General features: G+C 31.9%; 69 protein-coding genes (1 of these 69 cut by a window edge). 37 read left to right on the top strand and 32 right to left on the bottom strand.

Features of this window, described 5'->3' with window-relative positions; all coding sequences use genetic code 11:
- Positions 1-835, top strand: partial view of an amidohydrolase family protein gene (locus ACYEKI_RS09350; RefSeq protein WP_459210923.1) — the 3' portion only. It extends 2,447 nt beyond the left edge of the window; the window shows 835 of its 3,282 coding nt (coding positions 2,448-3,282); the start codon falls outside the window, past its left edge; it ends in the stop codon at positions 833-835.
- A 61-nt stretch (positions 836-896) separates the two neighbouring features.
- On the opposite strand, the gene ACYEKI_RS09355 is transcribed toward ACYEKI_RS09350, so the two are convergent.
- Positions 897-1,781: a LysR family transcriptional regulator gene (locus ACYEKI_RS09355; protein WP_459210924.1), complete on the bottom strand. Its 885-nt coding sequence runs from the start codon at positions 1,779-1,781 to the stop codon at positions 897-899.
- 91 nt (positions 1,782-1,872) lie between these two features.
- Between ACYEKI_RS09355 and hutH the strand changes: the two genes are divergently transcribed.
- The 4 genes from hutH (at position 1,873) to hutG (ending at position 7,941) form a co-directional block, all read left to right on the top strand.
- Positions 1,873-3,453 (top strand): histidine ammonia-lyase, encoded by a 1,581-nt coding sequence (gene hutH, locus ACYEKI_RS09360; RefSeq protein WP_459210925.1) that lies wholly within the window; start codon positions 1,873-1,875, stop codon positions 3,451-3,453.
- Positions 3,454-3,463: 10 nt separating this feature from the next.
- Positions 3,464-4,705, top strand: a complete 1,242-nt coding sequence (hutI, locus tag ACYEKI_RS09365; protein ID WP_459210926.1) for an imidazolonepropionase — start codon at positions 3,464-3,466, stop codon at positions 4,703-4,705.
- A 21-nt stretch (positions 4,706-4,726) separates the two neighbouring features.
- The gene (locus tag ACYEKI_RS09370) at positions 4,727-6,727 is read left to right on the top strand and encodes a urocanate hydratase (protein WP_459210927.1); all 2,001 of its coding nucleotides are present in this window, start codon (positions 4,727-4,729) and stop codon (positions 6,725-6,727) included.
- A 233-nt stretch (positions 6,728-6,960) separates the two neighbouring features.
- Entirely contained in the window at positions 6,961-7,941 is a 981-nt protein-coding gene (gene hutG / locus ACYEKI_RS09375; RefSeq protein WP_459210928.1) for a formimidoylglutamase, read from the top strand.
- Between the two features lie 39 nt (positions 7,942-7,980).
- Here the strand turns inward: hutG and ACYEKI_RS09380 are convergent, their stop codons facing one another.
- Positions 7,981-9,876: a T9SS type A sorting domain-containing protein gene (locus tag ACYEKI_RS09380; RefSeq protein ID WP_459210929.1), complete on the bottom strand. Its 1,896-nt coding sequence runs from the start codon at positions 9,874-9,876 to the stop codon at positions 7,981-7,983.
- Positions 9,877-10,033: 157 nt separating this feature from the next.
- Here ACYEKI_RS09380 and ACYEKI_RS09385 point away from each other — a divergent pair, with 157 nt between their 5' ends.
- Positions 10,034-11,275, top strand: a complete 1,242-nt coding sequence (locus tag ACYEKI_RS09385) for an alpha/beta hydrolase-fold protein (RefSeq protein ID WP_459210930.1) — start codon at positions 10,034-10,036, stop codon at positions 11,273-11,275.
- Positions 11,276-11,286: 11 nt separating this feature from the next.
- Here the strand turns inward: ACYEKI_RS09385 and ACYEKI_RS09390 are convergent, their stop codons facing one another.
- Positions 11,287-12,027, bottom strand: coding sequence for a glycosyltransferase family 2 protein (locus ACYEKI_RS09390; protein ID WP_459210931.1), 741 nt, complete (start codon positions 12,025-12,027; stop codon positions 11,287-11,289).
- Between the two features lie 119 nt (positions 12,028-12,146).
- Here ACYEKI_RS09390 and ACYEKI_RS09395 point away from each other — a divergent pair, with 119 nt between their 5' ends.
- Positions 12,147-14,246, top strand: coding sequence for a tetratricopeptide repeat protein (locus ACYEKI_RS09395; RefSeq protein WP_459210932.1), 2,100 nt, complete (start codon positions 12,147-12,149; stop codon positions 14,244-14,246).
- Here ACYEKI_RS09395 and ACYEKI_RS09400 read toward each other — a convergent pair.
- The 3 genes from ACYEKI_RS09400 to ACYEKI_RS09410 all read right to left on the bottom strand — a co-directional run bounded on the left by ACYEKI_RS09400 (position 14,243) and on the right by ACYEKI_RS09410 (position 19,474).
- Positions 14,243-15,295 carry an SGNH/GDSL hydrolase family protein gene (locus ACYEKI_RS09400; protein WP_459210933.1) on the bottom strand — a complete coding sequence of 351 codons (1,053 nt, stop codon included), beginning with the start codon at positions 15,293-15,295 and terminating at the stop codon, positions 14,243-14,245. The genes ACYEKI_RS09395 and ACYEKI_RS09400 overlap by 4 nt on opposite strands.
- Before the next feature lie 125 nt (positions 15,296-15,420).
- Complete coding sequence (locus ACYEKI_RS09405; protein WP_459210934.1) at positions 15,421-17,337, bottom strand: vanadium-dependent haloperoxidase; 1,917 nt, start codon at positions 17,335-17,337, stop codon at positions 15,421-15,423.
- A 4-nt stretch (positions 17,338-17,341) separates the two neighbouring features.
- Positions 17,342-19,474, bottom strand: coding sequence for a tetratricopeptide repeat protein (locus ACYEKI_RS09410; protein WP_459210935.1), 2,133 nt, complete (start codon positions 19,472-19,474; stop codon positions 17,342-17,344).
- A 157-nt stretch (positions 19,475-19,631) separates the two neighbouring features.
- Between ACYEKI_RS09410 and ACYEKI_RS09415 the strand changes: the two genes are divergently transcribed.
- Genes ACYEKI_RS09415 through ACYEKI_RS09435 form a run of 5 tightly spaced genes read left to right on the top strand, consistent with a single transcriptional unit; the run spans position 19,632 to position 25,238 of the window.
- Complete coding sequence (locus ACYEKI_RS09415; RefSeq protein WP_459210936.1) at positions 19,632-21,740, top strand: tetratricopeptide repeat protein; 2,109 nt, start codon at positions 19,632-19,634, stop codon at positions 21,738-21,740.
- Positions 21,733-22,596, top strand: coding sequence for a UbiA prenyltransferase family protein (locus tag ACYEKI_RS09420; RefSeq protein ID WP_459210937.1), 864 nt, complete (start codon positions 21,733-21,735; stop codon positions 22,594-22,596). Before ACYEKI_RS09415 ends, ACYEKI_RS09420 begins: the two co-directional genes overlap by 8 nt.
- Entirely contained in the window at positions 22,593-23,900 is a 1,308-nt protein-coding gene (locus ACYEKI_RS09425) for an FAD-binding protein (protein WP_459210938.1), read from the top strand. The genes ACYEKI_RS09420 and ACYEKI_RS09425 overlap by 4 nt, the downstream gene beginning before the upstream one ends.
- Before the next feature lie 25 nt (positions 23,901-23,925).
- Entirely contained in the window at positions 23,926-24,657 is a 732-nt protein-coding gene (locus tag ACYEKI_RS09430) for an SDR family oxidoreductase (protein WP_459210939.1), read from the top strand.
- The gene (locus tag ACYEKI_RS09435; protein WP_459210940.1) at positions 24,654-25,238 is read left to right on the top strand and encodes an HAD-IB family hydrolase; all 585 of its coding nucleotides are present in this window, start codon (positions 24,654-24,656) and stop codon (positions 25,236-25,238) included. Before ACYEKI_RS09430 ends, ACYEKI_RS09435 begins: the two co-directional genes overlap by 4 nt.
- Positions 25,239-25,244: 6 nt before the next feature.
- Here ACYEKI_RS09435 and ACYEKI_RS09440 read toward each other — a convergent pair whose 3' ends face one another.
- Positions 25,245-27,185 carry a tetratricopeptide repeat protein gene (locus ACYEKI_RS09440; RefSeq protein WP_459210941.1) on the bottom strand — a complete coding sequence of 647 codons (1,941 nt, stop codon included), beginning with the start codon at positions 27,183-27,185 and terminating at the stop codon, positions 25,245-25,247.
- Positions 27,186-27,339: 154 nt separating this feature from the next.
- Here ACYEKI_RS09440 and ACYEKI_RS09445 point away from each other — a divergent pair, with 154 nt between their 5' ends.
- From ACYEKI_RS09445 to ACYEKI_RS09460, 4 genes are all read left to right on the top strand, one after another.
- A complete protein-coding gene (locus tag ACYEKI_RS09445; RefSeq protein WP_459210942.1) occupies positions 27,340-30,801 on the top strand; it encodes a T9SS type A sorting domain-containing protein in 3,462 nt (1,153 codons plus the stop codon).
- Between the two features lie 78 nt (positions 30,802-30,879).
- A complete protein-coding gene (locus ACYEKI_RS09450) occupies positions 30,880-31,884 on the top strand; it encodes a hypothetical protein (protein ID WP_459210943.1) in 1,005 nt (334 codons plus the stop codon).
- Between the two features lie 255 nt (positions 31,885-32,139).
- Positions 32,140-32,391 carry a hypothetical protein gene (locus tag ACYEKI_RS09455; protein WP_459210944.1) on the top strand — a complete coding sequence of 84 codons (252 nt, stop codon included), beginning with the start codon at positions 32,140-32,142 and terminating at the stop codon, positions 32,389-32,391.
- 125 nt (positions 32,392-32,516) lie between these two features.
- Positions 32,517-33,332 (top strand): MOSC domain-containing protein, encoded by an 816-nt coding sequence (locus ACYEKI_RS09460; protein ID WP_459210945.1) that lies wholly within the window; start codon positions 32,517-32,519, stop codon positions 33,330-33,332.
- A gap of 72 nt (positions 33,333-33,404) precedes the next feature.
- Here ACYEKI_RS09460 and ACYEKI_RS09465 read toward each other — a convergent pair whose 3' ends face one another.
- Genes ACYEKI_RS09465 through ACYEKI_RS09475 form a run of 3 tightly spaced genes read right to left on the bottom strand, consistent with a single transcriptional unit; the run spans position 33,405 to position 37,425 of the window.
- The gene (locus ACYEKI_RS09465; protein ID WP_459210946.1) at positions 33,405-34,040 is read right to left on the bottom strand and encodes a hypothetical protein; all 636 of its coding nucleotides are present in this window, start codon (positions 34,038-34,040) and stop codon (positions 33,405-33,407) included.
- A complete protein-coding gene (locus tag ACYEKI_RS09470; RefSeq protein WP_459210947.1) occupies positions 34,037-36,955 on the bottom strand; it encodes an FAD-binding and (Fe-S)-binding domain-containing protein in 2,919 nt (972 codons plus the stop codon). Before ACYEKI_RS09470 ends, ACYEKI_RS09465 begins: the two co-directional genes overlap by 4 nt.
- Positions 36,952-37,425 carry an Lrp/AsnC family transcriptional regulator gene (locus ACYEKI_RS09475; protein ID WP_459210948.1) on the bottom strand — a complete coding sequence of 158 codons (474 nt, stop codon included), beginning with the start codon at positions 37,423-37,425 and terminating at the stop codon, positions 36,952-36,954. Before ACYEKI_RS09475 ends, ACYEKI_RS09470 begins: the two co-directional genes overlap by 4 nt.
- Before the next feature lie 157 nt (positions 37,426-37,582).
- Between ACYEKI_RS09475 and ACYEKI_RS09480 the strand changes: the two genes are divergently transcribed.
- Together ACYEKI_RS09480 and ACYEKI_RS09485 are read left to right on the top strand one after the other, a co-directional pair.
- Positions 37,583-38,392 (top strand): 2-oxoadipate dioxygenase/decarboxylase family protein, encoded by an 810-nt coding sequence (locus ACYEKI_RS09480; RefSeq protein WP_459210949.1) that lies wholly within the window; start codon positions 37,583-37,585, stop codon positions 38,390-38,392.
- A gap of 132 nt (positions 38,393-38,524) precedes the next feature.
- Positions 38,525-39,088: a YdeI/OmpD-associated family protein gene (locus ACYEKI_RS09485; protein ID WP_459210950.1), complete on the top strand. Its 564-nt coding sequence runs from the start codon at positions 38,525-38,527 to the stop codon at positions 39,086-39,088.
- A 121-nt stretch (positions 39,089-39,209) separates the two neighbouring features.
- On the opposite strand, the gene ACYEKI_RS09490 is transcribed toward ACYEKI_RS09485, so the two are convergent.
- Together ACYEKI_RS09490 and hemN are read right to left on the bottom strand one after the other, a co-directional pair.
- Complete coding sequence (locus tag ACYEKI_RS09490) at positions 39,210-40,043, bottom strand: universal stress protein (RefSeq protein ID WP_459210951.1); 834 nt, start codon at positions 40,041-40,043, stop codon at positions 39,210-39,212.
- A 25-nt stretch (positions 40,044-40,068) separates the two neighbouring features.
- Positions 40,069-41,433 carry an oxygen-independent coproporphyrinogen III oxidase gene (hemN, locus tag ACYEKI_RS09495; RefSeq protein ID WP_459210952.1) on the bottom strand — a complete coding sequence of 455 codons (1,365 nt, stop codon included), beginning with the start codon at positions 41,431-41,433 and terminating at the stop codon, positions 40,069-40,071.
- A 303-nt stretch (positions 41,434-41,736) separates the two neighbouring features.
- On the opposite strand from hemN, the gene ACYEKI_RS09500 reads away from it, so the two are divergent.
- Together ACYEKI_RS09500 and ACYEKI_RS09505 are read left to right on the top strand one after the other, a co-directional pair.
- Positions 41,737-43,536, top strand: a complete 1,800-nt coding sequence (locus ACYEKI_RS09500) for a hypothetical protein (protein ID WP_459210953.1) — start codon at positions 41,737-41,739, stop codon at positions 43,534-43,536.
- A 57-nt stretch (positions 43,537-43,593) separates the two neighbouring features.
- Positions 43,594-43,971 (top strand): nuclear transport factor 2 family protein, encoded by a 378-nt coding sequence (locus tag ACYEKI_RS09505; protein ID WP_459210954.1) that lies wholly within the window; start codon positions 43,594-43,596, stop codon positions 43,969-43,971.
- Positions 43,972-44,030: 59 nt separating this feature from the next.
- Here ACYEKI_RS09505 and ACYEKI_RS09510 read toward each other — a convergent pair whose 3' ends face one another.
- Positions 44,031-45,392 carry a TlpA family protein disulfide reductase gene (locus ACYEKI_RS09510; RefSeq protein WP_459210955.1) on the bottom strand — a complete coding sequence of 454 codons (1,362 nt, stop codon included), beginning with the start codon at positions 45,390-45,392 and terminating at the stop codon, positions 44,031-44,033.
- A gap of 454 nt (positions 45,393-45,846) precedes the next feature.
- Between ACYEKI_RS09510 and ACYEKI_RS09515 the strand changes: the two genes are divergently transcribed.
- The 3 genes from ACYEKI_RS09515 to ACYEKI_RS09525 all read left to right on the top strand — a co-directional run bounded on the left by ACYEKI_RS09515 (position 45,847) and on the right by ACYEKI_RS09525 (position 51,553).
- Positions 45,847-48,546 carry a T9SS type B sorting domain-containing protein gene (locus ACYEKI_RS09515; protein WP_459210956.1) on the top strand — a complete coding sequence of 900 codons (2,700 nt, stop codon included), beginning with the start codon at positions 45,847-45,849 and terminating at the stop codon, positions 48,544-48,546.
- Between the two features lie 4 nt (positions 48,547-48,550).
- Positions 48,551-49,465, top strand: a complete 915-nt coding sequence (locus ACYEKI_RS09520; RefSeq protein WP_459210957.1) for a PorP/SprF family type IX secretion system membrane protein — start codon at positions 48,551-48,553, stop codon at positions 49,463-49,465.
- A 75-nt stretch (positions 49,466-49,540) separates the two neighbouring features.
- Positions 49,541-51,553: an OmpA family protein gene (locus ACYEKI_RS09525; protein WP_459210958.1), complete on the top strand. Its 2,013-nt coding sequence runs from the start codon at positions 49,541-49,543 to the stop codon at positions 51,551-51,553.
- Between the two features lie 693 nt (positions 51,554-52,246).
- Here the strand turns inward: ACYEKI_RS09525 and ACYEKI_RS09530 are convergent.
- From ACYEKI_RS09530 to ACYEKI_RS09550, 5 genes are all read right to left on the bottom strand, one after another.
- Complete coding sequence (locus ACYEKI_RS09530) at positions 52,247-53,635, bottom strand: alpha-amylase family glycosyl hydrolase (RefSeq protein WP_459210959.1); 1,389 nt, start codon at positions 53,633-53,635, stop codon at positions 52,247-52,249.
- 95 nt (positions 53,636-53,730) lie between these two features.
- The gene (locus ACYEKI_RS09535; RefSeq protein WP_459210960.1) at positions 53,731-56,037 is read right to left on the bottom strand and encodes a glycoside hydrolase family 65 protein; all 2,307 of its coding nucleotides are present in this window, start codon (positions 56,035-56,037) and stop codon (positions 53,731-53,733) included.
- Between the two features lie 19 nt (positions 56,038-56,056).
- Complete coding sequence (gene pgmB / locus ACYEKI_RS09540) at positions 56,057-56,716, bottom strand: beta-phosphoglucomutase (RefSeq protein ID WP_459210961.1); 660 nt, start codon at positions 56,714-56,716, stop codon at positions 56,057-56,059.
- Between the two features lie 2 nt (positions 56,717-56,718).
- Positions 56,719-58,062 (bottom strand): MFS transporter, encoded by a 1,344-nt coding sequence (locus tag ACYEKI_RS09545; RefSeq protein WP_459210962.1) that lies wholly within the window; start codon positions 58,060-58,062, stop codon positions 56,719-56,721.
- 124 nt (positions 58,063-58,186) lie between these two features.
- A complete protein-coding gene (locus ACYEKI_RS09550) occupies positions 58,187-59,218 on the bottom strand; it encodes a LacI family DNA-binding transcriptional regulator (RefSeq protein ID WP_459210963.1) in 1,032 nt (343 codons plus the stop codon).
- A gap of 224 nt (positions 59,219-59,442) precedes the next feature.
- On the opposite strand from ACYEKI_RS09550, the gene ACYEKI_RS09555 reads away from it, so the two are divergent.
- The 5 genes from ACYEKI_RS09555 to ACYEKI_RS09575 all read left to right on the top strand — a co-directional run bounded on the left by ACYEKI_RS09555 (position 59,443) and on the right by ACYEKI_RS09575 (position 69,758).
- The gene (locus ACYEKI_RS09555) at positions 59,443-62,433 is read left to right on the top strand and encodes a SusC/RagA family TonB-linked outer membrane protein (protein WP_459210964.1); all 2,991 of its coding nucleotides are present in this window, start codon (positions 59,443-59,445) and stop codon (positions 62,431-62,433) included.
- Between the two features lie 13 nt (positions 62,434-62,446).
- Positions 62,447-63,964 carry a RagB/SusD family nutrient uptake outer membrane protein gene (locus ACYEKI_RS09560; protein ID WP_459210965.1) on the top strand — a complete coding sequence of 506 codons (1,518 nt, stop codon included), beginning with the start codon at positions 62,447-62,449 and terminating at the stop codon, positions 63,962-63,964.
- Positions 63,965-63,975: 11 nt separating this feature from the next.
- Positions 63,976-65,142, top strand: coding sequence for a SusF/SusE family outer membrane protein (locus tag ACYEKI_RS09565; protein ID WP_459210966.1), 1,167 nt, complete (start codon positions 63,976-63,978; stop codon positions 65,140-65,142).
- Between the two features lie 17 nt (positions 65,143-65,159).
- A complete protein-coding gene (locus tag ACYEKI_RS09570; RefSeq protein WP_459210967.1) occupies positions 65,160-66,860 on the top strand; it encodes a SusF/SusE family outer membrane protein in 1,701 nt (566 codons plus the stop codon).
- A gap of 75 nt (positions 66,861-66,935) precedes the next feature.
- Entirely contained in the window at positions 66,936-69,758 is a 2,823-nt protein-coding gene (locus tag ACYEKI_RS09575; RefSeq protein ID WP_459210968.1) for an alpha-amylase family glycosyl hydrolase, read from the top strand.
- An 80-nt stretch (positions 69,759-69,838) separates the two neighbouring features.
- Here ACYEKI_RS09575 and ACYEKI_RS09580 read toward each other — a convergent pair whose 3' ends face one another.
- Positions 69,839-70,249 (bottom strand): helix-turn-helix domain-containing protein, encoded by a 411-nt coding sequence (locus ACYEKI_RS09580; RefSeq protein ID WP_459210969.1) that lies wholly within the window; start codon positions 70,247-70,249, stop codon positions 69,839-69,841.
- A 276-nt stretch (positions 70,250-70,525) separates the two neighbouring features.
- Here ACYEKI_RS09580 and ACYEKI_RS09585 point away from each other — a divergent pair, with 276 nt between their 5' ends.
- The 7 genes from ACYEKI_RS09585 to ACYEKI_RS09615 all read left to right on the top strand — a co-directional run bounded on the left by ACYEKI_RS09585 (position 70,526) and on the right by ACYEKI_RS09615 (position 79,655).
- On the top strand, positions 70,526-70,744 hold the full coding sequence (locus ACYEKI_RS09585; RefSeq protein WP_459210970.1) for a hypothetical protein: 219 nt from the start codon (positions 70,526-70,528) through the stop codon (positions 70,742-70,744).
- A 257-nt stretch (positions 70,745-71,001) separates the two neighbouring features.
- The gene (locus ACYEKI_RS09590; RefSeq protein ID WP_459210971.1) at positions 71,002-71,202 is read left to right on the top strand and encodes a hypothetical protein; all 201 of its coding nucleotides are present in this window, start codon (positions 71,002-71,004) and stop codon (positions 71,200-71,202) included.
- A gap of 62 nt (positions 71,203-71,264) precedes the next feature.
- On the top strand, positions 71,265-72,539 hold the full coding sequence (locus ACYEKI_RS09595) for a DUF6734 family protein (RefSeq protein WP_459210972.1): 1,275 nt from the start codon (positions 71,265-71,267) through the stop codon (positions 72,537-72,539).
- 22 nt (positions 72,540-72,561) lie between these two features.
- Positions 72,562-74,160, top strand: a complete 1,599-nt coding sequence (locus ACYEKI_RS09600; RefSeq protein WP_459210973.1) for a vitamin K epoxide reductase family protein — start codon at positions 72,562-72,564, stop codon at positions 74,158-74,160.
- A 7-nt stretch (positions 74,161-74,167) separates the two neighbouring features.
- Positions 74,168-76,372: a peptidase domain-containing ABC transporter gene (locus tag ACYEKI_RS09605; RefSeq protein ID WP_459210974.1), complete on the top strand. Its 2,205-nt coding sequence runs from the start codon at positions 74,168-74,170 to the stop codon at positions 76,370-76,372.
- A gap of 1 nt (position 76,373) precedes the next feature.
- Positions 76,374-77,672, top strand: a complete 1,299-nt coding sequence (locus ACYEKI_RS09610) for an HlyD family secretion protein (protein ID WP_459210975.1) — start codon at positions 76,374-76,376, stop codon at positions 77,670-77,672.
- Between the two features lie 177 nt (positions 77,673-77,849).
- Positions 77,850-79,655, top strand: a complete 1,806-nt coding sequence (locus ACYEKI_RS09615; protein WP_459210976.1) for a DUF885 domain-containing protein — start codon at positions 77,850-77,852, stop codon at positions 79,653-79,655.
- Between the two features lie 58 nt (positions 79,656-79,713).
- Here the strand turns inward: ACYEKI_RS09615 and ACYEKI_RS09620 are convergent, their stop codons facing one another.
- Together ACYEKI_RS09620 and ACYEKI_RS09625 are read right to left on the bottom strand one after the other, a co-directional pair.
- Complete coding sequence (locus tag ACYEKI_RS09620) at positions 79,714-80,700, bottom strand: WG repeat-containing protein (RefSeq protein ID WP_459210977.1); 987 nt, start codon at positions 80,698-80,700, stop codon at positions 79,714-79,716.
- 120 nt (positions 80,701-80,820) lie between these two features.
- Positions 80,821-81,435 (bottom strand): hypothetical protein, encoded by a 615-nt coding sequence (locus tag ACYEKI_RS09625; protein WP_459210978.1) that lies wholly within the window; start codon positions 81,433-81,435, stop codon positions 80,821-80,823.
- A gap of 524 nt (positions 81,436-81,959) precedes the next feature.
- On the opposite strand from ACYEKI_RS09625, the gene ACYEKI_RS09630 reads away from it, so the two are divergent.
- On the top strand, positions 81,960-83,111 hold the full coding sequence (locus tag ACYEKI_RS09630) for a phosphatidylinositol-specific phospholipase C domain-containing protein (RefSeq protein ID WP_459210979.1): 1,152 nt from the start codon (positions 81,960-81,962) through the stop codon (positions 83,109-83,111).
- Between the two features lie 73 nt (positions 83,112-83,184).
- Here the strand turns inward: ACYEKI_RS09630 and ACYEKI_RS09635 are convergent, their stop codons facing one another.
- The 7 genes from ACYEKI_RS09635 to menA all read right to left on the bottom strand — a co-directional run bounded on the left by ACYEKI_RS09635 (position 83,185) and on the right by menA (position 91,020).
- Positions 83,185-84,045, bottom strand: a complete 861-nt coding sequence (locus ACYEKI_RS09635) for a hypothetical protein (protein ID WP_459210980.1) — start codon at positions 84,043-84,045, stop codon at positions 83,185-83,187.
- A 252-nt stretch (positions 84,046-84,297) separates the two neighbouring features.
- Positions 84,298-86,094: a 30S ribosomal protein S1 gene (gene rpsA, locus ACYEKI_RS09640; protein WP_459210981.1), complete on the bottom strand. Its 1,797-nt coding sequence runs from the start codon at positions 86,092-86,094 to the stop codon at positions 84,298-84,300.
- A gap of 175 nt (positions 86,095-86,269) precedes the next feature.
- Positions 86,270-87,379 carry an AMP-binding protein gene (locus tag ACYEKI_RS09645; protein ID WP_459210982.1) on the bottom strand — a complete coding sequence of 370 codons (1,110 nt, stop codon included), beginning with the start codon at positions 87,377-87,379 and terminating at the stop codon, positions 86,270-86,272.
- Between the two features lie 62 nt (positions 87,380-87,441).
- Positions 87,442-88,356 carry a CPBP family intramembrane glutamic endopeptidase gene (locus tag ACYEKI_RS09650; protein ID WP_459210983.1) on the bottom strand — a complete coding sequence of 305 codons (915 nt, stop codon included), beginning with the start codon at positions 88,354-88,356 and terminating at the stop codon, positions 87,442-87,444.
- 13 nt (positions 88,357-88,369) lie between these two features.
- Entirely contained in the window at positions 88,370-89,410 is a 1,041-nt protein-coding gene (locus ACYEKI_RS09655) for an o-succinylbenzoate synthase (RefSeq protein WP_459210993.1), read from the bottom strand.
- A gap of 4 nt (positions 89,411-89,414) precedes the next feature.
- A complete protein-coding gene (locus ACYEKI_RS09660) occupies positions 89,415-90,095 on the bottom strand; it encodes a metal-dependent hydrolase (protein WP_459210984.1) in 681 nt (226 codons plus the stop codon).
- A 19-nt stretch (positions 90,096-90,114) separates the two neighbouring features.
- The gene (menA, locus tag ACYEKI_RS09665; protein ID WP_459210985.1) at positions 90,115-91,020 is read right to left on the bottom strand and encodes a 1,4-dihydroxy-2-naphthoate octaprenyltransferase; all 906 of its coding nucleotides are present in this window, start codon (positions 91,018-91,020) and stop codon (positions 90,115-90,117) included.
- Between the two features lie 264 nt (positions 91,021-91,284).
- Here menA and ACYEKI_RS09670 point away from each other — a divergent pair, with 264 nt between their 5' ends.
- Positions 91,285-92,982, top strand: a complete 1,698-nt coding sequence (locus ACYEKI_RS09670; RefSeq protein ID WP_459210986.1) for an alpha-amylase family glycosyl hydrolase — start codon at positions 91,285-91,287, stop codon at positions 92,980-92,982.
- Positions 92,983-93,305: 323 nt separating this feature from the next.
- Here the strand turns inward: ACYEKI_RS09670 and ACYEKI_RS09675 are convergent, their stop codons facing one another.
- From ACYEKI_RS09675 to ACYEKI_RS09690, 4 genes are all read right to left on the bottom strand, one after another.
- Positions 93,306-93,914, bottom strand: coding sequence for a HEAT repeat domain-containing protein (locus ACYEKI_RS09675; RefSeq protein ID WP_459210987.1), 609 nt, complete (start codon positions 93,912-93,914; stop codon positions 93,306-93,308).
- A gap of 296 nt (positions 93,915-94,210) precedes the next feature.
- Positions 94,211-94,888, bottom strand: coding sequence for an SMI1/KNR4 family protein (locus ACYEKI_RS09680; RefSeq protein WP_459210988.1), 678 nt, complete (start codon positions 94,886-94,888; stop codon positions 94,211-94,213).
- Between the two features lie 89 nt (positions 94,889-94,977).
- Positions 94,978-95,796 carry a hypothetical protein gene (locus ACYEKI_RS09685; protein ID WP_459210989.1) on the bottom strand — a complete coding sequence of 273 codons (819 nt, stop codon included), beginning with the start codon at positions 95,794-95,796 and terminating at the stop codon, positions 94,978-94,980.
- 148 nt (positions 95,797-95,944) lie between these two features.
- On the bottom strand, positions 95,945-96,257 hold a 313-nt coding region (locus ACYEKI_RS09690), incomplete at its 5' end, for a group II intron maturase-specific domain-containing protein (protein WP_459210990.1).

Below are 96,257 nucleotides of genomic sequence, written 5' to 3' on the forward strand. Positions count from 1 at the left end.
CAATCAGCCTCGCCGTGAACAGCGTCAACAAGTAATGCAAGCTGCGCGTGAATTAGGTATTAATGTAGTACCAGAAGGAGGTTCAACTTTTTATCACAATATGTCTATGATCATGGATGGTCATACGGGTGTAGAACACAACATTCCTGTTGCTCCAGTATATAAAGATGTTTTAGAATTATGGGGAAATAGTAAAACTGGCTATACTCCTACGCTAGTTGTAAATTACGCTGGAATGACAGGTGAATATTATTGGTATCAAAAAACCAATGTATGGGAAAACGAAAAATTATTAACATTCACTCCTAGAGCTGTAATCGATGCACGTGCAAGACACCGTACTATGATTCCTGACGAAGAATATGAAAATGGTCATATCCTTACTTCTAAAGCAACTACCGCATTGGCTAATAACGGTGTTAAGGTTAATTTAGGTGCTCATGGACAATTACAAGGACTTGGCGCGCATTGGGAATTATGGATGCTTCATCAAGGTGGTATGACTAACCTACAAGCTTTACAAGCTGCGACTATCAATGGTGCTAATTATATTGGTGCAGGAAAAGAAATAGGTTCTTTGAAAAAAGGAAAATTAGCCGATTTAATTGTTCTAGAGAAAAATCCACTAGAAGATATTCAAAATACGAATACCGTACGTTATACTATGGTTAATGGTCGTTTATACGATACAGAAACTATGAACGAAATCGGTAATACTGATAAAAAACGTACTAAGTTTTATTGGGAAAACAACAAATATAATGGTGCTTTTGAATGGCATGAGCAAGCACAGAGTTTTACACTACCTGGTTGTGGATGTCACGTAGGTCACTAAAAAATAAATACTATAATATATTCGAAAAAAAGAGGTCTGATTTAGACCTCTTTTTCTCTTTCTATTCTTTAAAAAATTGTTGTATCCTTTGTAAAGCAGGATTTCTATTATCCTTTTTCCAAATAACCGAAAGCACTGCTTCTTGTGGTATATTCTTTAATTCAATAAACCTTATAGCAAGATCATATCCATGTTGTAATGATGTAGGTATTATGGCTACTCCTAAACCACTTTCTACTAATTTAAAGATCGTTTGTGCATGAACTGATTTATGTGATACCCTAGGTACAAATCCAGCATCATCACATATACTCATAATTTTATTGTAATAATCAGAACTATAATCTGCTGAAAATAGAATAAAGTTTTCTTGGGCTACTTGTTCAATTCCTTTAAAATTTGATTCATCTAAATTCAAACTTTTGGGCACAACTAACGAAAACGTATCTGTAAATACCGGTTGTCTATACAAACCACCTGGAACTCGAGCTAATCTCACAAAACCAATATCCAATTCGTCTTCTTGAATGGCTTTTACTTGATCGTGATTGGACATTTCTTCTAGACTTGATTTCAATTTTGGAAACTCCTCATTCATACGCAATAATAATTCTGGTATTACATTTTGCATAGCAGATCCTAAAAAACCAATTCGCAATTCCCCTTCACTTCCCTTATCAATCATACTTACATGTCTCTTAGTAAATTCTAAATGATTTAAAATAAAAGCAATTTCGTCTTTAAGGTATGCTCCAGCTGGAGTTAATACCACATTTCGCTTATCTCTTACAAATAATTCTGCATCCAAAATCTCTTCCATTTGTCGTATTTGCCTACTCAATCCTGGCTGTGAAATATGCAAACGTTCTGCTGCTTTTCTAAAATGTAACTCTTCGGCAACAGCCATAAAATATTTAAAATGTCGTAATTCTAATTGATAACCCACAGTTATTAGTTATTGATAAAATTAGTATTTCCAAGTATCAAAACTACATATTATTTTAGTCGTATAAAAAAGAACAAGACACTTAACTATAATGGCACAGTCAAAAGAACAATTTTTACTAGGAGAAGGGTATTTAACTTCTGGAATAGCATTAGCTATTGCTCGCAATGAAATTCAAGGGATTATCTCAGATTCAGCTAGAGCAAAAATCAATGCAAACCGTCAGGTAGTAGAAAATATCGTACAAAAAGGAGAAGCTGTATACGGAATCAATACTGGTTTTGGTCCGCTTTGTACAACTATGATTTCTAAAGAAGAAACACGTATACTACAAACTAATATCCTACAAAGTCACAGTGTTGGCGTAGGTGAACCTATAGCTACAGAAATTGCAAAATTAATGTTGATTCTTAAGTTACAATCACTAGCTAAAGGGTTTTCTGGTATAGCAGAAACGACTTCGGATCGTATCTTATGGCATATTGATAACGATGCAATTCCTGTAGTTCCTAGTCAAGGTTCTGTAGGAGCATCTGGTGATTTAGCACCATTATCTCATTTATTCTTACCTCTTATTGGTTTAGGTAAAGTACAATACCAAGGAGAAGAAATCACAACCGCTACCCTATTTGAAAAAACAGGTTTATCTGCTATTGAATTAGGTCCAAAAGAAGGATTAGCACTTATTAATGGTACGCAATTTATCCTTGCTCACGCTGTTAAGGTTGTTGAGAAATTACATTCTTGTTTAACACAAGCTGATATCATAGGTGCAATGATGATCGAAGGACTTCAAGGATCAATCAAGCCTTTCTTTTCAGAGTTGCATAATCTAAGACCCTATAAAGGAAATAAACACGTAGCTGCACGTGTTAAATCACTATTAGAAGGATCAGAAATCATGGATGATCATGCTAATTGTGACCGTGTACAAGATCCGTATTCTTTACGTTGTATTCCTCAAGTACATGGTTCATCACGTAATGCTTGGCTACACCTTAAAGAATTAGTCGAAATCGAACTTAACTCGGTTACAGATAACCCTATTGTAATTAGCGAAGAACTTACTATTAGTGGGGGTAGTTTCCACGGGCAACCATTGGCTATGGCTATTGATTATGCTTGTTTGGCTGCTTCAGAAATCGGAAATATATCTGACCGTCGTATCTATCTTGCTCTTGAAGGTAATTCTCCAGGGGTTCCTAAATTATTAATGGAAGATACTGGTATCAATTCGGGATATATGATTTTACAATATACTACAGCTGCTTTGGCTAGTGAAAACAAAGGACTGTGTTTCCCTTCTAGTGCAGATAGTATTCCGACTTCTCTAGGTCAAGAAGATCATGTAAGTATGGGATCTATAGGTGGTCGTAAAGCTTTAAGAGTATTAGACAATGTAGAAAAAATATTAGCTATTGAATTATTAACTGCTGCACAAGCATTTGACTATAGAAAACCACTTAAATCTGGAGCAATTCTTAATGAGATTCATCAGACCTTACGTCAAGAAGTGGATTTTGCTGCTGTAGATCGCGTATTTGCAGATGATATCGAAAAAGGTATTGCTATTATCAAATCACAACAGCTTATTCAACTAGCACAAAGCATGGCTACACAAGAAAATATCAACTTAGCTACCGAATTTGATAGCGAATTCGAAAACTACTAATTCAAAACTCATGGCTGTATATAAATTAATAGGTCCTATTACACAACTTATCACACTTGATAAATTACCGCTTAAAGGAGCTTTAAAAGACGAGAGTCTTAGTTCTATTGCACAAGCAGGTATCTTAATCAAAGATGAGCATATTGAACGTGTAGACACTTATGAAACTTTAAAAGCAACAACTACAACGTTACAACCTGAGTTAATCGAACTCGATGGAGATTATGTAGCTGTTCCTGGATTTGTAGATTCACATACGCATATATGTTTTGGAGGTTCTAGAGCAAACGATTATGCCATGCGAAATGCAGGTAAAACGTATTTAGAAATTGCCAAAGCTGGTGGTGGTATTTGGGATACCGTTACGCAAACTCGTAAAGCTTCTCAAGAGACTTTAACACAAAATACTATTGCTAGAGCTAATCGACACTTAGCTTCTGGAGTTACTACTATCGAAGTAAAAAGTGGTTATGGTTTATCGGTAGACGAAGAATTAAAAATGCTTCGTGCGATAAAAGATGCTACTCCACAAGTAGAAGCCGATTTAATTCCTACCTGTCTTGCAGCACATATTTTGCCTAAAGATTTTGATGGAGACCACGCTGCTTATTTAGCCGAGATTAGTGAAAAAGTTTTTCCTATTCTAAAGGAGGAAAACTTAGCCAATCGTATTGATGCTTTTATCGAAGAAGAAGCTTTTTCTAATGAGGTCGTAACTCCTTATTTTGAAAAAGCTCAAGAAATGGGATTCGATATCACAGTACATGCAGATCAATTTAGCACAAGTGGTAGTGAAGTTGCTGTAAAATTTAATGCGGTAAGTGCAGATCACTTAGAAGCGAGTACCGAAAAAGAAATCGCATTACTAGCACATAGCGATATAGTAAGTACAGCCTTACCTGGAGCTTCTATCGGATTGGGATGTGCTTTTACTCCTGCGCGTCAGATTCTTGATGCTGGTGGTGCTGTAGCCATAGCTAGTGATTGGAATCCTGGCTCTGCTCCTATGGGTGATTTATTGATGCAAGCTGCTATTTTAGGGACTTTCCAGAAATTATCCAATGCAGAACTATTAGCAGGAATCACTTATAGAGCGGCATATACTTTAAAGCTTGATGATCGCGGACGATTAGCTCAAGGATATTTAGCCGATTTTAACCTTTTCCCTACACATCATGTGAATGAGATTTTTTACCACCAAGGTAAATTAACACCACAGCAAGTATGGAAAAATGGTAAACGAGTACAATAAAGACAACACCAACATAAAACTATGACTTTTAAAGAACAACTATTACAAGGTATTCCTAATGAGCTTCCGCCAAAGAAAGAATACGACCCAACTATAAATCACGCGCCTAAGCGAAAAGATATATTATCGACAGACGAAAAGAAATTAGCAATTCGCAATGCGTTGCGTTATTTTCCTGAAGCTTGGCATGCAGAATTAGCACCAGAATTTGCTCAAGAATTGAACGAATATGGTCGTATCTATATGTATCGCTTTATGCCAGAATATACCATGTATGCACGACCAATCAATGAATATCCTGCTCAAAGCACACAAGCAGCAGGGATCATGTTGATGATACAGAACAACCTGGATCCAGCAGTAGCACAACACCCTCAAGAATTGATTACGTATGGTGGTAATGGTGCTGTGTTCCAAAACTGGGCACAATACTTACTTACTATGCAATATCTGGCGACCATGACAGATGAGCAAACTTTGCATATCTATTCTGGTCATCCTATGGGATTATTCCCTTCTTCAAAAGATGCACCAAGAGTAATTGTTACTAATGGAATGATGATTCCTAACTATTCTCAACCTGATGATTGGGAAAAATTTAATGCTTTAGGTGTTACTCAGTACGGTCAAATGACTGCTGGTTCTTATATGTATATTGGACCACAAGGTATTGTACACGGAACTACTATTACCGTAATGAATGCCTTTAGAAAGAAATTAGAAAAAGGAGAAACCCCATCTGGAAAAATATTCTTAACTGCCGGTCTTGGTGGAATGAGTGGAGCACAACCTAAAGCAGGTAATATTGCTGGTTGTATCACCATTTGTGCAGAAGTAAATCATAATGCTGCTCAAAAACGTCACGAACAAGGATGGGTAGACGAAATTATCGATAATATCGATACACTTGTTACTCGCGCAAAAGAAGCTGTTGCTCAAAAAGAAGTTGTTTCTATTGCGTATCAAGGAAATATCGTAGATGTTTGGGAACGTTTTTATGACGAAAATATCTTTATTCATTTAGGATCTGATCAAACGTCATTACACAATCCGTGGTCAGGTGGCTATTATCCTGTAGGATTGACTTATGAAGAATCAAATGAGTTAATTCGTACTGCTCCAGAAACATTTAAAGAAAAGGTGCAAGACTCTCTACGCAGACAAGCCGAAGCTATAAACAAACACACTGCTCGTGGTACCTATTTCTTTGATTATGGAAATGCGTTCTTATTAGAAGCTTCTCGTGCTGGTGCTGATATCATGGCTCCTAATGGAATTGATTTTAAATATCCTTCTTATGTACAGGATATTTTAGGCCCTATGTGTTTTGATTATGGATTTGGACCATTCCGTTGGGTATGTACCTCTGGAAATCCAGAAGATTTATCAAAAACAGATGCTATTGCTGCCAAAGTAATGAGCGAAATCAAAGCTGTAGCGCCAGAAGAAATTCAGCAACAAATGCAAGATAACATCACTTGGATAAACGAAGCTGAACAAAATAAATTGGTGGTAGGATCGCAAGCTAGAATCTTATATGCAGATGCCGAAGGTAGAGCAAAAATCGCCGAAGCTTTTAATCAAGCAATTAAATCTGGTGATATCTCTGCTCCTGTTGTTTTAGGAAGAGATCATCATGATGTAAGTGGTACAGATTCACCTTATCGCGAAACTAGTAATATTTATGATGGTAGCCGCTTTACTGCAGATATGGCTATGCATAATGTTATTGGTGATAGTTTTAGAGGTGCTACCTGGGTTTCTATCCACAATGGTGGTGGTGTAGGCTGGGGAGAAGTAATCAATGGTGGTTTTGGTATGCTTCTAGACGGCTCTGAAGCAGCTTCTGCCAAACTAAAGAACATGCTTTTCTATGATGTAAATAACGGAATCTCTCGTAGGTCTTGGGCTCGTAATAAAGAGGCCATGTTTGCTATCAAACGAGAAATGGAACGTACACCAGAGTTAAAAGTGACGCTTCCTAATATTGTAGAAGACGATTTGTTAGATCAATTATTCTAACCGCTTCAAAACTAACTCATAAAAGACTACGTGAATAACATTTTAAATTTTACGTAGTCTTTTTCATTTATACCTATTATTTTTGCCCTCCCCAACACTATAAAGTTCCTATTAGGCATGTCCTTTTACGAGCTTAAATATCAAGTTGTCATCGCTTTTTTGTGCGTATACAACACAACATTATAATACACCTAAAAGCTAAGGGAAGCTTATTGGTCTTTAATTTATTTGGAATGAAAACCTACAAAAAAACAAATCCACTAATCTGGACAGGTCGCGCATCAAACGACCAATTGTATGTACATGAAAAAGTACGTTGTATCGATCTAGAACAAACAGCGTTATCTAGCATCTCAAATCAAGAAAAGACTTTTGCCTTATTAGGATACGCTTGTGACGAAGGCGTAAAAAGAAATCACGGTCGCCCTGGTGCTATACAAGCCCCTAATGCGATCCGTAATATGATTGCCAAACTTTCTAATCACTTTGATAACGATACACATTTAATCGATGTAGGTGATATTGTATGTCTTGATAATGATTTAGAAAACACACAGCGTGCCATGGCTGCAATGGTACATGAGTTATTAACTTATAATGCTTTTCCTATTATTCTGGGGGGAGGTCATGATCTAGCTTATGCACATTTTAACGGAATCAAAGATTATTTAGAACCACAAGGTAAATCTATAGGTATCATCAATCTAGATGCTCATTTTGATCTTAGAGCTGTTACTAATAAAGGTACTTCTGGTACTCCTTTTTATCAAATAGCACACGAGGCACCTCAAGATCAATTTCATTATTTATGCCTAGGAATTCAAAAAGAGGCTAACAACCGTCATCTGTTTGAAACTGCAGATCGTTTAGGTGTTACCTATCTTGAAAATCACGAATACCATATTAATTATTGGGATAATGTAAAACAGACTTTAGAGGATTTTATGTCCAAAGTTGATCATGTGTATTTAACTATTGATTTAGACGGATTTTCATCTGCTTTTGCACCTGGAGTGAGTGCACCTTCTCCTTTTGGTTTTGCACCAGGAGTAGCAGTACAAACTTTAAAAACCATCTGTAACTCAGGTAAATTGATCAGTATGGATTTAGTGGAATTAAATCCTACTTACGATATCGATAATTCTACCGCTCGACTCGCTTCTCGATTAGTAAGTATAGCGATTGAGTTTATGAATGCTCAATATAATAAATGATAAAAAAACACCTCAATTGAGGTGTTTTTTTTACTTTGTTTACTTCTTTATAATCGTTAATTCCACATCTGTTTGCTTTCCTTTCATTTTAAGAAAATACATTCCTGTTGATAATTTCGAAAGATTTAACTTTCTATTTTTCTGATCCACTTCTTTATCAAAAACAACTTCTCCTCTAATATTAAATATTTTTACAGCTAATTTTTGATCGTTAAAATTAGGTAATACAATATCGTTTGAAAAAGGATTAGGATATATTTTACTTTTCTTAATGTTATTTTTAGACAAATTCAACTTATTTTCAGAATCGTCACTAACACTATTTTTTGTACTTGGATTCATCAAATACATTATACACTGCTCCCCATAATCCGTACTATTCTCTCTAACCTCAAAAATATATTCCATTTCTCTAAAAAAAGGATCATTAGGGATAGTTATACTTGTCGATGTTGTATTAATCCATTTTTTCACCCCTAAAGTATCTGTAATTCTTACGATATAATTTGATGCGCTAGGGAGTCCATAAAAATGTAATTCATCATCAATATTAAAAATATATTTATTACAATCACCATCAATTATCCTTGTTGTTGCGGGTGTTCTAACATAACAGGTATTACCATAATCTAAATCAAAATCAATTCCTGTTGCTTTTACTTTTACACCATAGCTATCATTAGCTTTAAATCTATTGTCATTTCTAATATCAATTGTAGTAGCAGGACTATCAATCGTAAATTCTCCACCTTCTTCGTTTGTAAAATGAAACCTATAGTTTGTAGCTCCCTCTATTGGTTTACATGTTAATTTCATGTCTTCTATATTCAATATTTTCTCACAATATTTGGCAGTTAATTGAGTTTCATTTTCTGGAATTAAAGCAGGGAAATATTCGGTAACACTAAAACTATCAATATACATAGACATTGTGTTTGTAAGATATTGTCTATAATGTCCTAACTTTACTCCATAGTCAACTTGAATAGGGTTAATATCATTAGTTAAAACTACATTTTCTCCTAAAAGTTTTGATGCATCTTTTGTTGTATCCGTGTCAAGAATTGCTTCATATTGCAATTTAATATAATCATAACCTGTAAACACAACTGGATATCCATTGATCCATAATTGTACATAACCATTAGATCGGTAAGAAGGTCTTATTTTTATAATAATACTATTCCACTCTCCTTTTTTTATACCATCTTTAATGTATAATCTTTTACGATTAGCATCCACATGAGTTCTACTCAAATGTCCTTCTATTTCGTCTTTTATAATAGAAGGTGGATCTACATAAAAAGAAAGATCTCTATAAAGATCGTCTGCTGGCGCATTAGGTTCATAAATATAATCTAACGCTGCTATAGTATTAGCCGATAAGTCATATTTTTGCCCTGTTTGAGCATCTCTACCTTGAGGTTTTAATTGAAATAGTTTATGATACGAGTTTGCTATGTTTTGTTCTATAAACTCGTTATCATTAGGTATAAAAACATTCCATTTATAATATAACTTTTTATTACTAGGTGTTCTAAACACAATTTCTGATCTTGTTCTAGAATCTACATTATCCCCCATTCTAGGTATATCATTGTCACGTACTGTTAATTTTAATGCCTTTCTGTTTTGGTTTGTTACATGTCTATTAGATACATCCCAACTATAACCTTTTCCTTCGTATACAATTTTTAAATTACATTCTTGTGAAGGCGATAAATTGGGATCTTCATCCAATTTAGGAACGCAATAGTCATCTTGTCTATCTGTTCCTGTGGGTAAAGTTGCTGTAGCAACTTCTCCTCCAATATTATTTATATCTCTCCAAAAATTCTCATGTTCAAAATTTTGATAATATGGAATTGATACTTGTGCCTGCATAGGCAGGCTAAATAGCAAACATGCTATAACTAAACTATAAATGTTTTTCATGATAAATTATTTTATGTACAAATTAAAGTCAAAACTACATAAAAACACTATTCATTAATTGTAAATAACTTATTTAATTATTCTACAATTATGGCATAAAATTTTCATGCAGTTTGGTTTAACAACAGTATTATATAATGATCTAAACAACCTAAGTATGAAAAACAAAACACTACTCTTTTTTAGCCTTTTAATTATTGGACTATATTCCTCTATCAATGCACAAACTCAATTTTTACAACAAATAGGTGTAAAAGACAGTCTTTATTCTAATTCTTTAAAAGAATCTCGGGCTTTTTATATTCAGTTACCTACAAGCTATACTGCTAATCCTGATCGTAACTATCCTGTCGTATATATTATAGACGGAGAAGTCTTATTGCCTACAGTAACTAATGTTCATGAATTTTATTATGGTGGTTTTATGCCCGAGATGATTCTGGTAGGTATTTCTAATGCACATCATCGCACTAGAGATTTAACTCCCTCTACCATCACGACCAAATATGGTATGCCCTTTAATCAAGAAAACGGAAAAGCTGATCAGTTCCTTCAATTCCTTAAAGAGGAGTTGATGCCTCATATAGCAAAACAGTATCGTACTACATCATATCGTACCTTGATTGGTCATTCTTATGGTGGTTTGTTTGCTATGCATACCTTAATTCATCATCCAGAACTTTTTACTAATTATATCGCTATCGATCCTAGTCTTAATTGGGATAGTCAAAAATTATTACATCAAGCTAAGACTGCTTTGGCTACAAAAAATTATAAAAACAAAGGGTTATATCTATCCTTAGGTGGACAATTGCATATGCAAAATCCTAATATTACTATTGATAATGTGATGCAAGATACCTCTGATTTTACCGAATTTGCTCGATCAAATATTGCTTTTGCTGAGCTTATAAAATCTAATGCTAAAAATGGATTAACTCTTGAATGGGAATTCTTCCCTAAAGAATTACATGGTTCTATTCCTTTTCCTTCTATTAGAAATGGGTTATTGTCTCTTTTTGAATGGTTTCAAATGGAAAAAACCGATCGCTTTAACTCTCCTGATACACCCAAAGAAGAATTATTGAAGATCATACAATATAGAGCACAAAAGCTTGAACAACATTTTGGATATGCTGTAGCTCCTTATCCCGAAGATTTATTTAATATGTCTGGTTATATGAGTTTGCAAGCTGCTCAACCTGAAAAAGCAAAAATGTTTTTTCAATTGGCTATTGATCATTACCCTAAAAGCGCCAATGTATACGATTCTATGGCCGAATTTTACGAAGGTCAAAAGGATTACAAAAAAGCTTCAGAATTTATATCAAAAGCATATAAATTAAGTGGTAGTGATTATCATCAAAAAAGGATGCATGAGATACAAGCTAAATTATAATCACTTTACGATTATTTAAACAATATATTTTTAGCAATTCCTCTTTTGTGTAATAGGTATTGTATTGATACGAGTAGCACTCCTATACCATAAATGATACTTCGTTTAAGGTTTATAGAAGAGCTACTCTCATCATATCGTGTAGGACAAGTGATCTCTCCTATTTCAAAACCTTTATTAAATATTTGACATAGCATTTGATTATCAAAAATAAAATCATCAGAATTGTGTGCTAGGTCAATAGCTTTTAGCACTTTTTGATCAAACGCTCTATATCCACTATGATATTCGGATAGTTTTTCTCCTATAATCAAATTTTGGACAAACGTAAGAAAACGATTGGCTATATATTTATAACGAGGCATTCCTCCTTTTAAGGCTCCGTTGCCCAATATACGTGATCCCATCACAACTGGATATACCTCATTTGCTATCAAATAACATATGGCATGTATAAGTTTGGGCGTGTATTGATAATCGGGATGTAGCATGACTATGATATCTGCTCCTATAGCTAAGGCTTTTTCATAGCAGCTTTTTTGATTTCCACCATAACCTTTATTACTATCATGAGCAATGATATGATGTATACCTAATTTTTTAGCAATAGCAACTGTATTATCTTCGCTTTTATCGTCAACCAAGATGACCTCATCAACAATATCAAATGGTATTTCTTGAAAAGTTGTTTCTAATGTATTTGAAGCATTATACGCAGGTAAAACAACTACTATTTTCTTATTGTTAATCATAGTTAAAATTCCTTCATTGTTATACTTTTCAGTGAAATATACTATTCAAAAATAATGAATTAGCATTATTTCTTTTCAAAAAAGAACTGTATTTTTGATAAGAGTGTTAAATCAAATTCATGCAGCAATCATTTTACGTATGCTTATTATGTAGCTTAGGAATTTCTATTCTTTTTTTGAGTCCTAATCTCTATAATGATTTTATCAATTGGGATGATCCTGCATATATTCTTCACAATCCTTTAATTAAAGATTTATCGTTTGATGGCATACAACGGTTATTTACCACCAAAGAAGTGGTGAGCACTTATGCGCCTTTGGTTTTATTTTCTTGGGCAATTGATTATGCTATAGGTGGTCTGCATCCTTTTATGTATCACTTTACTAACTTATGTATACATCTAATTGTAGTAAGCTTAGTTTATTATTTGGTTTGGCTCATAAGTAAGCGCATCGAGATCGCTTTTTTAACTGCTGTTTTATTTGGTGTCCATCCTATGCATATTGAGGCTGTCGCTTGGATTTCTGCTCGTAAAGACCTTCTATATACCCTATTCTTTATGGCAGGTTTGATCTCTTATTATTACTATCTCCATAAAACAAACTTAAATCAAAAAAGGTTTTATTATATCCTTTGTTTCTGTTGTTTTATACTTTCATTGTTATCCAAAGGTACAGCGGTTATTTTTCCTCTTATTCTATTTACGTTTGATTATCTATATAAAAGAAATGATTATCTAAAATTAATTTTAGACAAGATTCCGTTCTTTATGTTAAGTGCTATTTTCTTTTATATCGCTATTGTAGGTCAAGCTACTGGTGGTGCCATGAATGACCGTCAATTTATTTCTCTTATAGATAGTTTCGCTGTTGGTTTTTATGGCTATGCAACTTATTTAGTAAAAGTCATTATTCCTTTTAATTTAAGTATATATCACCCCTATCCTAATGCTTTAGGTAGTACATTACCTTGGTATTATTATGCTGCTACTATTCCGGTTTTGATGGTATTTTTTGGTACACTTTTTTATACCAAGAAAAAGCGACTAATCGGTTTTGGGATCGCATTTTTCTTTATTAGCCTTATTCCTGTAATTCAAGTACTTCCTTTTGGTTCTGCGGTAACAGCAGAGCGTTATACTTATTTGCCTTATTTTGGACTACTATTACTATTAACTTATGGATTATCTTTTCTGCTACAGCGCTTTGTTACTTTAAAAAGAAGCATTTGTATTCTTATTGGTATTTACATTCTTACATTAGGACTTAGGTCGTTTTTTTATAGTAAAACGTTTAAAAATGCTGCTACTTTATGGTCTAATGTTATTTCGCTATATCCTAATGATTTTTTAGCCTATATGAATCGTAGCAATCACTACATTAATAATCAACAGTATACATTAGCACTAAAGGATTTAAATAAAGGCATCTCTATAAATTCCACCTATTTCTGGTTGTATTACAATAGAGGATTAACCTATCATAAACTGCAACAAAGAGAATTAGCATTAAATGATTATACCACTGCTATACACTATGAAAAATCATATACCTCTAGCTATCTCAACAGAGGTATTATTTATAATGAACTTAATGCTTACGCTAAAGCTATTGCTGATTTTAATACGGTTATACGTCTAGAACCTAAAAACTATAAAGCCTATTATAACAGAGCACTTAACCTTATTGCTCTTAAACAATATCAAGCTGCTATCTCTGATTTAACCTTATTAATCAATGCTGATTTTATGCCTGTACAAACTAGATTAAAACGTGGTGAAGTTTTTGCTACTATAGGAAAAACTACTCAGGCTTTACATGATTTTGATAGCGTAATACATCTAAATCCTAAAATAGCATCGGTATATACGCAAAAAGGAATTCTTCTTTTTGATGCAGGCTTATATATAGAAGCTGAAAAGAGTTTTGATAAAGCAGTTCAGTTAGATACTACTCAAGTTGAAGCTTATATTAATTTAGGAATCATATATATGAATACGCAACGAATGAATGAAGCACTAAGAGCGTTTGATACTGCACAACAATTAATGCCCAAAAATCACCTCATCTATTACAATCGTGCATTATTATTTAGATTAATGAACTTACCTCAAAAAGCACTTAAAGAATTGGATAGTTGCTTATCTATTGTACCTGATTTTATTCCAGCTCAGCAGGATAAAACTCAATTATTAATTGCTATGCAAAGCGATGATTAATGCTGCTTTAGCTGTTTCCATTCCTCCCATAGTGTTTCTCCTATCAACTGATAACCTTCTGCTCTCATATGTTGGTCATAATTCCAATATAAGTGTTCTCCTTGTTGTTCTTTTATTTCTATTATAGGCGTAAAATCAATAAATGGAATTTTCAGAAAATCACATTGTTTTTTTATGGTATTTTGATGTACTCGATAAGATGCTCCTTTTAAGCTTTGGATATCATCACATTCTTGTACACAATATTCTTTTTCAAAAGGCAAATAATAATCGGTAACTTGATTTCGGCTAGGGATATACACTATTACTGGAATTACTTTATTCTCTTCGCATATATATTTAAAAAAGCTTAAGCTTTCTCCTAATAGCGGATTTCTTTTTAAAAATTGTTCTTCTTTATGCAGTGCATTTGTCAAAAATGGATTGAACCTAGACATTTTCATTTCATTGCTAATCCATGGTTTTACATGTGGTGTTAAACTATCTTCTATATGGCTCCATGGATTTCCTTTATGTGGTACTGCTGGCAAGTATAATTGCTTGTCTTTATCAGCTCTAAAACGCAATGCCCCATATGTATTTGCTTGATCAATAATTTCGAGTAATCTAGGTTTAAATGTATTGTAATACTCTGGTTCAAGGTAAAACTCTGGAATTACAGGCATTTTCTTTCCTAGATCGTTAGCATAGATACATAAGAATGCTACATCTGGCTTATAAATAGGAATCATATCTGCTGCTAGTTGCAAATAAGATTCCATACCACAGCCTAGCATTCCTCCATTAAGAGCTTCTACTGTGTTATCACTGGCTTTTTCAAAAACATCAGGAATCGTTTCTCCTTGAGCCGCCATTACTCCTTCTATAAAACTATCTCCAATAAAAAGTGCTCTCGCTTCTTTATCTTTTTTGATATACCATTCCTCATCTCTAAATCCATATAGATTCATTTGATGTTCAAATACTTTAGTCGTATCTGGTAATGATCTCCATAGCCAAGTTTGATCTCTAGAATGTTTTGATCCACTACCATCATAATATAGTTTCATAAAATTTACTCGATCAAAATTTTCAATCTCTCGTATAGGAAAACAATATCTAAAAAAGACTTCTTGGAAAAGAAAAAGTCCGATAATGTATATGATTATTTTAATTACTTTCAATTGAATCTAAGCTATTGATTAAAAAATTGCTTTGCGAAATTTATACTATTCTCTGCCACTTTTTTTCCCATTCTTCTTCCTTCTATATCATCTGCTGGAGGATGAATTCCGCCCCAAACTCTAGATAAACAGGTTTCTATAGCTGCGTCATAAAACGTAGCCCATTGCAATGTTATATCCTCTGAAGGTCCTTCTTCAAAAAGTAAAAACTCATTCTTTTTTGCTGTAAAAGTTTCTAATCCATCTGGAAAATATGGTGATCCTGTCATATAATCAAGTAGTACTGCTCCTGTAGTCGAAAATGTCGAATGTCCAGATGTATAGCCTGCAAAAGGTGGTGTTGCAAAGGTATATCGCTGGTATGGCCACCAGTTTTCTGCTAGTATCCATCCTGTACCAGCTTCATCTGTAAATGGATCATTTATATAATCCGGACCTTTCCAACTATATATCTTTATTTTATTGACATGTTCGTTATCTTTTCCTGCCAATGGATCTCCTTTTTTTACCAAAGCTACGCTTCCCTTTTTTAACGCTAATCCTCGTGGGTTATAATTTGGTAATTTAGGATCAGTTGCTTGTCCTAGTTCTCCCAAGTATCTTATTGCACTTATAGGTCTTACATAATCATAATGAGATTTCACACTCCAACAAGAAATTGCTGCATCGTGAAGCGCTCCTGTCATTAAAAAATAACTTTTGATATCCCATTCAAGCTGAGATAAGGCTTTTCCTTTTCCATTCCATTTTCTTTCAAATGATGACGCATATGATACCTTATTTAAAAATTGTATCCAATGTCCAGGTGGAGATGTTGTATTAGGTCCATCTACCCAAAACTCTGCTATGACTCTACAGTAATCTCCTTGTTTGACTACGTTTTTTTCATACTTCTTCTTCGTGATTGGGTTTTTTATGTTTTTCTTTCTTTTATTTTTTTGAACATTCTCATAATAGCTTTTATATGCTTCTAGTGTTTCTGGCAAATGTTCTTCTATAGAGGTAATTCCTTTGGGAGATATATCCCATAGTGTAGTATTATTTTTATCTAAAGCTCCAGAAAAATCCTGAACCAATTGAAATCCCCAACGATAAGCTGCTTCGCTCACACTATCCTTTGTCTGTATTAACGGTGGTGATCCTGGATCAAAATGAAGATTATCATCAGATGGTGGTAATGCAAATGAAAACACTTCTCCCCAAAATGAGGTTAAAAATTGTGTATTTCCGGGTATCAATATATAATTCCATTCTTTTAATGTCTTATCATAGCCTTTTTTATCTATATAAGACATAATATCTATTGGTTGCCAGTGATTAGGGTCTTTTAATCCTTTGACTCCTGCTATATCAGGTTTTAAATTACCATTAACTTGATTATAATCTTCAGATTCATGATTATCTTCTTCTCTAGAATGATCTTGTGTTCCTAACTCTATAATATAATTAGCTATATAATTGCCTAAAGCTTCTGGACTTCCGTCAAGATAATCATCCTCATTTTTGGTAATATCAAATCCCAACGCATCCATTTGCATATTTAAATAATCAATAGTTCTTCCTTTACTACCATACAAATTATACCTTCCATTTAAAACCCCATAACCAGCATACATAATCGCGATAGTTCTAAGGCTATCGATATTCTGCGAAGGTTTCTTAAAGTTGGGATCAAAAGGTAATTCAAAACCATTGTACATTTTTCCTAAAAAATAGGTCTCTTGTTCAGGATCATATGCTGCCCAAGCATCGTACATCGCTGAACTAACATGAAAAAAATTACGTGCTTGTATTGTTGGTCCTTGTCCATCTTCTTGCACCATTCTAAGCATAATATCTATCATCTTTCTGGCTATACTTTTTTCTTTTTGAGCATAACTAGTATGCATCATAGTTAACATTGTGATAAGTATTATTCTTTGAATCATATCTTTATTGTTTTGCAAATAGTTCTTTTAATTGGTGTACATTATCGTTATTGAGTAATCGTATGTGTATGGTATTTAAAAAAGTATCTGTTTTCCATTTTCTTGAAAATGTTGTTGTAAATGCCAATGCTTGTTGATAATCTGCTGCTTCTAATGCACAGTGAATTCCAAATCGATATGCCTGTTGTTCATCTGGATATTTTAATGCTATTAGTTCTTTGGCTTTTTGTAATGCTTTACCAAATTCTTTCTTTAAAAAATACGCTTCCATTTCTAATAATGTAATCTTATCCTCATAAGGATTATAATAAGAAGCTCTTTTAAAGTCTCTTAATGCTTTATTAAACATTTTATTTTGGCGAGAAGCTATGATTCCTTTGGTTATTAAAGAGTCTGAGGTTAATCTATCGTTCTTAGAAATCGGAATTTCTTTAAGCATCCATTCTCTATTCACTTTTTCTAGAAATTCATGTGTCAATTTAAGATGCGGTGCATGAGCTTCTGCTTTAAGTAATAATGTTCTGGACGTTTTAAAATCTTCTTTTGCAAAAGCGTTAATTCCTTCGTCTAATAGTAGTGCTGCGTAACTTTGATCGCCTCCTCTCCTTACATATGGAGCTAGTTTGTGTAACAATTGAGATTTTCTAGAAGCATATAATTCATCTCCGTCAAGCATTTGTAAAGCATATAATAAAAAACTATCAGAATGTTGATAATATGTTTTGTAAACTCTTACACCTACACTTTCTATACGATAAGAGTGCATTTGCTTGTTCATTAACACTATAAATGTGGGAATAGCCAGAAGTTGTAATACTATTGCAATCTTAATTTTTTGAATATTCCATATCTTCTCATGTGATCTTACTATTACAAGGATTAAGCTTAATATCAGTGGATACGATGTCATATACAAATCCCAATCCATGGGTAATGACATTAACGGATTAATCATAAATAAAAATCCAAAAAAGAGCACTATTGTCAATAGTAATCCTACTAAAATAGGTGTATTCCATCTTATTTTTTTATACTCCAATACGATCATACCTATCAAGAACAGTATCCCTGGAGATATAAAAAAGAATACCATTAGGTAATCTGAAATATGATTCCAACTCAATAAATTATAGGTATCCAAAGGAGCTGGTGGTGAGATTAACGGTAAAAACAATCTATCCATGCCTTGAGCTGTAGCATCAAGTATACGTGAATCATTATAATCTTTGATTACAAAAAAATATATTCCTAATCCTATTAATATCATCGGAATTAAGATATATAGGCTTATATTTTTTATCGTAATGAATCTTCTTGTTTTGGGAAAGTATTGCATTAACACTTCTATAAAAAATAATGGAATAAGAAACACTGCAGGCGTATAAAATCGTATACAAATAAGAAGCAGCGGAATCAAACTCCATAATAAGATCTTATTTTGAGTTGTTGCTACTGTAATAAAAAGTGCTAGCCAACTCATTATTAAAAAAAGTACCAATCCATATGTTTCTATATGACCACAAAAAATCAATACTACGGGAGATGTACATCCTAATGCAACAAGTCCTATTCTATTAAAATTGTCATTTATATGATTTTTAATCATGAACAACCATGTCGCAACAAAACCTGCTCCAAAAAGGGCGTCCATCAACTTAAAGGTATCGTCCATGGTTATATTTAACACATAAGATATTACACTATACAAATGAAATACGCCCCATCTTGCATGTCCTGTTTCTATTTTTATAGAAAATAATTCATTCCAAAATCCTTCTCTAAACTCTAGCATTTTTTCATTTAAGTAAGGACTAAAGTTTTTGGCATCACCATAGTAATCAAACTCAATATTCAAATTATAGAAAACGATAAAAGCTAAACATCCCATAAGTAGTATACCTATAGGTTTTAAATCAAGTCTTATTTGGAAAAATGTTAACTTCTTAAATTGTACTAATATAATCAATAGTCCCACTGCTATCAATATACCATACTTAAAAAATGCAGGCAGAAAAGCTATAAAATGAGTACTCCAGAACGTATCAGGCATCAATACGCCTAATACATACATACAGAAAATACCTAGAGCAACTATAAGCGAAAGTTGTCTTGTTAGCTTTATCAATAAATAATTCATATTGGTTAGTGTCTATCAATGCAATAGCACTTAAATTAACTCAAAAATTAGCTTTAAAACAAATGTTTTTTTCATAATTACTTGTTTTAAATACGTTATATTTAACCTATTACTAACCATTTATACGATCTTAAGTTAGGTCATCAAACTAACCTTTATGAATAAACAAAGAATGCTATTATCGGGGGTACTTGTGATAACTTTCTTGGTGCTTATTCCTACGCTATATAATGGTTGGACAAACCTTGACGACCCTATGTATGTTCTAAACAATCCGTTAATTCGAGATTTATCGTTTAATGGTATCAAACAAATGTTTAGTACGCTACATGTTAATGGTTCCTATAATCCTTTAGTTTTATTATCCTGGGCTATTGATTATAGTTTAGTAGGGACTTCTCCAGCCCTATATCACGTTGTAAATCTAGGTTTGCACCTTATTTGTGTAATATTCGTTTTTTATTTGGCCTATGTTTTGTCCAAAAACAATAGTGTTGCTTTTGGTACTGCTTTACTGTTTGGAATTCATCCTATGCATGTCGAAGCTATTGCGTGGATTACTTCAAGAAAAGAATTATTATATACGCTATTTTATTTATTAGGACTCATCACGTATTATTGGTATCTAGAAAAGAAAACTTTACGCCTTTCTTATCACTATTTAGTATTGGCTTTTATTTTTTATACTTGCGCTTTATTTTCAAAAGGATCTGCGTTAACCTTTCCTTTGGTACTTTGGCTATTTGATTATTTAAAAAATCGAAAAGATACTATTCGTCTTATTATAGAGAAACTGCCTTTTTTAATCCTCAGTATCCTATTTACTTATTTATCTATTATTGCACAAAAGGAAGGAAATGCTTTACAGTTTAGAGCTTTTTATTCTGTATTTGATTCTTTGAGTGTAGGTTTTTATGGGTATTTGACTTATCTCATTAAAATAATTTATCCGCATACTTTGAGTGCTTTACATCCTTATCCTACACCATCTGGATCACCTAGTCCCTGGTATTTTTCTCTTGCTGCTATTCCTATTCTTACTATTACAGCTATTTGCATCTATAAATTAAAAAAAGCTAGGTCATTCGTTTTTGGGTTTGCTTTTTACTTTATTACTTTAATTCCAGTTATTCAAGTTTTATCCTTTGCGGTTTCGGTAACTGCAGATCGTTTTACATATCTACCCTATTTTGGCGTATTCTATATTATGAGTTTGGGTATCTTCAAATTATGGAATCAAAAATCTCAATACAAAAAGCTATTATTTACTTTATGTAGTATTTATGCCCTGTTTTTGTCTTATACAAGCTTTAATTATTCCGCTACATGGAAAAATTCGGAAACAGTTTGGTCTAGAGTTATTGAATATTATCCAAACTATTTTGTTTCTTATATAAATCGTTCTGAATATCGAATTAAAAACGGATTCCTTGACGCAGCTCTTAAAGATTGTAATACAGCTATACAAATCAAAAAAGATTACTTTCTAGCTTATTATAATAGGGGTTATATCTACGAAATTCAAAAAGATAACACCAAGGCAATTAACGATTATAGTACTTCTATTTTATACAATCCCAAAGCTTTTCAGGCTTATCAAAACAGAGGTATTTTATATGTACAACAGCAGAAATATGATCTTGCTTTAAATGACTTTAATCATTCTATCAAATTAAAACCAAAAGATGCGCTTGCATATCTTAATAGAGCTTCTTTATATGAAAAAACTGGCTTATATAACAAGGCTATTCAAGACGCAACATCTTCAATAGCATTATTCGAGCTCAATGCAAAAGCTTATTATGTAAGGGCTAAATCTTTTCTTGCTAATAATACTATAGATAAAGCTCTTAATGATTTTTCAAAGGCTATTACTATAGATCCTAAATTAGCTGGAGCTTATACGCATAGAGGTACTATTTATTTTGAACAAAACTTAATTACAAAAGCGATTAGCGATTTTAATATAGCTATTCAATTAGAACCTCAACAAGTTGATGCTCATATTAATTTGGGTATAATTTTAATGAACAATACTCAATTAAAACAAGCTTTATTTCATTTTACTAAAGCGCAACAATACGCTCCTAATAATTACTTAGTATATATCAATCGTGCATTACTCTACAAGCGTATGCACAACTATCAAAATGCCCTAAAGGATATCGAAAAAAGCATATCGTTAGCCCCTACTAACAATGCAATTCATCAAGAAAAACTAAAGCTTATTGCATTAATTTCTAACGAAAGTTTAAGAAATGATTAAACTGTATTTTAATTTATTTAGGGTTCATAATTATATCAAAAACATTTTTGTTTTTACTCCGTTGTTTTTTGATTTTCAATTCTATAACCATACCATCACATATGCTTTTATTGCTTTTTTATGTTTTTGTTTATTAGCTAGTAGCATATATATATTTAATGATATTATTGATCTTTCTTCAGATCGCTTACATCCAATAAAAAAATTACGACCTATTGCCTCTCGTAAAATCTCAGTAAAAAAAGCAATAATACTCGCTATAATTTGCTTGTCCACTAGCCTAATTACTTTATTAATAGTTAAACCTATTTTATTAATAGTTGCATTAATTTATGTGATACTCAATATTCTGTACTCTAAATTATTAAAGCAGGTTCCGGTTATTGATCTTATTATAATTGCTATAGGATTTTTATTAAGAATCTTAATGGGAAGTTATGCTACAGATATTCCTGCTTCGAATTGGATATTAATCATGACATTTTTGCTATCCCTCTTTTTGGGCTTTTCAAAAAGACGAGCTGATTTCATTCTAGCTTCTCAACGGCATTTAAGCATTAAAAACATAGCTATTTATTCTCTTCCCATTCTTGATACTATATTATATGGTTTGGCAATTATTATTTGCGGAACCTATCTTATATATACTTTTGACACTTCGGTTATTGAAAGAATTGGGAATTCTTATGTATTCATTAGCACATTTTGGGTTATATTGGGTATTGTAATTTATTTAAATTTTATCAAATCTAATATCACCTATAAAGATCCTACGGCAATCATTCTTGAACATAAAAAAATACAGCTTATACTTATTTGCTGGGTATTAACCTTTATTTTATTAAAATATCTATGAATACTATTAATAAAATTACAGGAATCTTAAGTTCGTGGGGAAATTACTTTAGGATAAAAGCTGTTTCTTATTGGTTAACATCGTTAAAGATTCCTGATGCTTTAATTAAAACTGCATATATACCATATGGCAATGGTAGAAGTTATGGTGACTGTGCTTTAAATTCTACTATCCTTCATACTACAAAATTTAATCAAATAATATCATTTGATAACAAATTAGGTATTATACAATGTCAAGCAGGAATACTATTAGCCGATATTCTTGAAGAAATAATTCCTCATAAATGGTTTCTTCCTGTAACTCCTGGTACAAAATTTATTACTCTAGGAGGTGCTGTTGCAGCAGATGTTCACGGTAAGAATCATCATAAAGAAGGTTGTTTTAGTACTTATCTTCTTAATCTTGAACTCTTATTGCCTTCTGGCGAAATCCTACAATGTTCTCCTCAAAAAAACGCTGCATTATTTAGAGCCACTTGCGGAGGTATGGGACTCACCGGAGTTATCATTTCTGTTACATTTAAACTCAAAGCAATACAAAGCACTTTAATATCTCAAAAAACTGTATTGTCTAATAATCTAGAAGCTACTTTTGCTGCTTTCGAAAAACATAACACAGCAACATATACTGTAGCCTGGATTGATGGTTTAACTTCAAAAAAACAATTAGGAAAAAGTGTGCTCTTTATAGGAGAACATGACAGTCAAGGAAGCTTTGATTATTCATCAAAACAATCACTTAGCATTCCTCGTTATTTTCCTTCTTTTGTACTAAATCCGTTGAGTATAAAACTGTACAACTTTTTTTACTTTAGAAAGCAAAATAAAGGGATACAAAAAGTACCGTTAAATACTTTTTTCTATCCTCTAGATGCTATTAAAAATTGGAATCGAATTTATGGCAAAAAAGGTTTTATACAATATCAAGTTATTATACCTAAAGTAAATGCCTATAACGGAATTTATGAACTCTTATATAAGATACAACAAAGTAATCATACACCTTATCTTATTGTATTAAAGTTAATGGGTAAGGAAAACGACAATTATTTATCTTTTCCCCTAGAAGGCTATACTATTGCTATTGATTTTAAAATGGGTAAACACTTACTTTCTTTTTTAAATCAATTAGATCAAATAACTTTATCTCATAACGGACGAGCTTATTTGGCAAAAGATGCTCGAATGAGTCAACCTTTTTTTGAAAAAGGATATCCCAGATTGAAGTTATTTAAGGACATAAGAACTTTTCATCATTTAGAAAATTTGCAATCTTTACAATCAAAAAGATTAGGCATCTAAATACAGCTAAAAATTATACGCTATTATGAAATACATATTGATTTTAGGTGCGACAAGTGATATTGGTAAAGCTATAGCTAAAGTTTATGCACAACATGGTTATCATTTAATACTTACTGCAAGAGATACAAACCATTTGTTGAGTTTAAAAAAGGAACTAGAAGATCAATATATGATTGCTATACAATTAGAATCTTTTGATGTTTTACAAACTATTACACATCAATCTTTTTTTGATAATCTAAAAACCAAACCTTATGGTGTTGTTTATTGTATAGGTTATTTAGGTAACCAAGAATTGGCTCAAAAAGAATCAACTGAAGCTAATCTAATTCTACAAACTAATTATACTGCTAGCATACCTATATTATCTATACTAGCTCAATATCTAGAATCTTTAAAACAAGGGTTCATTATAGGTATAAGTTCTGTAGCAGGAGATCGAGGTCGTGGTAGTAATTATTTTTACGGAAGTGCAAAAGCTGGATTCACCGCTTTTTTAAGTGGTTTAAGGGCACGCTTAGCAAAAAACAACGTACATGTACTCACTGTAAAACCTGGCTTTGTTTATACAAAAATGACAGCCCATTTATCTTTACCCCAATTATTAACCATAGCTCCTACTGCACTTGCTCACTCCATTTTTAAGGCACAACAAAAAAAGAAAAATGTAATTTATGTCAAATGGTTTTGGCGATATATTATGTGGATAATCAAACTGATTCCTGAATTTATTTTTAAAAAACTCAACCTATGACTGTTGCTTTTTTTGATTTTGATGGTACTATAAGCCATAAAGATAGTTTCTTAGATTTTATACAGTATACTCATAGCAAATCAAAACTATATACTGTTCTTTTTAGGTATGGATTTTCGGGTATTGGATATAAATTAGGTCTTGTCTCTGGTCATAAAATGAAAGAACTTCTTTTAACTCATTTCTTTAAAAATTATGAATCGGAAAAATTCCACCATTTGGGTCATGATTATTGTAAACACCAGATATCGAATATCATAAAACCAAATGCTTTAGAAAGAATATTATGGCATCAAAAACAAGGTCATAAGGTCGTTGTTGTTACAGCATCATTAGCTACTTATATCAAACCTTGGTGTGATCGTTTAGGCATACAGTGTATCGCTACACAAATTCAGATACATGATTTAAAAATTACCGGAAAACTCAAAGGAAAAAATTGTAATGGTATCGAAAAAGTTAATCGAATTAAACAGTTATACGATCTAGATACTATTCAATACAGCTATGCTTATGGCAATACTAGTGGCGATAATGCATTATTAAGTATTGCTAACGAACGGTTTTATCGGTATTTTTAAAAAGTATCATCTATATGGATTTTCAAACAATAACTTTAATTCTTTTATACGGTCATTAGTTCTTAATCTTAAATTAATCTCTTGAGATAGCTTATCATCATTTTCAAGCTTCAATATTTCTAGAGTGATCATATATGCTTCTTGATATAGTTCTGCTTCTAAAGCACAATGTAAGCTCATTTTTAGTGCTTTTATAGTATTAGGATAATTAATTCCAACTAATTCTTTAGCTATTTGATATGCTAGAGTATATTCATGTAAACTAAAATAAGATTCGAGCGTTAATAACTTAGCATTTGGGTCAACCGTATAATCATCAACTTTAGCAAAGTATTCTAAAGCCTTTTTGGGGTTATTACGTTCCCTTAAAAAATATCGTCCTTGATCTATCAATAATCTACCATATTCATAATCTATATCTTTTTGAGCAATCGGAGCTAATTTCTCAAGTAATTGTTCTCCTCTTTCTAATCGATTAATTTTAAGATCATCATCCAATGTATATGCATGTTTAATAACTTGTGAAGTCCAATCATAATAGGTGTTATACATTCGTATAGCAACATGCTCTAATCTTAATGACAATGCCTTTTCTGATTGATGCACTATAAAAACAGGCAAGCTTAAAATCGTAAAAAAACCTGCTACATATAACATCTTTGATGAGGAATATTCTATAGGTAATTGTAGCACTATAACACCAGTTAAAAGCAATAAAAATGGTGCAGGTAATGAGAATAAATCCCAGTCTATTGGTAATCCTAATAATGGATTAGTCATAAAAAGAAGCGTTACAAATAATAGAAAAGCCATTCCTATAATCACAATTTCTGGAGCATTCCAATTTATAGATTTTTTATATGTAATAACTATATATATTAAGATAATTAACGCTATTGGGCTCCATAATAATGATACCGAAAAAAAGTCAAAAAAATGATTAAAACTCAGTAAGCTGTATTTATCTAATGGTGCTTCTGGAGAGAATAATGGCAAAAAAATATGATCAAACGCCATTGTCGTACTTTGTAAATTCCTATCATCACTATGATCTTTAAAAATGAAAAAATACGCTAAAGCACCTATTATAAAAATCGGAGCTATTATGAATGTACTTACCTGTTTCCAATTAGGATAATATCCTTTTGTTTTTTTCCATAAAATACATCCTAACGAAGGAATACACAAAACTCCGATAGTATGTAATTTAATACTTACAACTGATACTAGTATCAAGCTCCATAACAAATACTTTTTTTCTGTTTTTATATAATGTATGGCTATAGATCCCCATAAAAGATTTACAAACAACACTGGAGCATAAATTTCTATATGTCCATAAAACAATAGCATAAATGGTGCTGTAATTCCGGACAAAACCATAATAATTTGCCATTTTTTATCCTTGATATAGTTTGTAATAAATTGAAGCCATGTAAACACGAAAAGCCCCCCAAAAAAAGCATTCACAATAATAAAACTTGTCTTATAAGTAACTTGAAAGTAATAAGCTATATATGTAATAATGGCAAGAACAGTACCCTCTCCGGCCCAAGGAGATAAACTAAAAGAAAAAAAACGACTATGGGTTTCTTTTGGTATTTCTAATGGTATTTTATGTAAAAACTTATTGAATTTATACGCATCTCCATAAAAGTCTGCCACCATGGGGAATAACAACATCGTTAAACAGATGACTAAAGTTATTAAAATGTTAAATTTTAGGTTCAATACTATCCTCTCTATTAAACTAAAATTGAATTTCTCTTTTATAAAAAACTTAAATAAAAACAATAATATGACTACTAAAAATAGTATTTGATACACTGGAGAAATAAATCGCATAAAATGTACACTCCACCACGTTTCTGGATATAGAAAACCGAGTAGATAAAAACTAAAAAATAATAACGTAATACAACTTAAAATTTTAGTTTGCTTCTTCATTTAATTCGTTTTTATACTAGCAATATACTTTAATATTTTACTAATAAAAAACACACATAAACACTAGTACAACAATAAGTTAACGTTAAAACCGTAAATAACTTTAACATTTATAATTTATATTTATAGAGCTTAAAACTAGACCAACACAACAATGAAAAAACTACTCTTATCCTACCTATTCATCATCAGTTTTTTACTATCAAATTCACATCTAATTTACGCACAAACCGCAAACGAATCCCTTGGTACAGCTGCTGGAGGTTCTATTACGTCTGGTGACTATAATGTTATGTTAGGAGATTCTGCTGCTTATACACTCTCTAGTGGTTCACTTAATGTTATGGTAGGTGCTCGAGCTGGATTTAGTCAAACTAGTGCTAGCGATAATACCTTTATAGGTCGTAGTGCAGGATATTCTAATACTACAGGATTAGATAATACTTTTATAGGCAAATGGGCTGGTTATTATAGTACATCTACAGATGGTACCTTTATAGGAACTCAAGCAGGTCAATACAATACAACAGGAAGTGATAACACTTTTGTGGGAGAAGAATCTGGGCGATATAACACCACTGGATCTGATAATGTATTTATGGGTGAAGACTCCGGTTATAATAATACTACTGCAAGTGATAATACTTTTGTAGGTAATGCTGCTGGAAGAACAAATACCACTGGATACAGAAATGCTTTCTTTGGTAATGAAGCTGGCTATGATAATACAGAAGGACATCATAATACTGCTGTAGGAGATTCTGCTGGAGTTGATAATAGTCGTGGTGTTTATAATACTATGATAGGTGCTGGTTCTGGTGCTGCAAATGAATATGGTAGTTACAATACTTTTATAGGTGGATATGCTGGATGGGATAATAATCGTACAAATCAATCTGCTGGGGTAAATCAAAATACTTATGTAGGTTTTAGAGCTGGTTATACCAACCGTACCGGTGAAAATAATGTTGGTATGGGATCTAGAGCCGATTTTAATAATACCAATAGATCCAGAGCTACATTTATTGGTTCTAATGTTGATGCAGATAATAATGATGTTGTAATTGTAGGATATAATTCTGAAACAGATGGTCAATATGCTATTGCTATAGGATCAGAAACTTATGCTAAAAGTACTGGGGATATCTCCATTGGTCATAATGCCAATTGGGGGAATTCAAATAACAATACGTATAAAATGGCTATAGGGTATAATGCTCAGGTTTCTGGACAATATTCTGTAGGTATGGGGTATCAAGTTGATATTGATAATCAACAAGTAGTAAGTCTAGGTTCAAGTACTGTTGCTCAAAACAATGGTGCTATTGTTATAGGTTATGGAGCCGCATCAAATGACGTAATCGATAATAGCGGCGGAGATCCTGATGCTACAAATAACATTGCTATAGGATATAATGCATTGGTAAGTGGTGATAATGCTATAGCTATAGGAAATGCCGCGTCAGCTGTTAATGCAAATACTATGGTTTTAGGTGGTGCTACAAATCCAGTAAGTGTAGGTATAGGAACTGATACTCCTAGTAGTAATGCATCTTTAGAACTTTCTGGAACTACCAAAGGTTTTTTAATTAATAGAATGACTACAGCACAACGCACTACTCTTGAAGGGAACATAGATGCTACTTATGAAGGATTAATGGTATACGATACCGATCTAAAGACACTGCAAACTTGGGATGGAACACAATGGATCAGCGCTATTGCAGATGATTTAGGTAATCACACCGCCACAACAACCCTTGATATGAGTTCAAACATAGTAGACAATGCTACATACGTAGATATTGTTAATGCTAGTGGAAATGGTATTCGTTTTGCTGGAGGAAGTAATAATTATAAAATTGATTATGGTACTACTACAGAATATCAATATGGTCCTGTGACAGATCGCAGTATCAAAATGAATATGAATAACACAGCTGGTAGAGGTTGGACTTGGGGAATTAATGGCGAAACACCAATCGCTGCCTTAGACAATACTGGAAAACTTCAAATTGCTGGTGATCTTACTATAGGTGCATATACATTACCTAATAGTGATGGTGCTCTAAATCAAGTTTTAACTACAGATGGTGCTGGTAATCTAACTTGGGTTACACAAACTGATAACCAGGAATTATCTATAAATACAAATACTTTAAGTTTATCTGGTGGGACTAATACGATTGACCTCTCTGGATATTTAGATAATACGGACAGTCAAGCTTTATCTCTAGCTACTAATATTTTAAGTATTTCTGGTGATGCTGGTACAATCGATCTTTCCGGGTATCTTGACAATACTGATAGTCAAGAATTATCTATTAACGCTAATACCTTAAGCTTATCGGGAGGTACTAACACTATTGACCTCTCTGGATATTTAGATAATACAGATAACCAAGCATTATCTCTAGCTGCTAATATTCTAAGTATTTCTGGTGATGCTGGTACTATTGATCTCTCTGGGTATCTTGATAATACCGATAGTCAAGAATTATCTTTAAATAGTAATACCTTAAGTTTATCTGGTGGAACGAATACTATCGACCTCTCTGGATATTTAGATAATACAGACAATCAAGCATTATCTCTAGCTGCTAATATTCTAAGTATTTCTGGTGATGCTGGTACAATCGATCTTTCTGGATATCTTGACAATACCGATAATCAGGAACTATCTATAAATACCAATACCTTAAGTTTATCTGGTGGAACGAATACTATCGACCTCTCTGGATATTTAGATAATACAGACAATCAAGCATTATCTCTAGCTGCTAATATTCTAAGTATTTCTGGTGATGCTGGTACAATCGATCTTTCTGGATATCTTGACAATACCGATAATCAGGAACTATCTATAAATACCAATACCTTAAGTTTATCTGGTGGAACGAATACTATCGACCTCTCTGGATATTTAGATAATACAGACAATCAAGCATTATCTCTAGCTGCTAATATTCTAAGTATTTCTGGTGATGCTGGTACTATTGATCTCTCTGGGTATCTTGATAATACCGATAATCAAGAATTATCTTTAAGTGGTAATACCTTAAGTCTTTCTGGAGGTACTAATACTGTTGATTTAAGTTCTTATGTAAATTCTGATAATCAAAATTTAACTTCAGCAACTTTATCTGGTACAGATCTTACTATAGAAATTCAAAATGGAACTTCTGCTACAGTAGACTTAGCTCCATTAATTTCAACGCTGGAAGCTGACTTAACTACTGCTCAAAATGAAATTTCGACTTTACAAACTCAAATGACAGATGTTTTGGCTCGTTTACAAACCCTTGAAGATTGTGCTTGTCAACTTTCTGTAGATGATGTTACTGGTAGAAATCCAAATCAAGCGATTCTTTATCAAAATATCCCTAATCCATTTAATAGTACTTCTGCTATCAAATACTATTTGCCTATAGGAGTTAATAAAGCTGCAATTGTGTTTAGTGATACTAGTGGAAAAATCATCTCAAATGTACCTCTTAATCAACGTGGAGAAGCAGAACTAAATATCAATAGTGATGGATTAGCTACAGGAGTATATTATTACACACTTTATGTAGAAAATAGAAAAATAGATACTAAGAAAATGGTTATAGAATAATCATCTTCATCATAATAATCACAAAATAATATAAATAAGCTTCGTAAATTACGAAGCTTATTTTAATTTAAATAGGTTATGCAAACTAAAAAAATTGACATACTTAATACCTTTTTAATAGTATTCTCACTCATAATTGCTTATCTATTACCTTTTCAACTTTTTATAGTTGCCTATGCAGTATTAGGTCCTCTACATTATTTTACAGAGATAAATTGGATTCGGGATAGAAATTATTTTTCACCTTCAAAATATTGGATTCACCTAGTAGTAATTTTCTCGTGTGTTTTAGCAATTCCATATCTATTACGACTATCACTATTTGAAACAATTACTAATCATTATATATTTTCGTTTATCAAATATAACCTCTCTTCTATTCTCAATACCTTATTCTTTATAGGTATATGTGTTGCGGCTTCTTACGTATTTATAAAACGACAAAAAACCAGAAATTTTATACTACTATTTAGTTTCCTATTTGCCTTCATATTACATCAGTATCCTCTATATCATGTAATTTTTGGATTATTAATACCTACAGTAATTCATGTTTACTTTTTTACGATACTCTTTATGTGGTATGGAATGCTCAAAAATCAAAATATCATAGGGATTTTAAATATTATCTTAATGATTTTAATTCCCATTCTTATCTCATTTATAACAATACATCAAGATTTCTATCATTTTTCTACTACAATAAAAGCAGTCATTATAGATAATAACTTTCATGTATTAAATGTTACAATGGCTAAGATATTAGGTTTATCAGATGGTACTACATTTTTCTTCTATGAGAAGTTAGAGCTTAAAATTCAAATTTTTATCGCTTTTGCATATACCTATCATTATTTAAATTGGTTTTCGAAAACAACACTTATAGGATGGCATAAAAAAATAACCACAAAAAAATCTATCTCAATCCTCGTATTATGGAGTATTGCAATGAGCTTGTATTATTATGATTATACTCTAGGTATTAGTTTATTAATTTTTTCAAGCTTCCTGCATGTGTTTATGGAATTCCCTCTTAATTTTATCACAATCAAAGAACTAGTTCATTCCTTATTGAAAAGATAATTTAGCCTATTTAATTTCCCTTAAAGATAGTACTCAATTTAAACAAAACAACCTCTTATAATCTACTGATTATAAAATATTTAATCAAAAACAAAATTCCTTGTAATAATTCATTAAATTTAAAAACATTATAACCTTACCCCTACAGTTCAATAAGTTATTTAATAATTAATTGCTTACCTATTACATCATACAAGTCATTAAACCTCATGTGACTTAAAATAATTTGAGGTATAATCAATTACAGTTTATATCATGAAAAATTTATTAAACTTAGGAACCATTCTAAACAAAACTCAACAAAAGAACATTAATGGTGGGAATCGCCCTGGAGGAGATCACGAGGATTCTGGGTGCATTAGTACTTATCACACTTGTTTTCTAGGATCTAATCATGGATGTCCTACTGGTCAAACTTGTATGCGCTTTAGAAATGTGGATGAAATTAGTGGTGGTGGTACCACTGTTATTATAGAATCGTTTGAGAATTTATGTGTATGCCCATAATCTCTAAAGAATTTAAACTAGAGATTTTGAATCTCTAGTTTTTAAATATTTATATACTTCATAGTATTTTTAAACGCTTAAACTAGTATCTTTGGATTATCATTTTCAATCAAAGTGTTATACTTATGAGTGTACCTACTATATCACAATTAACCATTTATCCTATTAAATCACTTGACCCTATTTTTCTTTCAGAAGCAGAAATAGGAATTCATTCCCTATTAAATGATCGTTCTTTTGCAATGATTGATACAGAAGGGAAATATATAAATGGAAAACGCACTCCTCGAGTTCATCTCCTTAAAACAACTTATAGTTTATCTAAAAGTCTTGTAACATTTTCTGATCGCAATAACGAAAAGAACTCACATGTTTTTGAACTAAAAGAAGGAAACACTGAATTAGACCAATTTCTTTCTGATTTTTTTGATACACCACTTAGATTAGTTCGAAGTGACCAAGGAGATTTTATGGATGCTCCAAAAAAAAGTGGTATTACCCTAGTTAGTGATGCATCTTTAATATCATTACAACAAGATTTAAATACAACATCTTTTGATGACTTACGACTACGTTTTAGAGCCAATGTAGAAATTACAGGTGTTGATGCCTATTGGGAAGAAAAATTATTTACCACACCTGGAGAAGGTGTACATTTTAAACTAGGAAATGTTGAGATGATTGGTGTTCGCCCTTGTCCTCGTTGTAATGTTCCTCCCAGAGATCCTCATACTGGAGTTCTTGATAAGACATTTGCTAAAAAAATGATGTTGAGCAGGAAACGTAACTTACCATCTCAAAATACACTATTATCTCACGGAAAAAACACCTATTACTTAAGTGTAAACGTATATATACCAACATCTCAAAAAGGTAAAAAAATAGCTATTGGTGATACGCTAAACATCATCAAAACAGTTTCTTTGGAAGGGTTATTTTAAAAAATAAATATATCCTGTAACTTTTATTTATTAAATATCTTTTATCACAGGATATATTCATTGAACTATAAATCAAGAAAACTTCTCTTTTATTTCTTTAATGCAGTCTTTTGCTAATTCTCTATAATGCTCCTCTTCTGTTGCTTCTGCATTTAAATACCAACTTGAAAAATCAATTGATAGTGTAGGGAATTTGCTCATTTCCCAAGCGCCATCTTCATTCCAGATAATTCCTTGAGATAATTCTGCTAATGCTTCGCTTATGCATCCTTGTAATACATAAAAAATTGCTTGCATCCCAAAATTGCGATTCACATACCAACATGTATCCACAATTTTAACTTTTTCTAATCGTTGATCTAGGTCTGTAATACTGGTATTGCATTGTTTTAAATCATCCAAACACCACCAAGGATTAGTAGGATCTATCAATTCATCTTTTATTTGGTCTTTATAAACTTGTATACCTCCATCTATATCATTAATTGTAAACCAGATGTATTCATTTTCTTGCCAATTAAAACTCGCTTCAGGATTACATCCTAAGCTATAACTTTCTTCTTCATCTCGTAAAGTTGCAGAAATGGTCATTTCTCCCACTCCTATTTTCTTTAAGAAAGTATTTAATTTTTGCTGACTTAAACTACAAATTTGATCAAACGTATACGTCTTATTTTCTACAGGAATAATTTCTATGGTCGAACTCATTTTAAAGCTTCTTTTAATATGGTTATAGGATGTTTTGCATTACGCGAAGTTCCATCTTTAATTTGATGTCTACAACTTGTTCCTGTTGCAGCGATAATAGTTTCTTCTGGAGCCTTTCGTACAGCAGGGAACAATGTTTGTTCTCCAATATTCATACTCACCTCATAATGTTCTTTTTCATATCCAAAAGACCCTGCCATTCCGCAACATCCTGATGGAATAATAGTAACTTTATAGTGTTCTGGTAGGTTAAGAATACTAAAACTATGATATATATTAGACAATGCTTTTTGATGACAATGTCCGTGTAATTTAATCGTTTGTTTTGTTGTTGTAAATTGCTCTTTTGTAATATTACCTAGCGACATCTCATTAGCCAAAAATTCATCCAGCATAAGACTATGTTTTGCTAATCTTGAGGCACCATCTTTATCTGAAGCCAATCGTACATATTCGTCTCTAAATGTAAGTATAGCTGAAGGTTCTACGCCTAGTAAAGGTTTCTCTGTAGTAACTATATTTTTAAACGTATTTACGTTACTATTAGCTACACGTTGTGCTTCTTTTAATAATCCTTTAGAAATAAACGTTCGACCACTTTCTTCATGATCAATTACCTCAACTTTATAATTCAATTTAGTTAGTACTTCTATAGCATCTATACCTATAGGAGTATCTAAGTAATTGGTAAATTCATCAATAAAAAAATATACCGACTTTATTGGGTTTTCTGGCTGTAATTTTTCCAAATGTGAAGCACACCACTTTTTTAATGAAAACTTATGCAATGTAGGGAGTTCTCTTTCTGGAGCAATTCCCATTGCTTTTTTCATTAATCCAGATGTCACTTTATTTGTAAAAAAGAAATTTGTCAACCCTGGAGTATAACTTCCTATTTTATTGAAAGCATTGTTATAGGCAAAAAGTTTAGTTCTTATAGAAGTCCCTTGCGCTTTTTGGTATTGGTATTGAAATTCTGCTTTAAGTGCTGCTACATCAACATTTGATGGGCATTCGCTAGCACATCCTTTACAGCTTAAACACAAATCAAAAACTTCTTTTAGTTCTTTATGATCAAATTTATTGACTTTATCACTATTTGTTAAAAATTCACGTAGTGTATTAGCTCTACCTCTTGTTGTATCTTTTTCATCTTTGGTAGCGCGGTAACTAGGACACATAGTTCCTCCAGCCTCGGGGGATCGCCTACAGTCTCCACTTCCATTACATTTTTCTGCTGCTCTTAATATCCCTAGAGAATCTGTAAAATCTAGTAAAGTTTTTACTTCTGGCTCTTTACGATCTGGAACATAACGTAATGATTCGTTCATAGGATATGCATCTACAATCTTCCCTGGATTAAAAATTCCGTTGGGATCAAAAGCTTTTTTAATACGTTTAAGCATTTGATAATTTGCATCACCTATCATATATGGTATATACTCTGCTCTTACGATTCCGTCACCATGCTCACCACTCATCGATCCCTTATATTTCTTGACCAAAGTAGCTACATCATCAGTAATCTGCTTAAACAAGCGAACATCTTCACCTTTCTTTAGATCCAAAATCGGACGCAAATGTAATTCTCCAGCCCCAGCATGTGCGTAATATACAGCATCTTGTCCATGCTTTTTCATCAAATCAGAAAACTCAGCTATATACGGCGCTAAATCTTCTAGAGCTACTGCTGTATCTTCTATACATGCAACAGCTTTACGATCGCCTACGATATTACCTAATAATCCTAAACCTGCTTTTCTTAATTCTAAAGCTTGATTGATCTCTTTTCCTTTTAAAATTGGATTAGCATAACTTAGACCTGTATTAGCTAATTTTTCTAGTAAAGCATCCTTTTGACGTTCTAAATCTTCGAGATTATCAGCCCTTAATTCTAACATCAAAATAGCTTCAGGATCATCTGCTATAAAAAAACGATTCTTTAATTGCTCCTTATTATTTTTTGTACAATCTAAAATCGTCTTATCCATCATTTCGCATGTAAACAAATTGTGATCCATTACTGGTGCTACATCTTGTAAACAATCTGCTATAGATTTATAATGAGACGCTATCATTAAAGATTCTTGAGGCGGAAGCTTATCTAATTGTAATGTTATTGTTGTACTTATGGCCAAAGTTCCTTCACTTCCAGCCAAAAGATCACACATATTAAAATCATTACCTTCTTCTTTAAAAACAGTAGTATTAATCAATTCATCTACTGCATATCCTGTACTTCTACGATGTATCTCTGGTTTAGGGAAATTCTCAAATATCGCTTGTTGTACAGCATCATCTTTCAACTCATCGTATAGCTTTTGGTATAAACTTCCTTCAAAAGTAGAAGCTGTTCGCTTTTGATGAAAATCTTCTTTATCAATAGCTTTAAAAATAGCCTCACTACCATCTGACAACAGCGTTTCTATGGCAACAACTTTATCACGAGTTACGCCATATTGAATAGAAGTAGTACCACTACTATTATTACCTACCATTCCTCCTATCATACAACGATTAGAAGTTGACGTATTAGGTCCAAAAAACAATCCATAAGGTTTTAAAAACCTATTAAGATCATCTCTTATTACTCCTGGTTCAACCCTCACTGTTTGATTTTTTTCATCAAGCTCAAGAATCCTCGTAAAATGTTTAGATACATCTACAACAATTCCTTCTCCTACACATTGTCCTGCCAACGAAGTCCCCGCTGTTCTAGGAATGATCCCTACTTTATGTGTATTGGCAAAAGAAATTAATTCTTTAAGGTCTTTCTTTGATTTAGGAAAAGCTACAGCCAAAGGTGTTTTACGATAAACCGATGCATCAGTCGCATAAAGCGTCTTTGTTAGTTTATCATTTAAAATCGTTCCATCTAGACGATTCTCAAGGGCTTTTAATTCGTTCGTATTCATATATTCTTCTGAATGATATCTAGAGGTACTGGTCTTTTAAAATTGGTATCAAAACAGATAAAACTATCTGTTCCTGCAACGCCATCAATTTGATGAATTTGCTCATATAATAGGGTTCTTAAGTGCTGATTATCTTTTGCAAAAATAAGGATGAAAATTGCATAATTACCAGATACGTAATTACATTCTACAATTTCTTGTATTTGTTGTAGTTCATTAACTACAGATACTGCAAATCGAGCTTCTCTCAATCTTATTCCTACATAAGACTTAGTTTTATACCCTATACGTTGTTCATCTACAGCAAAAGCAGCTTTATCAATCACTCCTTCTTGCTGTAATTTTTTAATACGTTGATGCACCAAAGAGTTAGAAATCTTTAACTCGTCGGCTATTTGAGAATACGGTTTTCTAGCATCTTCTCGTATATACGTTAAGATCTGTTGATCTACATAATCAAAATGACTCATCTTTTTCTTCTATTCTATAAAGTTGTCAGCAAAATGATTTTGTTAGGTGAATTTTAAAATTAATTTGACACAAAAACATTCATTAAAATGTAAAAATCATTCTACTAAAACCTAACAATGGTCAAAATTAGTATTTTTGCTCAAAAAAAGAAAGTAGATGGACACTAACCTATTTTTTGAGGAACTTTGGAAACAATACACTGCTAAAACACCTTCTGCTCAAAAGGTAAAAGATCTTTTTGAGAATGAAGGAAATACTATTTTTAACGATCATATCGCTATAAGAACATTTAACGATCCTAGGATTGATATTGAAGCTTTAGCGAAACCTTTCTTAGCAATGGGTTATGAACCTAAAGGTGAATATCGTTTTGAAGCAAAAAAATTATTTGCTAGACATTTTGAGCATGCAACAGATACTAACGCTCCAAAAATTTTCATCAGTCAATTACTTACTGAAGAATTTTCTGCAGCGCTACAACAAACTGTAACAGATCTTGTTGATAGTGTTGACGCTGAGCAATTAGCCAAAGAGGCTTTAATACTTGAGGGGCGTTTATGGGATACTCCTTCTTTTGATGTATACCAAACTCTAATGAAAGAATCAGAATATGCTGCATGGATGTATGTAAATGGATTCTGTTCTAATCACTTTACTGTAGATGTAAATAAATTAGATACATTTACTTCACTACAAGCTGTAAACGAATTCTTAAAAGAAAAAGGATTTAAATTAAATGCTTCTGGTGGTGAAATCAAAGGTACACCTGAGCAATTATTAGAGCAATCTAGTATTCTTGCAGATGTTGTTGACGTTGAGTTTAAAGAAGGTAATAAGAAAATTACTTCTTGTTATTATGAGTTTGCTTTCCGTTACCCTAAAGCAGACGGAAGTTTATTTACAGGTTTTATAGCTAATTCTGCAGATAAAATCTTTGAAAGTACAGATATGCAGTTACAATCCTAATCGGATTTTTTCTATATCATATATCTTTAAATGCAAAAGAGGTTCTTGATTAAGAATCTCTTTTTTTTATTATTAGAATTCGCTTTATTTCTTTTGCTGCCAAATTTGTATTTTTAAATTTTCACATTGATTATGGATTTACCCGAATTATACTTTAAAACAGCTCAAGAATGGAGATCATGGTTACATGAGCATCACAACACGGCAAAAGGAGTTTATTTGATTTTTTATAAAGTTAATTCTCAAATACCTAGTATGCGATGGGAAGAAGCCGTTAAGGTTGCTTTATGTTACGGATGGATTGATTCTACTGTAAAAAAATTAGACGATGAACGTCGTAGACAATACTTCACTCCTAGAAAACCTAAAAGCGTCTGGAGTAAACTCAATAAATCTTATATTGAAGATCTTACTGCAAAAGGCCTTATGCATGAAAGCGGTATCAATATGATTACTATTGCCAAAGAAAATGGTTCCTGGGTAGCCCTTGATGATGTAGAAAATTTAATTATACCTCAAGACTTACAAACTGCATTTAGCTTAAATCCTAAGGCCTTTATAAATTATAACAATTTTAGCCCTAGTTATCGTAAAGCATATTTGTATTGGTTATTTCAAGCAAAGCGAAAAGAAACTCGTCAAAAACGCATTCTAGAAATTATACGTTTATGTGAAGCTAATATAAAATCTAAATAAATAGACTGCTTAAAGCTTGATCAAATGACCAACACTTTAAACAGTCTTCCTTCTCTAACAAATAACTTATCGTTAATATTTTTAATACAGTATGTCCTAATTTAGGCTACCTAAATTACTTTTAATTAATATGGAACGTAATTACAGGTAAAGTCGCATGATTTGCTATATCTTCTCCTATGCTTCCGTATAAGAAATGAGAGAGTCCTTTGCGTGCATGAGTAGAAATTGCTAGAATATCTGCATCTACTTGAGCTGCATAATTAAAAGTTCCTCTTTCTACATTATAATCTGAATAATGTGCAACTTCTTTTAATCGATCTAAATTTCCATCAGCTTTGATTAAGAAACTTTTAATCTGATTGTCAATTTCTATAGTGCTCTCAAATTGGCTTGGTGTATTGATATATACAGGATATAGTTTTCCTCCAATTAATTTTGAGAACGCTTCTGCTTTTCTAAAAGCTTCTAAATCTTCGGTAGCAAAATTACTTGCAAATACTAATTTCTTAAATTGTATCGATGGTAATTGTTCCTTAACAACCAAAACTGGAACTGATGCGGTACGAACTACACGTTCTGTATTAGATCCTATAAACAACTCTTTAAGTCCATGGACTCCATGAGATCCCATGATAATCAAGTCTGCTCCATGTTCTTTAACCAACTCGTTAAGCTCACTAAATACTTTAAAATGCTTAACTATAGGTGTGATCTTAATATCTTTTAGATAAGGTTTATCCAAAAATGTTTCGAATTTCTGTTCTGCAAGCTTTAAAAAGAAAACGGATTCTGTGTGTGCTTGAGAGTTATTACGTATCAACATCGTATTTGACATTTCAAGCATATGTACAGCTAATATTTCAGCTTCAAATTGTGTTGCTAATTCTGCAGCAGCAGCCAATGCATATTCAGAATGTTCAGAAAAATCTACAGGTACAATAATTTTCTTCATAACTAATTAATTTTGGGGTTTACATTTAAATGGTCATCGAAAACAGTTGTGTTTCCGGTTTATCTTTTTGTAATCTCAAGTCAAATGCCATGCAAATGTTTCTTACAAATGGATGCCCTTTGGCTGTTACGCTAATTGTCTTATCTTCTATAGTAATTAACCCATCTGCTTCCATCTCTTTTAATCTTATCAAAGCATCTGGTAATTCATTAAAATATAATTCTTTATCTTTCCACGAAGTTTTAAAGTGACACATCAAGTTTAAAATATGTCTACGTATAACTTCATCTTCTTCATTTAATATATGTCCTCTATATACAGGAATTATATTGTTATTAATCAAGTGATAATACTCTTCTAATCCTTTAACATTTTGAGCAAAACCATACCAACTATCGCTTATAGAAGAAATTCCTAAACCTATCATCGCTTGTGTTTTTGTGGTTGTATATCCCATAAAATTGCGATGTAGTTCTTCATTTTCCATAGCTTTATACAAACTATCTGTACGCAATGCAAAATGATCCATTCCTATTTCTTCATAGCCTATACTAGAGAGCATTTCTTTACCAGTTTCGTATTGTATACGCTTCTCTTCAGCAGATGGTAAATCTTCTTTTTTAAATCCTCGTTGTCCATTTCCTTTAATCCACGGAACATGAGCATAACTATAAAAAGCCAAACGATCTGGTAATAATTCTTTTGTTTTTTCTATAGTCGTTTTTATATGGTCAAGAGTTTGAAACGGCAATCCAAAAATTATATCATGACCTACAGATGTATATCCTATTTCTCTAGCCCATTCTGTTACTTTTTTTACATTTTCAAAAGGTTGAATTCTATGTATAGCCTTTTGTACAACTGGATTGTAATCTTGAATCCCATAGCTCACTCTTCTAAAACCTAAATCATATAAGGTTTGTAAGTGTTCCTTGGTCGTATTATTAGGATGTCCTTCAAAACTAAATTCATGATCTTCTGCAACTATCGCTCTACGCAAAATTCCTTTAATCAAAAACTCCAGATTCGCAGTCGAAAAAAAGGTAGGAGTTCCTCCACCTAAATGAATCTCTTTAATACGAGGACGTTCTTTAAATAATTCACAATATAGATTCCATTCTTTTAATACCGCTTTAATATAAGGTTGCTCTACTTCATGTCGTTTTGTAATGCGTTTATTACATCCACAAAACGTACACATACTCTCACAAAATGGTAAATGTATATATAAACTAATACCGTCTTTATGATTACTTTCCTTTATACTACGCTGTAATGTTTCTTTCCATTTTTGCAATGAAAAAGAACTATTATCCCAGTAAGGAACAGTAGGGTAACTAGTATATCTAGGACCTGCTATATTGTATTTTTGGATTAAATTCGTCTTCATCTTTTCTATTCTATTTCTTATACCAAAAGTACTTGCTATGCCTCTCAAGAACTATGACATTTATCAGTTTTAAAAATCTCCTTTTGGTTAAAAAACAGAGCACAAAACCCTATAAAACACACGTATTCAAACAGTAAACTTGTACTTTTATATTAATTTCTATTAGATTTTTTTACATTTTGATAACCTCATCATTCAGTTTTTTTAACATTAAAACCTAACCGCTGTCATTTTTTGACGATCTCACTCTCCATATCTTCCCCGTTTATTTTAAACCTATTATAAGATTATACCTATTTACTAATGAAAACACATACCTTTCATATCCCTGTAATGGGAATTGGATTTACTATTGATACCCCATTTAAGGTAGCTGCATTAGGTATCGATTCTGTCATATCCCTTGTGGATGATGTTTTAATCGAAAAGATCAGAAAAGTATATTGCGAAAAATTAGAAGTCCCTTATCAAGAGATTACAGATAATATTGAAGATTTTAGAGCAAAACGTATTACTTCTTATCTTAATTTAATGCACGACACTGTTCAACAAAAATTTGAAACACTCAAAACGAGTTGGACAGAAACTAACGAAGAACTTAAAAACTATTTTAATCTTCTACCAGACACGTCTTCGCTAAAAAAAGAGTTTAGACGTTTAACTGCTAACACCTTTGATACTGCTGAAATTACCAATTGGCTTAAAGAAAATTTAGCTATAGGAAATATTGATGTAAATATCATGACCAAGGTAGACAAAGAGAATTATCAAAAAAAAGAAAAGCTACCTAGCATCTACAATGATGCTCATGCTGCTTTAAGAGGTTTTGCTCAAAGCGATCTTTCTTCTTCTCTTATTCTATCTGCAGGAATGAATCCTAGATTGTATAGTTATATTGAAGCTTTTGATGATTTTTATCCAGATGAAACTGGTTTTATTAAAAAGAAAATAGTTTTGAAAGTAAGCGATTACCGATCTGCTTTAATTCAAGGGAAATTCTTAGCCAAAAAAGGAATTTGGGTTTCTGAGTACCGCATAGAATCAGGTCTTAATTGTGGTGGACATGCCTTTGCTACCGACGGTTATTTACTGGGGCCTATTCTAGCTCAGTTTAGAGATCAAAAACAGGAATTAGTAGATACCATTTATCCTATTATATGCAATGCTTTACAGCAAAAAGAACGCACCGTACCAAAAGAGAAGTTAGCTATTAAAATTTCTGCTCAAGGTGGTGTAGGTACTGCCGAAGAACATCAGTTTTTACAACAACATTATAAAGTAAATTCTGTAGGTTGGGGTTCTCCGTTTTTATTAGTTCCTGAGACAACTTCTGTAGATAATAAAACCTTAACTCAACTTGTAAAAGCTAAAGAAGAAGATTTATACCTGAGTGATATTTCTCCATTAGGAGTGCCTTTTAATAGCTTAAAAGGAAATACAAAAGATATTGAAAAAATTACTCGTATTGCAAAAGGTAAACCTGGTAGTCCTTGTCCTAAGAAATACGTAGCACTCAATAAAGAATTCAATGACAGAGGTCTTTGCACTGCTTCAAGACAATACCAACATCAAAAAATAAAAGAGTTAGATGCTCAAGAGTTATCACAAGAGGCTTATCAAGAAGCTTATGCTAAAATTGTAGAGAAATCATGTACTTGTGTAGGACTTGGTACATCTGCCTTATTAGCTCATAATCAAGATACAAAAGTCGAAGGCGAAGGTGTTTCAATTTGTCCTGGTCCTAACCTTGCTTATTTTTCCAAAATAATGAGTTTACAACATATCGTAGATCATATCTATGGACGTAATCAAATGATCACTAGACAAGATCGCCCCAATATGTTTATCAAAGAATTAGATATTTATGTTAACTATCTACAAGATCGTTATGATGATTTTCAAAAACATGCACGTATTAAGCAACAAAAACAATTACTAAATTTTTCAAAGAATTTAAATGAAGGTATCTCGTATTACAAATCCTTATTTGGAACAGTAAAAGGGTATTTTGAAAAGCAATCTAAAACAGTTTTGTCTCAACTAGAATCTTATACAATAAAAGTCAACGACTTACAAAAAAACATTGAAGCGTATATAGAATAGTGATTTGTTAAATTCTTTTTGTAAATTTAATAGATAAACCTAAACCATCCATATTCTATGACGCTAAAACAAATTGCATTACAGTATATTTCTGCCTTAGAAAAGGGAGATGTTGATCTTATCATATCGCTTTTCAGCGAAAATGGGATTGTTGAGTCTCCTTTGTATGGTACGAACAAAGCTTCTGTTTTTTATACTACTTTAAGTGAAGATACTACTGCATCTGAACTAAAAGTAAAAGGTATGTTTGAAGAACAAGAATCTTTAAGGTTAGCCTTATTTTTTGAGTATACATGGACTTTAAAAAATGGTAAAATTGTCACTTTTGATGTAGTGGATATTTTAACTGTTGATGAGCACCATAAAATCAATTCATTACAGATTATTTATGATACTGTAAATACTCGAACTTTATTTAAAGAAATACATAATTAAATAAAAACACCTCTAAAGAATATATTTAGAGGTGTTTTATAAATTCTATTTTCTATTCTTTATATAGCTAAAGTTCCTAATAAAGTTTTTAATGCTGGAGAAGATGGTCTAGGCGCATCAGAATTTACAATATTTCCTTCTGGGTCAATCAAGATAAATCTAGGTATACCATTGATTGCATATTCTTCTACAAAAGAAGATCTGAAAGATTTATCTGCAAACAATTGAACTCCTGACAATTCTTTTTTCTCTACCATATTTTTCCAAGTATCATGAGCTTTATCTCTATCTACAGAAATACTTACAAATTCGATATTTTTATTATGATATTCTTTTTCTATAGCTTTTAAAGATGGTATTTCTTTAATACAAGGTTGACACCAAGTAGCCCAAACATCGATATATACATATTTTCCTTTAAAATCTGCCAAAGAACTCGTTCCTCCTTTATAATTTTCATAATCAACAAAATCAGGTGAAGATTTACCTTTTCCTAACTTTTTCATTTTTTCATAATTGGCTTTAACTTCATTTTTAAAAGCATCGTCTGTGCTCATTGTCATAATTCCGTTAAAAACGTCATCAAGATCTGGTGTATTAGCGTTAATCTGGAAAGTCAAACTCTTTACTAATTCATCTTTAACCGCTTGACTTTTGCTATTTTTTGCTACTGCTATTATATGTCCTGCAAAACTTTTTGTAGTATCTTTTTTAATTAATTCAGACGCTTTATCATAAGCAGATGAAAGTACTAATGACTTATATGCATCATACACTAGAAAATCAGCTTCATTATCATAATCAATCCCTTCAAGGTCTTTTAAAAACCCTTCTGGTAATTCAATAGGTGTTGTAAGTTTATTAGCATACATATGTCTATCCATATAGCCGTTAAGTGAACTATAATAGGTATATTCATTTTGTTTCTTTGCAAAAGCAACAAAGTTAGCATCCTTGATTTGCGCTAAATTCTGATCAGCTTGTGCTCTAAAAGCCTTAGCTTTTTCTAAAAAAGCCGTAGGTTCTAATTTATAATGCTCTCTGAATGATTCATTCTCCAAGAACCATTTTGCTAAATAATTATTCTTTTCTGCACCTTTTCCTGTATAAGCAATAGTTTCATCAAATTCTTTTGTATCAATAGTCAAATTGATATTATCTCCATTTTTAATATAAAATGATGATCTTTCTGGAGCAATAGCATAAGAAAACTGACCTTCTTTTGGTATTCTTAAGGTATCACTAAAAGTACCATCTTCTTTAACTTTAATCTCTTTTTTAAAATCTGTTCCAGATACAACTACTTTATCATTGTTCTTATTTGTTATTTTACCTGAAAACAAGACATAATCTACAGGTTTTTCTTCTTTACTACACGCAACTAGTGTTAGTAAGCTTAAGGCTAAAACAATTCGTTTCATTTGGGTTTGAATTATGATTTAATACATTCTATTAGTTGATTTATAGCAATTCATTTTTATAAAAAATTCTATTACTATTACTTCAAAGATCGTAGTTTACATTAAAACCACAAAAGTTTATGGGTAATCACTCAAAACTTAATCTTTTAAATTTTTTTTATACGTTTTTTTTATAGATTTGTCCATGGAAACAAATCATCAATCAATATTAAATTAATGGAAAACAAAAATTAAAAGCCCTCAAAAAGAAAATCCCTCTATCCCCCCTACTTCACTTAACGAAATAATGATTTAAATAATTTGTACGATTTACCATACATATTGTACTGATATGCTATGTTTTTTGTTAAGGGAAATTATATCAATTCAATAGATTTATGAATGCCCTCTGTAATCTATATATGATATAATATACCTATGCCCTTTTATGTATTGAATACTAAAATGTATTATTGTGAAAAAAAAATTACTATTACTCCCACTCTTATTGTGTCTAGTCATTTACGGCAGCTATGCACAATGTAACGAACGCCGTACTGTACCTATCTGTGATATAACTACTATTGACTCTGATGGTGATATGACTCCTGACGGAAACATAAACCTTTATGATTTAACTGGTACAACAAATACAGATGGTACATGGTCTACTACACATCCTAATGCTATTATTCTTGATACAACTACTGGTAATGTTTCTACATGGGATATTGATGAATCTTCACGATTTGAAGAATCTTATGTATTTCATCTTAATAGTTCAATATGTGGAGATACCCCTAGAATGATAGTTCATTTAGTTATAGGTGGTTATTCTGGTCTAGCAATACCTCCTGATGCAGACGGTATTAATTTTTATATCTGTAGTACAGATAACTTAGATTTAAGCACTGTATTAGTATCAAACGACACAACTCCAGTAGCACATCACAATGGACAATGGAGCTTTTCTCCTACCAGTCCTAGTGTAGCTGGTACAATTGCTGGTGGCTTTTTTAATGCAGATGTACCTTATCAACCTGGATTACCTAGAGTAGATCAAAACATTTTTGATTTGATCTATACTGTAGGCGCTGCAGCGCCTTGTACAAGTGTTTCTCAAACAAGAGTTAGAATTGCTGTAGTAAGACAAGTTGATGCCGGAGATGCAGCAACAATAGAAATCTGTGAAAGTGATATTCTAGCAGGTCTATATGATGATCCTATAGATGTTACAGATGATATCTATCTTACAGGTGAAGATATCGAAGGATATTGGGTTGGAAATCCTAATCCTACAATTAATATACGTGATGAATATCTTAATATCACTAATAATGGTGCTAATCCTAGATTTGGATGTCATACTTTCAATTTTTCATATACTGTAGAAAAACGTTCTGTAGTTTGTGAAGATGATACTAGCATTGTAGAATTCAATATTTATGAATCTTTACGTGAGTTTAGACAAAAAGGACCTACAGTTTTATTTAATGAGTTTTGCTCATCTGATGTTCCTAGAACCATAGATCTTTTTGATTTTATTGCTTTTCAAGATGGCTTCGTCTATGATCATAATGCTTATACTAATTGGGAACTAATGTCTGGACCTAGTAATTTAGGCTTAACAAGTAAATCCGCCTTAAGGTTAGATTCTTGTCAAAGAGACCCTAACGATTTGTATTCTTCTAGAGGTACTATAAGTTTATTAGATGCAGCACCAGGAGAATATCGTTTTGTTTACACTGTTTGTCCAGAAATAAACGGTTGCCCCATGACTTCATGTCCGCAAGAATCTGCAGAAATAGTTATCATTATTCATCCCAAAGCTTATGCTGGAGAAGATACTCAAGATATAAATCTTTGTGATATTGACGGCAGTGTTGATTTATTTGACATTTTAATAAATAATACTGTTGATGCTATCGATACTTCTGGTATTTGGAGCGATACAAATACTGGAGCTACTATTACAAATCCTTTTGTTTTTCCTACTCCTATTGCATCTCAAGAATCTTTTGATTTTACGTATACTTTAACTACAGATAAAGGTTGTACCGATAATGCACAATTAAAGTTTACTATATATAAAAACTCTGATGCTGGCGAAAGCAATACTGCAGAACTATGTTCTAATGATTTATCATTAGTATTATTTGATCAATTAGGAGGCTCTCCAGATACTACTGGATCATGGGCTGGGCCTTTTGGTTATGCGTCTACAGATCATCTAGGTACTTTTATTGCAGGAAATCCTGATTTACCAGTTTTAAACTCTGGTGTATATACTTACAAAGTACTTGCTAGCGATGGATGTAGTGAAGAAAGTCTGGCCACAGTAACAGTCAATGTTGTTCAACCTCAACAAATAGGAGATGATGTTAATGCCACATTCTGTAAATTAGATGGACGTGTAAATTTATTTTCACTTTTAGATAGTGACACTGCTCGTACTGGTCGATTTGAAGATACAGATAATACTGGTGCTCTTGCTCCAGATGGATTATTATCTTTTGATAGTTTATCGAATGACATTTATACTTTTAGATATATCTTAACTAATAGTTTACCTTGTGATGAATCTTCATTAGATATTAACATTCAAATCATAGACTTACCTATTCCTCAAGTTACAGATCAACAATTTTGCATACTTGATGCTGCAAAATTAGATGATATCATTGTAGATGTTTTAAATTATAATTGGTATGAAACCCTAGAAAGTGAAACACCTATTATAGATAATCCTATTTTATTAGATAATCAAACATTTTATATCGCTCAATTTGATGCCAATGGTTGCGAATCTGAACGTAAAGCTGTTCAAATTGATATTTTAAATCTAGGAGAAAGAGCCATAGATGGTACCTTATGTATCTTAGAATTTCAAGATGGTATTTCTTCTAATAATGATTTTATAAATGATACATTTGATTTAGAAAAAGAAGGACTCTACAATATTCCTGAAGCATTCCCTGATTTTGAATTACAAATTTTTAATCGTTATGGGACATTAGTTTATGAAGGAAATAGAAATACTCAAGAATTTCATGGAGAAAGTAATGTCTCTGTGCGATTAGGAGATGATCTTCCATCTGGAACGTATTTCTATGTCTTTACACCTAATTTCAATAATAATTTACCTATTCAAGGAAGTTTCTATTTAAGCAGATAATCACATGATATCAAAATATATAACGCTATTGGCTATAGTATTTGTTACTTTGACCCAAGCACAACAACAGCCTCAATATTCTCAATATATGTACAATATGAGTGTAGTAAATCCTGCCTATGTAAATGCTGATGGTATGGTTTCTACCGGAATATTATATCGAAAACAATGGACTGCTATCGAAGGTGCCCCTCAAACAGCTAATGTTTTTGGGACTATACCTTTAAGTTCAAAGATCCAATTAAGTGTAAACTATACTAATGACCGCATTGGTGATGCTATCAAGGTTAACAATCACTATGCAAATATCGATTTTGCTTATATCACACGTATTACTGAAGGTCTTAAATTATCTTATGGATTAAAAGCCGGTATTACCAATTTTGGGATTGATCCTAATGGTTCTAATGTAAGTGATGATCCTGTTTTTGCAAATCAAAGCTCTACAACACAACTTAATATAGGTGCTGGAATCTATTTATATTCACATAATTTTTACTTTGGGTTATCTGCTCCTAACTTACTTCCTTATGATGTAGATACCAATGATCAAAGAGTATTTGAATCTGAGACACATCTTTATGCAACAACTGGTTATGTTTTTAATGTCATTGATGAGATTAAATTAAAACCATCTGTGGTAGCCAAACAAGTACTAGATGCTCCTCTTACATTTGATGCTTCTCTTAATGCCTTATTCTATGATAAATTCGAACTAGGAGCTTCTTACCGTCTTGATACTGGTTTTGTAGCTCTAGCTAGTATTAATATCACTAAAAATCTAAGATTTGGATATGCTTATGATTTTAGTACAAATGATTTAAGTAGTTATAATGACGGTAGTCATGAGTTTATTTTATTGTATAAGTTTGACTTACTTAATTTTAGTAAATCTTATACTTCACCTAGATTTTTCTAATCACTTAACATCACTTTTATGAAACCACTATCATATCTTATATATATAACTCTCTTCATTTTTAGTAGTCACATCATGACTGGTCAAAAGAAAAGTAGAGCCGACCGTTATTTTGAAAAAGGAGATTATATAAATGCTGCAGCATTATATGAAGAAGAGTTAAATCAAGAAGGTTATGCTAAGCATATACTTCAAAATATAAGTATCTCTTATTACAACAGCTTTCAGTTTAAAAAGGCATATCGCTATTTAACTATGCTTGTTAAAGGTAAATTTTATAATAGTGATAAATCTTATGACAATAAATTTAATTTTATCATGCATCAACTATTGTCTACAACTGGTAATTATGACAAAGCAGTAGAATTTTTGGCTTTATATCATAAGAACAAAGAACTCACGTTTGACAAAATCGATGCTATTGCTACTATCGAAGATTTTAAATTAAAGGAGAATGATTATACTATAAAACCTGTTTTATTCAATTCAGATGCTTCAGACTTTGCTGCCATAAAAAAGGATAGCAGTGTTTATTTTGTATCTGATCGTACTCCTAATCGTTTTTTGAATAAAGATTATAAATGGACACACAGACCTTTTCTTGACATTTATCGTGTAACTGTAGATGATAAAAATGAATTTACTCAAGAACCTGCGGCTTTACCACGCCCCTTAAACTCTAAATTACATGAAGGGAATTTTTGTTTTTCTAAAGATGGAAACACTATCTATTTTTCTAAAAGTAATACTGTAAAAGGGAAAAAGAAATTTGATAGCCTTAATAATAATGTTATTCATTTATATAAAGCTTCTTTAATTGATGGCAAATGGAGTAAACCTGAAAAACTATCATTTAATCAATCTATGTATTCTATGGAACATCCTAATATAAATGCAGCAGAAAATCGCTTGTATTTTGCCTCTAATATTCCTGGAGGATATGGTGACTTTGATTTATATTATGTAGATATTTTATCTGATGGGTCTTTTGGTAATCCCATCAATTTAGGAGAAACAATCAACACTGCTAATCGTGAGCAATTTCCTTTTATACATAATAACGGACATTTGTTCTTTTCTTCAAACGGACATTTAGGATTAGGAATGATGGATATCTTTGCAGCTGAGCAAACAACTACTGGAAATTTTAAAATCCCAGTGAACTTGGGTGCTCCTATCAACTCTACCTATGATGATTTCTCTATCAATTATACTAATAATACCGAAGGTTTCTTTGCTTCAAACCGTAAAAAATTTAATGATGATATTTATCAATTCACTCAAACTGGCGAAATCTTATTAAAAGAGTATACTGCTCGTATCGAAATTAAAGATTATGCTTCAGAAGAACTTATTGCAGATGCAGATGTCTTAATTACATATAAATCAAAAGAAGTCTCAAAAAAACAACTAGGTACTCTTTCTCGTTTCCAAATAAAAACGATACCTGGTCAATACACCATTAATGCTAATGCTTTAGGATATCTTTCAAAAACAAAAACTATACGTATAAAGGAGCAAGATGAAGCAACTTATGTTATTTATCTTCAAAAAGCACCTACTTCTGTAGCTACAGTTGAAACACCTAAAGCTACGCCTAGCACTACTCTTAATATTCCTACACAGAAAAGAAGGAATACAGCTATTAAATCACCTAACAGAAATGTTAATCTCAAGCAACAATTACTTACCGACAAAGTAGGTCCACCTGTTATTGAGCGCGACGGAAAATTGTTTTTTGACCTACCTCCTATTCAATTTGACTATGATAAATGGACCATACGTAAGGATTCTAAAAAAATATTAGATCAACTAGCACAAAAACTAGATAAATATCGTACTGTTTATATTAAAATTGGTTCTCATACCGATAGTAGAGGTACTGATACCTATAATCAAATGCTATCTGAAAAAAGAGCTGAAGCCACACGTAACTACCTTGCTTTAATAGGTTATGTAAATGCTCGACGTATGCAATTTAAAGGCTATGGAGAATCACAATTGCTTATTGATTGTCAAACCAACAATTGTGGTGAAAAAGAACATCAGATCAACCGTAGAAGTGAATTTGAAATTTTAAAATACTAATCCGTTTTTATCATAAAAAAAGTGCCTTTGAATCTATTTTTCAAAGGCACTTTTTTTTAGTTCAAATATGACTTATTTCAGCTTCATTTTATTAATACGCCAAAACAGTAGCAGTTTAATGCCAAAAAAGTAACAGTTCTTATTGTTTTTTGAAAAATATTTTACTTTTTAACAGTAGTTATAATTTTTTTTAATAAATTGAGTTTACATGTATAGTTACACACAAAACATTTTAATTTTTATGAACGGTTACCAAGTTAAAGGCATAGAAGCTTTTGAGAAGTTTTCTATAGCCAAAAGTGTCGGCTTATTTCGGAAAAAATACCGACTAGAATTCTTTTTTATTGCATTATATAGTTTTATCTCGTATTGTTTTTACACTATTTTTCTGTAATCTATCCCAGTTTATTTTTCTTACCCCCTATTATAAATTGATTACATTTAACGATTAAACACGGTCTAGAATCCTACTACTTGCCCTTAGATTCTATTTTTAATCACAAAACTATTTTATTTTATCTTTAGATTTTAAGATTCTATCTTTTATCTGAATAGTTTGATGTATTATCATCAATACCATAAAATATCATATAAAGCATATTTTCTAACTATTAATTTTTAGCATTTACCTAAAAAAGAAAAACCTGTGCATTTATATAATACACAGGTTTTTTTATAAGCTTATTCAGCTTTCTATTTTTTAATCAAAATATAGTATTGCCATGGTGCTAACTTTAAAGTTTCCTCTTCTTTAAGTTCCATAGCTTCTCCATTCATATACGATGTAAAAGTACCCGTAGTTTTTACCTTAACTTCTACTTCATCTTTACTCATGTTACCTACAAATACTACTTTATTACCATGTTTCTCTCTTGAAAAAGCAAGTACTTTATCGTCTTGAGAAGTAACTAAACGTGTATATGATGCCGCTTCTTTTCCTCCATGTAGTGCATGGTTTTCATTTTTAAGCTTTCCTAACTTCTTATATAATGGGAAAAATTTTCCTTGCTTCTTGATAATAGTATCTTTTTCAAAAAACAATAATCTCTTATCCATATCATATTCCTGTCCAGAATAAATTAAAGGCATACCAGGCATCACATAAGATACAGCTGCAAATAATTCTGCTGCATCTCCCATACGCTCTTTTACTGTACCATTCCAGGAGTTTTCATCATGGTTAGATGTAAAATTCATTAAAATATCATCTGCACCATATAAAGTATCGATTTGCTTCATACGTGCATCCCAATCTTTTACTGTCTTTTTACCTTGAGCAATATCATTCATCACATGATGCGTATCCCAAGCATAACCCATATCAAAAGATTGCTTCATTAATTCAGGCTCCCAAGCTTCTGCTAGCATAAATACAGGCTTTTCTTTACGAAGCTCTGCTGTAGCTGTATCCCAAAAATCAACAGGAACCATACCTGCAACATCACAACGGAATCCATCTACACCTTCTTCTTTTACCCAGTACATCAAATCTGCAATCATTTGCTTACGCATTTCTTGATTGTCATAATTAAGATCTGCTACATCATACCAATCTGTATCAACAGTATGTATAATTTCTCCTTTATCATTCTTAGTATAATATTCTGGGTGCTCTTTTAACCATTTATGATCCCATCCTGTATGATTAGCAACCCAGTCTAAGATCACATAAATGTCATTATCATGAGCCGTTTTTACTAAGTCTCTAAAATCTTCTAGTGTACCAAACTCTGGATTTACTTTTGTATAATCTGATACTGCATAATAACTTCCTAATGATCCTTTACTCTTTGTAGTAGAAATAGGATATATAGGCATTAACCATAGCACTTTAACTCCTAATTCTTTTAATTTAGGGATATCCTTGGTAAATTCTTTAAAAGATCCTTCTTCAGAATATTGACGAATATTAGCTTCATAAATCACTGCATTTTCCATCATTTGTGGAGTCACTTCTAGTGATTTTTTTATTTCCTTAGCTACTTCTTCTTTTATCACTTCTTTCTCGGCTTCATTCTTTTTGGCTTGACCACAAGAAATAAGAAGTGCTGCAGTTAAAGCAGTTACGATAATCTTCTTCATAATAGTGTTTATTGTAATGTTTTAGTTGTTAATCTCAAAGATTGAAAAGACCCCAGTAAAGGGGTCTTTTGGGGTATTGGGGAAAATGATATGATTTATACGGTCACCATATGATCTGGTGTAATAGTTACTTCTTGACCGTTTACATAAATCATCAATTCTTTGTCTCCTTCTAGGTTGAAAGATGTTGTTTCTTGTGAAACATTTACTTTCAATATGCTATTTCTAAAGTTTACTTTAAATGAATATCCATTCCATTCTTTAGGAATTCGTGGTTCAAATGACAAGGTATCATTTTTCACTCTCATTCCTCCAAATCCTTCTACAATACTCATCCATGTTCCAGCCATACTCGTAATATGACATCCTTCTTCTACTTCTTTATTATAATCATCTAGATCTAATCTTGAAGTACGCAAATAGAATGTATATGCTTGCTCCATTCTGTCTAATACTGCAGCTTGAATACTGTGTACACATGGAGAAAGTGAAGATTCATGTACCGTAAATGGTTCATAAAAATCAAAGTGACGTTCTAACTCATCTTTTGAGAAATGATCTTCAAACAAATAGAATCCTTGTAGCGTATCTGCTTGTTTAATATAAGGAGATCTTAAAATTCTATCCCAACTCCACTTTTGATTAATTGGTCTTTGAGATTTATCTAGGTTTGCTACAGTTATTAATTCTTTATCTAAGAATCCGTCTTGCTGTAAGTATACTTTTAACTCTTCAGAATATGGGAAGTACATGTTCTCTGCTACCTCTAGCATAGCTTTTACTTCTTCTGCAGTTAACTTAGTTTTTTCGATAATTCTACTATAATCTGCAGCGTATTCTGATTTTACTTTTTCTAAATTCTCTACACAATACTCAATACACCATTTTGCTAAGTAATTAGTATACCAGTTATTGTTGATGTTATTTTCATACTCATTAGGACCAGTAACTCCTAAAATCACATATTTATTTCTATGTGTTGAGAATGTTGCACGTTGTTGCCAGAATCTAGCTATAGCGATCATTACTTCTAATCCTTTTTCTGGAACATAGCTATAATCACCTGTAAATCGCACATAATTAAAAATGGCAAATGTCATGGCTCCATTACGGTGAATTTCTTCAAAAGTAATTTCCCATTCATTATGACATTCTTCTCCATTCATAGTCACCATTGGATATAATGCTGCACCATTAGTAAATCCTAATTTCTCTGCATTTTCTATGGCTTTGTCTAAATGTTGGTATCTATAAGTTAATAGATTACGAGCTACTTCTTGATCTTTTGTAGCCATATAGAACGGTAAGCAATATGCCTCTGTATCCCAATATGTACTACCACCATATTTCTCTCCTGTAAATCCTTTAGGTCCAATATTCAACCTTGCATCTTTACCTAAATAAGTTTGGTTTAACTGGAATATATTAAAACGAATTCCTTGCTGTGCTTTAGTATCACCTTCTATAGTGATATCTGCCATTTCCCAAATTTTTGCCCAAGCTTGCTTTTGCAAATCTAGTAAAGCATCAAATCCAGAAGTAGCAGCTTCATTAAGTACCAACTGACTAGCTTTTGCTACAGCATCATTTTCGTGATTTAAAGAAACTGTATATCCACCAAACTTATGTAATGCTGCTGTAGTATTTACAGCTACAGTAGCTTTGTATGTTAATCCTACATACATTTCTTTTGCTTCAGCAATTGGAGTTTGAGTTACTTTCTCTCCATTTAAAAACAGTTCATTCTTCATTCCAGTACATACATGGAAATCAGTTTTCATGGTCTTAGTTGTGATAAAAGCCTCATTTCCTTCATGAGAAACTGCTAAAGTATCCCAGAATTTATCATCCCAGTTTGAATCTTCATTAGTAATTCCTGAATCAACAAAAGGTGTAAATGTTATTTCAACTTCTTTATTAAGTGGCGTTACCTCGTATTTAATAGCACCGATTTCGTCTAAGTCTAAGCTTAAAAAACGAGTAGCATTAACACTAACTTCAATATCATTAGGTAGCACTGCTTTAAAAGAACGTTGGTACCATCCTTCTTTCATGTTAAGTTCTCTACGGAAATCTGTAACAGATTTACACGTGTTCAAATCTAAAACAATACCATCAACAGTTACTTTAATTCCTATCCAACTTGGGGCATTTAATACCTTAGCAAAATATTCTGGGTAACCATTTTTCCACCATCCAACTTTAGTTTTATCAGGATAGTAAACTCCCGCTATATAACTCCCTTGGAAAGTTGCTCCTGTATAAGTTTCTTCAAAATTAGCACGTTGCCCCATAGCTCCGTTACCAATACTAAATAAACTTTCTGAAGATTTAACTCTCTCAACATCAAATCCTTCTTCTATAATAGACCAGTTATCTGGCTTAATATAATCTTGGTTCATTATTCTCTCTTTAAGCGTTTTAGTTTGTCAATAAATTATTAATGAATTCTTCAGTTATTTCTGTGAAATCATTGAAAATATGATCTGCTTCATGCAATACTTTTGCATCTCCTATACCAATACTTATCATATTGGCAGCATTGGCTGCTTGTATTCCTGCCACAGAATCTTCAAAAACTACACATTGATTTGGTTCTATATTTAATTCTTTTGCTCCTATTAAAAATACTTCAGGATCTGGTTTGGCTTTAGTAACATTTGTACCATCCACAATAGCTTGAAATTTATCTATAAGATTAACTTTTTCAAGAATGATTCTAGCATTTTTACTTGCCGATCCCAAAGCTATAGCTTGGTTTTTAACTATAAGTGTTTCAAGAATTCTCACTACATCTGGTAAAATTTCATTTGTAGTCATTTTTGAGATATATTCTAAATACTCTTCGTTTTTTTGAGTCATTAATTGATTAAACTGTTCTTCTGGTACAGTTACATTTCCCCATTCTAATATTTTTTCAAGTGATCGCACACGACTCACTCCTTTTAATTGTTCGTTTTGTTCTTCTGTAAAAGAAATACTCAACGAATTGGCTAAGTTTTGCCAAGCTAAAAAGTGATATTTAGCTGTATCTACTATAACTCCATCTAAATCAAAGATGAATCCTTTCTTTTGTTCCATTATTATTCTTCTACGATTACGTTATCGTCTACATCATTTACTCTCATGGCAAGAACTGCCGCTATTAAAAAAGAAATACCACTTATAATTAATGCATAAATAGGGTTACCTCCATATATATATTTAACTATAGGTCCTCCTATTACCGCATTTATGATTTGAGGTAATACAATAAAGAAGTTAAAAATTCCCATATAAACTCCCATCTTCTTAGCTGGAATTGATCCTGCCAAAATAGCATAAGGCATTGCCAATATACTAGCCCAAGCGATCCCAATACCAATCATAGGGAGAATTAACCAATTTTCATCTGGCATAAAATAAATGCCTATTAAAGCTATACCACCCAAAATTAATGATATAGCATGTGTTTTTTTACGTCCTACTTTCTTTGCTATTGCTGGTAGGAAAAATGCATATACAGCAGATACTGCGTTATATACACCAAATAATACTCCTACCCAGTCTCCTGCATTTTGATATGTAGTACTATGTGTGTCTTCTAGTGATAATCCGTAAATATGATGTGCTATAGCTGGGGTTGTAAATACCCACATCCCAAAAAGTCCAAACCAGGAAAAGAATTGTACCCAACTTAATTGACGCATTGTATGCGGCATTTTCACAAAATCTGTAAAGATATTTGCTAAGCTAGATTCTTCTTCTGCCTCTGGCTCATTGGCATTTATTAATGCCATTTCTTCTGGAGAGTATTCTTTGGTAGTAAATACAGTAATAAGTATACTCACCATTAATATAGCAGCACCTATTATAAATGATAATAGTAAATTAAGTGGTACTTCTCCTACAGCTGCTTCATTTAACACACCAAACCAATTTGTTAATACGTATGGTAGCCATGATCCAATTACTGCTCCTATACCAATTAACACAGTTTGTATACTAAACCCTAGAGTACGTTGATCAGACGGTAATAAATCTGCAACTAATGCTCTAAAAGGTTCCATCGCTATATTAAACGAAGCATCCATAATCATCAACATTCCAGCTCCTACCCACAATGCAGGCATAAAAGCTGTAAACATATCAGCATTAGGCATTAAAATTAATCCTAATGAAGCTAATATGGCTCCTGTTAAAAAATATGGACGACGGCGTCCTAGGCGAGTCCAGGTTTTATCACTATAATATCCAATGATAGGTTGAACAATCAAACCAGTTAAAGGTGCTACAATCCAAAACCATGAAAGTTCGTGGACATCTGCTCCAAAGATTTGTAAAATTCTACTAGCATTGGCATTTTGTAATGCAAAACCGAATTGAATTCCTAGAAAACCGAAACTCATGTTCCAGATTTCTAAGAAACTTAATTTACGCTTGTTCATCAAGTAAACTTTTGATTATTACTATGATAAGCGTTAACTTATCAAAACTTATTTTTTAGGTAGAAAGTGAAAATATAAGTTCTGAATAAGGTCAAATATAGGTAGTTCTTTTTACATTTCAGTGTTAATTCTTTATTTTTTTAGTTGAAGCCCTCTCTATTAGGCTAGTATCAATGATTACTGTACGGTATTCTTCTGTTGCTTCTTCTTCGCTTTCTAATTTTTCTATTAACAATCGTGCAGCTCGCTCCCCCATCTCTTCACCATGTTGACTAATAGTTGTTAAGCTAGGTATGAAATGTTTTGATAATATTCCATCTGTAAAACCTACAACAGAGACATCTTTAGGCACATTTTTACCTATTTTTTTCAACACTTTTACTGCAGTCACTGCAAATAATTCATTAACCGCAAATACGCCATCAATATCTTTATTCTTTAAAAATTCAGCTATTACGTTTTCGCAATTATCAACATCTTCAATTTTCAATATATAGTCTTGATTTTCTGGGATATCATATGCCATTAAAGCTCTTAAATAGCCACTTGTTCTCAGTTTTCCTACACTAATGTAATCTACTGTGGTTATAATCGCTATCTTTTTACACCCTATAGACAGTAAATGATTTGTCCCCATTTGAGCACCTTTTGCATCATCTATAATAACTTTGTCGCAAACCAATTCATCTATAATTCTATCAAACATCACTACTGGCATACCTTGACTCATAGTCTCTTGTATGTGATGATAATCCTTCTTTAATTGTGTCTCTTTGGCTACAGACATGATAAATCCATCTGCACTACCACTAGCAAGCATTTCCATATTAATAACCTCCTTATCAAAAGAGTTATTTGATGAGCAAATAATAACGTTATAACCTTTTTCGTTAGCCACTTTTTCTACACCTCCAATAACTGTAGTAAAGAAATGATGTACGATTTCAGGAATAATAATTCCTAAAGTTTTGGTCTTTCTATTCTTTAAACTTAATGCTATATTATTAGGTTTATAATTGTATAATTTAGCAAATGCCTTAACCTTTTGACGTGTATCCAGGCTAATTTCAACACTGTCTTTCAATGCTTTAGAAACTGTTGACACCGAAACGTCTAATTCTTTGGCGATATGCTTTAACGTTATTTTTTGTTTCATCTTACTTTCCTTCTTTTTGATCCAATTGTTTTTACTAAAATACTGCTTCCTCTCTATAATTTTAACAATTCTTACACACAAATCTCAAAAGTTTTTAACACGCAAACGTTTTCGTAAGTTAAGTAGTAGTTTTGTCATAAAAATTAACATTCATTTTACATACATTTAGTGTCAGAAAGTGAAAATATAACGCGAAAAACAATTTAATTTAACTTAAACATTATATGAAAACATTTACCAAAAGTGCATTGTTTTTGTTGTGGTTACTGATACCAGCTAGCATATTTGCGCAGTCTAGTGTATCAGGTACTGTTACAGACGCTACCACTGGGCAACCTATCCCTGGTGTAAACGTTATAGTATCCAACACAAGTAACGGAGCATCAACAGATTTTGATGGTCGCTACACCTTAAACAATGTTGAAGAGGGATCAATTCTTTCATTTTCTTATGTGGGATACATTGCTCAACAAATATCCTTTAATGGACAAGCACAAATTGATATTGCTTTACAAGAGGATGCAGCAGAATTAGAACAAGTTGTTTTAATTGGTTATGGTGCAGCTCGTAAAAAAGATTTAACAGGTTCAGTTTCAAAAGTAACTGCCAAAGATTTAAACCAAGGAACACTTACAGATCCTATCCAAGCATTACAAGGTAAGGCTGCCGGTGTTACTATTACTAAACAAGGAGGTGACCCTAACGCAGGATTTAATGTAAGAATTAGAGGTGCTTCTGGTTTTGCAGCAGCAGGAGATCCATTATATGTTGTTGATGGAATTCGTGGTGTTGACCCTACTACTATAGCACCAGAAGATATCGTATCTTATGATGTATTAAAAGATGGTGCTTCTACTGCTATTTATGGTGCAGATGGTGCAAATGGTGTTATCTTTATTACTACAAAATCAGGTAAAGCTGGGAAACTAACTATAGGATTTAACTCTTATATCGCTATAGATGAAGTAGCTAGAGAGTTAAAATTACAATCTGCTGAAGAGTACAGAGCTTATATTAATAATAATCTTGATCGTTTTTCTTCATTTGCTGATGCTGGAGGTAACGTAGATTGGCAAGACGAAATTTACACTACTGGTATTACAATTAACAATAACTTCTCCTTAGCTGGAGGTAGTGAAAAAACTACGTATAGAGCTTCTGTTTCTCATACAGATTTTGAAGGTGTTATTGAAGGATCAGATAAGAAAAGAACAATTGCTAGATTCAATTTAACACAAAAAGCTTTCAATGATAAAGTAAAATTCATCGCTGGAATTTCTAATACAATTGAAAATAACGATTTCGTAAACTACGGTGGAAATGGTGGAACTGACGTTTTATTCCAATCTTTCCAACGCCTTCCTACAGATCCTATTTTAAATGCTGATGGAACATATTTTGAGACAGCACGTATTTTTAATTATTTCAACCCTGTAGCTTCTTTAAATCAAATTCAAAATGAAAGAGATGCAAAGAGATTTGCTGCTAATATTGGAGCTGAAATTCAATTATTAGAAGGATTAACAGGAAAGTTTGATTATAGTTACTTACGTAATGATGACGAGTCAACTTATTTTGAACCTAGATACTCAAACGTTTTAGGAGGTCAGAACACACTTATCAGAAGAGGTTTTGGAAGAAGAGCTTACAATAACTGGCAACAAAATATGGTTGAAATGACCTTAACTTATGATAAGAGTTTTGGTGATCATAACTTCACTGCTTTATTAGGTCATTCTTATAGAGTTCAAAACTGGGATGGATTTAGCGTAGAAGGAAGAGACCCTATTTCTAACATCTTAGGATCTGATAATTTCCAAAACTTTGAAACACTTCAATTAGGAGATGCACAGTCTTACAAAGATGGACGTAAAGATGCAGGTTTCTTTTCTCGTGTAAAATATAACTATGCTTCAAAATACTATATCACAGGTATGGTAAGAAGAGATGGTTCTTCTGTTTTTGGAGAAAATAACCGTTGGGGATGGTTCCCATCTGTACAAGTTGCATGGAACATTGCAAACGAAAGCTTCCTTAGAGATAATATTGAAGAAATTAACAACTTAAAATTAAGAGCTAGCTGGGGTCTTTCTGGAAACAGTAACATTCCTACAAACAGAGCACTTTTAAGAGTTGGACCTTCAGGAACTTCTATTGATCCTAATACACAAGATCCTATTATCAATCTTGATTATTTCAACAATCCTAACCCAGATTTACAATGGGATCAAAATCAAGAAATAAACGTTGGATTAGATTTTGGATTATTTAATAATAGAATTTCTGGTACAGTAGATTATTACAACAAAAAATTAACTGATTTACTTGCTATTTACGATGTACCTAGAGAAACAAATTTTGCACCTAGAATTTTTGCTAACGGTGGTGAAATTAAAAACTCAGGGGTTGAAGTAACACTTTTAGGTAAAGTAATTCAAAATCATAACTTTACTTGGAACACTACAGCTACTTTCTCAAAGAATACTCAAGAAATCGTATCTTTAGATGGTGGTTTATATGATTTAGAGTTTAGAGATGTAGGGTTTATTTCTGCTCCTGGTATTGTAGGAGTATCAACTCAACGTATGTTACCTAACGAAAAAATCGGTACATTCTATGGATTTGAATATGCTGGTGTAAGTGATGGTAAATGGTTAATTAGAGGTAATGATGGTGAATTACACTTCTTAGATGATGTTTCTCAATCTGATGAGCACAAAAAAGTTTTAGGTAATGCTTTACCTGATTTTGAACTTGGATGGAGTAACAACTTCACATACAAGAATTGGGATTTAAGTATGGCATTTAGAGCTGTAGTAGGTCATGATATCTATAATGCAACTAGACAAGTATTTGGTAACCCAGATTATATCACGCAACGTAACGTTTTATCTGAAGCTTTTGAGTTAGACGGAAGAGTTGGTGGAGCATACCAAACTTTAAGTTACTATATCGAAGATGGTAGTTTCTTAAGATTAGATAACGTAAACTTAGGATATACATTACCAGAGAACACTATTCCAGGAGTTTCAAAATTAAGAGTTTATGCTTCTGTAAACAATGTATTTACACTAACTAACTACAGTGGTATCGATCCTGAGGTTAACTTTAGTGGTGGTAACAGAGATAATGGTGAAATCTTCTTTGGTATAGATCAATATAACATCTATCCTAAAACAAGAACTATTACTTTAGGGCTTAACGTAGAATTATAATAGGAGAAGAAATATGAAATTTTCATTTAAAATAATAGCAGTATTTTTATTAGGACTTACGCTAACTAATTGTACTGATTTAGATACAGAAAACTCAGATTTTCTTTTAGGAGATCAATATCCAGAAAATGAGTTACAAGCAATTCGTGTTGCAAACCCTGTATTTACAAGAACACAAGGATTACTTGACTGGGGTGGATGGTGGTTCACCCAAGAAATTCCATCAGACGAAGCTGTTGCCCCAACTCGTGGAGCAGACTGGGATGATGGTGGAAAGTGGAGAGTATTACACCAACACACTTGGGGTAGTAATACCGAAGCTGTTACACAATTATGGAACTTAATCTATGATGCTGTTCCTAGAGCAAATAGAGCTATCGAATTACTAGAAGTAAATGCTGATGGTAATGACGAAATTGCAAACGTACTTGCTCAAACAATTGTAGCTAGAGCATTCTATTATTATTTAGCTATCGATAATTTTGGAGATGTTCCTTTCCCTAGAACTTTTACTGGAGCTGAGCAATTTCCATCTAGAACTGCAAGAGCAGAAGTTTTCAATGCAATCGTACAAGATATCTTAGATAATGTTGATAAATTATCTGATCCTACTCCTGGTACTAATGCAAGTAGTATCAATAAAGGTACTGCTTATACTTTATTAGCAAAATTATACCTTAATGCAGAAGTGTATACAGGTACTCCAAGATGGCAAGATGCGATTGATGCTGCTGATATGGTGATGAGTTTTGGATATAGCTTAGATGCAAACGCATTAGATCCATTTAAAATTGATAATGTAGCTTCTACAGAAAATATCTATACGATAGCTTATGATGAAGATAACTTTAATGGATTTAACCTTCACATGCGTTCGTTCCACTACTTATCTCAACAAACTTTCGGAATGGCTGTTCAACCATGGAATGGATTTGCTGTACAAGAAGAGCATTACAATACTTTTACTGCTAATGATGTAAGAGCTCAAGAAGGTCTTTTAGTTGGTCAACAATTTACATTAACAGGAGAAGAGATTATTGATGATGTTGCTAGTGCAAACTTAATTTTAACACCTAACATTCCTGCTTTATTAATGGACGCTGGTTCATTTACTGCAAATGAGTTCCGTAACTCAGGAGTACGTGTTGCAAAATGGCAAGTTGTTGAAGGTGCTACTGATAATTTAAGCAATGACTTCCCTATTTTTAGATTAGCAGATGTTATGCTTACAAAAGCAGAAGCCTTAAAAAGGTTAAATCAAGATCAAGGAACTGTAGATAATTTAATGAATCAAATCAAGACTAGAGCTAATGCTCCTACAACAGGAAACTATACATTAGACGAAATTCTTGAAGAAAGAGGAAGAGAATTACTATGGGAAGGATATAGAAGACAAGATTTAATTAGATATAACAGATTTAACCAAGCTTGGTGGGAAAAGAACGCATCTGATCCTACAAGAAACATCTTCCCTATTCCGGAATCAGCTCGTAATGCTAACGGAAATTTAGGTCAAAACCCTGGTTACTAAAAAGAAATCCTATGAGAAAAGTTAAATATATATTAGTTGCACTATTGGCTGTAGGTTTATGGTCATGTAGTGACGACGATGCTGATTTAAATATTTTAGGCGGTGAGACATTAAACTCTGCCGCTACATTAAATACTCCAGATGTTACATCATTTGAGGTGATTGAAACTGTTGATGGTAGTGTTGATGGAAACGAAGACACAGAAGCTGCTCAATTTTCTTGGAGTCAAGTTGAAGGAAGCTATAATGGAGCTATATTAAATACTCTGCAAATCGATATTGCTGGTAATAACTTTAATACTGCTACTAGTTTACCATTAAATAGCGAAGGAACTGTAGAGTTAACTCAAAGTGTAACTTTTGGACAGTTAAATGAGGCTATAAATCTAATTAATGATCAACTTACTACTGCTGGATCTCCATTAAGTGTTGATTTTGCTAATGGATCAGAATTTGAAGTACGTGTAATGAGTGCTTCTCAATCATCTGGTGATCAAGCATTCTCTACTCCTATTACAATTACAGTTAAAGGTATCGAGCAAATTATTGTAGCAGAACCAAAACTATTTATTGTTGGATCTATCCAAGGATATTATGGAGTAAACAACTGGACTCCTACTGAAGCAATAGAATTACGTTATATTGGTGATGGTACTACTAGAGTATTTGAAGGATATATCAAAGCTAGTGCAAGCGATGAATTTAAACTTGTTTCTAATCAAGCTGCATGGGATGATTTAGTAGGTAACTACGGTACTATAGGAGGTGTTCAAGATGGTAACCTAGAAAATAGTGGAGCGAGTGGTAATATCACTGTTTCAGAAGACGGAAATTACTACCTTCAAGTTGATATCGATAATTTAACTTATAGATTAATCAAAATGGAATGGGGTGTAATTGGTGATGCTACTCCAGATGGTTGGACTAGCGAAACTGCTATGACTTACAACTTTGACGAAAATAAATGGGAAGTAACTATCACTCTTGTTGCTGGTCCATTCAAATTCAGATCAGTACAATTATCTCAAGAGATTTTTGGTGAAGACTGGAAATTTAACGTAGGTACAGGTCTTACTGCTTGGGATACAGGAGATGGTAACTTTGAAATAGCATCTGATATAGATGGTGTTACTGTATCATTTGATGTAGCAGGTAATGCAACTGTAACTGGATTATAAACTTAAAGAGTACGATTATGAAAAAAATATTATATGCATTCACTGTAGCTGCTGCTTTGAGTTTTCAAGCCTGTACAGATGATGATATCACTATAAATAATTTTGACACTGAAGACGGTACTTTATTATCTGCTTCAGCACTTGTTGCACCTACAACGACTTCTTTCATTATAGAAAGAACAACTGATGCTGTAACTGGAAATGAAGCTACAGAAGCTTTGGCTCTTTCTTGGGAAGCTGCCGAAACTACAACAAGCGAAGCTATCAAGTATTTTGTACAAATGGATTTAGAAGGGAATAGCTTTAATAATGCTACAACTTTACCATTACGTACAGAAGGTACAGATGCTACTTCTTTGGCTTTATCATTTGGAGATTTAAATACAGGTTTAAACCATTTAAATGATATTTTAAAAGCTAAAGCTTCTCCTCTATCAGTTGCTTTTGGAGATGAAAATGCAATACAACTTAGAGTTCAAGCAGTACTAGGTGCTGCTATAGCTAAAACTTATTCTGAGCCAGTTTCTATTACTGTTACTCCTTATTTTAATGGATTAGTAGATAACTTAGTTATCTCTAGTAGTGCTTTTTCAGATGTTGCTTTAGCTGTAAACGAAGGTATTTATGAAACACGTTTAGAATTAACCGCTAATAGTACTTTCAAAATCTTTGCAGAACCTGTAGCAGATGCTATTAGTTATAACTATGATTTCTTTACTGCTAATGAATACACTATTGCTAGTGAATTAGAAGCTGGTACTGATAATGATTTTACATTTACTGGTGCAGATGGTAATTGGGATTTAGTAATTAACACCTTAGAACGTACAATTACTATGACTCAAGCTATCATTCCTGATAACTTATTCATGGTAGGTTCTCATAATGGTTGGAATAATGCCGATCTTTCTCAGCAATTCAATACAACAGGAGACGGAGTATTTACTCGCGTACAACGTTTTGATGCTGGTGCAGAATTCAAAATGATCCCTACTTCTGGTTCTTGGGATGGTGACTGGGGTGAAGACCCTGCAAGTGCCGGAAGTATTATCCAAGATGGTGAAAGCAACATTAGCGTAGCAGATGCAGGAAACTATGTAGTTACTGTTAACTTTAATACCTTAACTTTTGATCTAAGATTAATCTCTGAGACTTTATTTATGGTAGGTTCTCATAATGGTTGGAATAATGCTGATGCTACTCAAGATTTTTATACATCAGGGAATGGAGTATTTACAAGAATTCAACGTTTTGATGCTGGTGCAGAATTCAAGATGATCCCTACTTCTGGTTCTTGGGATGGTGACTGGGGTGAAGACCCTGCAAATGCTGGAAGCATTATTCAGGATGGCGAAAGCAACATCACTATAGCTGATGCTGGAATTTATAAAGTAACTATTGATTTTGAAACATTAACGTTTACATTGACTAATGGTATCCCAGAAGATCTATTTTTAGTAGGTTCTCACAATGGTTGGGATAATAGTACTGCTGGTGCTTTTACAAAAACGCAAGAAGGCGTATTTACCATTACTCAAACGTTAACAGCTTCAGACGAATTTAAGTTCTTACCTACTTTAGGTTCATGGGATAATGATTGGGGAATTGATGGTGACGGAATGCTTATCCGAGATGGAGAATCAAATGTAACTTCAACCGGTGATGGTACTTTTGTAATCACCGTAGACTTTAGAAAAGGAACAGTTACTCAAATGTAATTGTAATCCAGATATTAAAAAGGCTGTTTTATACCAAAAACAGCCTTTTTACTTTAATCTATAATTCTTATTATTATGAAAAAAATTGCTTTAATGTTCCTTTTGTTTTGTTCTAGCTTTATGATAGCTCAAATACAAAATGGAACATTTACTATAACTCCTGCCACATTTAATGTGGATGACGAAATTACCATTACAGTTTCTGATATCGATCCGAGTATATGGGGTGTATCTGATATTTTCCTATGGACTTGGTATTTTGATTCAAATGACAATCTTGGTGGTCCTACTACTAATGGTGATTGGAATAACTCTGATGATCGTCAACGATTCACAAACAATGGTGATGGAACTTATTCTTTTGTGATGACTCCTTCTACTCATTTTCAAACTACAGATATTGTACGCATAGGTGTTTTGGCTAAAGCTAAAAATGGAGATGGTGATAAAAAAACACCTGACCACTTAGTAGATGTTGGTGTTTTTCAAATCAACCTTACTGCTCCTACTGAAGATTTAAGTATTGTTGATCCAGGAAATGGTTTTACAATCACAGCTAATTCTGGTTCAAATGCAAATTATGTATTGTATGCAAACGGAACAGCTGTAAACACACAAAATAACATCACAAACTATACGTATACTCATACTATAAACGAAAGTATTCGCTTTAGATTAGAAGTTACAGATCCTACAAGCTCAACAACAATAACAGAAGAATTTGCTGCTATTACAACACCTGATCCTACAGAAGCAGCCGTTCCTGCTAATATGAAAGATGGTCTCAATCTAGATCCATCTGATTCTTCTACTGCAACTCTTGTAATGTATGCTCCAGGAAAAAACTTTGTTCATGTTATCGGAAATTTTAACGATAATGATTGGACTGTGTCAAATGAATACTTATTAAATAAAGACAGTAGTTCAGACCGTTTCTGGATTACACTTAATAACTTAGATGACGTAGAAACTGACATTTTATATCAATATGTAGTTGATGGCGAACTTAGAATTGCAGATCCTTATTCTCCTATGATTTTATCAGAGACAAATGATCAATTTATCAATGATACTACTTTTCCTAATCTTCCAGATTACCCAACAGGAAAAACATCAACTGCTGTAACATGGTTTAATCCGCAAACTGCTTCTTTTGATTGGCAAGTAACAAACTTTACTAAACCAGCCAAAGAGGATTTAGTTATATATGAAATATTAATACGTGATTTTGATGCATTACATTCATTTGATGCTGTAAAAAACAGATTAGATTACCTTCAAGATTTAGGAGTAAATGCTATTGAGTTAATGCCTGTTTCTGAATTTGATGGTAACGAAAGTTGGGGGTACAATCCGTCATTCCATATGGCATTGGATAAGTATTATGGTACTCCTACTGCTTTTAAACAATTAATTGACGAATGCCATAGAAGAGGTATTGCTGTTATTGTAGATGTTGTATTTAATCACGCCTCTGGTCAACACCCTTTCTATAGAATGTGGAATACTGATAATGGTGGTTTTGGTGGAAATGCGTCTGCAGATAGTCCGTTTTTTAATGAACAAGCAAGGCATTCTTATAATGTATTTAATGATTTTAATCATCAATCTACAGCTACTCAAGACTATGTAAAAAGAGTTTCTCAATATTGGATAGAAGAATATAATGTTGATGGTTTTAGATGGGATTTAACCAAAGGTTTTACACAAAACTGTGGAGGGTCTAATCAAGAAGCTTGTACTAATAACTATCAAGCAGATAGAGTTGCTGTATTAAAACAATATGCAGATAACCAATGGGAAATTGATCCGGATTTCTATGTTATTTTTGAGCATTTAGGTTCTGGTGGATCTTTTAACGAAGAAACAGAATGGTCAAATTATCGTTTAAACGAAGGTAAAGGAATCATGTTTTGGGGTAATAGCAATCATGCGTATAACGAAGCCACAATGGGATACCATGATGGTGGGAAATCAAATTTCTCTGCGGTTTCTTACTTAGAAAGAGGTTGGTCAACTCCAGCTAATATTAGTTATATGGAGAGTCATGATGAAGAACGTTTAATGTATAAAAACTTAAGATTTGGTAATGCTAGCGGAAGCTATTCTGTAAAGAATTTATCAACGGCATTAGATCGTATAGAATTAGCCGCAGCATTTTATTTTACCGTTCCTGGTCCTAAGATGATTTGGCAATTTGGAGAGTTAGGCTATGATTTTTCTATTAATTATTGTACAGATGGTTCTATTAATGACAACTGTCGTGTAGGAAATAAACCTATTCGTTGGGATTACTTTAACGATCAAGATAGACGTGATGTTTATGATATGTTTGGTACTTTAATTGATTTAAAAAAGACTGAACGTATTTTCAAAACTAACGACTTTACAATTGATTTATCAAGAACGAATGGATTAAAACGTATTCATCTTACAGATAACAATGCTACAGGAGATGAAATCAAGTATGTCACTATTCTAGGTAATTTTGGTGTTACAACTCAAAACATAATTCCTGATTTTCAAGAAACAGGAACATGGTATGATATCTTAGATAATAATGCTTCTTTTAATGTTTCTGATGTTAGAAACTCTATTAGTCTAGCTCCAGGAGAATTTAAGATTTATGCAAATGAGGCTAGAGTATTAAGTGTATCAGAATTTACTAATTTAAGAAGTTTAACTGTTGTCCCTAACCCTACACAACATAGTTTCAGTATTCAAGAAACTGTAGAACAACTTAAAATTTATACAATTACTGGTCAATTAATTCAAACATACAAAGGTAATTTTGAAGCAGGTCACTCTTTTTCTGTTCAAAATATTCCTTCTGGATTATATCTTGTACATATCCAAAACGAAAAAGGAAACGCTATTAGTAAACTAGTAAAAAGGTAATTTTTATTAGAGACTAATCTTAAAAAAAGCACTCATATAAGAATGAGTGCTTTTTTAATTTTATAAAAAACTGCTATAATTTATAATTTATTCTTATTTGTCAAAATATCAATGGCTATAGCTTGACCTTCACTTTTAAATAGTAATTGAATAAATTTATTTTCTTTTAAATTATCTATGTTCTGTGTTATATAAGCTGCTATTTCATCTGCTGAAGCTTCTACTCCACCTGCATTAAACAATGTTATCTTTTCATTTAAATTGCACTTTTTATCCTTAAACATTGTTCCTTTCCCCATAACTAACCAATCATAATTAAGGTCTGGAAAACGCTTTAATATCTTTTCTAATGTTTTACGGCTAGGTTCTCTTTTTTCGTTAATAATTCTTCCTATAGTTGAATTTTGAGAATATCCTAGCTCTCTACTTAAACTACTTTTATTCAAATTATAATGCTCTATAATTTGTTGAATTCTTTTATACCCTCCCATGTTTTATATAAAAATTATGACCTCACTAATTATAGACTTCAATACTTTTAATCGTAATCAAAGTAACTTTGGTAATCATAAGTTTTAATTATATTTCTATTTTCTAAACGAATTATTTTATCCCTATAAAGATTGAGCTTAAAACAAAAGATTCATATACTTTTAACAAACTTTTAGCAAACCTATCGATTATCAAAGCTATTATTTGAGATATATTTGTGATATATCAGTCTTCCAGATAATTTATTTTTTTTAATCACATCAAATCATTACTCTATGAAAGAATATCAAAATAACGTATTGTATTATTTAGGCATAGATCGTAACGATTTCACTCATAAGATATTAGAAAAAGATCAATATTACCTCGCTTTAGATCATAAAATAAAAGAACTTTATTACGCAGGAATTCCATTATCAAAAGCTGCTAGTTTAATGTTACAAAAGGCTAATACTTTACTTATACATATGCTTCAACAAGATGCTGTAGCCTAAACAATAATAACTTTATTGTATAAATTATTATTGTCATTCTTATAATTCTCTTCCTATATACTTTACACAAACACCTTAACACTATCAATTCATCAAAGAATTAACTTTATATCTCAATTTTCATTAATCACAAATGTTAATTTTATCACAATTACCTTATTCTTATTAACACGAAAACGATTGCGGTTAACCCGTCATTTTTTACCAGTATGATTATTTATTAGATTTATAACTCATTAATTTTTAATTTATTAATCATGAAAAAGTCGGCGATTTTAAGTAAGATCAAAGGAGAGCTTTTAGACAAAGAAGAGTCTAAACAAATTACTGGAGGGTATACAGGAGGTTGTTACCACCCAAGATGTAATAATCATCCTTATCCACCAAGAGGTATCTGGGATAATAGATGTGGATACTTATATTGGGATCCAGCTATTTATAGTTATTGCAAGCCTTAATTTCATCAATCATTAACAAAAAAGGATGCTCAGGCATCCTTTTTTAAATTTAAGTTATCTCTATGAAAATCATTCAAAGTTATTGGACAAAGCCTGCTTATCACAATTCTACCGACATCAACTCTAGATTCAATGGTGGTTGGCCTGATCAAAAAAAAGCATTTTATAGCTTTGCCTTAAGTGCATTATCTATTCGTGAACAATATCAACAGTTAGAATTATATACAGACACAAAAGGTAAACAATTATTTAATGAACTTTTAGAATTACCCTATACTCAAATTCATACTACATTAGACAGTATGGATGATTACGATCCTGGTTTATGGGCCTTAGGTAAACTTAAAGTATGTGCTGCACAGGAAACGCCTTTTCTTCATATCGATAATGATATTTTCTTATGGGACAAAATTGATTATCAGCCTGAAAATTATCATCTTATTGCTCAAAATATAGAAGAAGACTTTCCAAATTATGGAAAATCTTTTAAATACATGCTAGCAAACTTTGATAAGATTCCCAACGAATTACTTAATACTTTTAATAAACATAAAAAAATTCTAGCCTATAATGCAGGTGTTATTGGTGGTACCCAACTGGATTTTTTTAAAGAACTTTCTGAAAAAGCTTTCGATTTAATTCATCAAAATGATCGCCATTTAAAGCACATTAATCTAGGTATCTTTAATACTATTTTTGAACAACAATTAGGTTACAGCATTACAGAAAAACAACAATTAAATATTCAATATCTATACGATCATGTTTCTCCTAATTTTGCAGAAATTATAGATTTTAGTAGTGTTCAAGTACTAACTAATTATATTCATTGTATAGGTTTCGCAAAAAAATCTGTATTTGCATGTGAACAAATCGAAGCTAGATTAGCTTATCATTTCCCAGAATACTATAAGCACATTAATACCAAACTAAGCAAAGAGTTCATTGGATTTGATTCTTCTCAAACTATATCAAAAAGACGTCTTGATTATATTTTTAAATGCTATGATTTTATGGCAAATAATACTATTGATCAGATATGGAATACGCCATTTAAAGTAACTGATAATTGTACTATTGATATAGATTCTTCTCCTATTAAAATCACTTATAAAAATCCTTATAATGATCAATATGAAACACAAAAATTGGATGGATGGAATATGATTATTTTATATTTTATGGAACCTGTAACTATAAGTGAACTCTATGAAGAGTTAATTACTGATCCTGACATTTTAAAGAAATTTAATAGTAATATTTTAAAATTTAAGGCTGATCTTTTATCTTTTGTTCTAGAGAAAACCTTACTTTTGGAGGTATTAAGTCCAATTTAATTTTTGTTCATTCATCAAATCTATGGAAGATTCTTTAGTTTATTTGTTAAAAAACTTACTAAAACAACAAAAAATAAAGATAAATTCAGATGAATTATCTTTTCAAATTTTAAGTCATCCTACCTATCCTAGTTTACACGCAATCACGGGGGTATTAGATCATTTTGGTATAGAAAATACAGCGCTACGTATTCCTGTATCAAACGAAACGTTACAATATCTTGAAGGTAGTTTTTTAGTACAAGTTCAAAATCATACGGGACATCATTTTGTAATTTGTAAAGTTATAAAAGATCGTTTCTATATTACTTTCAATAAAGAGTACAGTCAAGATTTAGATGCCAACGAGTTTTTAGAACTATGGACAGGAGTTTTAGTCTCTGTAGAGGCAAACCAAGAAGAGTCTTCAAATTCATCTTCTCTTAATATTTCTTATAGTGTTATTGGCGGAGCTATACTACTACTTCTTTCACTATTCTTTATTCAAAAACCATCTCTATATACCTCATTACATTTCATACTTACAGCTTTGGGATGTGGTATAAGTGTATTAATTATATTGAAAGAGTTAGGTATTGAATCAAAAGCTTTAAACGCATTTTGTTCTAATGAAGAAAATACTAAAAAAGATTGTGATAAGGTTTTATCATCAGATGGAGCTACATTATTTGGCTTTTTAAAGCTAAGTGATATTTCTTTGATTTACTTTTTTGGTCTTTTACTTTCTTGGATTTTATGTACTATAGGCAATCATAGTTATTCATTAATAACAGCACTTAGTTATACAGTACTACCTATTACACTATATTCTATATACTACCAAGCAAAAGTAGTTAAACAATGGTGTACCTTATGTTTAAGTATTGTTTCTATTTTATGGCTTCAAGTATTCATCAACTATTTTGGTAGTTTTAATTTAGACTTTTTAGACTTAATTTATTTAGATTATATCATAATATTGTTTAGTTTTATAGCCATAGCTGCATTATGGTTTTCCATCGCACCTGCATTAAGACAAGGAAAAGAATATAAAGATTTAAAAATTAAATATTTTAAATTTAAACGTAATTTCTCTATGTTCGATGCAATGCTTAACAAATCTGAGCAGCTTGATATTAACATTTCTGATAAAAATGAGATCATTCTAGGTAACAAAACCCCCAAACCTGAACTCATTATTACAGTAATCACTAATCCATTATGTGGCTACTGTAAAGAAGTACATAAGTTAGTTGAACAAATATTAGACCGTCACTATCAAGACGTACAAATTCGAATACGTTTTAATGTATCGACAGGAAATCTTGATCATGATGGCGTTAAAATTACCGCAAAATTGATAGAACTATATCACACACAAGGAGAAGAAACATGCTTAGCAGCAATGCATGATAGTTATGGTGTTCTTACTCCAAAAGTCTGGATTGAGAAATGGGGAACTCATCAAGACAATTCTTTTGTAAATACCTTAACATCACAATATGAGTGGTGTGTTGCTAATCATAAAAACTTTACGCCAGAAATTCTTATTAACGGAAAAACTTTTCCTAAAGAATACGATCGACAAGATATATTCTTTTTTATAGAAGACCTCGTAGAGCAAAATCAATTAAAAGCTTAACATCTTAATGCCTAAATTTCCTTTTTACAAACAAACAGAATCAAAAGATTGTGGACCAACTTGTATTAAGATTATTGCAAAACATTACGGCAAAATTCTCAATACACAAAAATTAAGAACGCTTAGCGAAACTACAAGAGAAGGTAGTTCGCTATTAGGGTTAAGCGATGCTGTCGAAGAAATAGGTTTTAGATCTCTGGGAGTTAAACTCTCTTTAAAACAACTTTCTGAAGTACCATTGCCTTGTATTCTTCATTGGAATAAGGTTCACTATGTGGTTTTGTACAAAATCAAGAAAAAACGTAATGGAGAATACATTATTTACATCTCTGATCCTGCTCATGGACTAATTACGTATACCAAAGAAGAATTCATTCAAGCTTGGATAGGAAATAATGCTACAGAAACTACTGAAGAAGGTGTTGCTTTATTATTAGAGCCAACTCCTAAATTCTATAGTGATAATATCGATGATAATGATGAAGGATTTGGTTTTAAATTTATTTCAAAATATGTATTAAAATACAAATCATTCCTTCTCCAACTTGTTATAGGATTATCTGCTAGTAGTGTATTACAACTTATATTTCCTTTCCTTACTCAAAGTATTGTTGACGTAGGGATTACCAATCAAGATGTAAACTTTATCTACTTAGTTCTTATCGCTCAATTATCACTTTTTATTGGTCGTACATTGATCGAAGTTTTAAGAAGTTGGATCCTATTACACTTGAGTACACGAATCAATATCTCTCTTATATCAGATTTCTTTATTAAATTAATGAATCTGCCTATTTCATTTTTTGATGTAAAAATGACTGGAGATTTATTACAACGTATTAATGATCATAAACGTATTGAGCGTATTCTTACTATGTCATCGCTTAACGTATTGTTTTCGATGGTTAATCTTATCGTTTTTAGTTTTGTATTGATCTATTATAGCCTATCTATTTTTAGTATTTTTGCAGTAGGTAGTGTCGTGTATTTTGCATGGATTCTAGTCTTCTTTAAAAAACGTAAGAAACTAGATTACAAACGTTTCTCACAAATTAGTGAAGAACAAAGTAAGGTAATCGAACTGGTTAATGGAATGCAAGAAATCAAACTCCATAATGCCGAAAAAAGAAAACGTTGGAACTGGGAATTTGTTCAGGCAAAACTGTTTAAAATATCGATAGAAAACCTTGCTTTAGAACAATATCAAAGTGTAGGATCATCGTTCATTAATGAGCTTAAAAATATCTTGATTACAGTTTTTTCTGCAAAACTTGTTATAGATGGAGATATAACTCTGGGGATGATGTTAGCTATCACTTCTATAGTCGGACAGCTTAACGCTCCTATTACACAATTAATTAGTTTTTTAAGAGAGCTTCAAGATGCAAACATATCTTTAGAACGTCTTTCTGAAATTCATAATAAAGAAAATGAAGAAAATCCAGATGATGAGAAAATCTTCGATATTCCAGATAATGCAGGTTTTGATATTAAGAATATTTCATTTAGATATGTAGGTTCTGATCGTCCTGTATTAGAAGACTTAAACCTTTCTATTCCTGCAAATAAGATTACGGCTGTTGTGGGAGTTAGTGGTAGTGGAAAAACTACTTTAATGAAAATGCTCTTAAAGTTTTATGAGCCTGCAGATGGACAAATCCTAATAGGTAAACATGACTTAAAAAGTATTTCACAAAAAGCGTGGCGTAACAATTTTGGGGTGGTAATGCAAGAAGGGTATATTTTTAATGATACCATTGCTAATAACATTGCTGTAGGTGATGATTATGTAGACAAGAAAAAACTTGCTCATGCAGTAGATGTAGCCAATATTAAAGAGTTTATTGAAGGTTTGCCTCTTTCTTACAATACCAAAATAGGTATGGAAGGTATTGGATTAAGTACAGGGCAAAAACAACGTCTTTTTATTGCTAGAGCGGTTTATAAAAACCCTAGATTCTTATTTTTTGATGAAGCTACTTCGGCACTAGATGCTAATAACGAAAAAGTTATCATGGAAAAATTAGATCAATTCTTTGAAGATAAAACTGTAATGGTTATTGCACACCGTTTAAGTACCGTTAAAAATGCACATCAAATTGTAGTTTTAGATCAAGGAAAGATTGTAGAAGTAGGAAATCATGAATCTTTAATTAAAGAGAGAGGAAACTACTATAACTTAGTTAAAAACCAGTTAGAATTAGGAAGTTAACATGCCAGAAAATCAATTAGACGACATAAAATTACGCAGTGAAGAAGTTCAAGAGATCTTAACTCAGGTACCGCATTGGATGATTCGATGGGGTAATCTGTTGATTTTTATCTTAGTTATTATATTACTTTTCATTTCGTGGCTGATCAAATACCCTGATGTAATTCCAGCCGAAGCGATCATAACTACTGAGATTCCACCTCAGAAAGAATTTGCACAGACCACAGGTAAAATAGATACCATTCTTGTTAAGGATAATCAAATTGTATCAAAAGATACTCCTTTGGCCATTATAGAAAATACCGCAAATTATAAAGACGTATTCTTTTTGAAATCTATTATAGATACTGTTCAAATTAGCAATAAATCATTTACATTTCCTATAGATCAAATTCCGCTTGTACTCTTTTTGGGAGATATTGAAACTGATTATGCGCTTTTTGAAAATAGTTATAATGAGTATCTACTAAATAAAGAATTACAACCTTATTCTAACGAAGCTATCGCTAATCAAGTTTCTTTATCAGAGCTGTATAGAAGACAAGAAAGCTTAAAAGCTCAGGAAAAACTTAGTAAAATTGAACTGTCTGTTAAAGAAAAAGATTATAATCGTCATAAAGTTTTATATGGTAAAGGAAGCATTTCTCAACAGGAATACGATAACAAAGAATTAGAATATTTACAAGCTAAACGTACTTTTGAGAATAATACAGTTTCTTTATCTCAAATCACAGAAAGTATAAGTAATGCAAATAAGACCTCTATTGGGACACAAATCAATAGAAGAAAAGAAGAAATTAATCTTTTTAAAAGAGTTCTTCAATCTTTTAATCAATTAAAAAAGAGCATCAAAGATTGGGAGTTGAGATATGTTCTTAAATCTGATATTAATGGTTACGTTGCCTTTTTAAATTATTGGAATGAAAATCAAACAGTAAACACTGGAGATTTAGTCTTTTCTATTGTACCATTGGAACATTCGTCTTATTTAGCAAAAATAAAAGCTCCTTCTCAAAACTCAGGTAAAATAAAAGTAGGACAAACTGCTAATATCAAGTTAGAAAATTTTCCAGATAAAGAGTTTGGAACATTAAAAGGTACTGTTAAAAAAATATCACTTTTTGCAGATAAAGAAGGAATGTATAGTATTGATGTAGTACTTCCAGAAAAATTAATCACCAGTTATAAAAGAGAGATTCCGTTTAAGCAAGAAATGCGTGGTGTTGTAGAAATTGTCACAGAAGATTTACGTCTTATAGAACGTTTCTTTTATCAGTTTAGAAAGATCATGGATAATTAAAATTATTTACCTCTAAGATACTTAAGAATTCATTTACTAGACCTTTTGATATACTAATCAGTATACCAAAAGGTTTTTTATTTCTCATATTATTTCCTCATTTTAAATATCCTAGTATCATTTCTCAATAAAAGCCTATCTTTAACACTTTACAGTTATTAATATAAACCTATTATCGTGAAGAAATCTATTGTATTTGCTATTGCAGCAGCTGCGCTTACCTTCTCTTGTAAGGATTCTCAAGCCACAAAGCCTGTGCAAAAAGAAGCAACAGAAGTCACTCAAACAAACCAAATTCCGTTTGATCAAGTTTTAAAAAATTATTATGAAGACGGATTAAAGCTTAATCCTATAAATGCTACTTTTGCAGGAGATAATCGTTATAATGATCTTTTTCCTAATGTACTTTCAGATGAATATGCTTCAAAATTAACAAAGTATTATTCAGATTATAAAACGCAATTGGCTAATTATAAAGATGCAGATTTGAGTGATAGCCAAAAAATGAGTAAAGCGGTATTACAATGGGATTGCGATATTAACTTAGAGCGTCTTACTTTTAGACAAGACCTCTTCCCTATCGATCAAATGTGGTCTGTAAACTTGGTTATAGGACAATTAGCCAGTGGTGCTAGTGCACAACCTTTTAAAACCGTAGAAGATTATAAAAATTGGTTGAAACGACTTGACGGATATGTAACATGGCTAAATTCTGCCAAAACAAAAATGGAAGAAGGAATACAGTCTGGATATGTTTTACCTAAATCTTTGATCAAAAAAGTTCTACCTCAATTAGAGGCTTTAACAGTTACAGATCTTGATAAGCATTTATTCTACTCGCCTATCAAAAGTTTACCTGAGACTTTTTCTCCAGAAGAGCAAAAAGAACTCACAACAGCATATCAAGCCATCTTATCAGAAAAAGTAATTCCAGCTTATACAGACTTACACAAATTCATGAGTACAGCTTATCTTGAAGCTGGTCGTGATTCTTCAGGTATCTCTGCTATTCCTGATGGAAAAAAATACTATGACTTTGCTATCAAATATTACACAACAACCACTTTAACTGCTGACGAAATTCACCAATTAGGTTTAAATGAGGTTGCTCGTATTTTGGCAGAAATGGAAAAAGTAAAGCAACAAGTAGGTTTTAAAGGGGATTTAAAAGCATTCTTTGATTATGTTAGAAATAACAAAGAGCTAATGCCTTTTAATACTCCAGAACAAGTTATCGCTAATTTTAATGCGATTCATGAGCGTATGAAACCTCAAATAGAAAAGCTATTTGACATGAAGCCTAAAACACCATTTGAGGTACGTCGTACTGAAGCGTTTAGAGAAGCCTCTGCTAGTGCTGAGTATAATCCTGGATCTCTAGATGGTACACGTCCAGGTATTTTTTATACTCCTATCCCTGATGCTTCAAAATACAATGTTTTCTCAGACGAAGCTTTATTTTTACACGAAGCAATTCCTGGACATCATTATCAAATTTCTTTAACACAAGAAAATCAAGAGTTACCAGAATTTAGAAAAACTTTATGGTATAGTGCTTATGGCGAAGGTTGGGCATTATATACAGAATCTTTAGGGAATGAATTAGGATTATATACAGATCCTTATCAATATTTTGGGATGCTAGGTATGGAAATGCATCGTGCTATTCGTCTTGTAGTTGATACAGGTATGCATGCAAAAGGATGGTCACGTGAAAAAGCTATTCAATATTCTTTGGATAATGAAGCTGAAAGTGAAGCTAGTATTATTTCTGAAATAGAAAGATATATGGCTAATCCTGGTCAAGCATTATCTTATAAAATTGGACAATTAAAAATTCGCGAATTACGTAAAAAAGCCGAAACTGCTCTAGGTGATAAGTTTGATATTAAAGCTTTTCATAATCAAGTGTTAGAGACTGGATGCATTCCTTTAGCACTTTTAGAAGACAAAATTGATACTTGGGTAGCTTCATTAAAATAAGTTTGTTTAATGCTATCTATAAAAAAGAATGCCTGAATTAAATATTCAGGCATTCTTTTTATTCTTCTTCCTCTTCATTTTCTTCAAGCCATACATAATCCCCTTTGGTATTAATATAACCTCTAATATCATCATCAAAGCTTTCTATCACATGTGCAAGTCCATTTTTAAATGGCATCGCATTTTCAAATTTAGCTTCGATTATAATCTTTCCTGTATTATCAATATATCCCGTTTTACCTCCTTTTTTAAACGTAGCTATACCTTCAGAGAATCTACCTCCTCCTTTAAACTGAGGTTCTATTTTCCATTCTCCTGTCTTGTCTATATATCCTATTAGACCATTAGTATCACTAGCACAAACTACCAATCCTTCATGAAAATCTCCAAATACTGTATGATCTGTTTTCATGATAGTATCTCCTTTAGTATTGATAAAACTTCCTCCAAAAAAACCTCCTATAAAAGCTACACCTTCACTAAATCTTGATGCTTTTATATATTTAATAGGCATCACTTCATTACCATCCCTATCGATATATCCATATTCTCCATTCTTACTAACTAGTGCCAATCCTTCATAGAAATCTCCTTCAGAAATAATCAAATCATTTGGTTCATCATATTGACATGGTATTATCTCATTCCCCTCCCTATCTATATAACCATATTTTTTATCTTTACAGACTAATGCTCTGTCTTCAGAAAAATTGCTAACCTTATCATAAATAGGTTCTGTAATAGCATTTCCTACGGTATCTATAAATTGAAATTTTCTATTGTGTGCCATAACAGGCGCTAATCCTTGATTAAATTTAATATCAACTAGTGTCGAAATCCATCCCCATTCAAATTTCGGTTCAATAGCCCAATCTCCATTAGTATCTATAAAACCAGCTTTATAAGTATCATCAATCTTTATAGCTGCCCAAGCTAAACCTTCACTAAACTCAAATACCTTATAAAACTTAGGAGTTATACAAATTTCACCTGTTTTATCAATATAACCATAACGTCCATTTTTATGGATTGAAAATAATTTCATATTTAACACAAATCAATTTTTTACTTGTTATTAAATATCATGTTTATTTTCATAAAAAACACGTTACACTCTCATATTTAACACTAAAAAAGCCAGAATATATTATTCTGGCTTGATGTCTTATTTAAATTTTACTCCTGACGCTTTTTTACCCGAAGTATAAATAACGGCTTCTACTTTTTCTTTTCTAACCAATCGTTTAAATCGTTCTACAAATGCAGTTACATCTTCTTCTACAGTTTTGTTAACTAACCCGTAAGTTCCTGCAGATTGCCATTTAACTCCACCACTCTTATCAGCAGTCACAACATAATCCATTAGAGGTTCACACATTACATAAAAAGGGATTCCTGCAATTTTTCCTGTTTCTGCAATACCCTCATTTTCTTCTGTAGCTTCTTCTGTAAATTTAATGGCTGCTGCAGTCTTTCCATTACTATAAATGATTGCATCAAAATCGATATCTTTTTTTCTAGCAACTTTTACAATACCTTTAACCATCTTACCTACTTTTGCAGAAGCACTTTCGTTTATAAGTCCACTTGTTGCAATACTTCCCCATTCTATGGTACTCAAAAAATCAGATTCATCTGATACCACATCATATTTACGTAATGGTTCATTCATTACATAAACTTCAACACCATTTACTTTTTGAACTTTTGCTCTATTCTTTTGAGCAAATACAGCTTGGCTTATTACCAATACTACTAGTGAAAGTAAAATTCTCTTCATAATTTAAATATTTTACGTTAATCTGTTTTAGTATGTGGTATTATCCAATTCTCATGCCATTTTAACAATTATTTTAGATTTAAAACATAAACACCTCATTATCAAGGATAAAAACTTTATATTGTTATTTTGTTAATTTTAAAAATTAACATTTATTTAAGATTATACCACATAGATCAAAACGTAACTCAATATTTCTTACCCTACCCTCAATTTTTAATAAATTGTAGTTTTTATACATCTTAATTATTTAACACCTAATAACCAACACTTTACTTCCATCTAAAATTAGATACATCATTTATTTTAAATTAATTATAAATAAAGGCGTATCCATATTATCTTTTATTAAAAGATTTCTAATTTTAATGTTATCCAAAACACATTAAACACTACTAATCAAATACTTACCAAAAATCAACATTGCAATTGCTCTTTGATTGTGATCTACATCCTATTATAATAAGATAAAGCTCATTAATTTAGATTCTTAATTAAAACCCTAATTAACAAAACACAAACTCATGAAAAAATCATTTTTAATGCTTGCTATTGCCTCATCAATAGTGAGTTGTAGTACCGATAATGTTCTACAGGAAAACATCTCTCTTGAACAACAAAACAAATCTTCTAGTACCATAGTAGAAGTACCAAGATCAGCTCGAAAATTATATGAAATCGCTAATCCTGCAACTCACAATACTTATAATTATAAAGGTCGCTTCAGGCTTTCTAATGTTTTTGATGATATGCCAAAACAATTAGACAAAGGGATAAGAGCTGTAGAAATTGACATTCATGAAAAAATTAATCTAAATCCTTTTAAAGGAAATGATATATCTGTTTATCATGGTAAATTTACAAATGGTGCAAACAAAAGTAGATTAGCACATTATGTATTAAGAGAAATAACTGATTTCATAGAAGCTAACCCATCTGAAATCGTATATCTAAAATTTGAAACTACAGTATCTGGTAAAGAAATTGATAAGGTAATCAAGAAAGCAGGCTTAGATAAACACATTTACAGAGGTATTGCGTCTAATCCATACCCAACACCTCAAGAGGTCATTTCGTCTGGTAAGAGAGTAATTATTACTCGCCAAATAGGTGGTTCAAAATATGGTCCATCTTTAGCAAGACATACATTTGGAGGTGGTCACCAAGATAATAACGATCATAAACCTCAAACATCACCTTCTAACTCAAAATATTTTTCTATAGAGCGTTATGGAATTACGCCTGGTTTTGGTTTTGGTGATGCAGATAAAGCTAAATATTTAAACCATCCATCTAGATTAGCAGCATTTGTTGATGATGTTTGGAAATTAAACGGTAAAAAGCCATGGCGCGTAATTGTAGATTTTCCTAGTGTACATAACAACAATTATTACAAAGTAATGGAAGCATTGAATGAAAAAGAAATGCTCAAAACAGAAATTAGAGATTCAAAAGGAAATTTGTTATCCAATAAACATTGGTCATGGCAATGTCAATATAGTAATGAAACTGTAACTGCTAGAACATCTGCAGAAGCATCATTTCCTTTAAACGATAATGAAACAGTAACCATTAGACCTACATCTTCTTCTTATCGTTTTGAACCAGAAAGTGTAACTGTAAGTAACCAAAATAATACTGATTATAAACAAATTTTCACAGCAATTCCACTATAACAAAGTTGCTTTAAAAACTAAGCTCAATCATAGTTTTAAAATAAAATTAGATGAGCTTAGTTTTTGTTTTTATTCAATGTGTAAAAAGATGAACGTGCTTTAAGATAATTCTCACTGCTTCTATAATATTATTCGAAGCCCAATGGATATAGATCATACCTCCTATGATCAAAGCTACTCTATAAGGCTTTTTAAATTTTGACTTATAAATCTTTTGTATGCTTTCTAAACCCTGATTAATTCGTTTTACTTCTTTATTCATCTCACTCATTTCTTCTATTGTCCCATACATTGTATGCAACATATGATTTGAGCGATCTATAACAACTTTTGCTTTTCCAAAATAATTTTCAATAGTCTCAAAAGCTTTTTTTATTTCTACAGAAAATTGATTTACTTTTCTGAATCCTTCTTGTACTTCTATTAAACCTGGTACATTAACTTGTTGCTTGGTAGTTTGTAGTTTAATTTCTCTAAAAGAAAAAGGCGATGTAAATCTTAGATCTATAGGTACCTGTGCTCCTCCTACAGTTTTTGTTTTAAAACGAATAAAATCAGAGTTATAGGTAATAAATTGTGATAACGGTATTTTAACATCTTCTACTCCATTAAAAGATGCTGTTTCTATGTTTGTTACTTCTTGTTTAAGCGCTTCTATTTGTTGTATCTGTTCATATAACTTTGTGGTATCTTCTCCCAAAGCTTTCATTTCTACCTCTAATCCTTTTGATTCTTTAATCAATACTTCGCAAGACTCTAGCCATCTCGTAGTAAGGTCTAATGTTAATTTTACTACAGTAGTAAAATGCGTTTTTAATTCTACAGAACATGTGTTAATTCCTATCCCTATTTTATATATCACATAACAAGGAAGATAGCTAATTAGGATTAAAAATATGGCATAAGCAATTTCTAAAATCTGTGAAGTTTCCATGAATTGTTTCTTTATATTTTACATCAAAGAAACTTCTACCTATAGAAAATTCAACCAATATTGTTATAAACGGGTAAATTAATGTTATAAATGACTTCTATATATCATTAAACCTTACAGCTGTATTGGTACACTTTCTTGGCTAAAATGCTTTTGTAATTTGATAAACTTCTCTAAATAAAAGGAATATATTAATACAAAAATCCCCCTGCAATGCAGAGGGATTCTTATGTTGATAAAACGAGTTAACTATTAGTTACCTCCTTTTTCCATTTTTGCTTTAAGATCTGCTAATGCATCAAGATCACCTAAAGTAGTCTTCTCTGATGCAGAGCTAGAAGCTTTCTTAGCAGCTTGCTTTACAATCTTAGCTTCTTCTTCTTTGAATAATACTGTATGTGAAGCAACAACTCTCTTAAATTCTTTACTGAATTCAATGATTTGGAATTCTACAGTCTCACCTTTAGTAAGCTTGCTTCCGTCTTCTTTTTCTAAGTGACGAGTAGGTACAAATGCAACAACATCATCGTTGAAGTTAATTGTTCCTCCTTTATCATTCATGTCAGCAATAGCAGCTGTGTGCTTAGTTCCAACTCCGAATTCAGCTTCGTACTTATCCCATGGATTAGCCTCGATTTGCTTGTGACCTAAGCTTAACTTACGTCCTTCTACGTCTAATTCTAATACAACAACTTCTAACTTATCACCTACAGATGTGAAATCAGATGGGTGCTTGATTTTCTTAGTCCATGAAAGATCAGAGATATAGATTAATCCGTCAATTCCTTCTTCTAATTCTACGAATACTCCGAAGTTAGTGAAGTTACGAACAACTCCAGTGTGACGAGATCCTACTGGGTATTTAGAAGTAATATCAGTCCATGGATCTGGAGTCAATTGCTTAATACCTAGAGACATCTTACGCTCATCTCTATCTAAAGTAAGGATTACAGCTTCTACTTCATCACCTACGCTTACGAAATCTTGAGCAGAACGTAAGTGTGTAGACCATGACATTTCACTTACGTGAATTAAACCTTCTACTCCTTCTTCTACTTCGATAAATGCACCGTAATCAGCGATAACAACTACCTTACCTTTAACTTTATCACCTACTTTGATATTAGCATCAAGAGCTTCCCATGGGTGAGCTTTTAATTGCTTAAGACCTAATTGGATACGTGTCTTAGCCTCATCAAAGTCTAAGATTACAACGTTTAATTTTTGGTCTAATTCTACTAATTCATTTGGATGATTGATTCTTGACCAAGAAAGATCAGTAATGTGGATTAATCCATCTACACCACCTAAGTCAACAAACACACCGTAAGAAGTAATATTCTTCACAGTACCTTCTAATACTTGACCTTTTTCTAATTGACCAATAATCTCTTTCTTTTGCTCCTCGATATCAGCTTCGATAAGCGCTTTGTGAGATACCACAACGTTTTTGAATTCGTGGTTGATTTTAACAACTTTGAATTCCATTGTTTTACCAACGTAAGCATCGTAATCACGGATAGGCTTAACATCGATTTGAGAACCTGGTAAGAATGCTTCGATTCCGAATACGTCAACGATCATACCACCTTTAGTTCTACACTTCACAAATCCGTTTACGATTTCTCCTGTATCATGAGCATTGTTAACTCTATCCCAAGCTTTGATTACACGAGCTTTACGGTGAGATAATACTAATTGACCTGTAGCGTCTTCACGTACGTCAATTAATACTTCTACCTTGTCTCCTACAGCTAGGTTAGGGTTATAACGGAATTCGTTTAATGAGATAACTCCTTCACTCTTTGCATTGATATCGATGATAGCATCACGATCTGTAATGTTGATTACAGTTCCTTCTACAACCTCATCATCTAAAGTATCTACGAAGTTTTCTGCAACTAGCTTTTCAAATTCTTCTAACTTAGAGTCCTCGATTGGATCGATTCCTTCTTCGTAGTTGTGCCAGTTAAATTCCTTTAAAAATTGCTCAGGGTTTGCTTGTTGTGGAGAAACCTGAACGTCTGTGTTTTTTGTTTCTTCAGACATTGAAGATTAAATTTGTATTTTGTATATATCTGAGAATAAATGCGAAAGCTATACAAAAGCTGTTTATATTTATTTAAAATCTACCTTTTTTAATTCTCTTAATCGCCAAAAGGTGTGCAAAATTACAACTTAATTTAAACAAAGCAAAACATTCTGTATTAGAATATTAAAGTTTTTATGCATTTAAATTTTCAATCAATAGCGCTAATGTCTTTTTACGTTGTATTTTTCCATTATTAGCTTCTACAAATTGTGGTAAGAAATAAATCTCTTTTGGACATTCATATCTAGTTAAGTCTTCTAGTTTTTGAATATCTTCTCCTAGAGTATTATAGCTACTATGCTTATGTTCTGATTCTATAATCATTATTAATTTTTCACCTAAAGCATCATCTGGCAAACTTGTAATGATAAAACGCTGTAGAATTAACTTCTGAAGTTTAGTTTCTATCTCTTCTGGAAACATTTTAACTCCACCACTATTAATCACATTATCAAAGCGCCCTTTCCAAAGAAATTTTTTATAGGTTATCAACTCAACTATATCATTAGTAGTGATAATTTGATCAGATAATTGAGGGGCTTTTATGACTAAACAATTTCTATCATCGACACTCAATTTGATATTAGGTAAAACCTTAAAAGCTTTAGGTTCTTTCTTTTTAGGATTTATTCTACGAGCTGCTATATGAGTAACTGTTTCTGTCATTCCATAGGTCTCATAAATCTTGGTATCTATATCTTGAACATAAGTCTTTAAGTTTTCTGATATCACTCCACCTCCTACAATCAACTTTTTAAGTAAATGCAACCTATTTAATGAATTGTCTAGTTGCAATGGAACCATAGCACAAAAATCATATTGCTTATACACAGCGTCTAAAGGATTCATTTTAGGTGGAACTACATCTAATTTCCATCCTAGAACCATCGCTCTTACCAACATCATTTTACCTGCGATATAGGTTGCTGGTAAGCATAATAAAGCTGTTGTTTTCTCTTTTACTTTAAAGAACTCTCCTGTTGCCAAAGCACTATTGATCATATGGCGCTTAAGAATTTTTATCTTCTTTGGCTTTCCGGTTGACCCTGAGGTTTTGACGTAAATAAAATCTTTATCATCAAGCCAATCCAATAAAAACTGCCCTATTTCTTGCTCAAAAACCTCTCCGTCTTTAATTAACTCATAAGAGAGTGTTCGCAAATCTTCGGCATTTAAGGATTGCTTATTTAGTTTAAAATTATGATGTATTTCAGGAATAGTATTAGGTTCTAAAAGATTCATATACAAATTTGTGATTTTAAAATAATAACCACATTAACTCAATGTAAAGTATTCTTTATAAATCAGTGATTTTCATTATTTTCTAATGGATATACTTTTCCAAATAATTTTTCTTTCCATCCACTCCATTTATATTTTTTGGCAAGAATAAAAATCAAAATAGGATATAATACAAACACAGGTAAAATGATAGAAAAACCGGTATTAGGATCAGAAACATCAATTAATATCGAGTGTGTTTGAAATGCTGTCCAATTTGACGTTACTAGTAGTGCTCCTATTAAATTATTTGCGGCATGAAATCCTAAAGCCAATTCTAGACCTTCGTCCATTAAAGTGATTATTCCTAAAAACAATCCTGTACCTATATAAAATACCATCATAATAGGTCCTACTTTATCTACTTCTGGGTTTGCTGCGTGCATTAATCCAAACAAAACTGATGTAAGTATAAAAGGAACCCAACGGTTTCTAAAAATCACTCCTAACCCTTGTAATAAATAGCCTCTAAAAAAGTACTCTTCAAAACTCGTTTGCATTGGTACAAAAATAACAGCAATGAGCATTAGTATTAAAAATGGTACTAATTGAAAGTTAAGTTCATAATTTTGAGGGCTATTCATATAATCTATTCCAATAGATAAAATCACAAAGCCTCCCATTAACCCAAATAAGAAAAAGAATCGTTTCCAATCTATTTTTTTTCTAGCTGTTGTAAACGATAGCAATGATTGTCTGTGTATATATTTTACCCAAAAGAACAAAGCTCCTAAGAATAAGGCAAAAGGAACAATATTTTCAAAAAAGAATAGATTCTTTCCCTTAGCTTCTATTTGCGATGCCATTAATGCTTCAACATCAACATGCATAACTTCTATAACTAAATAATTAAGTCCCATAAGTCCGAAAAACAGTATCGGAATTGGTAAATATTTCCAATACCCTAATTCTCCTTTAAATCCTTGTTCTATATACATTTCTTATTCTTATTTAATTCATTAACGGAACTTCCCATACTCTTGATGGATCATACCACAATTGTCCTTTTTTTACTTCTAGTGGGCTCTCATAATTGTTTGTATACAAACTACCTGTTCCTAATCCCTGAAGCATATCACTTTGCAGTGTATAGGTAAATTGTGCAATTGCATTAAGACCTATATTACTTTCTAAGGCACTTGTTATCCACCAACCTATATTCATAGACGTTGCTATGTCTATCCATTCTTTGGTTCCTTTAAAACCACCTATTAAACTAGGTTTTAAAATAATATATTGTGGTCGTATTGTTTGTAATAGTTTTTGCTTTTCTGTTACATCAAAAACACCAATTAATTCTTCGTCTAGCGCAATGGGGAATGGTGTTTCTTTGCATAAATCAGCCATTTCATCTAGTTGCCCTTGTTTGATTGGTTGTTCTATACTATGCAAATCATATTGAGCCAGTGCAGCTAACTTCGTCAAAGCTGTATCAGGAGAAAAAGCTCCATTAGCATCAACTCTTAGCTCTATTGTATCTTTTGAAAACTGTGACCTGATAAATGACAACAGCTCTAATTCTGTTTCAAAATCAATTGCTCCTATTTTCATCTTAATACAATCGAATCCTTCTTTTAATTTATCTTCAATTTGAGATTTCATAAAAGCTTTATCTCCCATCCATATTAATCCATTGATAGGAATAGCTGCTTTTCCTGAAGTAAATAGAGATGGAAATAATTCGTATGGGTTTTCATTCTCAAGAGATTTGAATGCCATTTCTACACCAAACTGGATACTAGGAAACTCTTTTAATGCTTCCCACAAGGCTTCAACTCCTAAGTGAATATGCTCACATGTCCATTTAAGTTTTTCTTCATAATCAGGACGATCATCTATACTTAGTGTTCTTAAAATCCCACATTCGCCTATACCTTTTTTAGCGCCTTCTTGTAAAACTAAAAACCAAGTTTCTTTAGTTTTTAGAACACCTCTAGACGTTCCGCTGGGTCTTTTAAACTCTAAAATATGTTTGTGATAACTAGCTTTGATCATATTATATGGTAATATCTTGACCTATTTCTAAAAGGATCAATTCTTTGTTTTTTGAAGCAAATTTTTCTTTTGCCTCTTCTTTATCAATTACTATATATCCAAAAGTATCATAATGCACTCCTAATACTTTATCACATGCTACAAAATCACTTGCTATGATTGCATCATCAACTCCCATAGTAAAATTATCTCCAACTGGTAAAATCGCTAAATCCAGAGTTGTTTGCATCGGGATCAATTTCATATCCATAGTTAAGGCAGTGTCTCCTGCAATATATATAACTTTACCATTAGCTTCTACAACAAAACCACCTGGTTGCCCCCCATAGCTTCCATCTGGAAAACTACTCGTGTGAATAGCATTAACATATCTTACAGTTCCAAAATCAAAATTCCATTTTCCACCATGATTCATAGGATGTACTTTAATTCCTTTTTTCTCATAATTCGAAGTAATTTCAAAATTGGATACAATAGTTGCATTATTATTTTTTGCAATTGCTTCTGCATCTAATATATGATCTTGATGTGCATGCGTTAACAAGATATAATCAGCTTTTATCTCATTAATATCGATTATATCCTTACTCAAAGGATTACCAGAGATAAAAGGATCAATAAGTACTTGTTTTTCTTCTATTGTTATTAATAAAGTATTATGTCCTAAAAAAGTGATTTTCATGATTTTTAATATTTTGATTTTAAACGATGGCACTAACCATAAATAATAAAGCAAATAAAAACGTACTTAAAGCCACCTTTTTTAATTCGGGATCTAAGGCTTTAGGTTCTTGAGTCTTATAAACCTTTAAAGTGTGAATACCTAATGGAATAAACGCTATAAAAGGTAATGCATTTTTCCAATGAATAGTACTTAACATCAATACATAAAGTATGCACGCAAATAAGGAAGCTATAATTAAAAAATAATGATACATTTTTGCATTAGTAAAACCTAATTTTACTACCAAAGTCTCTTTTCCTGATTTTTTATCTCCTACGTGATCTCTCATATTATTGAGATTTAACACCGCACTACTTAATGCTCCTATTACAAAAGCTAATAACCATATAGGATATTCAAGTTCTTGTACATATAAAAAATGACTCCCAACAACACTTACTAATCCAAAAAAGATAAATACAAAAATATCTCCAAATCCTTTATATCCATAAGCCGATCCTCCTACCGTATATTTAATTGCAGCTACAATAGACAACAATCCTAAAACAAAAAAGAAAATAGAATATAAAAAGTTCTCTTTCCCAAAAGCTAGATATATCAAAGCTATTGCACTTATTAAGGTTAAAACGGCAGTTATTACAATTCCTTTTTTCATTTCCACTCTAGAAATCGCACCACTTTGCAAAGCTCTCATAGGACCAACTCGCTCTTCGTTATCTGTTCCCTTTACACCATCTCCATAATCATTGGCAAAGTTAGAAAGCACTTGTAGCCCTAATGTTGTTATTATTGCTAAACCAAAAATTTCTCCATTAAACATACCTTGTGCCAAAGCTACAGCTGAGCCTACAATAATACCCGATATAGATAAAGGTAATGTTCTAAGACGAGCTGCAGATATCCAAGACTTAAGTCTACTCATAATTTAAAATTTTGACACCAAAGGAACATTTTTTTAATTCAAAAAAAAATAAAAAAAATACATTATCGATGATTTTTTTATACTTCTAACATTTTACAACAAAAAACACTATAACGTTTTCGTTGTTACTTTATTAAAAAATAAATCCTTTTATTATTAGTTATTCATTAAAACAATATAATTTTTACAATAAAAACAATTTTAATTCTCTATAAAAACTACTATTATTGATAATTCCTTTATACAATATTAATCCCTATTAAAATGAAAAGGCGAACTAAACTACTTTATACCCTATCTGCTGCTTTTATTTTATCGTGTAAAAACGATCCAAAAGCTACAGAAAATACCACTGTTACTCCAACTCCCAAAACAGAAAAAACTGCTGTAATTACCAAACCTGATTTTGTTTGGAGCGCAGCAAATACTTATTTCTTATTAACAGATCGTTTTAATAATGGTAACCCTGATAATGATATCACTTTAAACAGAACAAAAGAAACTGGTCTTTTAAGAGGTTTTGAAGGTGGTGATATTCAAGGAATAATTAATAAAATAGAAGATGGTTATTTTAGTGATCTTGGTATAAATGCTATTTGGTTTTCACCTGTACAAGAACAAATTCACGATAGTGTAGACGAAGGAACAGGAAGTACCTATGGTTTTCATGGATACTGGACCAAAGATTGGACTAATATAGACCCTAACTTTGGAACCCATGAAGATTTAAAAAAATTAGTTACAACTGCTCATAAACACGGTATTCGTATTTTAATGGATGTTGTATTAAATCATACAGGACCTGTTACAGATACCGATAAGGTTTGGCCAGAATCTTGGGTGCGAACTACACCTCAATGTACTTATAAAGATTATGAAACTGCTGTAACATGTACACTAGTTAAAAATTTACCAGATGTAAAAAGCGAGAGTAATGAAACTGTCGAATTACCACAATTTCTTATTGATAAATGGAAAAAAGAAGGACGTTTAAAACAAGAGCTAGCAGAACTAGATACCTTTTTTGAAACATCTGGTCTGGTAAGAGCTCCAAAAAATTATATTATCAAATGGCTTACAGATTATGTTCGTGAATTAGGTATAGATGGTTTTAGAGTTGATACTGTAAAACATGTAGAAGAAGATGTATGGAAATCACTAGAAGAACAATGTCAAATAGCTTTTAAAACATGGAAAGAGAACAATCCTGAAGCTGTATTGGATAATAATGACTTTTATTTCTTAGGTGAATTATATGGTTATGGAATCGGTGGAAAACGTTTCTATGATTTTGGTGATCGAAAAGTAGATTACTTTGCCCATGGTTTTGATAATTTAATCAATTTTCAATTCAAATATGATGCTACCAAAGGTTATGAAGAAATCTTTAGCTATTATAATGATATTATTCAAAAAGAATTAGGCGGAAAAACAGTGATGAACTATGTGAGTTCTCATGATGATGGGGCTCCTTTTGATAAACTAAGAGAAAAAACTTTTGAATCTGGAACTAAGTTATTACTTACTCCTGGTATCTCACAAATTTATTATGGTGATGAAACAGGACGTTCTTTAACAATCCCTGGAACAGAAGGTGATGCTACGCTTCGTTCTAATATGAATTGGAAAGATATTGCTACTCCAGAAACTTCAGCATTATTAGAGCACTGGAAAAAACTGGGGAATTTCAGAAAAAACCACCCTGCCATAGGTGCTGGTTTTCATAAAAAACTATCTGATACTCCTTACTTATTTAGTAGAACTTATCATAAAGATGACTTTTTAGATCAAGTTCTAGTTGGTTTAGACCTAACACCAGGAAAGAAAAAAATACCTGTTTTTGGATTATTTAAAGAAGGTGAAATAGTAAATGATGCTTATTCTGGTCAAAAAGTAAAAGTAGTAGGTAATGCAATCGAAATCGATTCTCCTTTTACAATTGTACTTTTAGAGCATATTTAATATATCTTACACAAAAAATAATTTATTTAAAAGATCACAGTATAAACTGTGATCTTTTTTTATATCTGATAAAAGTAAATAGCTTTTATAAATTGTTATAACAAAACTTGGACTGCCTAATAAAAACCTGAGCAAGAGTATTACTAAAATCAAAACACCTAGTTATAAAACGCTATATGTTGAATTAGGAGCGTATTATATCTCTTTTAAGGAACTTTAATTTTATCAATTAAATAGCCCTATCTCATAACAAAAGCCTTTTTAAAGAGCTTTTCTCCTTCTTTATATTTTATCATTATTGACTTGTGCAACGGCTACCTTTGTTATATACTTTTTCTTTTTTCTATCCAATTAATGTATCTATTCGAAAAGTTCTTATATTCTTCGTTTTCTAGTTTTGAGAACTCCTTAGCAACAGGCAAAATTTTATCATAAATTTCCTCAAAATCAATGTTCTTATCTTGAGTTGAATTCCATTCACTTTCACTCCACGGGCTAATCGGTGTATTGGACATCATCTCACACATTGCTGTAAATCTTAAATTTTGATTTTCTGATTGAAGTCCAGTCGATAAGATTTTAACTCTATCTTTAGTTCTTTCACTAAAATTTCCTCTACCAATGGCATAAGTAATTCGTATTTTAGTATCGATTGCCCCAGAGTAATATTTCTCAATCAACTTATCAAGTGCTTTATCTCCAATAATACTTAGAGCCCAAGTAGCTCTATCTGCAACAGGTGCAAATTCATCAAATAATAAGTTATAAATGTCGTCAATCAAAACACCTTCAACACTTGCAAGAGATTTAGAGAACTTATCAATCAAATGAAATATGGCAAAAAAGCGATTGTGAGAACTACTATCTTTCAAAAGATCAAATAAGAGATAGAAAATTTCGACATTGAGTAATTCTGGATTTGCGCCAGACATTGCCTTGTGTTTAGCTTTATCTGATCCATTTATTAATATTTCTTTGAAATATTCTAATATCATATTTAGTATTGCCTATAACGTCTCCACTATAGTTAGTACAGGATTAAAAAGCGACTGCTTTTCGATTAAGTACTTAGCCAAAACTTTTGTTTTATCTTTCTGTTTTAAAGTCAAATCAAAAGATTTGGTGGACTTCTTTATTTAAACAGACCTTTGATTTTATGCCAAAAGCCCATATTAATTATAGGTATAGTTGTAAATTGTTTTTTTATATGTTTAATTTATCTTGTGTTCTATTTACTTTTTTTAATCTCTACTTTATAATTTGTAGGTTTAAAATAACCTTTAATAATTTCTCCTTTTAATTCATCGGTTAAGTGACTAACATTTTGTTTATTCAATCCTTTTTCAGTGATAAGAATATTTATCATGGAGAATAAATTATTAATATTACTAGCAATTATAAAATGGTCATTTTCATCATTTCCTATATTAATTATTTGTCCTTTTGTGCCAGCACTGTCAGGAGATAAATCTAAAGCTAAATATGCACCTTGAGAATCTGCTATAAATGGAATCCATTTTTCATTATAATATACTTTTTTCACTGAATTTTCAGGAATTGTTTTTCCAGAAAAATCATTATACTTTTTAGTTATTTTTTTTAATAAAATCATTTCAGATTCAATTTCTTCTAGAGATAAAAATCTTAAACCCATAATAAAACTAGAACCTTGTTTTTCTCCATTATTTTTTAAATATAATTCTTTAAAATCCTCTGTAAGCTCAATAGAAAATTTTCGTTCAAATTCATTTAACTTTTCAATTGAGGTTCCTTTATTTAATTGAATTTCTCCACTATTAAAAAGTTCTTTTACGTTTTTCTTATATATTTCCCAATTATTATTTTTTCTGGAATTACAAGAATTGATTATAGAACTTAAAATTAATATTAATAATGTTTTTTTCATTTTTTTATAATGGTTTACAACATTCTGTGTATAGAGCGTATCCCAAAAGGGCACTATACACAGAACGTTGTGCATTCGTTTTATATTGATTAACACCATACAATTGGATTTCCTGTTTCTTGAGATGCTTTAGTCAGTTTTAAAAGCGGTTCAATTATATAGGCATACTCATCAGCAATTGATGCATTTATTTCTTTCAATTCAAATTCAAAATAATCATCAGAAAAATCCTTATCTGAAAAAAGATTAATTTCTGATTCGAAAGTTTTGTTTGTACTATAATCTGTAAACAGATACTTTTTATCGGTTATCTTTTTTTGCGTGAATTTCTCAGATCTGAATTCTTCTGTACTAAATTCCTTTCCAAAGAATTTTCTATTGCGAAAAACCTTAAATCCATTTTTAGAGATTGTGTAATTCAATTTGTTATATCCGGTAAATACAAACGGTTTTTCATAATTTGAGTTTGTCGATTGAATTCTTTGATTGGTTGTTACTTCATTTAAAACAACAAGTCTTTCATTAGAATCCTCTTGTTTCAAATTCTCCAATTCTTGCTCCATTAAATTCGCGTATTCAACAGGTAGATGTCCGCCATTGGATTCTGGTAGGTGTTCTGAAAGAATCGGGTATTTTTCAAAGCCTAATTCGGAAATGATAGTTCTAAAAGCTGCCATTCCACTAATATTAGCTAAACGTTCTGAGCAAATCTCCATGTCTTGATGTTCGCAAGCACCATTAGAAGTCCAATTCTCAAATGCAGTAACCATCTCTGGGTCATCTCCATAATTAACGTCTATGTATAGAAATTCTAGATCATCATCTTTGATCAAGTCAGTTGAACAAGGAGGATTTGTTGCCTTTCCCTCCTTATAACAATTGCATCTTACATAAGCATCATATCCCATAATTCTATTCTAATGAAGTAGTAGAGTAGAACCTGATAGTTCTAGTCTGTTATATCTTCTAAAGATATTAATATTTTAGAACTATCAGTGCCCCCTTCATCAAACCGTACGTGAACTTTTCGCTCATACGGCTTACCGATAGAGTTCTTCATTGCGCTTTAGAAAGTGTTTTCAAGCGGGCATACTTCTCTATGTCCAATAGTTTATAACATTTAACTAAAGTTTCATAAGGATGCTGGCGAAGCACCCGATGCGCTTTTCTTCCTTTTCCTTTCATCCATTTATAAAGCTTGTAATCCAGATGCTTCTTAATGATCTTTACGGTATCCCAAATATGTGTGGTTTTACTTATTGAAAAATAATTCAACCATCCTATTAGAGTTTGGTTCAGTTTCCAAACAATCCATTCTATTGCCCAATGCCGTCGTTTATTGAATAACTCCCTTAGTTTGGTAAATAAC

This window comes from Aquimarina rhabdastrellae, from assembly GCA_947387485.1.
GTDB lineage: Bacteria > Bacteroidota > Bacteroidia > Flavobacteriales > Flavobacteriaceae > Aquimarina.

Excerpts from the sequence above, each read along its gene's own strand:
- hutH (WP_459210925.1), top strand. The coding sequence starts at position 1,873 with ATGGCACAGTCAAAAGAACAATTTTTACTAGGAGAAGGGTATTTAACT.
- hutI (WP_459210926.1), top strand. The coding sequence starts at position 3,464 with ATGGCTGTATATAAATTAATAGGTCCTATTACACAACTTATCACACTT.
- ACYEKI_RS09370 (WP_459210927.1), top strand. The coding sequence starts at position 4,727 with ATGACTTTTAAAGAACAACTATTACAAGGTATTCCTAATGAGCTTCCG.
- hutG (WP_459210928.1), top strand. The coding sequence starts at position 6,961 with ATGAAAACCTACAAAAAAACAAATCCACTAATCTGGACAGGTCGCGCA.
- ACYEKI_RS09380 (WP_459210929.1), bottom strand. The coding sequence starts at position 9,876 with ATGAAAAACATTTATAGTTTAGTTATAGCATGTTTGCTATTTAGCCTG.
- ACYEKI_RS09385 (WP_459210930.1), top strand. The coding sequence starts at position 10,034 with ATGAAAAACAAAACACTACTCTTTTTTAGCCTTTTAATTATTGGACTA.
- ACYEKI_RS09390 (WP_459210931.1), bottom strand. The coding sequence starts at position 12,027 with ATGATTAACAATAAGAAAATAGTAGTTGTTTTACCTGCGTATAATGCT.
- ACYEKI_RS09395 (WP_459210932.1), top strand. The coding sequence starts at position 12,147 with ATGCAGCAATCATTTTACGTATGCTTATTATGTAGCTTAGGAATTTCT.
- ACYEKI_RS09400 (WP_459210933.1), bottom strand. The coding sequence starts at position 15,295 with ATGAAACTATATTATGATGGTAGTGGATCAAAACATTCTAGAGATCAA.
- ACYEKI_RS09405 (WP_459210934.1), bottom strand. The coding sequence starts at position 17,337 with ATGATTCAAAGAATAATACTTATCACAATGTTAACTATGATGCATACT.
- ACYEKI_RS09410 (WP_459210935.1), bottom strand. The coding sequence starts at position 19,474 with ATGAATTATTTATTGATAAAGCTAACAAGACAACTTTCGCTTATAGTT.
- ACYEKI_RS09415 (WP_459210936.1), top strand. The coding sequence starts at position 19,632 with ATGAATAAACAAAGAATGCTATTATCGGGGGTACTTGTGATAACTTTC.
- ACYEKI_RS09420 (WP_459210937.1), top strand. The coding sequence starts at position 21,733 with ATGATTAAACTGTATTTTAATTTATTTAGGGTTCATAATTATATCAAA.
- ACYEKI_RS09425 (WP_459210938.1), top strand. The coding sequence starts at position 22,593 with ATGAATACTATTAATAAAATTACAGGAATCTTAAGTTCGTGGGGAAAT.
- ACYEKI_RS09430 (WP_459210939.1), top strand. The coding sequence starts at position 23,926 with ATGAAATACATATTGATTTTAGGTGCGACAAGTGATATTGGTAAAGCT.
- ACYEKI_RS09435 (WP_459210940.1), top strand. The coding sequence starts at position 24,654 with ATGACTGTTGCTTTTTTTGATTTTGATGGTACTATAAGCCATAAAGAT.
- ACYEKI_RS09440 (WP_459210941.1), bottom strand. The coding sequence starts at position 27,185 with ATGAAGAAGCAAACTAAAATTTTAAGTTGTATTACGTTATTATTTTTT.
- ACYEKI_RS09445 (WP_459210942.1), top strand. The coding sequence starts at position 27,340 with ATGAAAAAACTACTCTTATCCTACCTATTCATCATCAGTTTTTTACTA.
- ACYEKI_RS09450 (WP_459210943.1), top strand. The coding sequence starts at position 30,880 with ATGCAAACTAAAAAAATTGACATACTTAATACCTTTTTAATAGTATTC.
- ACYEKI_RS09455 (WP_459210944.1), top strand. The coding sequence starts at position 32,140 with ATGAAAAATTTATTAAACTTAGGAACCATTCTAAACAAAACTCAACAA.
- ACYEKI_RS09460 (WP_459210945.1), top strand. The coding sequence starts at position 32,517 with ATGAGTGTACCTACTATATCACAATTAACCATTTATCCTATTAAATCA.
- ACYEKI_RS09465 (WP_459210946.1), bottom strand. The coding sequence starts at position 34,040 with ATGAGTTCGACCATAGAAATTATTCCTGTAGAAAATAAGACGTATACG.
- ACYEKI_RS09470 (WP_459210947.1), bottom strand. The coding sequence starts at position 36,955 with ATGAATACGAACGAATTAAAAGCCCTTGAGAATCGTCTAGATGGAACG.
- ACYEKI_RS09475 (WP_459210948.1), bottom strand. The coding sequence starts at position 37,425 with ATGAGTCATTTTGATTATGTAGATCAACAGATCTTAACGTATATACGA.
- ACYEKI_RS09480 (WP_459210949.1), top strand. The coding sequence starts at position 37,583 with ATGGACACTAACCTATTTTTTGAGGAACTTTGGAAACAATACACTGCT.
- ACYEKI_RS09485 (WP_459210950.1), top strand. The coding sequence starts at position 38,525 with ATGGATTTACCCGAATTATACTTTAAAACAGCTCAAGAATGGAGATCA.
- ACYEKI_RS09490 (WP_459210951.1), bottom strand. The coding sequence starts at position 40,043 with ATGAAGAAAATTATTGTACCTGTAGATTTTTCTGAACATTCTGAATAT.
- hemN (WP_459210952.1), bottom strand. The coding sequence starts at position 41,433 with ATGAAGACGAATTTAATCCAAAAATACAATATAGCAGGTCCTAGATAT.
- ACYEKI_RS09500 (WP_459210953.1), top strand. The coding sequence starts at position 41,737 with ATGAAAACACATACCTTTCATATCCCTGTAATGGGAATTGGATTTACT.
- ACYEKI_RS09505 (WP_459210954.1), top strand. The coding sequence starts at position 43,594 with ATGACGCTAAAACAAATTGCATTACAGTATATTTCTGCCTTAGAAAAG.
- ACYEKI_RS09510 (WP_459210955.1), bottom strand. The coding sequence starts at position 45,392 with ATGAAACGAATTGTTTTAGCCTTAAGCTTACTAACACTAGTTGCGTGT.
- ACYEKI_RS09520 (WP_459210957.1), top strand. The coding sequence starts at position 48,551 with ATGATATCAAAATATATAACGCTATTGGCTATAGTATTTGTTACTTTG.
- ACYEKI_RS09525 (WP_459210958.1), top strand. The coding sequence starts at position 49,541 with ATGACTGGTCAAAAGAAAAGTAGAGCCGACCGTTATTTTGAAAAAGGA.
- ACYEKI_RS09530 (WP_459210959.1), bottom strand. The coding sequence starts at position 53,635 with ATGAAGAAGATTATCGTAACTGCTTTAACTGCAGCACTTCTTATTTCT.
- ACYEKI_RS09535 (WP_459210960.1), bottom strand. The coding sequence starts at position 56,037 with ATGAACCAAGATTATATTAAGCCAGATAACTGGTCTATTATAGAAGAA.
- pgmB (WP_459210961.1), bottom strand. The coding sequence starts at position 56,716 with ATGGAACAAAAGAAAGGATTCATCTTTGATTTAGATGGAGTTATAGTA.
- ACYEKI_RS09545 (WP_459210962.1), bottom strand. The coding sequence starts at position 58,062 with ATGAACAAGCGTAAATTAAGTTTCTTAGAAATCTGGAACATGAGTTTC.
- ACYEKI_RS09550 (WP_459210963.1), bottom strand. The coding sequence starts at position 59,218 with ATGAAACAAAAAATAACGTTAAAGCATATCGCCAAAGAATTAGACGTT.
- ACYEKI_RS09555 (WP_459210964.1), top strand. The coding sequence starts at position 59,443 with ATGAAAACATTTACCAAAAGTGCATTGTTTTTGTTGTGGTTACTGATA.
- ACYEKI_RS09560 (WP_459210965.1), top strand. The coding sequence starts at position 62,447 with ATGAAATTTTCATTTAAAATAATAGCAGTATTTTTATTAGGACTTACG.
- ACYEKI_RS09565 (WP_459210966.1), top strand. The coding sequence starts at position 63,976 with ATGAGAAAAGTTAAATATATATTAGTTGCACTATTGGCTGTAGGTTTA.
- ACYEKI_RS09570 (WP_459210967.1), top strand. The coding sequence starts at position 65,160 with ATGAAAAAAATATTATATGCATTCACTGTAGCTGCTGCTTTGAGTTTT.
- ACYEKI_RS09575 (WP_459210968.1), top strand. The coding sequence starts at position 66,936 with ATGAAAAAAATTGCTTTAATGTTCCTTTTGTTTTGTTCTAGCTTTATG.
- ACYEKI_RS09580 (WP_459210969.1), bottom strand. The coding sequence starts at position 70,249 with ATGGGAGGGTATAAAAGAATTCAACAAATTATAGAGCATTATAATTTG.
- ACYEKI_RS09585 (WP_459210970.1), top strand. The coding sequence starts at position 70,526 with ATGAAAGAATATCAAAATAACGTATTGTATTATTTAGGCATAGATCGT.
- ACYEKI_RS09590 (WP_459210971.1), top strand. The coding sequence starts at position 71,002 with ATGAAAAAGTCGGCGATTTTAAGTAAGATCAAAGGAGAGCTTTTAGAC.
- ACYEKI_RS09595 (WP_459210972.1), top strand. The coding sequence starts at position 71,265 with ATGAAAATCATTCAAAGTTATTGGACAAAGCCTGCTTATCACAATTCT.
- ACYEKI_RS09600 (WP_459210973.1), top strand. The coding sequence starts at position 72,562 with ATGGAAGATTCTTTAGTTTATTTGTTAAAAAACTTACTAAAACAACAA.
- ACYEKI_RS09605 (WP_459210974.1), top strand. The coding sequence starts at position 74,168 with ATGCCTAAATTTCCTTTTTACAAACAAACAGAATCAAAAGATTGTGGA.
- ACYEKI_RS09610 (WP_459210975.1), top strand. The coding sequence starts at position 76,374 with ATGCCAGAAAATCAATTAGACGACATAAAATTACGCAGTGAAGAAGTT.
- ACYEKI_RS09620 (WP_459210977.1), bottom strand. The coding sequence starts at position 80,700 with ATGAAATTATTTTCAATCCATAAAAATGGACGTTATGGTTATATTGAT.
- ACYEKI_RS09625 (WP_459210978.1), bottom strand. The coding sequence starts at position 81,435 with ATGAAGAGAATTTTACTTTCACTAGTAGTATTGGTAATAAGCCAAGCT.
- ACYEKI_RS09630 (WP_459210979.1), top strand. The coding sequence starts at position 81,960 with ATGAAAAAATCATTTTTAATGCTTGCTATTGCCTCATCAATAGTGAGT.
- ACYEKI_RS09635 (WP_459210980.1), bottom strand. The coding sequence starts at position 84,045 with ATGGAAACTTCACAGATTTTAGAAATTGCTTATGCCATATTTTTAATC.
- rpsA (WP_459210981.1), bottom strand. The coding sequence starts at position 86,094 with ATGTCTGAAGAAACAAAAAACACAGACGTTCAGGTTTCTCCACAACAA.
- ACYEKI_RS09645 (WP_459210982.1), bottom strand. The coding sequence starts at position 87,379 with ATGAATCTTTTAGAACCTAATACTATTCCTGAAATACATCATAATTTT.
- ACYEKI_RS09650 (WP_459210983.1), bottom strand. The coding sequence starts at position 88,356 with ATGTATATAGAACAAGGATTTAAAGGAGAATTAGGGTATTGGAAATAT.
- ACYEKI_RS09660 (WP_459210984.1), bottom strand. The coding sequence starts at position 90,095 with ATGAAAATCACTTTTTTAGGACATAATACTTTATTAATAACAATAGAA.
- menA (WP_459210985.1), bottom strand. The coding sequence starts at position 91,020 with ATGAGTAGACTTAAGTCTTGGATATCTGCAGCTCGTCTTAGAACATTA.
- ACYEKI_RS09670 (WP_459210986.1), top strand. The coding sequence starts at position 91,285 with ATGAAAAGGCGAACTAAACTACTTTATACCCTATCTGCTGCTTTTATT.
- ACYEKI_RS09675 (WP_459210987.1), bottom strand. The coding sequence starts at position 93,914 with ATGTCTGGCGCAAATCCAGAATTACTCAATGTCGAAATTTTCTATCTC.
- ACYEKI_RS09680 (WP_459210988.1), bottom strand. The coding sequence starts at position 94,888 with ATGAAAAAAACATTATTAATATTAATTTTAAGTTCTATAATCAATTCT.
- ACYEKI_RS09685 (WP_459210989.1), bottom strand. The coding sequence starts at position 95,796 with ATGGGATATGATGCTTATGTAAGATGCAATTGTTATAAGGAGGGAAAG.